This is a genomic window from Verrucomicrobium sp. BvORR106, assembly GCF_000739655.1.
Lineage (GTDB): Bacteria > Verrucomicrobiota > Verrucomicrobiia > Verrucomicrobiales > Verrucomicrobiaceae > Verrucomicrobium.
Genome location: NZ_BATR01000130.1, coordinates 1 through 115343 on the forward strand (window position 1 = coordinate 1; position 115343 = coordinate 115343).

Below are 115343 nucleotides of genomic sequence, written 5' to 3' on the forward strand. Positions count from 1 at the left end.
CAGACCGACATCGAAGCCGTCTTCATCGCGACGCCGGACTTCCTGCACGCCCCCTTCAGCCGCCAGTGCCTCGAGGCCAAAAAGGCCGTGTACTGCGAGAAGATGATGTCCAACACCATCGAAGGTGCCCGGGACATGGTCAAAGCCCAGCAGGAAACCGGCGGGATCTTCCAGATCGGTCACCAGCGCCACAGCAACCCGCGCTACATCCACTTCCGCGACAACATCTACCAGGGGCCCAAGCTCCTCGGTCGTGTCACCCACGCCTACGGCCAGTGGAATCGCGGCGTCTCCGCTTCCAAGCCCCTCTCCCCGCCGAAGAACCAGGAAATCCCCTCGGACATCCTGGCCAAGTACGGCTACGACAGCATGGAGGCCTTCCTCAACTGGCGCTGGTACAAGAAGTACGGCGGCGGCGCCATCTCTGACCTCGGTGCTCACCAGATTGACATGTTCAACTGGGTGTTCCAGTCCAAGCCCACCTCGGTGTACGCCGCAGGCGGCATAGACTACTATGACGGCAAGGAAGGCCGCGCGATGTTCGAGTACCCGGACAACGTGATGACCATCTATGAGTATCAGCTCCCGACCGGGACGGCGCGCGCCTACTACCAGGTGCTCACCACCACCGGCTCTCAGGGCTACTACGAGAAGTTCATGGGCATCAACGGCAGCGCCATCATCTCCGAGAGCCCCACGTACAACCAGATCTACGCCGAGCCGGACAACGACTGGACCCAGTACTCCACCGGGGACCATCCCGCCGTGGTGCAGGCAGGTGACGACGTGAAGAACAAGTTCTGGGAACAGTCCCGCAACTGGGACAAGCCCAAGCCCCCGTCGTACGATCTTGGCCCTCTGGCCAAGGCCCTCGCCGACGTGCGCGAAAGCAAGCCGCTGGCCCGCTGGGAAATCCCGGTCACGCTCAGCCGCTTCCCCCACTCCCCCCACATCCAGAACTTCATCGAGTGTACCCGCGCCAAGACTCCGGACAAGCTCACCTGCCCCGTGCAGATGGCGTTTGAGTCCTGTGTGACGGTGCTCACCGCTCTGAAGTCCATTGAACAAGGTGCCAAAGTCACCTTCAAACCCGAGGACTTCGTGGCCTGATGCCCCCTTGGACTGTGGGGTGGCGACGCCCCGCAGTTGCCCTCCTCAATTCTTAACGATCCCTGAACCCAACATGAAACTGAAGTCGAATACACTCCTCCTGGGCGGCCTCCTGGCCACCTCGATCATGATGTCCTCCTGCGGCAAGAGCGGAGAGACCGCCACCAACGGCGCACCTGCTGCCAACGGCACCTCCTCCCCCGCAGCTTCCGCCACCACACCTGCTGGTGACCTCGTGGACCTGACTCCCGAGTATCCCAAGCCGATGTTCATTGGCACCCCGGTCCCTACGGGTGACATCCCGAACCTCGAGAAGCCTGATCCAGAAGCAGTGAAGGCCCGCCTCACGCTGAAAGTGCCGAAGGGCACCGAAAACGTGGCCAAGGGCAAGAAGGTCACCAGTTCCGACCCCCTTCCGATCATCGGCACGCTTGACCTCGTCACCGACGGCGACGCCGACGGCTCCGATGGTTGCTACGTCGAGCTCGCTCCTGGCGCCCAGTGGGTCCAGATCGACCTCGAGAAGGAGTACGACATCTGGAAGATCCTCGCCTGGCACTTCCACAAGCAGACCTCCATCTACTTCGACGTGAACGTGCAGGTGAGCAATGACCCCGAGTTCAAGACCGGCGTCACCACCCTCTACAACAACGACCACGACGACAGCTCCAAGCTCGGCAAGGGCGAAGACAAAGCCTATGTGGAAACCAACCATGGCCGCCTCATCGACGGTAAGGGCACCAAGGCCCGCTACGTGCGCCTTTCCAGCAACGGCAACACCGCGAACGAGATGAACCACTACATCGAAGTTCAGGTGTACGGCACCCCGGCCAAGTAAGGTCAGCGCCAGTCTCTGTTATTTCAAAACCGCCGCAAGCCCCTCGCTTGCGGCGGTTTTTTGTTGAGCGCCCTCGGTAACAGGAGCGAGGGACATTCCTGTCCCGGTTCGCCCCAAACGTCCCATGACGTCTCATCGAACCTCCGGCAACCAAGCCATCCAGCACGTAGGGTGACCGCCTCCGCTCCCCATTTCCGGTTCGATCCCGACACAGGACTGCCGAAAGCGGCGATTCTCGCCGCACTCCCGAAGCGACTTCGTCGCCAGGCGTTGCACCTCTCATTTCCCTCCGAATCGCACGAGCCTCCGACATCGCTGGCCTACATCGCATCCCCCGTGCTCCCGGAAACAACACCTGAGCGCGCAGCGCTTTTGGGACTGCGGTGAGCATCACCGCTTTCGCAGCCCTTGTGATCTCCTCACACCCACCCGCCCTCACCAGCGCCCCTCCATCCCTCCATCACTCAACCCCTCCATCACTCCTTCCCCACTCCACCCCACCCCGCACCTCAGTCCACCACTTACCTCATACCCCTCACCTCTCACCGCCCCACGCCCTTACTCCTATATTGTCTCCCAACAACACTTGCCGCCCTCCCCCGCGCCCTATATTTTGAATCTTGCATTAATTTGCTTTTCCCGTTCATCGCACTAAACGCTAACGCAGAAACCGCGCCCACGACCTTCGAGTGATCGAGCCAATCCGACAGCTTTTTGACACCTCCGGCTTCCCTGCACGCTGGCATTGCGGCGACTGGAGTGACATTCATGGCTGGCTCCATATCCTCTCAGACCTTGCTATCTTCGGAGCCTACGCTGCCATCCCCATCTCCATTGCCTGCTTCGTCATGGCCAAGGGGCGGGAAGTGGCTTTCCCAAAGTTGTACTGGCTCTTCGCCTGCTTCATCCTTTCCTGCGGCCTCACCCACCTTATTGAGGCCACCATCTTCTGGCACCCCTGGTACAGGTTCTCCGGTATGATGAAACTGGTGACCGCCGTGGTCTCCTGGTCCACGGTCATCGCCCTCATCAAGATCCTGCCCACGGCCCTAAACCTGCCCGGCATGGTCCGGCTGAACAACGACCTGATCAAAGAAGTGGCCGACCACAAGGCCTCCGAAGCTGCTCTCCAAGAGTCTTCCATCCGCCTCAGTCTGGCGCTGGAGCATTCCCAACTGGGAGACTGGAGTTGGGATGCCGCCACCAACACTGTCACCTTCTCCCGGCGCGCCGCAGAGATTCTGGGCGTGGTGCCAGAGGATCGCCACACGCGGGAATCCCTTCGCACCGACATCCACCCAGACGACCGGGAACCCGCCAGGCTCGTGGTGGACGAGGCCATTCGGACACGGACCAACTACGATCTGGAATACCGCGTCATCCGCCCCAACGACGGCAGAGAAATCTGGGTACATGCCAAGGGGCGCGGCGTCTATGATGCCCAGGGCAACATCCTCTCTGTCGTGGGCACTCTCGGCGATGCCACAGGCCGTAAAAACCGCGACCGCGAACGCGAAGAACTGCTCGTCAAAGAACGCGAAGCCCGCGCCGAGGCCGATCGCGCCAACCGCATCAAGGACGAGTTTCTCGCCACCCTCTCCCACGAGCTACGCAATCCCCTGAACGCGATCCTCGGCTGGGCGAGCATCCTCCGCGCCGATTCATCGAACCAGGAAGAACTTGCCATCGGGCTGGACGTCATCGAGCGCAACACCCAGCTCCAGGCCAAACTCATCGCCGACCTGCTCGACATGAGCCGCATCTTGAGCGGGAAGGTCCATCTCGACTTCAAGCCCACCAATCTCATCTCCCTGGCCAAGGAAGCGGTGGAGACCATCCGCATCATGGCCGAGGAGAAAAACGTCACCGTCATCGCTCCGGTGGATGCTCCGCCGGTCGTCGTGAGTGGCGACAGCGCCCGTCTCCAGCAGATCATCTGGAACCTCCTCACCAACGGCGTCAAGTTCACCCCGCCCGGTGGACGCGTTGAACTCTCCATCATCTGCGGGCAGGATCGGGCTGAGCTCGTCGTCACCGACTCCGGTGCGGGCATCGATCCGCTCTTCCTGCCGCATGTCTTTGACCGCTTCCGTCAGGGGGATGCCTCCTCCACCCGCATGTACGGCGGTCTGGGCCTCGGGCTCTCCATCGTCAAACACCTCACCGAGATGCACCACGGCACCGTACAGGTCTTCAGTGCCGGGGTCGGACAGGGCGCCACTTTTAAGATCACCCTGCCCCTCTTCCTGCCCACCTCCGAGTCCGGCGGCGAACTCTTCTCCGATCCCTCTGCCGCCATGGAGGAGAGCGTCGATCTCACCGGGACTGCGGTGCTCGTGGTGGATGACGTCCCAGACAACCTCGAACTCATGGCCCGCGTGCTGCGGAGTCGCGGGGCCACCGTCACCGCGACCCTCTCCGCAGCCGAGGCACTGGCGACGCTGAAGGCGCAGATCTACCACGTGCTGGTGAGTGATATCGCCATGCCGGAGATGGATGGCTTTGACCTCATCGTCGCCGCCCGTCGGCTTGATGCGGAGCATTGCGGCCACATCCCCGCCATTGCCCTCACCGCTTTCGCCCGCCCGGAAGACCGCGACCGGGCTCTCGCGGCGGGGTTTGATCACTTCTTGTCCAAGCCCGTGGATCCTGCCGAGTTGATCGCTGCCGTCTGCCGATGCACCGGGCGCGGCAAGCACACTCCCATCGGGGCAAAAAGGATCCGTCCCCTCCTTGATTCCACCTCCTCCTGAGGTCGCGCTGGCGTCCCGCCGCAACGCCGCTATAGGGTGACAGGACGCCCTGTGTGGATTCTAGTGTTTCAGGGCACGGCACCTGCGACACCCTCCGACTTGGTATTTGGACATTTCTTGTCCAAACTCTCCTCGGATTTGGCCCTGCGTGTGCAAGTTGTCACCCAACCAGATCGTTTTATCCTTCTTGCCGACCTCGCTCCTGTCACTCACCCCATGTCCACCCCTACCGATACTGAAGCTGCGCACATCCTGGTCACCGGCTATCAAAGACTCAAGGCAGAGCTGAGCAAAAGAATCGTCGGCCAGGACGACGTCATCGAGCAGGTGTTCATCGCAATGGCCGCAGGCGGACACGCGCTGCTGGAAGGCGTTCCCGGTCTGGCCAAGACCCTGCTGGTGAAGTCCTTCGCAGATGCCATGCACCTCGGCTTCCGGCGTATCCAGTTCACGCCGGACCTCATGCCGGCCGACATCACTGGCACGGAGATCATTCAGGAGGATGCGGACACCGGACGCCGCAAGCTCATCTTCATGCGCGGGCCGATCTTCTCCCAGATCATTCTGGCGGATGAGATCAACCGTACGCCGCCCAAGACACAGGCCGCTCTGCTGGAAGCCATGCAGGAGCACAGCGTCACGGTCGGCCAGGAGACCTTCGCCCTGCCCCGCCCCTTCTTCGTGCTGGCCACGCAGAACCCGATCGAGCAGGAAGGCACCTATCCTCTCCCAGAGGCGCAGAAGGATCGTTTCCTCTTCCTCATCAAGGTCGCCTACCCCACCCGGGATGACGAGCGCGAGATCCTCGCCCGCACCACCGGCACCATCTCCAGTGTCATCGAGCCCGTCCTCAGCGGCGAAGAGCTGCAACAGGCGCAGACGCTCGCCCGCCGCGTCCCGGTGCCCGATCACGTCACGGACTTTGTCCTGGATCTTGTCCGCGCCACCCGAACCACTGAGGCGGGCGTCTCCAGCTATGTGAAGCAGATGGTTGGCTGGGGCGCAGGCCCTCGTGCCAGCCAGCACCTCATCCTCGCTGGCAAGGTCCGCGCCCTCCTGCGGGGCCGCACGCACATGACGGTGGATGATGTCGAAGCGCTCGCCTACCCGGTGCTGCGCCACCGCATCGTCCCCACCTTCCATGCCGAGGCTGAAGGCGTCACCGTGGACCACATCGTGAAGCACCTGCTGGAGAACACCCGCCGTCCTCAGGGCTCCCGCGTGCTGTAGTTCCGGCGCGCAGCCGTCATCCGTACGCCGCGGCGACCCTCCCGCCCCAGTCACGCCGGGCCGCTGCTCCAGGATTTCCTAGATCCCCTTCCGCTCCTCATGGCCAAACTCTCCGATCTCCTGACAGCAGAAGACCTCGTCCAGCTCACGGGGTTGCCGCTGTTTGCCAGGACGGTCATGGAGGGCTTCTCCACCGGTCAGCACGCGTCTCCGCACAAGGGCTCCAGCGTGGAGTTCCGCCAGCACCGCCCCTATGTGCAGGGGGATGAGATCAAACGGCTGGACTGGAAGATCTTCGGCCGGAGCGACCGCTTTTACATCCGCGAGTTCGATGAGGAAACGAACCTGCGCGCCACCGTCCTGCTGGATTCCAGCGGCAGCATGGCCTACCGAGGCACCAAGGGCGCGATCAAGTTCGAGCACGCCCGGAAGGTCGCCGCCTCTCTCGCTTATGTTCTCACAGGGCAACAGGATGCCGTGGGCCTGGTCACGTTCGATGACAAGGTGCGGGAGTTCATCCCCTGCCGCACCAAGACCAGTCACCTGCATCACATCCTCGATACCCTCCAGCGCACCCAGCCCGGCGGCGAGACTTCCCTCTCCGCAGTGCTGAGGAATCTCGCGTCCCGCTTGAAGCGTCGCGGCCTCCTCCTGCTGGTATCGGATTGCTTTGACGACGCCGAGCGCCTGATCCAGTCCGTGGGCGCGCTGCGCAAGCAGGGGCATGAGATCATCGTCTTCCAGGTGTGGGACCGGGATGAGCTGGACTTCCCCTTCTCCCGCTGGGCCCGTTTTGAGAACGCCGAGCGGACCGAGGATTCCCTGCTGCTGGATCCTGCGGCAATCCGTCAGCGCTACCTGCAGGTGCTCCAGACCTTCCGCGAGCAGCTGCTGGAAGGGCTGCGCCGGCATCAGGTGGACCTGGTCCCCATCATCACTGACGAACCTTTGACGGAAGCCATCAAGGCCTATCTGGCCCTCCGCATGCGCCAATGATCCCGGCTTCCTCTATCATCTTCCAGCCCGTCGCCGTGCGTCCGCCACGACCCGCCGCCTCATGAGTTTCCTCAACCCCATTCTCCTGGCGGGGGCGGCTGCGTTTCTCATACCGCTCATCATTCACCTGCTGAACAAGCGCAAGGTGATCACGGTGCTTTGGGGGCCCATGCACCTGCTGCACGAGGCACTGCGGCAGAAGAAGCGCAATGTGAAGATGGAGCAGAAGCTCCTCCTCGCCGTGCGCATCAGCATCCCCATCCTGCTGGCACTCTGCCTCGCGCTCCCCGTCCTCAGCGCACTCAGCCAGCTCCCAGGATTCGACAAGACCTCCCTCCTCGTGGTGCTGGATAACAGCTTCTCCATGCGCGCCCCCGGCACAGGAGGCACCGCCCGGGACAAGGCTCGCAACGATCTGCGCCAGACTTACACCACGCTCAGTCGCGGTTCAGACACCGCCGTCATCCTTGCGGGTGCGCCACCGCATCGCCTCACGGCCGAGCCCACCTCAGATCTTGAGGCCGTGCCCACGCTGCTGGAGAATGAGCCCAGCCTGGGTGGTCCGCTCGCCCTTCAGGACACTTTCCAACTGGTGCAGGCAGACCTTGGCAAGCTGGCCACTCCCGCCCGGGAGGTGCTTCTGGTCTCAGACTTCAAGTGGTCCGACTGGCGTCAACTCGCCGAGGGCGGCACGCTGCCGGCGCTGGAGTCGATCTTGAAACAAGAGCGCCCGCCGCTGGTCACCTTCCTGCGCAGTTCCGGGGACACGGAGTCGAACCTCGCTGTGGTCTCCGTCGAGCCCTCGGCCTTTGTCGTGGCCCGCGGTCAGATGATCGCCCTCCGGGCCCGCATCCAGAATCACGGCCCGCAGGCCTATCAGGATGTCGCCGTCCATCTGGAGGCCAACGGGGCCCGGTTGCGCTCTACTCGCGTCAGCGTTGCGCCGAATTCGGAGTCCGTCATCACCCTCACGCACACCTTTGACGCACCGGGTGATCAGGCCCTCACCGTGCGGGTGGAGGGGGACTCCCTCCCCGATGACAATGCCTACTCCGTCATCATCCCCGTACGGGAGCAGGTGAACTGCCTGCTGGTGCGCGGGAAATCACGCAGCGGACCTCTAGAAGGCGCCACCGATTTCCTGGAGATCGGTCTCACCCCACATCAGAGCGCCGCCACCACCCTCAAGGATGTCATCCGCACTGGCGTGATCGATGACCATGCGATGCGGGACAAGACACTCGACGGCAGCGAGGTTGTGATCCTCGCCAACGTGAATCGCCTCAACGACCGCCAGGTGCAGGAACTTGAGGAGTACGTGCAACGCGGCGGCGGCCTCATCATCTTCATGGGCCCGGACATGGACATGCGCTGGTACCAGGAAAAACTCTACCAGAACGGGAAAGGCCTGCTGCCCTGCACGCTGAACGGCTTCGGCCATGTGGACGAGGGGCAGACTCCCGCCCGCATTCTCAACCAGCGCCACACGCACCCGGCCATCACCTACTTCAACGAAGCCCGCGGGATGCGCCTCCAGGACGCCGCCTTCACTCACTGGGTGAAGTTCGACAAGGTGGAGGGAGATGCCCGCCCCATCCTGAACCTCGATCGCGGGGATCCCCTTATGGTGGAGAAGCCTCGCGGCAAGGGCCGTGTCATTGCCGTGGCCACCACGGCCAATGCGCAGTGGAGCAATCTGCCCCTGCAGCCCGCCTTTGTCCCGCTCATCCAGCGTCTGGTCACTTATCTGGCCACCCAGAATGCTGCTCCACAGAGCCAGATGTGCGGCACCGTACTGCGCGCCTCTCTGGGTACGGAGCAGGTCAAGGGCAACTACGAGCTCAAGGACCCGATGAGCCGCACCCGGGAGGTCACCCCGCGGGCCGACCGGGACGGCGTGATCTTCGTGGACCACAGCGACACTGCGGTCCCCGGGATCTACGAACTCCGCGCCAAGAACGTTCCTGGAGCACTCGTGCGCCGCTTTGCCTTCAACCTCAATCCGGCGGAGTCGAACCTTTCCGCCATGCCGGAGGAGAACATTCGCGCGATGGCCCAGCGACTCGGCGCATCCTATGCCAGCAGCCAGGATGAGTACGCCCGGCTGGATCGCACGCGCCGCCACGGAGCCGAAGCCTGGCAACCCCTGCTCTTTGCCCTGCTCCTCTTCCTCTTTGCGGAGGTGTTCCTCCAGCAGCGCATCTCCCGTGCGTAGTTTCCCTAATCCTGACACCTGACAGTACTTCTTCGTGACGCCTTCCCAGACAGAAACTCAACTCCGTTTCACCGGTGACTGGCCCGCCATGCCGGTGCTCGGCGTGGCGTTGGCTCTGGGCGTGCTCATGTTCTTCCTTTATCGTCGGGAGTTGCGCTTTCACACCGGCGCCGCCCGTTGGTTGCTGCCGCTGCTCCGCTCGCTCGCCGTGGTCCTGGCGGTCCTGTGTCTGGCGGGCCCCATCCTGCGGCACATCGATACCTACCGCCAGCTCGGGCGGGTCGTCCTGGTCGCGGATGCCTCAGCGAGCATGAGCTTCTCTGACGACACGCCGCAAGCGGGAAAACCACCCGCCCCGGCGCCAGCCCCCGCCCTTCCCGCCGGATCCGTTGCCTCCTCGAACGCAGGCACCCGTTTCGACCGCATGGAGACGGCCCTGCTGGACCCCAATCACTCGATGGTGAAGAAGCTGGCGGAGAAACACGATGTCGAGCTGTTTGCCCTCCGCGGCTACCGGGCGGAGCGCCTCTGGTGGCATCGCCAGGAAGGCAGCGATGTCTCAGGCGATCTGCCGCACCACTTCGAGTTCAAGCCGGAGGCCACCGCGACCAATCTGGACCAGCCCCTGCGCGATGCCCTGGGCCCCAATCCCGCTGGAACCGCCCTGGTCATCCTGACTGATGGCCAGCACAATGGCCCCGGCTCGCCGGAGGAGATGGCAGCCGGTTTGCGGGACAGCGGCATCCCGGTTTTCACCGTGGGTTATGGGAGCGAACTCCCGCCTCCGGATCTCGCGATCCTCAACGTGCAGATGCCGGAAGCCGTCTTCGCCGAAGACCGCGCCGAAGGCACCCTGGTGATCAGCGACACCCTTCCCGCCGGACTCGGTGCCAGCATGAACGTGCTGCAGGGCAGCAAGGTCCTCTGGCAGCAGACCTTCACCACCACCGGCGCGGGAGAACGCCGTTTTGACTTCAGCTTTCCCGTTCGGGACCTCGTGGGTGATCCCAAGCAGTCCCTCCGCACGCTGACCGCACGGGTGGATGTGAATGGCGTCAACGCCTCGCAGGACAAGATCGCCAACAACAACAGCCAGACCCTGTCCTTGCACCTGCTCAGCCGGAAGCGGCGGGTCCTCCTGCTGGACGGCCGTCCCCGCTGGGAAACCCGCTACATTCACAATCACTTCGACCGGGACGAGCGCTGGGACGTGGTGGCCGCCTTCGATACCTTCACCCGCGGCCAGGGTGGCCAGGTGGCCGAGGCCTTCCCGAAGACCAAGGACGATCTCATGAACTTCGACCTCATCATCCTCGGCGACCTCCGCCCGGATGCCCTGAGCGAGGAGCAACAGTCGCAACTGGTCGAGTTCGTGGAAAAACGCGGCGGCGGGCTCATCTTCATCGACGGTCGGCGGAACCATCTCCAGGCCTGGCAAAGCACCAAGGCCGCCACTCTTATTCCCGTGAAGTGGAAGGAGCAGGGCTCCCCGGCCGCCGCGCTGGACTACAGCCTGACCGAGCAGGGCCAGACCATGGAGGCCCTGCGCCTCAGTGACTCCCCCAGCACCAATCCCAATCTCTGGACCCGCCTTCCCAAGCCCTTCTGGGTTTCCCCGGCGGAGCCCCTGCCAGATGCCGCCGTGCTGGCGAAACTGGGAAACAACACAGTCGAACCACTGCCCGCCCTGGTGTGGCGTCGCTTCGGTGCCGGCAGCGTGGTCTGGCTGGGTACGGATGAGCTCTGGCGCTGGCGTTATGAGGTCGCGGACCAGCATCACCAGCGCTTCTGGATGCAGGTCGCCACCTGGGTGGCAGCTCCGCCGTTCATGGTGGAGAACGATCGCCTCAGCCTCGGCACAGACCGCCTGCGCTATCAGGAGGGGGATACGGCAGAGCTTCGGGTGCGTCTGCGCACCGCCACTGGCACCACTGTCACCGAGGGCAGCCCACGGGCTCACGTCTTCCGGAACGGGCTGGAGATCGCCAGTCTGGAACTCGCGCCCGATCCCTCCCACGGCGGCGTTTTCCGCGCCATCACCGGCACCTTGCCAGCGGGCGATTATCAGCTCTCTGTCAGCGAGGGCAGCGCTCCCGCTCATGACCTGCGGCTGGGTTTTCGCGTGGAAAGCCAGGCCAACAAGGAATGGAGCCAGCTCACCCTCAACCGTCCCCTCCTGGAAGGCATGGCCCGCGTGAGCCAGGGTCGCTTCCTGCGTGAGGGAGATATTTCCCAGCTTCCAGATCTGCTGCAGCAGCTCGACCGCATGGAAACCCGCACCACGGAGACCAAGCTGTGGCACAGTTGGTGGTGGTTCGGCGCCGTCATGCTGCTCCTCACCCTGGAGTGGATCCTGCGAAAGGTCTGGAGGCTCGTCTGAGCCCGACGAACGCTCCAAGAATAAACTGCCCTCAACCGTATTAATGCCCATGAACACCACCCTGCGCCCTGCCACCGTGGATGCACTGGCCAGCTTCCGGGAACGGCGCACCAGGCTGCTCATGATGAAGGCAGGCATCGCAGCGGCCCTCGTCCTGCTGGTCCTGCTCTTGCTGGTCGCCCTGCTGGATCGCGCCACCTTCATGCCAGACAGTCTGCGGCACGGGCTGAGTTACGCCGGGTACGGCGTGGCCCTCATCTCCGCCTGGTGGCTCGGCATGCGCTTTGTCAGGGAGGCGCGCGGGTTGTTCGGTGCGGCTCGCCTCCTGGAGGTGGCCGACCGGCGCATGCACGAAAAGCTGCTCTCGGCCGTGGAGTTGTCCCGGGAATCCACCGAGAACCTTCCGGACTCCCCTGAGTTCCGATCCCAGCTTCAGGAAGATGTCGCGGGTGAGCTCAAGGACTTCCAGGCGGAAAAAATCCTCCCCACCTCCCTGCTGCTGCCCTGGTTCAAGGGGCTGATCCTCCTCTTCGTCGTCATTGTCGCCCTGTCTTTTGTTCCCGAGCTGCACCTGGCGGGCTTCATGGCACGCGCCGCGCTGCCCTTTGCCAATCTCTCTCGCCCCTCCAGCACCAAGGTGAAGATCGTCACCCCTGTAAAGGCCGATGTGGTGGTGCCACTGGCTTCCAGCGTCCCGCTCGCGGTGGAGATCACGGGGAAGATGCCCAAGCGGATCCTTGTGGAGACCCGCATTGGAGACGCCAAAACCTCCAAGATGGAACTGACGCACAATGGCGGCTCTCGCTATGAAGGCACCGTCGGCATCGGTCAGGAGAGCGTAGAATACCGCATCATCGCCGGAGATGCCATGACCGCCTGGCACACCTTCCATGCCCGGCCCCGCCCTCGCATTCTCGAGTTCACCAAGACCATCATCCCCCCGGCGTATTCAGGTCTCCAGGAGCAAAAGCTGGTGGAAGACCACGGTGATCTGACCGCTCTGGAAGGCTCCACCGTGAAGCTCTCGATGAAGGCGAATCAACCGCTGGAGAAAACCGCCGCCTATCTCCAACCCACCGGCACCATCTTGCCCGTCACGCAGGAGACTCCCTCGATGCTGGCACTCAATGTTCCCTTCGATGGAAAATCGGATGCCTGGCAAATCGCCCTCACGGCCCGGGCCACCGGCTTCACCAATGACGAGGCCTCGCCCTGGCGCGTTAAGACTGTCGTGGATCAAGCACCCAGTGTCGGCATCACCCAGCCCCAGGAGCAGATTGAGACGCGCAGTGATGACACCGTCGAGCTCGTCGGATTGGCCGATGACGATATTGGCCTCGCCAAAGTGTCCGTAGCCCATGCCATTAACGGGGCCGACTGGAAAGAGACCATCGTGCAGGAGAAGGCGGGAAAGCGGCTGGACATTCACACTGCCATCAAACTGGCCCCGCTCCCGGTCAAACCCGGCGACTCCGTCATTGTGAAGTTCGTAGCCGTGGATCTCAAGGGCCAGAAGGCCGAGTCTTATCCCGTCCGTCTGCTGATTGTTGAAGACAAGCTCAACCTCGCCCAACGCGAGCTTGCGGCCGAACAGCGTCGCCTCGCCGCCAGCGCCAAGGCCCTGGCCGAGGAAGTGCGTGACCTCCGCAAGGAGTCGGAAAAGGTTCGTGCCTTTGACAAAAAGCAGCGCAAGAACGACGAGCAGGAACAGCAGGCGGAGGCGGCCCTGGCCAAGATGAAACAACATCTGGCCGCGGTGAATGAAAGGTCTGAGGAACTCTGGAACAAACTCAAGGAAACCGCTCAAAAAGCCGACAATCCGCTGAAGGCCATGGAGCTCAATCTTGCCGGCCAGCGTCTCGCCGAACTGCGCGGTCAACACCTCAAGGAGTTGCAGGAACAGAGTCAGGCGGAGGACATGGACGAGCGTCAGCTCAAGGACGCCGCCAACCAGCTCTCCAACGATGCGGAAACGGTTTCTCAAGCCTTGGAAGCCTTCGCCGCTGCCGACTCCGCCAAAGCGGTGCGCGAGGCCATGGAGCATCTCGCCCCTCAGCAGACGAAGCTTGCGGAGAAGGCCATTGACGCCAATCGCAACCCTGAAGAACGCGGCAAATGGCAGGAGCAACAGCGTGCCGCGCTGGCAGCTGCGGCCAGTGCGAAAAAGGACCTGGAAGACCTCAAGTCCGCGATCCAAGACCACCGCAAACGGGATGTGAACCAGCACATCGAAAACTTCGACAAGAAGATGCCCGCGGTTCAGAACTCACTGGATACCGCCAAGCAGCACCAGGCCCCCGAGTACCTCTATGGTCAGGCGCATGAGCTGCGCAATGCCGCCAATCAGGCACGTGACGCCAGCCGCTGGTTCGCGGATGAAACCTCTCAGAAGGCCCAGGAGATGCGGGAGCGGCTGCTGAGAGATCAGAACCCAGCCCTCGCCGCCGTGGACCAGGCTCGTGACCAGATGTCCCGCGCTGCCAATGAGAAGAAGGAGCAGAAAAAACAAGGCGAGCCGTCCAAGGATCAGGCCGCCGACCGGCTCGAAGCTGCCGCCCGTCAGTTCAAGGACCAGAGCGAACTCCGGGAGCAAAATCACCAGACCAACAACCAGGCCGCGCTGGACAAGAACCGGATGGGCCGCGCCTTGCAGAATCTCGCTGAGGAACTCCGCCGCACCGAGTCACCGGAGCAGATCAAGGCCGTCTCCGACAAGGCCCGACAGCTTGTGGAATCCGCCCGCGCCCTGGAGTCAGACGCCATGGCCCAAGACGCCGCCGCCTCCCTGCAACAGGCCAAGGAGTCCGCCCTGGCACAGCAGGCTCCTGAAGAGCAACTGCCGGCCGCGCAAGCCGCCGCCAATCAGTTGCGCCAGCTCCCGGATACCCTCCGTCGTGCCCAGTCCAACAACGAAGCTGCCAGCGCCGCACAAGAGGCCGCGAACAATGCCCAGTGGCAGCGCGACGAGACTCAGAACCAGCTCCGTCAGCTCGCTGACCAGAAGCAGAATGGCCAACAGCCCCAGCCGGTGCCGCCCCAGCAAAACCGGGCTCTGGAGGCCAATGCCAAAGCCGAAGCCAAGCTCGCAGAAGCGATCAACCAATTTGCCCCCAAGGTGGCCGCGGCCCGGGAACAGGTGGATGCGATGACCCCCAAGCTGAGCGAGCTGGCCAAGAACACGGCCGACTCCCTTCAGCGGTCTCAAGAACAAACCCAACAAACTGCCCAGGCGGCCGAGAACAACCAGCCTGCCGAACAGACTGCGCAACAAGCCAACGCCCTGATGCCCCAGGCCAAGGAAGATGCGCAGAAGCTGGCTGACCTGCAGGCCGCCCTGCGCCAGGAAGCCAATGCCGCAGACATGCAGAAGGAGGCGGACCGCCAGATGGCCCGCGCGGCCGATGTGGGCATGGCGCAGATCCGTCAGCAAACACCGCAAATTGCGCAAAACCTCCAACAAGCCGCTCAGGCCCAACAGGCTCCGCAGCAACAAGCCCAGGCGCTGAAGAACGCCGCCCAGGCTCAGAAACAAACGGCTCAGGCGCTGGACCAGCTCGCTCAAAATCTACAGAAGATGGAGCAGGGTCAGGCGCTCCCCGAGGACGCGCTGGCCGCCCAGCAGGCCGTCGAGGAGGCGCTCGGTATCAAACAACCCCTGGATGAGAGCTACCAGGAGGCGCAACAGATCGCGAAGATCATGGAGCAGGCCCAGCAGGACCCCAAGAAGGCCCTCGCCGCGCTGGAACAGGAACTGCAAAAGAACCCCCAGATGAAGCGGGCCCTAGGTGAACTGGCGGAGAAGACCGCCCAGGAATCCCAGTCCAATCTGGAACTGGCCCAGAGCCAGCCGCAGATGGCCCCGCTGGCCACCTCCATGGGCGCACATGACCTGGCCCGCGTGGCCCGTCACCAAGAGCGGCTCCAGAAAGAACCCGCCGCCAAGAAGGTTGCCCAGGCCAGCGAGCAGATTAAAAAACTGGCTGACGCAGTGAAGAAGGATCCCTCCCAAATGACGCCGCAAGCGGCGGAACAAGCTTCCAAAGCAGGTCAGGAAGCCCAACAGGCGGCAGCGGAGACGGCGTCATCCCAAGCGGAGTCCACTCCCGCACCCAACTCCTTCTCGGAGGCTGCCAAGGGCTCCATGCTGGCTCAGGCTCTCGATGAGCTCGATCAAGCGGTGAACCCGATGGAAGGGGGTGCCCAGCAACCCCAACCCGAGGCTCAGCAGGGCCAGGCCAGCAGTCAGCAACCGGGGCAACAACCCGGCCAGCAGCCCCAGCAGGGTCAGGGACAGAATCCTCAGCAGAACGCGCAGCAAAACGCCCAACAGAGCTTGGCTCAGGCGAATCAAGCCCAGGCCCAGCAGATGGCGCAAGCCCGCGCCCAGGGCATGGTCCCCGGCCAGAAGCCCCCGGCTTCCCCGCAACAGGCCAGCCAGACGGCCAAGGGGCCCAATCAAGAGCCCGCACCCGATGCCACCGGGAATATGACGCAGGGGCAGGCCAATCTCGTCGTCCCCGTGCTCGGCGCGACCCAGGCAGGCGACTGGGGCCACCTGCCCACCCGCATGGCCAAGGACCTCAGCGAGGCCTCCCGTCAGGAGCCTTCGCCCGAGTACCGCGCCGCGATCGAAAGCTACTACAAGGCCATTGCCGAGAAGGCTAAAAAATGATGCCACACCGCAGACCGCTCATGCCCGTTTTGCAGCTCGCCCTCAAGGGCTTGCTGGTCCTGCCCTTCACGCTGTCTTTCGGTCAGACCTCCCCTTCACCCACTGCCGTCTCCCCTGCCGTCAAGCAGGCGGTGGACAAGGCCTGCCGCTGGCTGATCGGCCAGCAGCGCGCCCAGGGTTGTTTCCTTGATGAAAACCGCGGGGATCCCGTGCCCCAGCACAGCGGTGCCCTCACCGCCATGGCCATCATGGGGCTCACCAGCGTGGGCCACATGCCCACTGATCCCACCCCAGAAGGCCGCGCTGTGGCCAAGGGCCTGCGGTTCATGACGGACAACATCGTCCCCAATGAAGAGGGTTATCTGGGCCAGAGCGACCGCTCCCGCATGTACGGCCACGGCATCATGACCCTCATGTACGCAGAGATGGTCGGCCAGACCCAGGATGAGGAAATGGACCGCAAGCTCCGCACCCGGGTGGAGCGTGCTGTCGAGCTCATCATGCGCTCCCAGGATGTGGTCAAAAGCGAGGCCAACCGCGGCGGGTGGCGCTATGAGCCCGGCAGCAGCGACTCCGATATCTCCGTCAGCGTCTGGCAGGTGATGGCCCTCCGCGCCGCCAACAACGCCGGAGTGAAGGTGCCGAAGAGCACCATCGACCGTGCGGTGGAGTACATGAAGCGGAGCTACCGCTCCGAGCGCAACAATCAGGGCCTTCCCGTGGACATGGAGGCCGCCTTCAGCTACGAGCCCTACGGCGGCCGGCAGACCTTCTCCACCACCGCCGCAGGCATGCTTTCCCTCCAGGTCTGCGCCCAGTATGAGGCCCCCGAAGTCATCGGCGGCGGGAACTACCTGATGAAGAATCCTCCGTCCCCTACGGAGCCCTGGTTTTATTACGGAAACTACTACTACGCCCAGGCCATGTATCAGCGGGGCGGAGACTTCGCCGCCGTAGGTCGGCAAAAGACGGAACAACTTCTGGTTGAGCTCCAACAGCCTGATGGAGCCTGGCAGCCCAGAAACGGGAATGAGCGTAGTGCTGGCCCCATCTATGCGACCGCGCTGGGACTACTCAGTTTGTCTGTCCATTACCACTTTTTGCCGATTTATCAAAAATAGTGGAAGCCCCGATTTTCTAGGGCTTCCCTTGCACCTGCGATCTAAAAAAGGTGCATCCGGCATACATACTTCTTCAACTGGGAAAAGTTGGCACGGCGTTTGCTGAATTGCGTTACGAAGGCGGCACTTGCCGGATTCATGCAACTCAACCCAAACGACACCATGCTCACAAAGAAGAAGAAGTGGACCATACTAGAAACCGTTGTCGCGGTAGCAGGCCTCGCCTGTATGACCGTCAACTCCGGGCGGGCATTTGCCCAGGATGCTCCGGCCCCGGCACCTGCTCCGGCTGAAGCGCCTGCGGCTCCTGCTCCCGCCCCGGCCGTTGAAGCCCCGGCTCCCGCACCCGCGCCTGCCGCTGCTGTGGAGGCCCCTGCAACTCCCGCGGCTCCCGCCGAAGCTGCTCCCTCTTCTGCGCCTTCAATCGAAGAGCGTCTTGCCGATATTGAGGCTTACATGAACAACGTGCCACGCGTGACCAAGGACAACTCCCTGGTTTCCGGCCCTGGCCCTGGCCACAACGCCTGGCAAATGACGAGCACCGCCCTGGTCCTTTTCATGACCCTTCCGGGTTTGGCTCTCTTCTACGGCGGCCTGGTTCGCAAGAAGAACGTCCTGAGCGTGCTGGCCCAATGCCTCGGCATTGCCGGTCTGGTCACCATCCTCTGGTGGGCAGTCGGTTACAGCCTCTCCTTCGGTGAGGGTGCTGGTGCTACCAAGGCTTTCATCGGTGACTTGAAATACAAGTTCCTTGATGGTGTGGACGCCACCAAGACCGGTGCCGGCTTCGCCTGGATCTCGGATGCCATGTGGTGCATGTTCCAGCTCACTTTCGCTATCATCACCCCGGCTCTTATCGTCGGTGCCATCGCCGAGCGCATGAAGTTCATCTCCGTGATGCTCTTCGTCACCCTCTGGATGTTCGCCGTGTACTTCCCCTTCGCCCACATGGTATGGAGCACTACAGGCTTCATGTGCGGACCTCTCAACCCTGACGCTGGCATCAAGGCCATCGACTTCGCTGGTGGCACCGTCGTTCACATGACCTCCGGTTGGAGCGCCCTGGTGCTCTGCATCATCCTTGGCAAGCGCAAAGGCTACGGCAAAGAGCCGATGCCCCCGCACAGCATGGTTCTCTGCATGGTCGGTACCGGTATGCTCTGGGTTGGCTGGTACGGCTTCAATGCTGGTTCCGCTCTTGGCGCTGACGCCATCGCATCCAACGCCTTCGCCACCACCACCCTCGCAGCAGCCGTCGCAGGCTTCGTCTGGGGTGTCCTTGAGTGGATCCTCCGTGGCAAGCCCAGCGTGCTCGGCTTCTGCTCCGGCATCGTGGGTGGTCTGGTGGTCATCACGCCTGCTGCAGGCTTCGTGACCATGAACTCCGCCGTCATCATGGGCGTGCTTGCTGGTGTGGTTCCCTACTTCGGTGTGTCAGTCCTCAAGAAGGCTCTTGGTTATGACGACGCCCTAGACACCTTCGGTGTGCACGGCATCGGTGGTACCCTCGGCGCCATCCTCACCGGATTCTTCGCCTCCGAGAAAGCCAACGCGGTCGTTGGTCCTCTCAAGGAAGGTCTCATGGTTGCCCAGCTTAAAGCAGTGGTTCTCACCATCGTCTGGAGCGTGGTTGCCACCACGGTGATCGCTCTGATTGTGAAAGTGGTGGTGGGCCTTCGCCCAACTCCTGAAGTGGAAGAAGAAGGTCTCGACATTCCCGAGCACGGCGAGGCTGGTTACGAGCTCCACTGATCTGGCGTTCGTTGATTCAACCACACTCTCTCCCTCCCTGGCCGGGGCACTGCAAAGTGCCCCGGCCTTTTTGTTGGGGGGAATCAAACGCAATGGTTCAAGCACCTTACACCAAGGGATGTGGCACGAACCTCCGACATCGCTGGCCCACATCGCAAGCAACCTCGACCTCCGCTCCCATCTCCAGTTCAGTCCTCGTACCCAGCAAGGTAGTCCAGCACTTCCCTGCGTCAGGTCAAGAGTCTGAGGCGCCCAGTCGCCGATTCTCAAGGTTGTAACGCCCAAGTACCCAAGGAGCGGCGGTTTGTGCTTGCACAACCACCGACGGTTGCCGGAGGAAGCGTGCTTCCAAGTAAGAAGTCAGCGGTAAGACCACATAGGGTGTGGTTGGTGTTTGGCGATCAAGCGCTCCGCTTCCCCTCGGCGGTTGTGCAAGCACAAACCGCCGCTCCTTGCGCGAGCCCAGGCCTGCAAAGCCCTGGAGCTCTCGCCTCACCAGCGCCTCCCATCTCCAATTCAATCCGCGCAGCCAGCAAAGTGATCCAACACTCCACTACTCCATCACTCCCCCCCCCGCATCCCCCGCATCCCCCGCCCCCATCAAGCACACAACGGGCACACTCCAAAAAACTCCAGTTCGTGGTACAACTTCTTGAACCCCGACTGCTTGGAGATCTTCGCCTCGAGCGCCTCCACCGGGCAGGCGATATCAAGCTTCTCGATCACGCCGCATTCTGTGCAAATCAGATAGTCGCTGTGCTGTCCTGGGACGTTCAGAGTGTAGTACGCGGAGCGGTCATGCAGTCCCAGCCGACGCAGGATGCCCTGCTTCTCGAGGCGCACCAGCAACCGGAACACGGTGGCCCGGTCACAACGATCCTTCAACGTGGGTGAATCCGCCAGATCCGCCAGCGTCAGCGGTTTAGCGGTGGCGATCAACAGATTGAGAAGTTCTTCAAGGGCCCAAGTTCTCCGCAGACCTGCCTCCCGGCATCGGGTGATCGTGTCTTTAAGCAGTGTGTCCTCTGGAGACGGCATAACTTCAACGTCGCAAACCTCACGCCCCTGCGCAAGCCCCACCTACTCTTCTCCCTCGTAATAATCGGCATCCGCGACCTGCACCACGCGGTAGTCCGGTTTGAGCATTTTCCTCCCCGAGCGGGGATAGGTGATGACATCCGCCCGATGGTAATCCGCCAGGACGTAGTAGACCAGCGCCTCAGCGCCCTCATCGGCGATGATCTGATGCGCTTCTCCAGGGTGGCAGATCACGTGATCTCCCGGTCCGATCGCCGTCTCAATTCCCTCACCGACCAGTCGTCCGCGACCAGAAATCACCAAGTAGTACTCCGTCTGCGCCGCATGCGAGTGGAGCGGAAAATTGGCCTTGCCCGGGGGCAGCGTCACCAGTTCCACATCAAAAGGGTGTCCCCCGCCCCACGGGCCGGTGTCCTTGATGCCACCCAGGGCGAGCGAAACATTCTGCCGCCGAAGCTCAAAGCGACCGCCCGGAGACCGGCGGTGTTCCACCGGTACCGAGTGCACGTTGACCTTCTCCATGATCTTGAGGCGTTCCAGACGCCCTCAACTCGATCCAAAAACCAACTCAATCCAGATCCAGCTCCGGCTTGAAGTCCGCAGCGTGATACGAACTGCGCACCAGCGGAGCGCTCGCCACGTGGCGGAAACCCTTCTTCACCGCGATCTGCTTGTAGTTCTCAAACGTGTCGGGGTGCACATACTCCACCACCGGCAGGTGGTTGGCAGAGGGGCGCAGGTACTGCCCCAGAGTCAACACGGTTACGCCGTGCTCCAGGAGATCGTCCATGGCCTGGAAGAGTTCCGTCTCCGTCTCACCGAGGCCCAGCATCAGACCGCTCTTGGTGGCCACCTTGCCACCCAGCTCCACGGCCATTTCCTTGGCGCGCTTCAGCACGTTCAGGCTGCGATGATACTTGGCTCGGGAGCGCACCAGCGGCGTCAGGCGCTCCACGGTCTCCAGGTTGTGATTGAAGATCTCCGGCTTCGCCTTCATCACGGTCATGAGGGCGTCGTCCTTGTCATTGAAGTCAGGAACGAGAATCTCGATGGTGATGCCGGGCTGAACCTCGCGCACCGCCTGGATCGTTCTGGCAAAGTGCTCCGCGCCGCCATCCGGCACGTCGTCACGGGCCACAGCGGTGATCACGATGTGGTTCAGCTTCATTCGCTGCACCGCCTGAGCCACCCGCTGGGGTTCGTCTGCCTCCAGGGCAAAGGGCTTGGCCGTCTTGACCGCACAGAATCCACAGGCTCGTGTGCAGCGATCACCCGCGATCATGAAAGTTGCCGTCCCCTGGCTCCAGCACTCCCAGCGGTTGGGGCACTGGGCTTCCTCACAGACGGTATGCAGGCGCAAGTCAGAAATCAGGGACTTCGTGCTCCAGAATACTGGGTCACGCGGGAGCTTCACACGAATCCAGTCAGGCTTCTTTTCCGTGTGCAGCGCAGGGTCAATCTTGGGCGTCATTGCGATGGTGATCGTACGCAGGAAGTACGGCTCCACAAGGACGGAAGGTGCGGGAAGTTCAGAGAACTGAACTTCCACACCTGACCGACGCCGTTTCCAGGTTGACTCTCAATGGCCGCGAACCCGCGGATGGGACGCCATCAAGCCCGAATCATGCTCGCCGCCAGCCCATCGTGGGCGGACTCCTGCTGGCTCCGGGGCGCAGTCGTGCCGGAGGTCGCCAGACGGGCGGTCCAGTCCTCTACGGCATCCACGAAGTGCCCCACCACCTCCGCAAAAGCGGCTCCGGTGATCCCCTCGCCCTCCAGTGTTCTGAACAAGACGATCTCCCGCTCCAGCGGGTCCACCGCCAGCACGGCACCGCCCGTTTCCGCACCAAACAGATTGCCCTCCAAGAGGATCTGGAACACGTGCTCCTTGTTTTCCACCGGCACCTTGCCAATGACCGAGTAGATCTGGAGTTTGGAGCTGCCAGGCTCATGTTCGAGGTTCAGGGTCACCGCCCCGTCGAAAACGAGACGGGCACATCCTTGATCGTCGAACTGAAGGCCGGAGATCCCCATCTGGGAACCGAGTTCTGAAAGTAGCGAAACTGCGTTCATGTGAAAGGAATGAAGAAAACGTGCTAACGATGCGACAAGACGGAGAGGCTAGTCTTTGGGCTTGAGGTTGTACTCAAATTCGGGCCGACCGACCATGGAGACCGACTTGTCCGGGGCGATGTCCATGGCGAACCCCAGGCTGAAGTGGCTCTGATCCTGCTCCAGTTCCTTGGGGGGTGAACCATCCAGCGCATAGTAGTGGGTGGCTTCGTCGACGGACTGATGATACACCGCGCGGAAGCCCCCCTCGGGCTTCTTCTCGAAGGTGAAGCTCTTATGCTCCTCCCCGCTCAGCATCACGGGCGTGCCATCTTCCAGGCGGATAAAACCGTCTACGGGTGAACCCATCGCGAGCTGGAAGCACGCCACGGTGCCTTGGTGCACATATTGCGAGACCGCCCAGAGCATCTCGTCATCATTCCCAAAGAACTCGCTCAGCCGGGTCAGCGCCTCCTTCATGGCCTCATCCTTCAGCCGGGTCACCTCGGATTCGGGCGCATCTTTAGGGATCACGGGGAACTTGTAGACGTTCTCCACGCCATCTGCGGTTTTGATCTTGAAGGCCCCGCGTTCCAGGTCGCGCTTGAAGATCGTGGAGATCCCCAACTCCTCGCCGCTGAAAAGCTTGCCTTTTTCGACTTCCGTCCCAGAGCGAGGCTCAGTCAGGGACGTTTGGAGACGTTCCAGCGCCCCATCAGGCACAGAGCCTTTGACCAGCCGGACGCCCTTTTCCAACCCCATTTCCACGCCCAACATGCCCTTGATCGCCTCGCGTGCGACGTCGGGGAGATCTCTCTGCAACGGGACTTCATCCGTCTTCTGGAGGTCAGGCAAACCGCGGCGCTCCACCTCGATCTCTACCTTCTCCTTAATCCGGGCCAGGTTCGTCCCCAGATTGGTCAGTTCCTTGGAAAGCGCATCATGGCGAAGATCCGTTTCATCGTAGCCGGCAAAGCGTGAGCCAGCATCCACCAGACATTCGCCAAAGGACTGCATGCCTTTTGCCTGGAACGCTTTGAAGACCTCCGCAAGCTCCTCATCGGAAGCCCCAGCCAGGGCGGCCGCGCCCGCCTCAGCCCGCCAGCGGTAGATCGCATCCGGATCATCCAGCTTGCGGCCCAGTTGCATCCATCCATTCCGCACCTCATCCTCCATGGTGGCGAAGTCTGTCAGCGCCGCGATCACCCCCGCGTAGTCGCCGGAGTTCACTACTTTGGCGACCAGGAGCAACCCTGCGGTGTATTGCTTCTCCAGCTCCACCTCGCGTTTCCGGATCTCGGCCGTCAGCGCTTTCTCAGGGCCGGTCACGCCGAGGGCCTTCAGTGACGACTTCAGTTGATGCAGCTCGCGGTTCGTCAGGCCAGCCAGGTCATGCGCCCCCTCTGTGAGCAGCTTCTCCAGATGTGGCTTCAGGTCCTGACGTTGGGTCTCCACCTGACCATCTTCCACCAGGTCATGGATTTCACCGTGAGACTTGAGCACCCCCAGATGGCGCGTGGTGGCGTCCAGATCCCGGATCAGCTCCCCGAGTTCTGCGGTCGTCACACTCTCGCGGCCGAGGATGCTGGTGGCTCCGGCAATGAACCCCTGCTCAGCGTCGATCTGCCTGCTCTCAACCACACGGCCAATCGTGTGGCGCACCTCAAACGTGGATGCACCCGTCCAGGTGTCTGGCGCCTGACGCAGTTCCAGCAGCGTTTCACTGCTCAGATGAGTCAGCGCATGCTTGAACTGGGCCAGCGGCACCGGCCCATTCTCCGGCGTGTTGACCAACTCACTCACCGTCTCTGTCACGAGAGCGAGCGCCAGATCCGTATTCTCGCCATACTGGCGCAGCGCGTCCTCGGCGAAGGACTTCATTTTGGCGAACTCTTCCTCCACCGGATCCCGCGTCACGCCCTCGGTGACCACCAGTTGACGCAGTTCTTCCAGCACGGGAGCGAATGCGGTCTTCGTCCTCTCGAGCACCCGCGATTGGATCTCCTGCGTCACCGCCTGTTGGATCAGGTCCAGATGGGACTTGATGCCTTCGTCGCCTGCAAGCTCACTCAGTTGAGCCTGAGCCACCCCATCACGGAGCCCCGCCAGTTCTGCAGGAGTCATGTTCTCCAAATTCACCGCCAGGCGATGCGAAAAGACCTCCGTGTACTCGCCACCCCGGCGCAGCACCGGTCCCATCACTTCTGGCAGTTTTGCCAACACACTACGAACCTTGGCTTGATCCACCGGATGATCATTGGCCTGACTCAGCGCTCCCAGCAGGTTGCCCACTTGTTTGCTCGTAGCCGCCAAACCACGGCGAAACTTGTCTTCGGTCCTCACGCCACTCGGCGTGATCGCATTCAGCACCCGGCTCGCCAGATTGCTCACCTTGTTCGCAAACTTCTGCAAGGACGCGCCAAACGAACGCGGCGCCTGGGGTTGCGCCTGTTCCACCCGGCGCTTCCCGAGTTTGCCCAGGGCGTGATCTCCGAATCCCGTATTCAACGGAGTCGCATTGAACTGGCCAATAACGGTAGGCATCGAGGGCATGGCAGGAAGAGGATCGAGTTTGAAGATCTAAGCGACGGACGAGCCGCCAACATTCCTATCACTCCCCGTTCCGCCTTCAAAGTTACGAAGTTTTCGCGAATGACGTCATCAAGCCGATCTGCAAAAAGTTGCACTTGAGCCCCGTCTGGAATGCGTATCTGATGCACCTTATGAAGCGAAAAGCATCAGCAATCTGGAACGGCGGCCTCAAAGACGGCAAAGGCACCCTCACCACGGAATCCGGCGTCCTCGACGCCACGCCCTATTCGTTCTCCACCCGGTTCGAGGGTGAGAAGGGAACCAACCCTGAAGAACTGATCGGCGCTTCCCATGCCGGCTGTTTCTCCATGGCCCTCTCCATGATCCTGGGTCAGGTGGGTCTTACTCCTGAGAAGATCGAGACCACTGCCACCATCACTTTGGAGCAAGTCGCAGGCGGTTTTTCCGTGACCGCCAGCCACCTTGATGTGACCGTCACGATCCCCGGCGCCGATGCGGCCAAGTTCCAGGAAGCGGCGGAAACAGCCAAGGCCAACTGCCCCATTTCCAAGCTCTTGAACGCGAAGATCTCGATGGACGCCAAGCTGATCGCTTGATGTTGCCCTCAGAGGCTGGCGTCAAAGTCACACCAGGACTGCGCCAGCCTCACTTGGTTCACATTGTCACTTGCCATTTGCGTTTCCCTTTGGGAAAACCACTTCATGCCAAAGAAAGCCGCCGTCCGCTCTGCCAGTCCATCATCGAAGCCATTCTGGATCGGATTTGACCTTGGGGGGACTAAGATGCTGGCCTGCGTGCTGGATGAGAATTATCAGGTGCTGGGGACCGCCCGCAAGTCCACCCAGGGCACCCAAGGAGCCGTCAAAGGCCTCAAGCGCATCGTCACCACTATCGAGGAAGCCATCCTCGCGGCGGGAGTGGATCGCAAGAATCTCCAAGGCATCGGCATCGGCTGCCCTGGCACGGTCAACTCTGCCAAAGGCATCCTCCTCCATGCCCCTAATCTGGGCTGGAACCGCGTCTCCCTCGGGCCCAATCTGACCAGGGCCCTCGGCTGTCCGGTGATGATCCTCAATGATGTGGATGCCGGCACCTATGGCGAGTACACGCTGGGTGCAGGTCGCGGCTCCCGCTCCCTGCTGGGTGTGTTTCCCGGAACCGGGCTCGGTGCGGGCTTCGTCTATGACGGCCGGATTGTGCAAGGTCGCAATGTTTCCTGCATGGAGTTGGGCAATCTCTGGCTCCCCGGCACCCACCTCGGCTCAGAGAAGCCCGGTGCCGTGCTTCTTGAAGATCTCACCAGCCGCTTGGGCATCGCCTCCGCCGCCAGCGTGGAGTGTTACCGCGGCAAGTCCCCTGCTCTCGAAGCCAAGACGGGTGCCGCGCTCAAGGAGATGAAGAGCAAAGCCCTCACCGGCTCCTATAAAGCAGGCGAACCCGGCACCGTGGCCGTCTTCGACAACTCCCTCCACTTCCTGGGCATGGGCATCGCCATGGTCGTGAACCTCCTCGGCCCAGATCACATCACTCTTGGTGGAGGCCTGGTGGAAGAGATGCCCGCCGTCTATCTCAGAAAACTTCGCGAGCATGTGGCTCACTACTCCATGCCCGAGATCTTTGCGGGTGTGAAGTTCTCCGTCGCCAAACTCGGCGGCAACGCTGTCGCCATCGGCTCGGCGGCCTGGCTGCGCAATCAACCGTCCTGATCCATGTCCCAAGTCAAGTCTCCCCCCGTCTCCCCGGTTGCCGTGGAGACTTCGGCGGTGGTGCACTTCGGTGCCACCTCCGTGACCCTCCTTGTCGGCGAGAAAGACTCCTCAGGGACAGTCTCCGTTCTCGACTACCTGGAGAAACCCCTGCCTCTGGCCAGGGACATCTTCCGGAACGGCATGGTGTCCCGGCCGGTCATGGAACAGGCCGCCACCATCCTCAAGGAGTATCAGCTCACGCTCGAGGAGTATGGTGTGCCCGCCTCCATCCTGCGCTGCTTCACCACCAACATTCTCGCGGAAGCCGCCAATCATGACATTTTCCTGAACCGCATGCAGATCACCAGCGGGACGCCGGTGGATCTCATCGATGACGGCGACATGACCCGCCTCATCTACCAGACTGCGGTGCGGCTGCTGAAGAGCAATCCCGAGATCGCCAACGCCAACACCCTGGTCTCCCACATCGGGCCCGGCAACACCCGCGCCCTGCACTTCATCAAGGGCCGCATCATTGCCTACAGCAGCTATCGCCTGGGCATCTTCCGCACGCGTGAGGCCGTGTCCCGCAGCGAGGCAGGTGCCGCACAGCATCTGGCTCACATTGAGGAACAAATCCGCGGCGTGGTGGACCACCTCGCCACGGACTACTCAGAGTCCACCCCGGACTTCCACGTGGCCATCGGCTCAGAGATCCAGTCGGCCGCTCCGTTGATTGTGAAGCCGGAGCAAGGAGCCTCCCAGATCACGCTCAAGCAGCTGGAGAAGTTCACCGAGGGCATTGCCGCGATGTCGGCTGATGAGATGGTGCGCAAGCTGCACCTGCACTACACCGGGAGTGAGGGCATGACCGCCGCCCTCCAGACCAACCTGGCGCTGGCCCGCCGATTCAACGACAAGGTCATTGTCGTTCCTGAAGGCGACTTTCAAAAAGACCTCCTCATGGATCTGCTGGCCAACAACCAGCAGACCAAGACCTTCCAGGATGAAGTGTTGCAGGCGGCACGGGAGATCGCGAAGAAGTACAAGACCGACCACCGGCATGCCGAGCATGTGGGCAAGTTGGCCCAGCAAATCTTTACGGAACTGCAAGATCTGCATGGACTGGATGCCAAGTACGAACTGCTGCTTCGCGTGGCTGCCATCCTGCACGAGACCGGCATGTTCGTTAGTGCACGGGAGCACCACAAACACAGCCTCTACCTGATCATGAACACAGAGATCTTTGGTCTCAGTGCCAAAGATCGCACCATCGTGGCCCTGCTGGCGCGGTACCACCGCCGGTACAACCCGGACAACAACCACCCGCACTTCTCCGACCTCTCGCGAGCCGACCGCATGACCATCTTCAAGCTGGCCGGCATCCTCCGCGTGGCGGATTCCCTGGACCGCAGCCATTCCCAACGTATCAAAGTCGCCCGCTTCCGCCGGGAGGCAGACTCCTTCGTCATCGAGACCCCCGGGGTCGAGGACACAACCGTGGAACAATACGCCATTAGCGCCAAGTGCGACATCTTCCAGGAGATCTACGGCTACGAAGTGATGCTGCGCTCCGCCCCAGTCTAAACTAGACCCCTTTTGCCAGAGTGAGCATGAAAACTGATCAATTCTTCAATCGTGAACTGAGCTGGCTGGCGTTCAATGAACGCGTGCTGGAGGAGGCCGCCAAGGACTCCCTGCCCGTGCTGGAGCGCGTCAAGTTCCTCGCCATCACTGCGTCCAATCTGGATGAGTTCTTCATGGTCCGAGTGGGAGGGCTTCAGTTCCTGAAGGATGCCAACAAGCGCGTGCGAGATCTGGCCGGCCTTACGCCCACGCAGCAGTTGGCGCAGATCCGGGAGCGGACCTTGCACTACATCGACACCCAGTACGAGATCCTCAACCTCCAACTGCGGCCCCTACTTCGTGACAAGGGCATTCGCCGCATGATGCCGGATGAGCTGACTCCCGGCCAGCGCACGTATCTGCACGAGTACTTCAACGAGCAGATCTTCCCTGTCCTCTCCCCCATCGCCGTGGATCCCGATGAGGAGCGCATTGCCCTGCCCGCTCTGCAGATTCTGCTGATGAGCGAAGTGCGCGCCCGTGATGAGGAGAAGGCACCGGAGACGGTCCGCTATGTGGTTTTCACCTTGCCACCCAGCCTGTCGCGCCATGTGGTCATCCCGGATGTGGAAGGTGCCACGCATTCCTACATCAATGTCGAAGATCTGGTCGAGATGTTCATCCACCAGTACTTCCCCCAGGAGCAAGTCCACGGCACCGCCCGCTTCCGCATCAGCCGCAACAGCGACATCACCCTGGACGATGAAAGCGCCCAAGATCTGGCCGCCGAAATGGAGCAGATCCTCGTGGCCCGCCAGTCCTCCAGCACCATCCGGCTGGAGATCGAGGAAGAGAGTGACGTCACCCCCAGCCTGGTCAAGGCCATCCAGAGGCTTTGTGATGTCAACTCCAGCCAGACCTACATGATCCCTGGCGAGTTGGATCTGCGCTCCTGCTTCGGTCTGGCCGCCCTCTCCGGCTTTGAGAATCTCAAGGTCGCCCCCTGGCCCACCTCGGAGATCCAGGAAGCCGAGGATGCGGAAAGCATCTTCGATCTCATCCGCGAGGATGACGTGCTGCTGCATCATCCCTACGAGTCCTTTGAGCCGGTCCTCCAGCTGGTGGAACAGGCAGCTGCAGATCCGAATGTGATCGCCATCAAGCAGATCCTCTACCGCACCGCCAAGAACAGCCGCATCATCAGCGCTCTCATCAAGGCGGCCCAGGCGGGCAAACACGTGACAGTCCTCGTGGAACTGAAGGCCCGGTTCGATGAAGCACGCAACCTTGAGCGTGCTGAGGACCTGCTCAACGCCGGTGCCCAGATCATCTATGGCGTGCGCGGGCTCAAGACCCATGCCAAGATCTGCCTCGTGCTCCGCCGCGAGTCGGGGCGCATGATGCGCTACTGCCACTTCGGCACAGGAAACTACAACGAGGCCACCTCCCGCCTCTATACCGACATCAGCTACCTCACCTGTCGGCCGGACTACGGGGCGGATGCAACCTCCTTCTTCCACACCGTCACGGGCCGCTCCCGTTTCGTCCACTTCCAGCGCATCAGCATGGCTCCCTTCGGCCTGCGGGAACGTCTGGTGGAAATGATCCAGAGCGAGACAGAGCGTGCCCGCCAGGGCGAGGCTGCCGAGATCAAGCTGAAGATGAACTCCCTGGAGGATCCGCAGATGATCCAGGAGCTCTATGCCGCCTCCAAGGCTGGTGTGAAGGTGAATCTCTGCGTGCGCGGCATCTGCTGCCTCCGCCCCGGCGTCAAGGGCCTGAGCGAGAACATCCGCGTCATCAGCATCATCGACCGGTATCTGGAGCACGGCCGCATCTTCTGGTTCCGCCAGGGGGGCAATCCCGTGGTCTTCATCGCCAGTGCGGATTTCATGAACCGCAACCTCAGCAAGCGGGTGGAACTGCTCACGCCCATTGAGGATGCCGATGCCCGCAAACGTCTGGAAGAGATCCTCGACACCCAGTTCGCAGACACCGTGCAGGCTCGCGAACTCGACAGGGATGGCGGGTATCTCCCAGTGAAAACGCTCAAACGCAAACCTCTGCGCTCCCAGGAGTACTTTGCCAAACAGGCCGCACGCCGTCACCGCCCCCGGGCGCAGTCCCCTGACTTGCTAGTGCCCCACGTGCCGAAGTAAGGTGGCCTCCCGATGAGTGACGCCCCACGCGGACTGGCACGGCAGGCCATAGCCTCCACCCCCGAAACCACCAAGTACCACACCTTCTGGCCCCGCCTGTGGGCCTTGGTGCTGGATGCCCTGATCGTACTCCCGGCCATCAGTCTGGGGGAGTACCTCATGCGTCCGGAACGCGGCTTGTCCTCGGTGATTTCAGGGCTGGCTCTCACTTCAGTCCTGCCGGTCCTCTACCGCACGCTTATGCATGCCCGCTTTGGCCAGACCATCGGGAAGATGGTGGCGCGGGTGAAGATCCTCGATGCCTCCGAATCCAAAGGCCCGTCCTTTGGGCAATGTCTGCTGCGGGATCTGCCAGAGTATCTGGTCACCACCTTGACCGCCTATCATGTGATCGAGCTGTGCCGGGGTGGCATCTACCAACCTGAACAGCCGGACCGCAGCACCTTCGCCCAGGCGCTTGATCTCAGCTACATCACCTGGTGGTTCGCTGAGGCCATGGTGCTCTCCGCCAACTTCCGCCGCCGCGCTCTTCATGACTGGCTCGCGGGCACCGTCGTGGTCAAGTGTCCGCCCAAGCGCAAGAGTCTCGCTCTCAAGGTCTGACATCCCAGTGGCATCGGCACGGGTTTCGTGCCCTAGTATCGCACTCATGTCGTCCATCGACCTCCCCACCCGCGCTGCCACCGAGACCGCTCAAGCACACGGCATTCAGCCTGATCGTTGCGACATCCTGCAGAATGCCAGCACCCTGGTGCTCCGGCTGACAGAGAATCTCGTGGCGCGCGTCGTCACCGATGTGGACGGGCCCCGAAAGGGCGGAGAATGGTTCGCACGGGAAAATGCCATCGCCGCCCATCTCACGTGTCACGGTGCACCCGCGATCCCCCTCCATCCGGATCTGCCTCCCGGCCCTCACGAGCATTTGGGTTATACCCTGAACTTCTGGAAGTTCGTCAACATCATCGACGAGCCCCCCACCAACGAGGACATAGGCCGCACGATGCAGCAGTGTCACGCCATCCTGAGCATCTTCACGTCCCCCCTCCCCAGTCTCGCCATCGTCAGGGAAAGCATCGATCTTTTGCAGACACTCCGGGACAGGGCGCTTCTCCCAGTCTCCACCATCGAGATGCTCCGGGCCCATCTGGAGGAAGCCCTGCAAGTTCTCGCCCACTACCCCCAGCAGGCGCTGCATGGCGATGCCCACCCCGGCAACCTCCTGAACACCACAGACGGTCTCCTCTGGACCGATTGGGAGGACGCCTTTGCCGGTCCGGTGGAGTGGGACGTGGCCTCTTTCATCTGGAATCCCCTGCTTCTGGACAACGACGTCAGAACTGCGAACGAAATCGTCGCGGCCTATTGTCGTGCTGGAGGCACCCTCAACCTTGAGGCCATGAACCAATGCCTGATCGCCCGCGCCGCCGTCATCACAGCGTGGTATCCTGTCCTCTACCCGAATCCCAACGCGGACCGTCAAAGCAAGCTGGAGCGCCGCATTCAGTGGCTGGAAAGCATTTCGTCACACGGAGGCAATGACTTCGGCTTGATCCTGCCCTGACGGCCCTCATCAATCCCACTCGCTTCGACTATGAAGACTTGGCTCTTGCTGGCAGCAGTCGCTCTATGTAGCGCAACCGTTCCAGCCGCGGAACCGATTCGGATTCGCGGCTCTGACACCTTGGGTGCGAAGCTGGTGCCCCTCCTCTGCGAGGGCTACCGGCGTGCCCATCCCGAACTTCGTCAGGGGTTCGACATCGCCGCTGAGGGCTCCGGCACGGCCTTTAACGGACTGTTGGAGGGCAGTGCGGATCTGGGAATGAGCACGCGTCTGATCAGGTCCGAGGAGTCAACAGCCTTTGCCACCAAGGGGCTGAAGCTCGACCGTATCACCCTCGCGATCGATGCCTTCGCCATCGCTGTCCACGAGTCAAATCCCGTATCCAATCTTACCTCTTCGCAGCTTGAAGGGGTCTTCACCGGTGACCTGACCCATTGGAACCAAGTCGGAGGCAAAGATCTGCCGATCACCGTGCTCACTCGCAACACCTCCTCGGCGAGCTACAAAGACTTCAGCGCCTTGGACATGTCGGGTCGTGCGTACGCAAAGGCGGGCGAGCTATTGAGTTCAGCGGATCATCCCGCGCACACTCTCGCCAACCTGCCAGCAGGCATCACTTACCTGCCGATTGCCTACGCCAAAGCTTCACGCATCCGAATTCTGCCCATCAACGGCAAGCCTTTCGACCCGGCCCAACCATTCGAATATCCTCTGATCAGGCCCTGCTACTTTTACATTCGCAATGACGTGTCCCCCGCAACCAAGGCATTCGCAGAATGGTGTGTGACCTCGCCCGAGGCGCAAAAGATCGTGGTCACCGCAGGTTTCTTCCTCCCCAGTGGCGCGACACCTGAGCAAAAGAAAACCGGCACCCGCTAGGGAACCGGTTTTCCAAACAACACAACAACAACTTAGCCTGGCAACTGAAACTGGCTGAGGGCTCACACCTCAATAGTAATATCTGTCATCGTAGTAGTGCCCGCGGTTCGCGTAGTAGCGGCGGCGGTCATAGTTCCGCTGGTCTTGGGAATCACCGATCATGTTGCCACCCAGGGCACCCAAGGCACCGCCGATGGCTGCGCCTTCCAGACCACGACCACTCTGGTGACCGATGATGCCGCCCACGGCGGCCCCACCCAGACCACCCACGACGGTGCCGGTCCGGGCGTTCGGGCCAGATGCGCAGGAACTCATCATGACGGCCGCGAGAGCCACGGCCCCGAGGGCAGGCATGCGATGAAATAGCTGGGAACGAAAGGAGGGGGTTTTCATGATAAGTCGGGGGTTGGATTGGGGCGACTGGCATCGCTTCCATGTTCAGCGCGGTTCGAGTCCGGATTCCCACCACTGGCGGACTGAGGGCTCAGCTCCGTGGGAAAGGTTTTGGTCTCCGTGGCGGAGCTGCCAGGACGCACGAAGTCAGGCAGGAAACTGGGGAACTCACGGTGAACGGATTTGATGAATCGCATGCCCTTTCCAGTGCAATGCGCATGCCATCTTCATATCACAAGTCTCAAGCGACTCATAGTGAGCCACTTAGCATGCAAGCGCACACCATGCCGCTTCCGGCAAATTGCTCTCAGGACGAAGCAATTGGCACGGTCTCGCGTGCAGTTTGCAAGATGCTTCCTCGACGCCGGGAGAATTGTCCGGTACTTTTGGCGATCTGCCATAGTCGCAGTGATTTTTGTCATTCCCGCGGCGAGGAATTTGGTGTTTAGAGGCCTGTGACGATGGGTGTTGCCCTGGCCAACTCTACTTCGAGACTTATCCGATGGACGGGCTCTTTCAGCCGGTCTTCCGGCTTGTTGGCACTTGCCTGTGCGGCCCCCTGGGTACTGGCGGCAGAGGAGTTGCCCGAGGCCCGGCTGGCCACCACCTCCACCTTTGTCTGGCAGGCCCGCTCAGATACCTCATGGGCCACCGGACTGGTCGCGGCGCTGGGAGCGGGAGCCATCGCTGGTTATCTCGTTCATCGGGATCGGCGCAAGCGATTCGAGATCGCTCTGGAAGGACGACTTCGAACTGAGAAGTTTATCTCTGAACTGTCGGTCTCTTTGATCAACGTATCTGCCGATCAGGTCGATCAAGTGGTCATCAGCGCGTTGGAGCGGGTGCGCAGCGCCATGTCCATCGAGCATTGCCTCCTGTTTACCTGCATTCTGAAGGCAGAAGACGTGGTGATCACCCATGAGGCAGGCGACTTGCAACGCCCCCCGCTGTCGGAAATCAACGGTTCCACCTTCCCTTGGCTCCTCTTTCAACTCGCAAAAGGAGGGACCATCCGGATGCATGACATTTCGCAAGACCTCCCTCAGGAGGCGGAACGCGAGCGGAAGGCTTGCGATGAGCATGGCCTCAAGTCCGTGTTGATCATTCCGTTGCGAACGACTGACACCGAGGTGCGCGGCATCGCCTACGCCACGACCGGTGAAACCCGCCAGTGGGCAGACGATCTGACATCAAGCCTCCAGTTGATTGGGGATGTGTTGCTTTCTTCCCTCACGGCCAAGCAGGCAGAGACCGCGCTGCGCCAGACGGAGACCAGCATGACGCTGGCGGCAGAGTCGGCCATGCTTGGATTCTGGCGCTGGTATCCTGACGAGAACCGCTCGTGGTTGACAGATCAGGCCAGGGCCATCTACGGCTTCGACAAGGATACCCGCGGCACTCACGCAGACTACCTGAAGCGCATCCACCCTGAAGACCGCGCGGCAGCGCTGGCGCGCTTTGCCCGGGCCATCAAGCTAGATGAGAGCTTTGAGCACGAGTATCGCCTGCTGTTTGCGCAGAACGAGATTCGCTGGGTGGTCGTGAGAGCACGCTTGGTGCGCAAGCCCAACGGCCGCCTCCAGGAGATCGTCGGCGTCAGCATCGACGTCACCAAAGATCGCGAGCAGGAGCTGCGCATGCACCGCCAGCACGAAGAAATGGCGAGGCTTGGCCGGGTGGCCGTGATGGGAGAAATGACCGCCTCGCTGGCTCATGAACTCAATCAACCCCTCACCGCCATCGTCACCAACGCCTCGGCGGCACGTCGTTTCATGAGCCGGGACAACCCCGACCCTGAGGTGATGAACGACCTCCTGCAGGACATCACGACCGCAGGCCAGCGGGCTGGGGAAATCATCCGGGGCATTCGCAGCATGGTGAAGCCCGGCGGAGCCGGCAGGGAGGCATTGGACGTGAACAACCTGATCTCTGAGGTCCTCCGCCTCATGAAGACGGACATTATGGCTAAATCGGGCTCGGTGGACTTGGATCTGGCTCCACAGCTTCCTCAGATCAATGCCGTCGCCGTCCAGTTTCAGCAGGTGCTGATGAACCTGCTGATGAACGCACTGGAGGCCATGCAGCAGTTGCCAGTCAGCAGCCGGAGGATCACCATCTCCTCCAGCAGTCCCGGTGATGATAGCGTGAGCATCACCGTCCGCGATCTCGGGTCCGGGCTGCCCAAAGACGTTCCCGGCCGCCGTCTGTTCGACCAGTTTTACTCTACCAAACCCGATGGCATGGGCATGGGCCTCGCCATCGCCCGCTCCATCGTAGAAGGCCACGGCGGCACCCTCGAAGGCTGTGACCACCCCGATGGCGGCGCCAAGTTCACCCTCACTTTACCCATCCGAAGACCCGCACCGCCCAGCTCCAGGCCTGCATGAAATCCAACTCCTCCCCGCCCGTCGTCTATGTGGTGGATGACGACGAACTCGTCCGCCGAAGCCTGCAGCGACTGTTCATGTCGGCTGGTCACGATGCCCTCACCTTCCCCAGTGCGGAGAGCTACCTCAAGCAGGAGTTGCCCACCCGGGCAGCCTGCCTCGTGCTCGACCTCCAAATGCCGGGCCTGAACGGCTTTGCCCTGCAGGATGAGCTCACGGCCCGCGGTTCGCATGAGGGCATCGTCTTCATCAGCGGTCACGGTGACGTGCCAGCCTGTGCCCGGGCCTTGAAACAAGGTGCCGTGGACTTCCTGATGAAGCCCTTCGGAGACGACCAGCTGCTGGCATCGGTGGACGAAGCGCTCGCCTACTCCGAGCGCGCCCTGAAGCAGACCCTGAGCAAACAAGGCGTGCAGGAACTGCTGGCCACCCTCACCCCACGGGAGCTGGAAGTCCTGCGGGGGGTCATCGCAGGCTTCCTGAACAAGCAGATCGCCGCAGATCTGGGGACCACCGAGAAGACCGTCAAGGTGCATCGCGGCAGGGTCATGGAAAAACTGGAGGTCCACTCCGTCGCCGAACTCGTTCGTAAGTGCGCTGTGATCGGACTCGAACCCGGTCAAACAGGAGCCGGCCGTGAAGAAGCCTTCTCCTCCTAGATCTGCTGAACCCAGTTCAGTTTCAACCCGCTCCCCCTCTTTCCCCGAAAAACCCAAGCATCGGTCCTTATGATGACCCGCTTCCCCAACCGTGCCCAGGCTCCCGAGACTCCGATCTGCGTGGTCGAAGATGACCCGACCGTCTTGAGGGCCATTTCCTGGCTGCTCGCGGCAGAAGGCTACGACATTCTCGGGTTCAGTCTGCCGCAGGAGTTTCTCACCCACGTCAGCTCCAACTCAGTGCCGCTGGTGGTACTTGATGTGTGGATGGAAGGAATGAGCGGGCTGGAGGTGCAGTCCCGTCTGCGGTCCATATCCCCGACCACAAAGGTCATCATCATGACCGCCAACACGGATCCCGCGACCCGCTCCCAGGCCGAGGCTGGCGGTGTGGCCGCGTTCTTCGTCAAGCCCTTCGACACCGACTCCTTCGTTCAAGCAATCGCCACCATGGTGGGGACGCAGAAGGCAGCCAAGCTCATGTGACCCCTCCCAGGCATTGGACCAAGGTCCAATAGCGACGAGGTACGCAGCACCGCATATTGCGGGCGTTGAAGCGGGTCCTTCCATCGTTGTCATTGCTCCGCACCCCTCTCACCCTGGTGGGAGCGGGCCTTGGCGCAGTATCAGCGTTCATCGTCCTCACGATGGCCCCAAAACTCGCGGTGTTGCCTCTCGAGGCACTTCAGCCGAACACGGCTTGGGCCTTTGGCTTGGTGGGAGTCGTCTCCACCTTTGGTGCGGGCATCTGGCTGCTCAAGTCCCCTCGTCAGGGCCACGAAGAAGTTTCCTTCCGGGAGCTCCGTGACGCCTGCTCCCAGAATGACGCTCTGGCCGTCTTTGCCGCGCACACCCGCTGGCTGGCCACTTTGGAAATCGAGCCGGACGCCTCCTCGGAGTTGGATTTGTTTGAGCCTTTCTCGGAGTGGGAGGAAATGCAACTCGCTGCGGAGGATGCCTCATCTCATTGGACGGCAGACCAGTTCCTGAGCGTGCTGGAGCTACAGCGCGCCTCGTATTTGGGCGAGCGTCGCGCCTGAGTTCAGGCTGCCAAGGGTGCTTGTGCGTGGGGCAGAAGCTGAAGCCACGATGAATGCATGCTGCTGTACCTCCGGGCCCTGTTTTGGCCCATTTATTCAGATTTCTGAATCAGTATTGGACCAAAGTCCAATACCATTAAACTAGCTAATAGGATAGAGTGAGGCATCAGTTTGAAAGAAATAAATCATCACTCCGCCACCGAATGTCCCCTTCCCCAAAAGCCGCAAGCTCCCGCCGCCTGAATGGTGTCGGTCTCTGCTCGGGCATGGGAAGTGAATGGGACGCTGGTGCGGAAGTCACAATTTCAGCACGGGCAACGCAACTAGAGTATTCCGAAAACCAGCTGTAAGGAGTCAACAGCTTGATCTTGGATGGGTCTTGGAGATTGGAAACAGGTTGCGTTGCCCGGCGCTGAACCCTCAAAAGCGAGGGACCTGGGACGAGTTGGAGCCCAAATGCGGCAGGCCATGAAGATGAGCCTCATCGTGACGCACAGAGTTCATGGCTAGCTGTTTTCCGGGCCTGAAAGGCCCAAAGAACCCAGCCCACGGGCGGAAGCCGCAAAGCGGACAGAGCCCTGGGTATATGAGTTCCCTCAAGTTGCGGCCTGAAGGGGCCGCGATTAGCAGAGACGCGATCGTCGAACTGCGCCCCCTAATTGAGCACGCTGTCGAACCACATGTCCGTGCGCTCCTGACGGGCCTGAATGCGCGCTTTGCGGCGGTCCATCTTGGCCTCATACTTCTCATTGCGCTGCTTCAGCTTGTAATAGTACTCCGAGTCATCCTTCGTGGTCGAACAGGAGGGAAGAACAACGCAGGCCAGCAGAAGCATGAGAATAACTCGGAAATTCATGCGCATGAAATACAATGTCCGGGGCTGGAAGTAAATGTTTTGGTGAGGGTCCACCACCACTGAAAACAGGATGTCACTTGGGTGAGCCGCTGGACTTGGATTCCTTCTTGGAGGAGCTCCCCTGTAGGCTGGCCAGATAGGCTACCAGATCGCGGACCTGACGCTTGTTGAGCATGGCGCTCATCGGCGGCATGACCGAGATCGGGTCGGTCTTTGACTCAACCTGGGCGGTATCGATCTTCTCCAGAGCACCATCCGCCAGTCGCAGTTGAAGCGTCGAGGAGGTGTAGGCCACCAACGTACCTGTCAGCGTTTTGCCGTCCTTCAAAGTCACCGTCATAATCCCAAAGCCCGGAGCAATCGTCTTGGAGGGCGTGACCAACGCTTCCAGCAAGTAGATCCGCTCCTTTTGCTTGCCGATGAGGTTCAGGGCCGGCCCTACCGTGCTACCTTCTTTGCTCTCGAACTTGTGACACGCCATGCAGTTCGCCGTGAGATTCTGAAGGGCAATTTCCTTGCCCGACTTCACATCTCCTCCTTCGAGGCATTCCTCATAGGCAGCTGCGGTGCCGACTTTGTCCGCCATGGACTTCTCATAGGCGGCGAGTCGTTCCTCAAGCGACGGAGCGCTACTGCGACGAGATTGACAGGCCTCGATGAGGTCGAGCAGCACAGCAGGCGGAACCTTGCCACCCTTGCCCGACTTCCACGCGTCCCATTGCTCGGCCAACGCCTGGTCACCATCTTCCAATTGCACGCGTCCCAGCATCGCCAGCGCTTTCTGCTTCTCTAGGGTGGTCCCGTTTTTGTACAGCTTTTTCGCTTCGGCTGCGGCTTGAGCACGATCACGCAGCAGGACGTTGTCCAGCGCCGCCACTCGGAGCAACTCTGGAGACTTTGCCCCCAGAATGGCGTCCAACGTTGCCACCAAATCATCCGAGCCTGGGTGCTGATCTGCAAGCAGACGGAGCGCCTCCACTCTCACCTCGGGACTGGCGCTTTCTTCCATCACGGCGACTTTCGCTACACGGGACTCCACGGGCACCCGATGGATGGTGAGCAACTGAACCACCTTGGCCTTGAGCTCCTTCTCCGCGAGGTTCATGAGGGGGTCGATCTTCGCCAGCGCAGCGGTCGCCAGCGTCTTGGGGTCTGCAGAGCCCACAATCACCCGGTACCGTCCGTCCACACGATCGAGGACCGGTGGATCATTCCAGACGATGGCCAGTTCGAGGGCTTCGACTCGCAGCGCGACCGGCGCATCCGCGCGGAGCGCATACGTCAGCAACCGCTCGGCATTCTCCTTGCTGCCAATGCGCAGGCAGGCATTGAGCGCCCGCCGGGTCACCGCGTCCGGCAGTGCGGTGTTCAGATCCAGCAGCTTGACCAGTTGCGGCAGGGCAGCCACGATGGACTCGTCATCGTAAATGGCGCGGGCAGCTTCGGACGCAATCTTGGGATCAGGATCTTTGAGGAAACCTGCCACGTCAGGGTGGCTCAGACGGCGAAGAGCGAGCAGACTCGCCATCCGCACCGCGCGGTTGGGATGGGCGGCGGCACCCGCCAGGGCATCCGGTGACGTGCAACCCACCAGGCCCACCACACAGGCGTGGCGAATCCAGGGATCGAGGTCTGCATTGGATGCGGCCAGTTGGATAAGCGGCAGCGTGGCCACGCTGGTCTTGCACTTGCCCAAGGCAATGGCCGCATGGAATCGCACCCGGGGATGAGGGTCAGACAGGAGAGACACCAAGTGGCCGCTCTGGGGATCGTGGGCTGCGGCGTCGCCCATCACGCGGGCCGTGAGCGCCCGGATTTCAGGATCCTGGTCTTGGGTCAGATCATCGAGAATGGTGGTGGCTGCATACTTGCCAGCGCGCATCAACTGCCCCAGTCCCCACAGGGCATGCAAGCGGGCCAGACGGGACTGCTTCTTGTCGAGAACCACCGTTTCCAGAGCCTCATGAGCGCCCCGCTTTGCCAGCGCAAACTGCGCCCCACGGCGGACTCGCTGGTCAGCATGACCCAGAAGTGCGGAGAGTGCCGGCACCTCGCGGTTCTCAAAGCCAGCCTTCAAGATCGAGGCGGTTTCCAGGCGGTCCGACTGCCCTTCCCCGGCGGGATCATCCACGGTCCACACGGCACCGATTTCGTTGAGCGGATAGTCCCCACCCCAGTCCACCATGAACAGTTTTCCAGACGGAGCCCAGCTCATGCCGATGCCCATGACGCCACTGGCCACCGTCTTGTCTTCTTTCAGCCCAAAGGAGGCTCCTTCCGGAGTCACCCGCATGGCATTCATCTTGCCAGAGGGGAACTGGTTCAGGAAAAACGTATCCTTCCAGCCACGCGAAAGTGCCGTGCCGGGATTGTACGCAAAACCCGCGGGGCCGTCGTGGGAGCTGGCCAGAGGCGGGGTGATGTACTCTGGCTGGGAGGCATGCAACGGCTGCCACAGGCCTTCATCCACCCACGGGCAGTAGCCCTTCATGTACTGAAAGCTGCAACGCCAGCCCGAGTCACTCTGCTCTGTGATGTACACGAGCCGTTCCTTTTCGTCAGGTTTGTCCGCATCGTTGTCCACGCCAAACAGATTGCCGAAGTCGTCAAAGGCGACCTCCTGCACGTTGCGAAGACCGTGCGCAAAGATCTCGAACCCGCTGCCATCGGGTTCGCACCTCAACACCGCCCCCTGGTGCGGTGCCGCGGCCCGCTTGCCTTCCTTGGTGATGACGTTGGTGCCCTTGTCACCGATCGTCCAGTAGATGCGACCGTCCGGCCCCACGCACAAGCCGTGCATGTCGTGGCCAGCATAGGCGATGTGATGGCCGAAACCATGCGCGACGATTTCGCGCTCGTCCGCCACGCCATCGTCATTGGTATCCCGAAGACGCCATAGGTCCGGAGCGATGGTGCAGTACACCCAGCCGTCATGCCAGAGGATCCCGGCGGCGATCCCGGTGACCTCGGTGTTGAACCCTTCCGCAAACAGTGTCCTCTTGTCCGCCACTCCGTCGCCATCGCTGTCTTCGAGGCGGTAGATTCTTTCGGAATGCACGGTCAGATCCTTCCAGTCGATCGAGCCATCACCGTTGTGGTCCTTGAGACTCCCCTCGGGCTTCAGCATCTTCCCTGGTGCCAGCACTTCATGGTAGAAAGCCTGCTTCTGCTCGATGCTCTCCAGGCGGACGTCACGGGGTATCCATTGGGTATGCTCCCGGATGTCAAGATCCGCCACCTTGCGGCGCGTCGTCTGCGTCACGTAAACCCGCCCCTGAGGATCAACCGTGCAGGCCACTGGATCCGGCACGTTGATGTCTCCAGACCATTTGTGGAGTTTGAGTCTGGAGGAGCCAAGGGTTGACTGCGCCTCTGCATTGCCAGCACCGCCCAAGGCAAGCAAGGCGAACGCTAAAGCAGCACTGGTCGTGCCCAAGGGGTGCAGGAATCGAGTCAAAATCATGCACGAGGTCTTTCACCTCTTTTTGCGCATCACGCAACCAGCGTAAACTCAACAATTGTCCGGAGGGAGTACAAAAACGGGCCTCAAATTCCCTGACCAGGCAGTCAGGGTGGCGGCATTCGTTGGAGAAGGAATGAGCCCCTGGGTGCGCGCAATCACCCTAACACTCCGCGCCACTCGCACTCGAACCCGGAGGGTTCACCATGAATAGCCATGCGGTGAAGCGAGCGCAGCGAGTGAAACCCATGGAAACCGGACTGCAGAAACTCTACCGCGGAGCGGTAGGCCATCAGCGCGTTCAATTCCACCCAAACAGGCAGTACCCGCACAAGGCCTACCGCTCCCAGAACGCCCTGAGGGTGTTGCAACAAAAGGGCACGGCGGATAGCCGTGCCTTTTGGTAAACTTTGAGAAGCGAAGGATGCCTTACTGAGCCTTGGGAGCGTCGGCAGGCTTGGCCTCTTCAGGGGCCTTTGGTGCCTCGACCTTGGGAGCTTCTGCGGGAGCCGATTTGGCCTCGGGAGCTGCCGCAGGTGGCTCGGGAGCCTTGGGCGCTTCGGCTGGCTTGGCCGCCTCAGGAGCCTTTGGAGCGTCGACTTTCGGAGCCTCAGCGGCAGCCGGTTTGGCCTCGGGAGTCGCGGCCGTTGGCTTGGGAGCCACCTTAGGCTTCTCTTCGGCGGCAGGTGTCGGAGCGGGCACTGGTGCTGGTGCAACAGGCACAGGTGCCGCCGGTGCCCTCAAGAGCGGAGGAGGAGAGGCACCCAGGGCACCTGCAGCCGGAGTTCCGGCACCTTCAGGCGCACCTTCAGCGGTTTTTTCACGCAACACTTCCGAGCGCTTCTTGAGCAGGTCTGAGACACCATAGCTGCTCACTTCAAACACTTTGCCTTCGGAAGCCTTTTCTTTGGCCAGCTTGTCTTCGAGCAATTTGGTTGTCGCGGCGAATTCGTCATCCAACCGCTTCTTGTCCTCTGGCTTCTCGTCGGCGGCAGGCTTGCGCTCCTTCGGGAAGTTTCCGGACACCTGCACCGTGATGAAGTACTTGGGCTCAGCCTCCCCTTCCTTCTTCTCAAGAATCTGCACCTCGTAGGTGAAGCCCTTGAAGGTTTCCAGCTTCACCTTGGTTGCTCCCTTCATGAACTCAGGCGTGGCCTGTTCCTTGGTCAGCACATCGTTGAACACGACTGCCGAGAGAGCCCGGTTGAGAACGTCGGCCTTCGCGGTGTCCAGCTCTTCACCCGCCTTCGCATCCGTGAACAGGAAGGGGTTTTGCAGATCCTTGCGAGCGGCACTCCAGCCATCCGCCGTGTTCGGAGGAACGATGGTGACGGACTTAATCTCCTGCACGTCGATGAAGGACTTGTCGAGCCACTCCTTCGGATCCGCCTGGAGTTCGAAGAGGCTTTCGCCCGTCAACCACACGGTGTCACCATCCTTGGGATTGCGGATATAGCGCTGCTGACCAGCGCCCCCCATGAAGTTGCCGCTGGAGGCACCGCCGGTGCTCTCCACGGACTTCCCAGCGACAAATGAGCCGAGCACTTCGCCCTTCTCATTCTTCAACTCAACCTGCAGGCCGGTGGATTCCGGCCCTGCCTCCCCTGGAGGAAGCAGACCGACTTCGCCCAGAACGGACTTCCCGACGTTTTGCTTGCTCAGGAGTTTGATGTTCGAGACTGCGGCCACAGCCTTGGAGAGCTTGTCATAGGCGGCAGGATAGTTCTCGCGCTCTTTCACCACCCACTTGTCGCCTTCAACGACAAGGGTCACGGTGTTTTTGCCTTCACGGATAACCACCTGGCGGATGTCCTTGGAAGGAAGATCAGTGAACAATGTGGCGCGGTCCTTCACCCCGACCAGCCGGGCGGAGTTCAGGCTTTTGTCGCGCAGCTTGCCGTAGAAGAAGGCAAATCCGACGAGTCCACCGAGGACGATCAACAATACAACTGGCTTTTTCATGGTCAGTGATTCAAGAAAAATGGTACCAAGTCACGTGGACGAATATTAGTGAGCGGCCTGCAGGGAGCGGCGGCGGGCGGCGATGCTGACGCCGACTGCGATGATCAGCAGCGGAACTGCCGCCATGTTCAGCAAGGTGATGAGAAACTCGCGACGATCCTTCATACGGGTCTGCTCCTTGATGAGCTCCCGGCGTTTCGCCATCAGTTCCACCTGCTTGTCTTGCAGTTGCTTGGCCTGGGCCTCATTCGGGTTCAGCATGATCAGGCCCTGCGTCGCTTTCACGCCGCCGCCCTTGGCGATCTCCTGCACCACGTCATTGAGGTCCTGCTCGATCTTCTGCATCCGCGGGCGATATTGCTCCTCGATGTTGGCGTTCAGTTCCTGAAGCTTGGTGAAGGGGCGGTTCGCGGAAGAACGGCTGCGCACGGCGATCAAGTCGGCACCGCCGGACAGGAGCTCCACAGTGTTCAGCAGCAGGGGCAGGTTCGAGTTGCTCATGCGCATGGAAGCGCCGCCCATCGGGTCACGCTCGACGACGAATTCATCGTACTCCATGTCCACATCGCTGAACAGGAAGACGGCGCCATCGTTGTTGACAGACTCCTTGAGCGCAGGCTTGGCCTCTTCCTTCTTGTCCGCTGCAGGTGCACCAGCAGGCTTGTCAGCTTCACCACCCGTGCCGCCGGGAAGCATGCCCGGAGGGAATCCACCGGGGAAACCGCCTGGCATTCCAGGCATGCCACCAGGACCTTCCGCAGCCGGAGCGGTTGCTTTGGGCTGGCCATCAGGGAATGCCGTCTTGAACCGGCCGGTCAGACGCACACCCATCACCTGGGACTTGCCGCTGGCCTGGAAGTCCTTCAGGTCTTCACGCATGGCCTTCTCGGCATCGGTGGTGTCGATCAGCTGGGACTTCTCGGAAGAGTGCACCAGCGTGGTCGCAGTCACGTTGCCCTTGGCCGCCACATTGAAGGAGCCTGCGGAGAACATCTGGACGAGCTGCAGGGGCTCCGTCATGGGCTCCTTGTTATTGATCCCCTCTTTCGGAATGCTCAGGAATGTCGGAACCGCGCGGCGGTTGTTGGCCGTGCGGAAGGTCATGTCAGCAACGACAAGGTTCTTGTCATAACCCACGCCCCACTCCTTGAAGAGGGTCGGCAGGTCGGAGTTCGGGGAAACGAACGTAGTGGGTGCGCGGCCCATCTGGCCAGGGTTGTTGTAAGCCCGGCTGACGAGGCAGTGCGGATCCACGAAGGCGATCACTTTTCCGCCCTTAAGTAGGAACTGGTCAATGGCGAACTCTGCCCGGGGGGTGATGTCGGCAGGATGGATCACGAGCAGGATGTTGATGTCAGAGTCCACAGCTTCGCTGGACATCGGCACCTCCCGCACATCATAGTCCAGACGGAGCTGCTGGATCGTAATCCAGGGGCGCTGCTGGTTCTGCTGCATCCCGGGCGGGAAGTTGAAGGCCGGACCGGAGATGGGCATTGGGCTCATCACGCCGATCACGCTGCGCTTGGTGCGGGTGACCTGGGAGAGAGCACGGGCGATCTGGTACTCCAAGGTGCCTTCTTCAGCAGGAGTCAGCGTAGGAATGATCTCCTTCTTGTCCAGCGACTGGATGGCGAGGCCAAAGTAGGCTTTGTCCCCTTCTTCGTTGACCGTGTAGCCCTGGATGTCATCCGCCACGGCTTTGTCTTCCTCTTCCGTGTTCGGGCGGGGGTCGATGTTTTCCAGCGTGATCTTGCCGCCGCTGGCCTTTGTGATTTCCAGCAGCAGGTCACGGACCGTGTTGCCATACGTCTGGCCCCACTGGGGCATCAGGCGACTGTCGGTGGTGGCGTAGAATCGCACCGTGACCGGCTTGTCTGGATTTAGGCCTTCCACGATACGGCGGGTGCCGTCAGAAAGGGTGAAGATCCCCTTCTCGGTGAGGTCCATGCGGAAGTTGAGGAAGCCAAGGCCGCTGACCAAGATGTTCACCACCACAACGATGGCGATCACAAGCAGCAGCACGAGGGCGCTGAGAGTAGTTTTCGATTTCATGCGCGAAAAGAAAGTGGGCAATTGAGTGTCAGAGGCGCATCAAGCACGCTTGGCCTGGATGGCGTAGTGGGTGATGCCGAGGCAGACGCCGACAACACTGAGGAAATAAAGCACGTCGTCGAAGACGAGCAGGCCCTTGGACATTTCGTAGAAGTGGGTCATGAAGCAGAGTTCGGCGATGAAACGCACCACTCCGTCCAGCCCAGCCGGGGTGACCTTCAGCAGGAAGTCCACTACCTGCTGGAATCCGAAGAGGAAGAGCAGCAGGCAGATGGCCACAGAGATGATGAAGCAAATGACCTGGCTCCGGGTAAACGCACTCACTGCGCTGGTGATGGCCAGGCACGCCAGGGCGTAAAGATAGCTGGCGACATAGCCGCTGATGATCGGACCAGGATCAGGCTCGCCCAGATACGAAACGGTGAGGATGATCGGGAACGTCAGCGCCAGACCGATCGCCCAGACCGTGGCAGCCGCGAAGTACTTGCCCAGCACCGCATGCCAGGGAGAAATCGGCATGGTGGCCAGCAGTTCCATAGTGCCGAGGCGTTGCTCCTCCGACCACAGCTTCATTCCCACTGCAGGCACCAGTACCAGGTAGATCCAGGGGTGCCACATGAAGAAGCTCCCCTGCCCAGACAGCGTGGCGTTGTTTGAGGAGAGGAATCCTCCCACGATGAACGTGAAGCCCATGGCGGCGATCACGAAGATGAACAGGATGATGTAGGCTAGGGGCGAGTTGAAATACGAGAAGAACTCCCGTTTAAAAACCGCAATGATGTTTTTCGTTGGACTCATGGTGAGCAAATCAGGTCAGCTTTGAAAAATAGATTCAGCGGGTATCCGCCCCTCTGGGAGGGCACCCGTCTTCATTCTGGTGGGACTTCAGCCGGTCAGGCGGCGGTGTCCGAACGGGTGATGGTGCGGAACACCTCATCGAGGCGCCCTTCTTCACGGTGCAACTCCTCTACCCTCCATGACTTGGCGGCCAGCAGCGTGCCAATGTCACGGACCAAGTCCTCAGGCTTCGCTTTGCGAGAAGGGAACACCCGACCGCTGAACCCGAGTTCATCCATCGCTGCGGCCTCAACTTTGTCCACCCCAGCGAGCTTCTCAAGTTCGGCACGAATACCGGACCCGACAAAGCCACGCACCGTAACTCGCACTGAATCCGCACCCGGAGCCCGATTCTTGAGGGAACTCGGCGTGCCATCGGCCACGACTTTGCCGCGGTCAATGATGATGGCGCGGGAGCAAACCGCCTCCACTTCTTCCAGAATGTGGGTGGAGAAAACGATGGCCTTGTTTTGGCCCATCCGCTTGATGAGGTTCCGGACCTCATGCTTTTGGTTGGGGTCCAGGCCGTCCGTGGGCTCATCCAGGATCAGCACCTCGGGGTCATGAATGATGCTCTGGGCCAGGCAGGTGCGGTGACGATAGCCCTTTGAGAGGGTGTCCACGCTCTGATTGCGCACCGGCTCCAAGAAGCAGGTCTCCAGTGCCTTGTCGATCGCCTTCGAGCGGGCGGAACCGTAGAGACCACGCATTTCTGCGCAGAAGCCGAGGAATCCCACCACGCTCATGTCCGAATACAGCGGAGCATTCTCAGGCAGGTACCCGAGGGCCCTTTTCGCGATCTCCGGCTTCTCGAGCATGTCGACACCGCCCACGCTGATCGACCCTGCCGTGGGTTGGAAGTAGCCCGTCACCATGCGCATGGTGGTGGACTTGCCGGCACCGTTTGGCCCTAGGAAGCCCAGCACCTCACCTTTTTCCACATTGAAGGTGATTCCATCGACGGCCACCTTCGGACCGAACACTTTGCGGAGGTCTTTTACCTGGATCATACTTTAGGGATTCTGGTCTCTTCCTGAAATGTGCAATGCAAACGGGAGGTTACAAACGGCGGTCAGACAGGATTGTTGCTCCCTTGTTCAAGCGCCGGGAACTACAACTTTCAAAGCAAAAAGGCCTCTTTGCGCAAGAATTTTCTTTCATTCAGCTTTCAGAAAAAAGCCTGTCCAAACGAGCTAAAAATGCGGGTGTCTTTCCCCTTCACCCTCACCCGGGGCCCGAACCTGACAAAACGGAAATTCAACATCCTTGCCACCGGATGCGTCAGTTCGTATGCTGGGCGTCTTTTCTGCCCCGCTCCCGCCCCCAATGCTGACCTCCCAGAACCCAGATCCTACTGCGTCCCGGCCGTTTGTCCTTTTGCGCCCGCTGATTGCCGCCTGGCACTGGTTTTTCCCTCCCACCCAGGCCCATATCGACCGGCAGTCGCGGACTGCCCGGATCGCGGCTGGCTCGTTGATCCTGCTCGTTTGCATCGGCATGATGGTCTTCACCGTCATGAATGCCCGGAAGTGGCATGATGGTTTTCAGACCTGGCAGTCGAACCGGCTCATCAATGAGGCCATCCAGCTCAAGGAACAGGACAAGTTTGTGGATGCCTGGCTCAAGGCCCATGAAGCGTACGCCAAGGACGCTGACAACGTGCGGGTGCTCCGCGTGATGGCCCAGTTCTACACCTACATGCAGAAAAAGGAGGCCGGGTGGTTCTTCGACCGGCTGCGCCAGAAAGGGGCCATGACCGATGAGGACACCACGTTTGAGATCGAGGCCCTCGCCTCCATTGCGGAAAACAAGCAGGCCCAAGACCAGATCGAGCAGGTACTGAGGACTTCCAAGCCGACCCAGAAAGTCGTGGAGCTTGCTGACGTGGTCTTGAGGAAAAATCAGCGCAGCCGTCAGCTCCTGCAGATTCTGGACACGTTTGTAGCGCAGGAGCCAGACAACATGGATATCAAGCTGCTCTATGGCCGTCGCTTGGTGGAATTTGGCACCTCCGATGAGATCGAAAAAGGCCTGAAGCTGCTTTGGGAACTCGCCTCCGACAAGGGGGCGAACGGCCTGGCCGCACTGGAATTCCTCGACCGGGTCAAAACGATCAGCAGCGAGGAAAAACAGAAACTCATCGAACTGCTCGACAGTCATCCGATGGTGAAGGAGGAGCACCGTATCGCCGCCTTGCGTCGTCAGGTGGAACTGGAGCCCGCCCGCAAGCAGGAGATCATCGCCAAGGCCATGGAAGCCCGGCGTGGTGCCAAACGCGAAGATCTGGTGCCGCTGGCCCGCTGGCTGACCACGGAAGGTGAGAACGAGAAACTCCTTTCCTACCTCGATGCTGACATGGTCCGGGACTATCCCCCGCTCCTTGAGAACTATCTCAACGCCCTCACCCTGCTGGGTAGAAACGAAGAGCTTGCCGCTCTGATCAATGACCCTCGCACCAGACTGACGACCGCCATCCGCGCGTTTCACAAGGCCCACCTGGCCTTTGTCACCAAAGAATCATGGGAGAAGGTGAACGAACTTCTCAAGGAAGCCCTTGCAGCCATCCAGAGCGAGGGGCGGCAACCCATGCTTCTGACCCTCGCTGACTATGCCGAGAAGCGCGATCACATGAAGGTAGCGGAAGAAGCCTACAAACTGGCTTCCCGCAGCAACCGGGCGGATCTGGCGGGCTACGAGGGCCTCCTCCGACTGACCTACCGGAACGGCAACACGGCCGGATTCCTGGCGGCTGCCCAGGAGACCGTGCAACGTTGGCCTGAGAAAGAGGTGTTTGAGGAACGCTACCTGTACAGCGCGCTGATCTCCGGCGTGGATATGGAGCAATCCATCGCCCGGGCCACCCGCCTGCTCTCGACCCGCCCTGCGGATTCCATGAGAAAGTTGATCGTGGCTTTGGGCGAGATCCGGATGTCCAACCCCAAATCTGCGGCCACGGCGCTCCAGCGGATTGACTTGGGAGACCTCACCCCCGGACAGGGCGCGGTGCTTTGCGGCATCATGCAGGCGGCGGGTTACGGCGACCAGGCCCGCTCACTGGCAGGCAGAATTCCGGATGACACCCAGATGCTGCCGGAGGAAAAGCAGTTCCTCATGATGGCAAAAGCCGCACCAAGGGGCTAGCCGGGACGTTCCGCTGTCAGCCGATGAGAGCTGCGGGAAATGCTGTGTGAACGACCTTCGATCACGCCTGGCGACAATTCAGGTGAGTTTTCCGACATCGGGAGTATCCTCCCTCACCGTGAAACCCATTCTTGCGCCGTTCCAGCACTTGGAGATTCGCAGTCTGCCTGCCGGAGAGGTCGTCATGACCCAAGGCGAGCCTCATTGTCGGCTCTTGGTGCTGATCGAGGGCGCGGTGGAGGTGATCAAGGACGATGTACGCGTAGCCCGCTCCCGCGAACCGGGCGCCGTCTTCGGAGAGTTGTCTCTGCTGCTGGGCGGCCCACATACCGCCACCGTCCGCACCACCCAGCCATCCTCGTTTTACGTGCTGGATGATCCCATGGAGTTTCTCCGAGCCCATCCAGAAGCGGCCCTAGAACTCTGCCGCCTGCTCGCGCGCCGCATTGACGCACTGAATCGCTATCTGGTGGATGTTAAACACCAGTTTGAGGGACAAGAAGGCCACATGGGCATGATCGGCGATGTCCTGGACACCTTGATGCATCATCAACCGAAGGCCTCCGCCTAGCAGAGGGACCGAACGTCAAGCGTAGACAACCCTCCGTCCCAGGTCAGCCTGCGGCCAATTGCCAGTCGCAAAAGGCCAAAGCAATCGCACGTGCAAGAGGCAGACTGAAAGCCGCCTCTCGCCTCATTTGACGCGCTCAAATCGATAGATAGCGGTCCCATCACCCGCTGCTGACGAAGTGCTTGTGCCCTGGCTTTTTTTGCGAACGAAAGCTGGTTGGCGAAGGTGTCTTTGGGTTGTCACTTTTGTTAATACTGGGCTTGCAATCTCTTTGCAACTGCGTCTCATTCGCGTTCTCATTAGATTTTCCTGTGAGATCCGCATGACTCTTCGCAAAAGCATCTTCTGGTGCCATCTCGTCGCCGGCCTCATTGCCGGACCGATCATTGCGATCATGTCGGTGACCGGGATTGCGATCTCCTTCGAGGAGGAGATTTTGCGATGGCATGACCGGCGGGCGATCCGCCTGGAAAGCACTTCGGGACAAGCAAGGACTCCATTGCCCGTCGCAGAACTCACCCGGAAGATCGAAGCGAGCAGCGCAGGAAACAAGGTTTCCTCCATCGCGATGTTCAGCGATCCCGGGCGCGCCTGGGAGGTGCATATCGGCGAGGACGGGCCTTTCTATCTGGATCCATTCACCGGCGGCACGCGAGCATCGCAGGCCCATGATGCTCACGAAATCATCCACAAGCTGGAGGAATGGCACCGTTGGTTGGGAGCCGACGATGGGCTGAACTCCACTGGGCGCATCGTTACAGGCGTTTCGAACCTCGCGCTCGTGATCCTCTGCGTGACGGGCCTCTATTTGTGGTTTCCCCGCCGGTGGAGCTGGCGGGCGTTGCGCCCTCTCCTCCTGCTCGTCAAGGGCTTCAAGGGCAAAGCCCGCGACTTCAACTGGCACAGCGCCTTCGGCTTCTGGGCGCTGCCCGTTGTCCTCGCCCTGTCACTCACTGCGGTGGCCATTTCGTTCGAATGGGGCCACCGGCTGGTTTTCATCCTGGCTGGCGAGGAACCTCCGAAGTCTCGCAACTATGGCATGATGGCCGTGCCGTCCCCCGTTGTCCCTCCCCCAGCCCCTGGGACATCCCCCGTTCCCCTCGATACTTGCTTCGCCCGCATCGCCGCCGCATTTCCCAATTGGGAATCCATCACTCTGGAAGCGATGCCAGATCCCGCCCGCAGCCCGTTGGACCCGCTGGAGTTCGGAGTCACCGTGCCTGACCACATGCCTAGCCGGGCCTACATCCCGGTGAAATCCGATCCGTTCACCGGAGAGATTCTCCAGCAAGTCCGCTTTCAAGATCGCAGCGCTGGCCTTCAGGCGCGCGTGTGGATTCGCTTCTTGCACACCGGCGCAGCGTTCGGACTGCCCGGCAAGATCGTCGCCTCGTTGGCCACCGCCGCGCTGCTCGTCCTCGTCTGGACCGGCATCGCTCTGAGCTGGCGCCGGTTTTTCCGCAAACCCCGCCCCCAGGCCGCGTGAGGCGAATTCTTCCCCTTCCTTTCATCATGAAACGAAAACACAACAACCTACTAAGCACTCCCAACGCCATCACCGTTTGCTGTGGTCTGGCAGCCTCCAGTCTCCTTGGTCAAAGCGCTCCGCCCGCAGAGACGCCAAAGCCTGAGGACACCGAAACGATGGAAGAGGTGGTTGTCACCTCAGAGTTCCCGATTCGTTATCTGGAGACTTCCACAACAGCCGCGCTGTTCTCGGACGTTCCGCTGATTGAGACGCCTTTCAGTGTCAGCGTGTACAATGAAGAGTTGATCGAAGACCGGCGTGCTTTCACCCTCAAGGATATCCTCCAACACGACCCGAGCATCGCGATTCAGATGCCCGGCGGATTCTACGGCACGCAGAACTTCGGCCTGCGCGGCTTCCGGGTGGATAACTTCAACGGCTACCGCATGGACGGCGTGCCGATCATCAACACGGTTGCCCCCACCCTCGACGACAAGGCGCGGGTAGAACTGCTGAAAGGCCCCTCCGCACTTCAATTTGGCTTCATGCCTCCCGGCGGTGCCATCAATCTTGTGCGTAAACATCCCCAGGCCGACGCGACCAGCCTGCAGTTCGATGTCGACACCTTCGGCAGCGTGTATGGCCAGATTGACACCAGCGACATCGTGGCCGGAGGAAAGTTTGGCTACCGTCTGGTACTAGCTGCCGACGAGTTCGACAGCTTCTACGACAACGCTGACGGCAACCGCTTCATGGGCTCGTTGTACACCGAGTGGAAGCCAACTGATGGGGTGAACATTTGGACCGCGATCGGGGGCCAGGATCTCGAGCGCAGCGGCTACTACGGTCCTATGATCACGGCCAACGGCCGTGTGCTGGACACTGGCGTGAAGACCAACATCATGCAGGACTGGGCGAAGAATGAGCAGCAGACCTTCGACGCCGCAATCGGCATGGACGCCAAGCTCAACGACGATTGGAAGCTGCGTCTCGCTGTGAACTATCAGGATGCCCAGCGGGAATCCCGCCTGAGCTATCCCTACTCCGTGCTGGAGAACGGTGACTTCACCGACGGTGCCTTGCTCACCAATGGCCCCTTCGAGTGGCAATCCTGGGGCGTGCACGCGCACCTGGACGGCACCTTCAACACGGGCAGCCTGAAGCATAACACCGTGGTGGGTGCTCAGTGGCGCGCCTACGACACCTCTGGCGAGCGCAGTTTCCCTGACGTGGGGCCGAACAACGCCTACAAGCTGAGTGCCCTTCCCATCCCGGCAGCAGCTGGGTGGACGGCGCTCGATTTCGAGTACAATGAGATCGGCGTCTTCGCGACCGACATCATCGAATTCAATGAATACTGGTCGATTCTGCTGGGCGGTCGCTTTGGCCGCTTTGAGAACACCTATCCGACGGATCCCGCCTCCGATGACACAGTTGATGCATGGACCCCGACGGCAGCATTGATGTTCTCGCCGACCGAGAATGTGCACACCTACTTCACCTACACTCAGGGTGTGCAGGACGGCGGAACCGCCAGCCGCGCGGCAACGAATGCCTTTGCACCTCTCGGTGTCCAGAGATCCGAGCAATTCGAACTCGGCGTGAAGACTGAGTTGTTAGAAGGCCGTCTCGCAGGCGAGCTTGCCTTGTTCCAGATCGATCAGGATCTCGCCGCCATGAATCCGGCCACTGGCATCGAATCGTTCTCCGGCGTCCAACGTCATCGGGGCATTGAAGTTACCCTTCGGGGCAAAATCACCGACTCCCTGCAGACGGGCTTCGCCTTTATGCTGTTGGATGCCGAGCAAAAGGACACTGGTTATGCCGAACTCGACGGTCGGACACCCCAGTATGTTCCTGAGTACCAGGCAAACCTCTGGGCGATTCTCGACATCCCGCAAGTGCCAGGCCTCTCTCTGAACGCCAACGCCCGTTTTGTGGACAAGCAGTTCCTTGATCAGACGGAGCAGTTCGCCACGGGTTCCTACGTTGTGCTGGATGTCGGTGCCACCTACCGGCGCAAGATCTCCGATGCAGACTGGACGTTCCGTGTGGGCATCCGGAACCTGCTGGATGAGCGTTACTACGAATCCGGCGAGTTCTATCCTGGAGACGCTGGCTATCTGTCCTACGGATCACCGATCTCGGCGGTGTTTTCCATTCAGGTGGACTTTTAATTCGTAGCGGGGCTCACCCCCGCCGCCCTTGCTGCGGCACCTGGAAAGAACCAGGTGCCGCAGCTTGTCTTCAAAACGCATCCCTCAACAAGGATGCTGCACCTCCTCATGCCGCCCCACCACCCCTGGGTGGTTTCCTCGATTCTACCGGCCCGAAAAGCAAGTCCCGGCGAGTTTGCCAGCATCCGATCCGCTTGATATCACCCGCAATGCAAGCGGGAAGCCCATCTGGTGCAGTGATTCAGCATGTTGACCATGTTAGCCCATCATCTCACTTGTCTGGCGGTCCTCGCCGCTTCCGCCACCTGCCTCCAGGCGGGAGGTCAAATCGTCGCTGAACCCGATTCCGCATCCCTACTCAGTGGGGAAATGGGCATCACGGTGGCGAACCAGTACATCACACGCGGATTTGTCGTACAAGGTGAGGGCACCTCCTTTCAGCCGCATCTCGATCTCAATGTCGACCTCTACGAAGGCGACGGGTTCATCAACGCGGCCTCAGCCTTTGTTGGCTTGTGGTCGGCAATCGGCTCTACTCCCTACGAAAGCGTTGGCAAAGATGGCAGCCGATACACAGAGTTAGACTACGGGTTCGGCGCCTCCATCACCTTCGCAGAACGCTGGACGATCTCCAGCTTCTACAACCGCTGGACCAGCCCCGCGGGAGCCTACGATGACGGCCACTGGATCAGCGCAACGCTTGAGTTTGATGACCATGGACTCTTTCCAGGGACTTTTTCCCTGGAGCCCTTTTTCAAGATCGCGCACGAGTTTGGCAGCGACCTCGCACCTGGTCTTTGTTTCGAGCCAGGCATCCGCCCCAATGTGACGTTTTTCCCGGAAAGCGACGCCCCCATCAACGCTGGACTGCTGGTCATGGCCGGACTGGGGCGCGGATATTTTGGTGTGGACTACGGTTACTTCGCCATCGGCCCGCAGGTATCCATCCCCCTTGGTTTCATCGATCCCACGGCCGGAAACTGGACCGTCACTGCGGAATGCTTTTACTACGATTTCGGCCGCACTACGACGGCTGAGAATGGACAGGAGCACAGCTGGTTGGTCAGCCTCAAGCTGGCCGTAAGATTCTAACAACAGGGATACCTGGACGCAGCAGCCCGTGCACCCACTTGAAGCATGAGACACCCAACGCGATCCCTGCATACAGCGCTGCATTTGGTCTTTGCATCAAGTGAAGTTGATAAGGCTGTCCGACAGAGAAAAACCACCGGATCGACACCAACACGCATTCTGATTTCAGACCTGGAAAGCATTCCCGGGTTATTTTCCTTTTAAGATTATATCTTATAAGCAACTAACCAAACATTTAGATTGCACTAATGGACTTGCAATTGAGACTGGGACTGCGACGCAGTCGCGTTAACTAACTTCACTCAATGGTTATACCCTCTCCAATTTCCTTGGATAACCAAAACGCCCTTTCAACTGAGAATCAGAAAGCAGGCGTTGGACACACTCCGGACGAGGCAGACCGCCGCGTCATCCGCCAGTTCGTTGAAGCCTTGTTGTTTGAGCGGCTGGTAAACTATCAGGTCACGCCCCGCACGGCCTCCTCCCCCGGAGCATCAGACGCCGCGCCCATCTACGGCATGCAGGTGGACTTCACGGTGGGAGAACTGCATTTCCGGTGTCTGGCAGCGTTCTCGTCCTATGATCGCGTGAGAATCGCGCACGGCTCTGTGGTCCGGATGGTCGATGACAAGCCGACAGCTTTCCGCATGGCCGAACTCCTCCGGGCGATGGAGATACCACCCGCTGGGAAACAACGCCTGCTGGAGGAACTGACGCAAACGATCGAACTCCACCGGTGGAACCGGACCCACCTCGATCATCATCGGAACCCGCGTCGGGCCCTCGATTTCCCAACGCTGGAGTCGGCCATTGTCGAAGGCCACCAGTACCATCCCAGCTTCAAGACGCGGACGGGTTTTACTCTTGCGGACCATCAGGCTTATGGTTCAGAGGCGGGCAGCACCTTCCAGTTGCACTTCATGGCGGTGAGCCGCGGCCTCCTTCGCACCGCACTGCCCGGGCACGAGGAAGACTTTTGGAAGCAGGAACTGGGTACTCCCGCCTACTACTGGATTGCCGCGCGGCTCGATGAGCTCGGCGGCGATTTCGAGCGTTATACCCTCGTTCCTGCCCACCCCTGGCAGGCGGGTGATCTGCGTGAACGGGGCTTCGAGGAATTGCTCGACTCAGGGGATTTGCTTCCACTCGGCCCGGCGGGCGATCACTATCACGCCTCCCAGTCGCTGCGCACGCTGATCAACGTCTCTCATCCGGAGAAGGCGAACATCAAGCTGCCGCTCGACATCGTTTGCACCTCCTCTCGCCGCAATCTCGAGCCACACTTCGTATGCACCGCCCCGCTTCTTTCGAGGTGGCTCGTCTCCCTCGTCGCAGAAGATCCCTTCCTTCAGCAGGGCAACCGCCTGCAACTGCTCAGCGAGTATGCCGCTGTCTCGTACGAGCCGGAGGCAGACGAAGAAGAGGAAGAAGACGCCGCGGGGCTGCTCGGGGTCATTTTTCGCGAGAGCATCATCGGTCGATTGGGAGAGGGTGAAGCCGCGCTCCCCTTCACTGCCCTGACCTTGGTCGAATCGGATGGACGTCCCTTCATTGCGGAGTGGATCGAATCCTATGGCGTCGAACGTTGGGCAGAGCGCCTCGTCGAGACCGTGGTGATCCCGATCTGGCACATGCTCGTCCATCATGGCATCGCCTTTGAGGCGCACGCGCAGAACCTCATCCTCGTGCATGAGAACGGCTGGCCGAAACGGATCGTGCTCCGTGACTTTCACGAGGACACCGAGTTCGTGCCCGAGTTCCTCGGCCGCCCTGAAACCGAGCCTGACTTCGCCTCTGTCGATCCCTTCTTCGAGACGATCCCCCTCGATGATGGCTATCGCATGGAGCTGGTCGAATCCCTGCGGCAGCTCTACGTGGACACGGTTTACGTCTTCAACCTCGCCGACGTGTCGTTCCTGCTGGCCCGTTTCCACGGCTTCACCGAAACGGAATTCTGGAACCTGGTCAGAGCGAAGCTGGATGCCTATGCCGCATCCGGAGTCACTGAACCCTCGCGCATTGCGAGACTCGAAGCGGACAAACCCGACATCATCGTGGAGTCGCTTCTGACAAAGACCATCCACCGCGGTGGCACGCTCGACTACTACGAGCACGAGGTCCGCAACACCCTCCACGGAGCAGTCTCATGATCCACGTTGACGACCAAGCCCACGACCGGGGGTATTTCGAGAGCCGGTTCGCGCAGTTCGACACCTATCCCGTGCTTTCCGGGTGCACCGGACGCCGCCTCGCGGTTTGCCTGCAGGATACCGCCCTGTGGATTGCCCTCTGCCTCTACATCCAGAAAAAGGGCGGCACAGTATTTCCTCTTCCCATCGACACGCCGTTGGACGGCGCACGCCGCCGTGCCGAACGCAGCGGATGCGAGGTGCTCATTGTCGCCTCGGGCGCGGGCTCCCTGGAGATCGTCGAAATCGATTCGCCAATTCCCCGCCCCGACGCCCCGGCCGGTCTCATCCAGACGAGTTCCGGCACCACTGGCGAACCCAAGTTCATCGAACGAAGCTGGTCTAGCATCGACACTGAGATCGAGAGCTACGTCCGTCATTTTCCGGAGGCGAATGACTGGACTCCCATCGTCGCCTGTCCCGTGACGCATTCCTACGGCCTCATTTGCGGAGTCCTGGTCGCGCTGCGGCGGGGCGTACAGCCGGTCATCATCCGGAACCTCAATCCAAAGTACATTCTCCGGAAACTCCGCGAGGCTCCCTCGCCCATCCTCTATTCGTCCCCGGCCATGATCGCCACGCTGGCCATGCTCGTGAAGGAGGCGGAACCGCTTTGGGCCGTGATGACCTCGGGAACGGTTCTGCCGAAGGCGGCGTTCGAAAGCCTTGGGAAAAAGGTTCGCCATCTCTATCAGCAGTACGGCTGTTCCGAAGCGGGCTGCCTTTCACTGGGCACGGGTCTTCTCGCGGCGAATGATCAGGGCAAACCTCTTCCGCACAACGCGATCGCTGCGGGAGCGAACGCCGGGGAACCCGCAGACATTGTCGTCACCTTGCCCGATGGCCGGGCCGTCGAGACGCGCGACCTGGGTTACTTTGAAAACGACCGACTCCATTTCGTCTCACGGATCGATGAAATGATCAACGTCGCGGGATTCAATGTGTATCCCGGTGAAGTCGAGGAGGTCATTCTCACGATGCCCGGGGTCCGGGACGCCGTTGTCTTCAAGAAGAGCCGCGGCTTCGGTGGCGACCAGGTCTGCCTCCAATTCGTCTCTGACGAGGCACTTTCTGCCGACACCGTGCGGCACTTCTGCGCTGGCCGGCTCGCCGCCCACCAGATTCCCATGAACATCGCACGCGTGGAAACCATTCCCCGCCTGCCCAATGGAAAAATCAGCCGCCGCGCCATCTCCGAGGCGCCTGCCGCACCCGCCCTCGCGGCCCAGATCTAACCTTCTGACATGAAAACGAGAGAACAAATCATCGAGCAAATCTATCAGTCGCTCGCCAGCAACATGAAGCACCTCGACCTGAGCGGCTTCCAAAGTGATGCATGGCTGCGCGAGGATCTGGGGCTCGATTCTGCCGACACACTCGAACTGCTGGTCAGCCTGGAGGTCGCCTATGATCTCTCCCTGCCGGAAGCGGCCATCATGGACAAGGATTTTTCCACCGTGCGGGCCGTGGCCAAACTCTTCTTCGACGCGCAGCCGCGCCCCCATCCCAACAAGCTGCTCGAATACGAGGAGGACATCAAACTCCACTGCTTCGTGAGCTGCCTTAGCGAAGTCATCAAGCGCTTCGACTTCGACCAGCGCACTCTCTACTTCGGCGTATGGGATTCGGAAATCGTCGTCACGGAGAAGTGCCAGATCTCCTACCACAGCGAACGGATCAGCCATCAGTTTTTCCTCGACTGGTACGAAAGACTCTTTGGCATCAAGGTCGCGCCCTGGTTCGACCACGACCTCGATCGTGAGGAAAACATCCGACGGCTCGTCTCGCTCGTCGAGAATCGCACCCCTGACCAGCACATCATGGTGATGCTCGACATGCACCGCCTGCCGGAGCGCGTCAACGAGTTCAACAAGGACCCCTTCCCGCACTACCTGATGCTGGGTCCGACCGAAAAGCCGGACACTTGGTTCGTCTATGACCCTGACTACCGATGGGAAGGCGTCACGACCAAGGAGCGTCTCCTCCACGCAGCACGCCATCCGTCCGTGGGCGGCGGCTACGTTTTCTCTGACAAAAACGCGCACGAACCGCACCCGACCCAGATCCGCGCCTACTACGAGCACAGCATGCTCCTCGACCGTCATCTCTTGACTGAGGCGGTACGCCAGATCATCGAGGCCCATCTTGGAGGCTGCGACAAGAACGGTGACGAACTGCCGCTTTCGAACCTGCGGCATGCCCTCGACGACGTGCCCATCCTTTCCATCCGCAAATACTCCTACGAGCACGGCTTCGCCTTCTTCTGGCGCGAACTGGAGTTGGAGGAGGCTGAGTTCGACCACTGGTGCGAGGTCATCGACGAGTTGGCGAAGACCTACACCCTCATCCAGTTCCACGCCATCAAGCTGGCCACCACTGGCGACCGCCGTATCGGCGACAAGATCTTCGAGCTGCTCGACAAGCAAGTGGAGCGCGAGAACCGCATCAAGGGGCGGATGCAGGAGGTTTTCGAGATGTGGTGCGAGCAAAACTTTTCCCAGGAAACAACTGCCATCGCTGAACTGGAGGCCGCACGATGAAGCTTTCCCTCTGCACCATCTCCTTCCGGCACCACCTGATCTCGCTGAAACAAGTGGTGGAATGGGCCGCACCACGCGGATTTTCTGGCATCGAGCTCTGGGGCGTGCATGCCTTGAACCTGCGCGACCGGCCGGGCTACGACCTCGACTGGCTCCGGTCCCACGGACTCTGCGTCCCCATGCTAAGCGATTACCTGCCCGTGCAAGGAGACCGCCAAACCGTCATCGACAAGACCGTTGATCTCTGCCGCCTCGCGCAAAGTTGGGGGGCAAACAAACTCCGCACCTTTGCCGGCAACAAGGCCAGCCACGAAGTCTCCGTCGAAGACCGACAAGATTGGACTCGCCGCATGCGTGAGCTCTGCACCATCGCCGATGGGAACAATGTGAAACTCGTCGTGGAGTTGCATCCCCACACCCTGGCCGACACCCGAGAATCGACGCGGCAGCTCATTGAGGAGATCGACCACCCCGCCCTGCGGCTCAACTTCGACGTCCTCCATGTCTGGGAATCGGGAGCTGACCCCTTCGAAACCATTGGCGAGTTCGAGCCGCTCGTCGCCCACATGCACCTCAAGAACGTGCGCTCCCGCTCCTTCCTCCAGGAGTTCCTGCCCGGAAACGTCTATGCCCCCGCCGGCAGTCGCGCCGGGATGGTGAGCCTCTTCAATGGTGCCTTCGACTACCGCAAGTTCCTCGCCTTCGTCATGAACGAAACCGCGCTCTGGCCCACGCTTGACGCCTCGCTCGAATGGTTCGGACCCCATGTCCTCGCGACGCTGGAGCAGGACGCCGAGCTTCTCTCGCTCCTCGAAGTTGAAACCCTCGGCCTTAAAGGGTTGCAGGAAACCACCGTCACCACCGCACGCTGACAACCGGGACACGTATGCGGCTCTCCACTCCCTATTATCTGATCGACGAGGCCCGGATGCTCCCCGCCATGGAGCGCATCCGCCTGGTCCAAGAGCGATCCGGGGCGAAATGTGTGCTCGCGCTGAAATGCTTCTCCAGCTGGTGCGCCTTCGATTTCATGCGCCAGTATCTCGTCGGCACCACCAGCAGCAGTCTTTGGGAGACGCGTCTGGGCCACGAGAAGTTCGGGGGTGAAACGCACGGTTACTCAGTCGCCTACGCCGACGACGAAATCGCAGAAGTCGTCAGCTATTGCGACAAGGTCATTTTCAATTCGCTCGGCCAACTTGATCGCCTAGGCCACCACGCTGCCCACATTTCGGTGGGCCTGCGTCTCAATCCGGAAGTCGGACACTCCGGCTACGAGCTGAGCAATCCCATCTGCCAATACTCCCGTCTCGGCGCACGAGCCCAGAACCTGCCGGACAACATCGGCGACCGCATCCAGGGGGCGATGATTCACGTCAATTGTGACAACGACGACTTCGGCAGCTTTTCCTCGCAGCTCGATGTCGTCGAGAAACGCTTCGGCGCGCTCCTTCCCCAGCTCAAATGGCTGAGCTTCGGCGGAGGGATCGCCTTCACTAACGAATCCTATCCGATAGACGATTTCTGCCGCCGCCTTCGCGACTTTTCCGAGCGTCATTCTCTACAGATCTATCTGGAGCCCGGCGAGGCCGCCGTCACTGACTCGACCAGCCTCGTGGTCAAGGTGCTGGACATTGTCGAAAACGAGGTGCCCACTCTCGTCGTCGATGCGGGTGTGGAGACACACCTGCTCGACGTGCTGACCTACAACTTCACGCCTGAACTTTTCGAGAGCGAACCTCTCGCCAAGGACGCAAAGGACCTTGGTAGCCGCCCCGGTCACATCTATCGGGTTTGCGGACGCACCTGCCTCGCCGGAGACCACTTCGGCAACTACGCCTTCCCCCGCCCCGTCGCTATCGGCGACGAGCTCCGTTTTCCGAATGTGGGTGGTTACTCGATGGTGAAGAAGAACTTCTTCAACGGCATCAAGATGCCTGCCATTTACCACCGGAAACTCTCCGGTGAGCTCCGCCTCGCGCAGCAGCCGACCTACGAGGACTTCCGCGAAGCCCTCACCCACACGCATCTCGTCTAACTCATCCCTCTTCTCTACTCGCCGCAATCCGTCATGAAAAAGAACGTTCTCATCATTGGAGCTGGTGCCGTGGGCGCTGTCGTTGCTCACAAGTGCGCCCAAAACAGCCACGTGTTCGGTACGATCTGCCTGAGTTCGAGGAATGCTGAGAGCAGCCAGTCGGTGGTCCGGTCAATCGAGGCCAGAAACTACCGCCGCGAAGAGTCTTTTCAGATCTTTGCCCGCACCGTGGATGCCTCCGATTCCGCCCAGGTCGCGGGCCTCATTCGCGAGACGGGATCCCACATCGTCATCAATGTTTGCACCGCCTTCGTCAACATGTCGGTCATGGATGCCTGCCTGGAGACCGGCGCGGCTTACATTGACACCGCAGTCCACGAGGACTCCGCAGTGATGAACGCGCCCTATCCCTGGTATGCGAACTTCGAGTGGAAAAAGCGTGAGCAGTTCGCCCAAAAAGGTGTCACCGCCATTCTCGGTGTCGGCTTCGACCCCGGCGTCGTCAACGCCTACTGCGCCTATGCCGCACGATACGAATTCGACTCCATCACCTCTATCGACATCATGGATGTGAATGACGGCAGTCACGGTCGCTTCTTTTCCACGAACTTCGATCCCGAGATCAATCTGCGAGAGATCATCGAGGACGCCGGCTGTCTTGAGGACGGCGAATGGCGCACCTTCCCCCACCACTCCCGCACCACCGACTACGACTTCCCCGAAGTGGGCGAGAAGAAGCTGTATCTGATGGGGCATGACGAGGTGCACTCCCTCTCCAAGCACATCAAGGGGGTCGATACCGTGCGCTTCTGGATGGGCTTTGACGAGCACTACCTGCGCTGCCTGGAGGTTTTCGAGAAAACCGGGCTGCTCAACCACGAGAAGGTCACCACCTCCTGCGGTCAGAGTGTGGTCCCCCTCCGGGTGCTCAAGGCCTGCCTGCCCAACCCCGCCAGCCTCGCGCCGGACTACACGGGCAAGACCTGCATCGGCACCCTCATCAAGGGCCACAGCAAGGGCGAGCATAAGGAAATCTTCATCTACAACCTCTGCAGCCACGAGGAGACCTTTGCCGATGTCGGTTCCCAGGCCATCGCTTTCACTGCGGGCGTGCCGCCTGTCGCCGCCGCCATGCTCGTAGCCCAGGGTGACTGGGATGTAAAAGGCATGGCCAACGTGGAGGAACTGCCCCCTCTTCCTTTCCTGAAATTGCTTTCGCGCCTCGGGCTCCCGACAGCCATCCGCAAGGACACGGCGGCAGACGCGCCCAAGCCCGACGAGCTGATCTGCGCCTGACACTTTCCTCGAACCGATGACCTCCGAGAAAAACCCCGCGCTGAGCGGCGCGGTGCTGCCCACCTTTTTTTACTACGCGATCCCTTCAATGGTGGGATTGATCGCGCTTACCACGACGAGCCTGGTCGATGGCGTCTTCGTTGGCAACTATGTCGGTGCAGACGCCCTCGCCTCGGTGACGCTTCTTGTGCCGCTCCTCACCGTCCTCTATGCCCTCGCCTTGATGTTCTCCATCGGCGGTTCGGTGGCCGCGGGGACGCACATCGGCGCGAAAGATCCAGGCTCGGCCTCCTCCGTTTTCAGTCAGACCCTCATCGTCACCGTCGCGACCACCTCGCTCTTTGCCCTTGCCAGCCTTGTCTTCGAGCCCTGGCTGTTCCGGCTCCTCAATGTGCCGGCCGAGCTGGTGCCCATGGTCCGCGAGTATTTCGGCATCCTACGCTGGGGCCTCATCATCCAGCTCACGACGATGGTGCTGTACTACTTCGTGCGTGCGGACGGCCATCCCATTCTTGCCACGGTCTCGCTTCTCGTCGGTTCGCTGGGGAACATCGCCCTCGACCTGTTCTTCGTCTGCCAATGGGGATGGGGCCTCGCCGGTGCCGCATGGTCCACCGCTGTCGCCCAGGTGGCGCAGGCCGGTGTGCTCTGTGCCTATTTTTTCAGCCGCAAGCGGACGCTGCATTTCGTCTGGCGGCAGACCCGTTGGTCCCATTTTTTCAAGGCTTGCTACAACGGCGTTTCAGAGTTCATCAATGAAATTTCCGCCGGCTTCATAATCTGGCTGCTGAACTTCCTCCTCATCGCCCGCCTGGGGGTTGATGGCGTCGCTGCTTTCAGTGTCGTCAGTTATTACATCTACCTCAGCTTGATGCTGACCTATGGGCTTGCCGACGCCGTCCATCTGCTCGTCAGTCAGAATTTCGGTGCGGGAAACCATCAGCGGAGCCGGCAGTTCCTCTTCACGGCCCTCATCGGTTCAGGCGGCATCGGTCTCATCCTCTCCGTCTCCCTGCTGCTTTTCCGAGACCACCTCACCGGCTGGTTCCTGAGCGGCGAGGACACTGCCATCGTGGCCGAAGCGGGCCGCCTTGCCTATGCGGTCTGGCCGCTCTTCCTCGTCAACGGCGTCAATGTCATCTTAAGCTGCTATCTCACCGCCATCCACAAGCCGACCCCATCAGCCATCGTTGCCACTCTGCGCGGCCTCGTGCTGCCCGCCTGCTTCCTGCTCGGCCTCGCCCACCTCTTCGGGCAAGCGCCCTTCCGGGACAACGTCTCGCAGTGGTCCTTCCTCTGGGCGCTGCCACTTGCCGAATGGATCACCCTGGCCGTCGCCATCGTCTTTTACCACCGCTTTCGCCCTGACGGGCTCGAACCTGCATTCCCGCTCCAGCCCGTCGAGGACTGATCTTTGCCCCCATGCACCTCACCGCCGCCGACGCCTCGCTCCAGGCCTTCTGCAACTGCTACCTCCGTGAAGTTGACGAGGGTCTCTGGCACGACCCCGCATCCTTCGCCGCCCGCTTCGGACTCGACGCCAGAGCTGGGATCCGCGATGTCGTGGAGCTATCACTTCCGCACAGCGACACGACCCTCGCCCTCTTCGTCAGCTACCGTTCCCTCGTCGGACGACACGCCATCGCCGAAGTCCACGAACGCCCTACCGGTTCATCCGCTTGGCGGAAGCTCGACGCTCTTACCGTTCAGCTCCGGCTCATCGACGAAATCTACGCAAAAAATCCCGCCAGCCCCCAGCGCGTCGAGCTGCTCTCCCGCGTCGTTGAAAGCCATCAGGTCATGGACCGTTACCTGAGCCACCGAGTCTCCGGCATGGGTCTAGGAAATCCCGCACATCAGACCTCCTTCATCGAATCCGAGCAGGCCGTTGTCACTGGCCACTGGCTCCATCCCACACCCAAGTCACGCCAGGGCATGCATGCCTGGCAACACCCCGTTTACACTCCCGAACTCAACGCGCATTTCCGGCTGCAATTCTTCGCCGTCCGCCGCCAGCTTGTTATCCAGGACTCTCTTCTCGACTCACCCGCTGAGATCCTTGGCTTTGAAATCGCGTGCCACGGACTCGACGAAACCGGTCGGCAACGTCTCGCCGATCTCGCTGGCTCCGGCTACTCCCTGCTTCCCATCCATCCGCTCCAGGCCCACTGGCTTCACCATCAGCCCCACGTTCGGGAATTGCTCGCCGCAGAGTCATTGATCGCCCTCGGCGAACTCGGTCCTTACTTCACCCCGACCTCCTCGGTCCGCACCGTCTATTCCGCGGACCTCGACTGGATGCTCAAACTCTCCATTCCAGTCAAACTCACCAACTCCCTCCGCCTTAACCTCAAAAGCGAGCTCGGCGACAGCGTCTGGGTCAGCAAGCTCCTGCGGAGATGCCGCGTCGAGGAAGAGTTTCCGGGCTTCTTCGTCCTTGAAGACCCCGCCTATCTGGGCCTTGACCTTCCAGGCATGGAAGAAACAGGTTTCGAGGCCATCTTCCGCACCAATCCCTTTCGCGACTCGCGTCGCCACCAAGCCGTCCACTCCATCGCCGCCCTCACTGAGGATCCCCTTGATGACACGGGTCATTCACGCCTCTTCGACCTTGTCTGGCAGCTAGCCGAGCGGCATGGCCTGTCCCTCGCTCACGCCGCAAGCCGCTGGTTCGATGCCTATTGGACCGTCGCCATCGCCCCAGTTCTAGGTATCTACGAGCGCCACGGCATCGGCCTCGAAGCGCACCAGCAGAATGTCGTCCTCGGCTTTGCTGGCGACGGAATACCCGAGGCCTCCTACTACCGCGACATCCAGGGCATCGCCCTGGCCGACAGCCATCGCGAGGCCCTCGTCGATCTAGTTCCCGAACTTAACGACCTTCCCAAAGTCTTCGAACCCGACGAGATCGTCTGCAACGGCCTCGGCTATTATCTCATCTTCAACCACCTCTTTGCCATCGTTCACCGCTTTGGTGCGGATGGCTTGATCAACGAGCAGGACCTTCTCTGCCGCGTCGAAGCCAAACTCGCGGCCCTGCGCGCCACCATGGACGGCCCCGGTGCCACGCTCATCGACATCCTCTTGCAAAGCGACTCCCTGCCCTGCAAGGCCAACCTGCTCACCCGCATTGAGGACCGGGATGAAATCGAGTCCGAATGCGAACTCGCCGTTTATGTACCGATTGCCAATCCGCTGGCGCGAGGATTCGCAGGGGCGGAAACACTTGCATTGGAGATGGCGGGAGCAGTTTGACCCGGTCTCCTGGCGCCCCGAGTTGGTTCGTCTTGTCATGAAGAACCGAGAAGCCCCCTCCCGGGATCCTTTTTAAAGGAACATGAATGCTTTGCTAAGATCCAGCTTCTTGTTAGTCACCGTCTTGTTCGTTTCCACCTTCACCCTTGCCTCTGCGCAGGTGAGGGAGTTTGGCTGGCATGACAAGGGGGTGACTCCCTACATCGCCAGCCAGCTGGATCCCCGCTTCTCCTTCATGCTCTACATTCCCAAGGGCTACCAGGAGAACGGCACAGAAACCTGCCAACTCCTTGTCCTCGTCCACGGCACCGAGCGCCGTCCCGATGTTTACGTCGAGCACATGCGGGAGTTCGCCGATAAGAACCGTGTCATCCTCCTCGCCCCGCTCTTCCCCCTCAACACCCACGGCCGCCAGGATCTGGAGAACTACAAGCTCATCGACTACAAGGGCACTCGTTACGATCTTGTCCTCCTCAGCATGGTCGATGAAGCGGCCTCGAAATACCGTCTCACGGGGAACACCTTCTTCATGCATGGGTTCTCCGGCGGTGGCCACTTCACTCACCGCTTCTTCTATCTCCATCCCCATCGCCTCCGTGCCGTTTCCATCGCAGCGCCCGGCTTGGTCACCCTTATTGACAACACCGCCGACTGGTGGATCGGCACGCGGGACCTCTACAGGCGCTTTAACGTGAAGCTAAACCTCGCCGCCATGCGCCGCGTAAGCGTCCACATGGTCGTCGGCGCTGAAGACACAGATGAATGGAACGAACCCATCACCCGCGATTCCGAATACTGGATGGGTGAAGGCGTGAAAGGAGCCGACTACAACACGACTGGAAAAAACCGCATCGAGCGCCTTGCCACTCTCAAGAAGAACTATGAGCAGCACGGCATCCCGGTCGCCATGGACGTCGTCCCCGGCGCCTACCACGACGAAACGAAACTCTTCCCCTCAGTCCAGAAGTTCCTCGAAGCCGAACTCGTCAAGTGAGGAGAACTGACCAACCGTGCGCAGTTGGGGTGGCTGCCAAGAAACCACCTCGAGCGACCTGTCTCAGACCGAAGTTGATCCCAGTATGAGATCTGTAGCACAGCCCAAGGTTGGACCAGTCCCGCTCTGTGCATGCGCGTCAGGATAAGAGTCTGATGCGTTCATTCGCCGATTCAAGGCCGTGACGCCAAAGGGTCCAAGGAGCGACGGTTTGTGCTTGCACAACCGCCGGTGGTTGCCGGAGGAAGCATGCTTCCAAACAACAAGGCAGCGACAAGACCACATAACGTGGTGGCTGTTTGGCGATCGAGCACTCCGTTTTCCGTCGGCGGTTGTGCAAGCACAAACCGCCGCTCCTTGTGGCCGTCCGGTCTTGCCAAGCGGTGGAGTCAGTTGCCCGCCACTTCCTTAACCTGACGCACATGCGCTCTGCGGGACGAGTCAACCTTGGGTGCCGTCACACGAGATGGTCAGGTGGAAAAGCCGACAGCATCCGATTCCTCCCCACCGACATCAATACCTCCACGTCAGCCCCCGGAGGTTCCTTGGCAAGCAGTCACGAAAGCAGAAGCTGCTGCTTCCGGAACCGCCGTCTCGCACCTTTCCGTCCGGTGAAATTGACACTAGGGAGCCCGTCGGTCAGGATTGAAGCACTGAGCCAACACTGCTCTCTCACTGAGCGATGGTGGTTCTCGTTGCTCGATCCGGCAGGTGCCCTGCACGGCCCATCTTCCTCGTAATGAATCTCCTCGCTCTTTGCGCTGCAGCGGTGGTTGCGACACCTGTGGTGATCATGGCGCGTAATTTCCTAAAGGTGCGCCGCTGGCAACGCGTCCCGGGCGTGGTGCTCTCCACCGGGATGAGGCAGATGAACTTTCCGAGGAGTCCGGCCAGATCCCATCGGCCGGTCATCCGTTACAGCTACCTCGTTGACTGCACGGAGCACCTTGGCAGTGTGTATCTGCATGGGGCGCATGTCGGCGGAAGCAAGCGATGGGCGCAGCGCATCCTTGACCGCTATCCCCAGGGAACATCCATCACGGTCCGGCATGACCCCGCTCTGCCCTCACGATGCTGCATCACGGTGGAGTTCGGGTTCTTTGGCTGGGTGCTGACGGTGCTGTCCCTGTTGCTGTTCATACTGGCGGCGTGCCTCTGAAAGAGGGGGCGAACCGGGCGTGATGGCACAGGCGAGATGTCACTTCACGATCACCCCGCCCCCTTGCACTCGGCCCGATACCTTCGGTTGGCAACATGCTCTTGCCGTCCTCAGCTCTTCCGTGATTTTAAAATTGAGCATGTAGATTCCGATGCTGCACTATATTGGTAACACAGTGGCTAAACAGTCGCATAACTCAACCAACAGCGAACAAGCGGATGCAGGCAACCAGCGTTCCGCCGGTGCCTGATCCTTGAAGTTGGGCAAAATATGAACATCGCGAGAGCACGCGCCAAAGACGCCGAAGCGTTGACGAGAATTGCCATCGCGGCGAAACGTCACTGGGGCTACCCATCAACCTGGATGCAGCAGTGGAAGAACGCACTTACCGTCACTTCGGAGTATATCGCTGAGCATCCAACGTTCATCGCCAACACTGAAAGTGAAATCGTCGGGTTCTGCGCATTGCAGATTAACGGTGTCGAAGCGTTCTTGGACCATTTGTGGGTTTTGCCGGCATCGATGAAAAAAGGCGTGGGGCGCGCGTTATTCGAACACGCCGAGAACCACGCACGGAAAGTCGGGGCGACTCACTTGACGATTGAAGGTGATCCTCACGCTGTGGAGTTCTACATGCGAATGGGCGCGAGAATCTACGGTCGTAGGCAAGCAGACATGGACGGGCAGGAACGATTTCTTCCTCTGCTTGAGAAAGCACTGTGAACCCCAAACAGCCCAACAAGGCGCTAGAGCCAACGCCACCTGAATTCGTTATGGGCATCCTCTGGCTGTGTTTCTTGCCGTGGCAACTGTGTCCGGATCTCGATACATGCTATTCATTCCCACCTCGCCACAGCCGGAGCAGCGGCGCAGTCATGAAGGTGCTGAACAACGCCATCACCACCAGGGCGGAATAGATCTCCACGGAGATGATACGCGCCTCAAGCAGGATGTTGATCGCGACCAACTCCATCAGCCCCTTGCACTGCATGAGGGTGCCGAGCAGGAAAGATCGCGACCAGGCGAGTCCGCCCAACCTCGCCGTGCAGGCCACCACCAGCATCTTCGTTGCCATGGCGGTAAAGGAGAACAGCGCCACCAGCCCCCAGAACCGCGTATCCCCCCATTCGATGTGCAGCCGCAGCCCGGTCGAGACGAAGAAGACCGGGATAAGCAACCATTTGATGGTCTCCGAGACGTCGGAGCCCCACTGCAGCAAGGCCCGCTGCGGCAGGATGGCCCCGCCGATGAAAGCTCCCAGCATCGCGTGAACCCCGAGCATGTCTGTCACCGCGGCGGATAGAAGAATCACGCACACGCCCAGCAGCGCGCCATCGTGTACGCGATCCACCTTCCGGTAGAGGAGATCGAGCAAGGGCCTGCCCACAAAGGCCATGGCCAGCGCAAACGCCGCTACCGGCAGCAGCGTGCCAAACGCACTGCCCGAGCGCACACCCGCCAGCGACAGCACTGTGATAAGCCCCAGCCAGAGCCAAAGGTCGTCAAGCAACGCGCTCATCAGAGCGAGCCTGCCCACGCGGGTCTCCTGAAGTCCGGTCTCCTTGAGGATCGCCACCAGCACCGGCATGGCCGTCACGGCCAGACAGATGCCCACCGCCGCGCCGAACAGCATAGGGGTGCCACGCTCGCCAGCGAGCTGCGGCTGTGCCTGGACGAGGAACCATCCCAAGAGCCCACCAACGAGCAGGGTGACGCCGAAACCCGCGACGCTAATGGCGACAAAGCGCAGTGGGGCTTCACCACCCTCCGGCTTCGCATGCACACTGGAAAGAGCCACCAGGAGGACCACTCCCAGCCATCCAATGCCCTGCACTGATGAAGCCAGCGGACCGTCGAGCAGCTCCACACCCTGCGCGGACAGCCAGGCCTGGCCGCCGCTGAGCTGTAGAGCCACGCCAAATAGGAGCTGGATGAACACGAGAGGCAGCACCTTGCTCACGAGCGGCAACCTGCCGACCAAAGCGGGCACGGCCAGGAAGCCCGTGATCACGAGAAAGAAATGGGCAGACATGCCAATGGATACAGGCGCATGGGGCGCGGCGAGGCCTCAGGGGCAGATTGCCACCCCTGCACCCCGCAGCGCCCCTGCCCTGCGCAAGCTTCAGGTTGTTTCCGGAACCAAGCGGAGGCCGCCCTCGCGAGCTGCGAAGCGGTCAAGGTGGCTGTCAATCGCGCCCCAGTAGGCGTCGAGCTGGGTGAGCGTGAACGCTGTGAGCTGGACGTCAAGCCGGGACTCTGTCGCGCGGAGGATCGCGATGGCATCCTCTGGATAGTCGGGGTCATCATCTTCTTTTGGAAAGACGACCTTGGCACCTTCGTCATCGAGTTGGATGGCGAACTTGCGCGCCCAATGCCTGCAGAGCGTATCGATGTAGCGCCGACCGTTTTGGACCTCGGCCGAGCCGTTGCGTGTGAGAGGTGTCATGTGCTGGAGATTTCCTGAGGCTGTCACTAGGGCATCATATGTTTTGGATGCACCGATGTGGGCATCATCCGCAGCACCGACATGTGGTAGCACATGTTCCCACGGTCCTCGACGGGCTCAGAATACAGGTCAGCCAGGGCCGCCTTGGGGAAGCTGTGCGGCCCCACGATGCGATAGGCTGAGGGGTTGAAGCTTCCGAACCAGACCTGGACAAACAACTTGGGGTTGAGGAACAACTTGCGAAGCGGCAAGAGGCAGCCGATCTCCCGCGCGAGCGCATCAAGGTATAGAACTTGGGAAGGGTGGGATTCTGTGTGCCGGGGGCTTAGCTCGGTCCAGTACTCCTCCCAGCTCTTCTCCTCGGCAATAATCTCGGAAAGGTTTTTAGGCGGCTGCAGCTTCCCGCTGAGCACCCGTGCGAAGTAACGGGCCTGCATTTCCGCGCAGATCGGGATGCCGCCCGAGAACGGACGAAGGAAGCCGATGAAGGCGACCTTGCCATCATGACCGGGATGCAGGAAGTGCCGGTAGAGGTTGCGGACGTTGCCTTCTTCGATGCTCAGGTCACCCAACGTCAGATCGCGCTCGTAGCCAGTGCACAGCACCACCGCGTCGTACTCGGCTGAGGCACCGTCCTTGAAGTGGACAGTGGCCCCCTCGGAACCGGCCAGCCCGGTGTCATTCACCACCACCTTGCCGTTCACAATGCTCGGGATGAAGCTGACGTTCTTGCAGAAGATGCCGCGGGGGCTCCAGCTGCCTTCCGGGTGGGACTTCTCGTTCCACTGCTTGATCAGGTCCCAGTTCGCTTTCTCCTCCTCACAGCCCACGTCCATCTTGTAGGGCACCATGGGCTCACCCAGCAGGTTGACGTCCGCGTAGGTACGCGGTTTGATCCGCTCACGCAGCGCCTGCATGATACCCCCAATCGACGAGATCAGCCCCAGGCCCACGGACACGGCACCGAATGCCGTCTTGGCCAGCCGGCTACCGCCCCAGAAAGTCTTGTAAGGCACCGGGCGTTTAGTGGCGCGATCGTACATCTCATGGTGATGCGCGCGCACGGTGCGGCTGTCGGTGCTGCGGTGATCATCCACGATCCTCGCCAGCAGGAAAGTATAGGAACGAATGGCCAGGGTGGTCTTGGCGGCGGTCTCGCCGATCTCCCTCACGATGTCGGCCCCGGACTCGGCCAGACCGACGATCAGTACACGTTTCCCACGGAAGCGCTCGGCGTTGCGATACCCCGCGGAGTGCACGATCTCGCCGGTGAAGTTGGCCAACTCCGGGAACTGGCGTTGGGGCGTCTTGAATGGGCCAGAGCACATCGCAACCGCGTCAAAGTTCTCACTGGACTCGACTCCGTGGCAACGGGATGTGACGACATAACCTTGCGCGGTCTTCTTCACATCAGTGACCTCCGTGTGGGAGCGAATGCTGCCCAAAAGACCAAAGCGGTTGGCGTATTCGGTCAGGTAATCGAAGTACTCCTGCCGGGAATAGAATTTGCGGCCGCCCTTGAAGGGAAAGTCCGAGAAGGCCATCAACCGCATGGAGATGGTCAGCTTCAGGTGATCGAACGCCTTCGTCTTCGTGCCGTCGTCCCCATCACGGAGCCAGATCCCGCCGAGGCCGGAGTTCTTGTCGTAGCAAACGACCTCGTGTCCCTCATCGCGTAGCTGTTTGACCGTAGTCAGTCCACACGGACCTGCTCCAACAACACAAACTCTCATCTACGAAATCTCCTTCTTTTATGTTTGGTGGTTCTTGCGATGCCATCGCCGATCGATCGTTTCGATTGCATGTGGCAGTTTTTCGAATCGATCATCTGATATTGAGATTCATTAGCTATGTCAACATCAGAAAATGTGCTGGATTTGTTATAGCCCGTTTGGCAACTGCGGAACTTCGAACGGCAATGCGTTCAAGATGAGATCGACAGCCTGGCCTTCGGCAATCAGGGATGGTGGCCGTTGTTTCATCGAATGGGCTGATTCTCATCAGGGCGCTGCGCGTCGGAGCCAATCGCGGTGTTCCCGCTTGTGATGGATTTGTTTTCGATGCTCCACTAATCGAGCACCGCCTGGCCGGGTTCGCCCGCAATGCAATGCTTTCACCTGCCTGCCCTAATACACCACCGTCTCCGCCCCTTCACTGCTGCACCAGCGCACGGTCCGGTTCTCCAGATCCACCCAGAGATGCGGTGGCGTGGAAGACATCTCGTAACCTGCATTGAAGGCAAGTGCCGGCCCCACCCTGGCCTGCCAGGCCCCTTCTGCCTGAAACGGTGCTTGGTGGACGTGACCGCAGAATACCAGATCAGGCTTTAATTCCTCGATCCATCCCTGCAGTTCAGGAGAGCCAAAATGCACCTTGCCCGTCCAGCTCAGCGGCGTGGGTTCCGGCGGGCCATGATGGACCCAGATCCACGTACCCTGCCGATTTGCATTCGCTTGGCGCAACTTGGCAAGCGCCGCCTCTTGTTGATCGGGATGCAGAGTCCAAGGGCAGATGCTCACGGTCACGTCCTGTAGAGTCACCGTATCACCATCCACCTCAATCCCCGAGTCACGCAGATCCTGCATCCACGCGGCCGCATACGGAGCACCTTCTTCCGGCTGATCCACATCGTGGTTGCCGGAAGAGGCCAGCACCCGGGTCTCCCGCACGAGTCTGGAGAGGTACTTCTCCACCACCTGACTCTGCACATCCACACTGACGTACGAGCCGATGTCCAGAAAATCACCCGCGAGGACCATAGCGTCCACCTCAGCCACCTGGCGCAGCAGCCAGTCGAACTGCTTCAGATTGTAATGCAGATCCGCGGTAACAAGAAGCTTCATGCGGTGGCAGGGCACAGGTGTAGATCAACTTCCTACCAGATCAAGACCGCATGAGCCAATCTTCATTGACATTGCAGCAGACTGGCTTCTGCTGGAAAGCTCAATTTCCCAGGAATGAAGTCTGCCAGCACGTCCCCTCCTCCGCACCAGTTGCTCACCGCCCAGTGGCCCGCCTACCGGTTGCTGGACACGGGGGCAGGCAGAAAGCTGGAGCAATGGGGCTCCCACATCATTCAAAGGGATGAACCCAAGGCCTGGTGGAAACCCACCCTGCCCAAGTCAGAGTGGCAGAAAGCCATCAACCAACTGGATGCGAAGACGGGCGTCACAGTCGGCGGGAAGGAAACCTCCTGGACCCTGCCGCTTCAGGATCTGCAGGTTCGTCTCCGGCTCACTCCCGGCTCTCGCCATGTGGGTGCGTTTCCGGAGATGGCCCCCCAGTGGCTCTGGCTTCAGCAGAAGATCCGGGCCATGAGAGATCCCAAACCCAAGGTGCTGAACCTCTTCGGCTACACAGGCATCGCCTCCGTGATGGCCGCGGCCGCCGGGGCAGAGGTGGTGCATGTGGATGCCTCCAGGCCGTCTCTAGACTGGGCGAGGGAAAACCTTGAACTGAATCCCAAGACCGCCCACAGCAGCACCGTCCGGTGGATGCTGGATGACGCCTTCGCCTTCGTGCAACGGGAAGTGCGCCGCGGGAACCAGTACGCCGGGATCCTGCTCGACCCTCCCAGCTATGGCAAGGGACCCAAGGGCCAGATCTGGAAGGCCGAAGAGCAACTGCACGAGCTCCTCACCACCTGCAAGGCCCTCCTGCGGGAGAAGAATGCCCTTTTCATCCTGACTCTGTATAACCTCTCCATCTCCGCCTACTCCGTGCACAATCTGTTGCGACAGGTCTTTGCCCTCCCCTCTCCTGATATCGAGATTGGCGAACTCAGCCTGGTGGATGAAGCGGCCGGCAATGTGCTGTCACTGGCCAACTACGGTCGCTTTGCCCGCTGAGGCTGCCGGCATCAGGCCGCATCGCGCAACACTGCCTCGACTTCTGCCGCCGTGGTCTTCCACGAGCACATGAACCGCGCTCCGCCACCGATGAAGCTGTAGTACTTCCATCCGGCCTTCTTGAGCTTCTGATCCACCGCCTCTGGCAGCTTGGCGAACACAGCATTCGCCTCCACCGGGTGGAGAATCTGCACCCCTTCAATCTTCCGCAGCCCTTCCGCCAGCGTCTGGGCATGCCCATTGGCTTGCCGCCCATAGTTCAACCAGACCCCGCCCTTGATCAGGCGACGCCATTGGGCAGAGATGAATCTCATCTTGCTGGCCAGCTGCCCGGCCTGCTTGCAGCGCCACGCAAAGTCACGGCTCAGGTTCTTGTCGAAGAAGACCACCGCCTCCGTCATCGCCATGCCGTTCTTAGTGCCGCCAAAGCACAGCACGTCCACTCCCGCCCGCCAGGTGACGTCGGCCGGGGCACAGTTCAAAGACGCCACTGCGTTGGAGAATCGCGCGCCATCCATGTGAATGGACACCCCCTTGCTGCGAGTGACGCCCCATAGTTCCTTCAGTTCCTCCTGCCGGTACACTGTGCCAAACTCGGTGCTCTGGCTGACACTGAGCGCCCTCGCCTTGGGATAGTGCAAATCCTGCCGGTGGGTGATGAGCCGGGACACGTCAGCGGGGTGACACTTCCCCATTTCACCCTGGGCCAGGAGGATCTTCGACCCGTTGGAGAAGAACTCCGGAGCCCCGCATTCGTCGGTTTCCACGTGGGCAACCTGATGGGCGATCACGCTGTGGTAGCTCTGGCAAAGAGAGGCCAGAGAGAGCGAGTTCGCGGCCGTGCCAGTGAAAACGAAGTACACGTCGCAGTCCGTCTCAAACAGTTCACGGAAAGCATCGCAGGCCTCCCGGGTCAGGTGATCGTCCCCATACGATGGCTGATGCCCTTCATTAGCCTCTTGGAGCGCTTCCCAAGCCTCGGGACAAATTCCTGCGGTGTTGTCACTCGCAAACTGGCATCCTGGTACGATCATAAGAACATGATGGAGAAGACGCCAGGGTTGGAAAGTCAAATTGCGGGCTCCTTGTGGGGAGCCGTGGTGGGAGACGCCTTGGGAGTACCGGTTGAGTTCCGCAGCCGTGCAGAACTGGCCCTGCATCCGGTCGTGACCATGACGGGCAATGGTACCCACCATCAGCCCCCCGGCACCTGGTCGGACGATTCCTCCCTGATCTTCTGCACGCTGGAGTCGCTCCTGGAATGCAATCATCTGGTGGCCCAGGACATGGCGGAACGCTTCCTGCGCTGGCTGCGCCGCGGCTACTGGACGCCCTACGGGGAAGTGTTTGATCTGGGCATTGCCACCCGTCAGGCCCTGGCGCGGTTTGCCGAGGGGCGCCCTCTCGCCCGCTGTGGTGGCCGGGAGGAGTTCGACAACGGGAACGGCTCACTCATGCGCCTGACCCCCGTCTCACTCTGGGTGTGCAATACCACTCCAGAGGAAGCCATCGCCTCCTCGCATCTGGCCTCGATCATCACCCACGCCCACCTGCGCTCTCAGCTGGTTTGCGGATTTTTCACCCTGATGGTGCGGGGCCTCTACCAGCAACTCTCGCCTCTCGAAGCCCTCAAGCAGGCCTGGTCACAGGCCGAGGCGCTCTACTCCACGGACGAGGAGTTTCACAAGGAGTGGCCCGCTCTGCACCAGATGCATCCCGATGTGCTTCCGCAGATGGGCGAGGCGGAGGTGCCCAGCAGCGGCTACTGCGTGCACACCCTAGAGGCGGCGGTCTGGACGCTGCTCAAGAGTCAGAGTTTTGAGGAATGCGTCCTGCACGCCGTGAACTTGGGGGAAGACACGGACACCACCGGCTGCGTAGCGGGTGCCCTGGCGGGACTGGTTTACGGCGTAGAATCCATCCCACCGGCTTGGACCCAGGCGCTGGCAAGACACGAAGATGTCACAGAAATCATCGGTAAGTTCACCCAAAGGATAGCCCAGCGTTGACGAATCCATTTGCGCCCGTCATTCCCCATGACACACTCCGGAGAAACGAACCCTTATGCGCTGCCCCAAGTGCGGAACTCTCGAAGACAAAGTCATCGATTCGCGTGAAGCGAAAGATGGTAGCTCGGTGCGCCGTCGCAGGGAGTGTCTTTCCTGCAACCATCGCTTCACCACCTATGAGCAGGTGGAGCACGAAGAATTGCGGGTCATCAAGCGCAACGAATCGCGACAGCCTTTCAGCCGGGACAAGCTGATCGACAGCATGAAGAAGGCCTGCGGTAAGCGACCCGTCGGCATTGAGCTGCTGGAGCACGCCGCCGACGGTATCATCACGGAGATCAGCGCCGCCGGTTACCGTGAGGTCCCCTCCCGCGTGCTTGGCGTGAAGGTGATGCAGCACCTGGAGGCCATCGACCACATCTCCTACGTGCGGTATGCCTCCATCTACCGCGAGTTCCAGGAACTGGGTGAGTTCATCAGTGAAATCAACTCCCTGGAAACCCGGGTGCCACGTGACGTGAAGCAACCGGAGCTCTTCCGCAAAATGTAGGTGCGAGACCGTCCCTTCCCTGCTCCAATGGCAGACATGACGCTGTTCCAAAAGATTCTGGCCCGCGAGATTCCCGCCACCATCATCTACGAAGACGACGACTGCTTCGCGATCAAGGACATCAACCCTCAGGCACCCGTCCATGTGCTGGTGATCCCCAAGACGGTCATTCCCCGTGTGGGTGACGCCGTCCCAGCGGATCAGGCCACGCTGGGAGCCCTACTCCTTGCCGCTGGCAAGATCGCCGCCCAGCTGGGCGTCAATCCCACAGACAAGGGTTTCCGTCTGGTGATCAACCACGGGCGCGACGCTGGAGAGACCGTGCCCCACATGCATGTCCACCTGCTGGCGGGCCGCGATCTGACCTGGCCTCCCGGTTAATAGGCGGCGGTTCAGGAGACTATCCACTGCACAAAAAAGGGCGGTCGTGAAGACCGCCCTTTCTTATTGGAACTCAGTTCAGCGCGCTCACACCGCGTCCGGAAGCCGGACATACGGACCTTCCTTGAGCACGGAAGGCTTCAACCCGCGAAGGATCTTCACCCACTCCAGCACGCAACCGATCACGATCGTCGTGACGAAGATCAAGAACATCGAGGTGATCCCGATGTCCACCTTGGCGTTGAAGACAGCGGTCTGCGCTTCCTTGATCTGCGCTGCGGTCAGCGGGACATTGTGGATGACACCCGCAGCGAGAATCGCCTCCTGCTTCACCACCTCAGGCAGGAATCCCGCCGCCTGCGGGGAGAAGATCTTCAGGTAGCCAGCGCTGAAGGTGACGCAGAGCAGGAACACCAGCGGCACCAGCGTGCACCAGGCGTACTTGGCGCGGCCCATCTTGATAATGATCGTCGTGCCCAGGCAGAACGCGATCACTGACAGGAGCTGATTCGCAATCCCGAAGATTGGCCAGAGGCTCTTGGCAATGCCGTAGGGATCGATGGCACCGTTGTACAGGAAATAACCCCAGGCTGCCACCAGCGCCGCACTGGCCACAATGTTGCCCAGCCAGGAACTCGTGTCCCCCAGCGGTTTATAGAATGTCCCCAGCAAGTCCTGCAGAATGAATCTTCCCACCCGGGTCCCTGCATCCAGGGTCGTCAGGATGAACAGCGCCTCAAACATGATGGCGAAGTGGTACCAGAGATCCAGCAGCCCGTGGCCCATGTTGAACTTCTTGAACACCTGGTCAAACATGGCGGCCATGCCGACGGCGAAGGTCGGAGCCGCCCCCACTTTCCCGATCAGCGTGGGTTCGCCCATGTCCCGGGAGAGGTCTTCCATCTCCTTCATGGTCACGGGGAAGCCGGCATCGTTCACCTTCTGCACGGCAGCCACCATGGTCTCGGGCTTGGCGTAGTTGGCAGGCGTGTTAATGGCGAAGTACTGGCCGGGCTGGAGCGCGCAGGCGGCGATGATCGCCATCAGGGCGACGAGCATTTCCGTCACCATGGCACCGTAACCAACCATGCGAATCTCCTTCTCCCGGCTCATCAGCTTGGGCGTGGTGCCCGAGGAAATAAGGGAGTGGAATCCGGAGATGGCCCCGCAGGCAATCGTGATACAGACAAACGGGAACACCGTGCCCGGCACCACCCAGCCGCCTCCGTTCACAAACTTCGTCACCGGCGGCATGTGCAGGGGTGGCGCCACCAGCACGATGAAGATGCCCAGAAGAGCCACCGTGCCCAGCTTCATGAAGGTGCTGAGGTAGTCACGCGGAGCGAGGAGCAGCCAGACCGGAAGCACCGAGGCGCAGAAACCGTAAATCATGATCGCCCAGGCCAGCGAAGTATCGCTCCAGGTCAGCATGGCGTTCATTTCCGGCGTGAGAAGGCGTCCACCCCACACGCACCCGAGCAGGCCAATCACCCCGAATGCGGAAACCGTCCCGACCTTCATGCCCGCCCGGATGGCCAGGCCCATGATCATGGCCAGAGGAATGGTCATTGCGATGGTGAACAGACCCCAAGGGCTGTGGGCGAGCGCCTTCACCACCACCAAGCCGAGTACGGCGAGGATGATAACCATGATCGCCAGCAGACTGATCATCGCCACCAGACCAATGAACGGGTTGATCTCATCCTTGAGCATCTGGCCGAGTGACTTGCCCTCGCGGCGCATCGAGCTGAACAAGACCACCGCGTCATGCACACCACCGCCGAGCGTGGCCCCGATCAGAATCCAGAGGGTGCCAGGAAGGTAGCCGAATTGCGCGGCAAGCACCGGACCCACCAGCGGGCCAGGACCGGCAATCGCCGCGAAGTGGTGACCGAACACCACCCACTTGTTGGTGGGGACAAAGTCTTTGCCATCGGCCTTCGTCACCGCAGGAGGAGCCCGATGATCATCCAAAACGAGCACCTTGGCCATCAGCCAGGCGCTGTAGAACCGGTAGCTCACCGCAAAGGCGCAAACCCCGGCCACGACCAGCCACAGCGCATTTACCGGCTCTCCTTGCTGGAAAGCTGACACCGCCACGGCCACTGCACCCAGTACAGAAATGGCCAACCAAATGAGAATACGCCAGAGTTTTGACATGTGGGATATGTATAGGAAGAGGAAGCGCGAGTGGCAAGACTCCGTGAATGCATTATTGCGTCCCGAGTTGAGCCTTCTGGCAAACGCCCGCCGTTGATGAATTATTGCAGCATGAGGCCTTTCAACATCCTGCCTGCCCTATTGCTTGTCTTCACGACGGCATTCCTGCACAGGCTTCCCGCAGAAACGAAAGCTTCCGCCGCCCCCACCCAGCAAGACCTGGAGTTTGTGGAGGTCATCAAGATCATCCCCAATCTCGTGGTGGAACTCCCGTACGCATCCGAGCAAAACTTCTTCAAAAAGCGCTTCTATGCTGCCAATCGCTGCTTTCTCCGCCGGGGTGTCGCAGAGAAGCTCGCCCAGGTTCAAAAGGCGTTGAATGCAGATGGCCTGGGACTGAAGATATGGGATGGCTACCGGCCCCGCCGGGTCCAGTGGGAGTTTTGGAAGGTGTTGCCCGATTCGCGATACGTCGCCGATCCCAAAGAAGGTTCCCGACACAATCGCGGAGCTGCTGTGGATGTCACGCTGGTGGATCTGCGGACCGGGATTGAACTCCCCATGCCCACTGGGTTCGATGATTTCAGTCCCAAGGCCGCCTCAGATTTCTCTCTCCTCCCGCCCCAAGCCCTGAAGAATCGCACCATCCTGCACCAGGCAATGAAGAAGCAGGGATTTACGCCCTTGCCCAGCGAATGGTGGCACTTTGACGCTCCTGGCTGGCAGCTCTATCCTCTGGAAGACCGGGACCTGTTGGCCGAACTTCCTTGACGTCCCAAGCCAACCCTCCCTTTTTTCCTTGTTCCTTTCTCAAATCTCGGGATAGTCCACCTTCCCATGTTTGTAGATCAGATCCGAGTATTTGCCCGTGCCGGTAGAGGCGGCGACGGCAGCGCACACTTCCACCGCGGCAAGTTCCGCCCCAAAGGCGGCCCTGACGGCGGCGACGGAGGTAATGGCGGCAATGTGATCTTGCAAGTGGATCCCAGCACCGACAGCCTTCGCACCTTCTTCTTCAATGCCAAAATGACGGCAGAGGACGGCAAGCCCGGAGCCGGTGCCCAGTGCACAGGCCGTTCCGGATCCCACGGTGTTTACAAGGTCCCACCCGGACTCTTGGTCAGCCGGATCGAGGAGCGTTTTGATGAGGAAACCGGGGAAATGGTGGCTGAAACCACCCCTGTGGCTGACCTCACGGAAACTGGACAAGAATACGTCCTGTGCAAAGGCGGCAAGGGCGGCAAGGGCAACGTGCACTTCAAGAGCCCGACCAACCAGGCTCCCAAGGAGTTCACTCCGGGAACAGAGGGAGAATCAGGCTTCTACCATTTCGAGCTCCGCAGCATCGCTGATGCGGGTCTGGTCGGCTTCCCCAATGCGGGCAAGTCCACGCTTCTGACCAAACTCTCCCACGCCAAGCCCAAGATCGCGAACTACCCGTTCACCACCTTGCAGCCCCATGTGGGCGTGGTGCAATTCACAGATACCCGCCGTGGCACGGTGGCAGACATCCCGGGGCTCATCGAGGGCGCGCACGCCAACGTCGGCCTGGGGCATGACTTCCTGCGCCACATCATGCGCTGCCGCATCCTCCTCTTCGTGGTGGACACCCCGGGCAGTGAAGGACGCGATCCGGTCTCTGACATCTCGACTCTGCGTGAGGAGATCTCTCTGTACAGCAGTGAGCTTGCCAAACGCCCCTGGTGCATCCTTGCCAACAAGATGGACCTTCCTGAGGCTGAGGAAAACCTCGCCCTCCTGAAGGATCGCTTCAAGCGGGTGAAGATCATCCCGATCTCCGCCAACGAAGGCGACGGGATGGACAAGCTCAATGCTTTTCTCTCCGAGAAAATCGGGCACGAGAAGCCATTTTGATTTGCCGCAGGGAGCCCGGGCCCTGTCGTTTTTTTGGGGATCGGGGTATTGCAATACCCCGATTTCCATTCCAGTTATTTTTGCCAATATAAATCCAGACGCATGTTGCTGGCGAAAATGCAGGGTGACTCCCCTCTTCGCCCATGTGCCCCGCAGCTCCGCCTGAATCCAACTCACCGGTCACACTCTCCGAGACCCATCCACTCAACGCTTCGGACCTTGCCTCCGATGTCCCGCCCTTGAGCGTTGAGGTGGTCACCGACGAGTATTGGAGCCAGGTGGAACCCATGCTGCCCACTGTGGCGCTGGACAATCTTCAGAAAATTGTCCACTCGGGCGCGGGTCGAGGTCGCAAGCCCGTGCACCCCCGGCATATCTTCCGAGCCATCATCCACGTCATCGTGAACCGGATCTCGTGGTACGAGCTGCCTGAAACCACTTTTGGACTCTCCTACGGCACAGCCGCCATCGCCTTCCGCCGCTGGAGCCGGGATGGCTTCTTTGCCCGCCTTCACAAAGCCGGCCTGGCTCCCCATGAACAATGGGAAGGAATTGCCTGGCAATGGAACAAGGCACAGGTACCTTGGGAACAAGTCACCCTGCCCGGCAGCACCCCCATCAAGCCGGTCAAGCCCCGGTCGAAAGGGACCTCCCGGGTGCCTTTCGCGATGCCCGTCCAAGACGCGGGCCGCGCGGCGTAGTATCGCCACCCACAGGTGGAAGCAGAAAAAAGGGGGCCTCAGGCCCCCTTTCTACTATTTTGCAATTGCATGATTTTATGTAATAGCTAGACTGTCGGTGGCTCGGTTGAAAAACCTTTTAGTTTCTCCGACAAGTTTGGGCCGACTCCTCGGGGGTAAACGCGCGATTCACTTCGCTCGATCATGACGCCCCAACCCTCCATTGTCGCAGACGAAGACCGGCAAATCCTCGCCGCAGTCGCTACCGGCAGTGAGGACGCCTTCGTTCAACTCTACGACCGGTTCTCCGCCCTCCTCTGGGCAGTGGCCATGCGCATCCTCCAGGATCCCGCAGAGACGGAGGATGTGGTCCAGGAGACCTTCCTGTACATCTGGAAGAAGGCATCGGCCTACAACCCAGAACTGGCCCAACCCAGTACTTGGATGTGTCTGATCCTTCGGAACCGTTGCTTGGACCGCCTCCGCTCCCGGCATCGTCGGGAAAAGCTGATGACCGCGGTGAATGACTCCAATCCAGCCGCCAAAGAACCTCCGTCGGATGTCGTCGGGGCCTCGGTGCAGCTGCGGGAACTGGGGCAAAAGGCCAGAGAAGCCATGGCGGGCATCCCCGAGCTCCAGCGCAAGGCCCTGGAGCTCGCTTACTTTTCAGGACACAGCCATTCCGAAATCGCTCTCGCGATGCGGCTGCCTTTGGGGACCGTGAAAACGATGATCCGGCAGGGCTTGATCTTCTTGCGCGGTCACATGGAAGAAAAGTGGAGCTAGTTGACCGCGACCACTGGGCGAATGCCCAGATTTGTTTGCGTTCACAATGCGTTTCCGCGCTGGCAATGGGCACGATTGTGGCTATCTTGCGCCCCCGTCTCACGGAGGTTCCGTCGAGCGGCGCAGTCCCCCCAAAGCCCACATGATACCCTCTCTCTGGCTCGGCATCGTTCTCTCAGTTGGACTGAACGGAAACCCTGCCGTACGCCGGTTCCCGGACTTGGCCGAAGCCGCGCCAGCCTCCTCCTCTGCCGCCAGACCTTCCGCCATACTCCCTGGCGTGGAAATCTTCCCGGGCCTGAGGGATACCGACCATTTTGAGATTGCCAAGGTGCCGCCGCCTTCCGTGAAGGCGAGCTACTCGTCGGTGCCCATGACCCAGCCGTACATCGCGATCACTTTCGATGACGGTCCCCACGCTACCAATACCCCCCGGTTGTTGGATATCCTCGCTGAGCGCAACATCAAGGCGACGTTCTTCGTGGTGGGGCGCAACGTGCGTGAGTACCCGGCGATCCTGCGTCGTATCATCGCGGAGGGGCATGAGGTGGGGAACCATTCTTGGAGCCACATGGCCCTTTCCACCCTCACCCCGGATAAAGTGCGCCAGGAGCTGGGCAAGACGCACGATGCCGTGCTCCAGGCCGCGGGTTATCAGATGCGACTCATGCGCCCGCCCTACGGAGCCACCAATCTGCGCGTGAAGCAGATCTGCTTTCAGGAGTTCCATTATCCCAGCATCATCTGGACCGTGGACCCACTGGACTGGAAGCAACCTGGCTCTTCGGTTGTGGCCCAGCATATCGTGGCCGGGACCCGCTCCGGAGCCATCATCCTCGCTCACGACATCCATGCCGCGACCATTGATGCGATGCCGGACACCCTCGACACTCTTCTGGCCAAGGGCTACCACTTTGTGACGGTCAGCCAGCTCCTCAATCTGGGTGAGAAGTATCCCGTGACCTCCACTGTACCAGTGGCGATCCCCGTGCCGGAACCGGAGCCAACCCTGCCCATTCCCGCTGCTGCCACAGGAACAGGTGCCACGCTGGATTCCCTGCCAGGTGCTGGCGACGTCCGGCCCGTGACCGGCTTCCCGGGTGACGCGCCGATCAGACGCAACTGAGCAACTGAGGGACGCTGCTGAAAGCAAAATCGGCGGACAAACGGTCCGCCGATTCAGCGAGTCTTTGCGGAAGTCCCCTAGGGAGCCTCGATTGGCATCAGGTGGTCCCGACCTCAGTGTTTCTTGTCCCGGCCTTTGTTGGCTGGAAGCTCGTGTCGGGCTTTGCCTTTCTCGAGCCCTTTGGCGATCTCGACCTGATGCTGACTCTGGTCCGACTGGTGAAGTTGATCCGCGTTGCGGAACTTCGCAGCCTGCTGTTCAAGTTCTGTCGTTGCGTAGCGTGACGGCATGGTTAATCACCTCCTTCCGTTTCAAGGTTAAACGAACCCCATCCCGCTGACGGACGCCTGAAAAGGAACATTCCCGGGTTGAATTGCGTACTCCAATCCACTTGTCACCTCGGCCGGAAAACGCTTTACTCCGTGCCCGTGACGAAAATTCCCAACGCGTTTCAGCGTGCCACCCTTTGGGCCGCCATCACGGCGCTCTCGATAGCGGTGATTGGCAGCCTCTCCGTCGGACTCATCTGGTTGTTTACCCGGGTGATTTCCTTCCTACAGCCCCTCCTCATCCCGTTCGCGGTAGCTGGCGTGCTGGCCTACCTGCTAGAGCCTCTGGTCTCCCGCCTCATCAAGTGGGGCCTGAGCAGGCAGCGTGCGGTCATGCTCGTCTTTGTCCTCGCCACGGCGTCGATCGTGGGCGTGTCCTTGGTCATCGTCCCGGCCTTTGCCCGCCAGAGCGTTGACTTCGCCAAAGAAGTGCCCGCGTATGCCGAGAAGGTACGCACCCAGGTATTGGGCTGGGCCACCTCGCTCAACACGCGACTGATGAATGATTACGGCGTGGACATCCTCCACTGGAGCGTACCTCAGACGCATCCGACGTCCAACGATGCCGGCGCAGGCCTGCCCTCCCCAGCGACAACGCCTACCCTGCCCACCACCAATCCGGTCCCGCTGACTGTGGACGTCTCGACCTTGACCGAAGAACAGGCCCAAAACCTCGTGACTGGAACGACGACTCTTCGTGATGCGGCCACCACCGAATCCTACTTCACACTTCAAGACCTCCTCAGCGGGGATTGGCTGAAAAGCACCCTGCCCAAAGTCGGACAGAATGCATGGAACTTCATCCGTGCCGGCGTGGGTGGTTTCCTGGGAGGATTCGGCTTCCTCCTCTCACTCGTCATTGTTCCCTTGTACCTTTACTATTTCCTCACGGAGAGCCCCAAGATCGCGGAAGGGTGGTCCCACTACATTCCGCTCAGGGCGTCCCAGTTCAAAGACGAAGTCGTCAGCACCCTCGCCGAGATCAACGGTTACCTGATCGCGTTCTTCCGGGGACAGTTGGTGGTCAGCCTCATCAATGGTGTCGCCACGGGACTTGGCTTGGTCATCGTGGGTCTGAAGTTTGGCTGGCTGATCGGGCTGTCCCTCTGCGTCCTGGGCATCATCCCTTACCTGGGCATCGTGGTGTGCTGGATTCCAGCCGTCATCATCGCCTCGGTCCAGGGCGGCAGCTACCTGGTTCCTGCCTCCAGCCCCTGGTGGGTATACCCTCTCGTCGTCACTGCAATCTTTGCCATCGTCCAGCAGATTGACGGCCTGTTCATCACCCCAAAAGTGGTGGGAGAATCTGTCGGTCTGCACCCCATGACGGTCATCGTGTCCGTGTTCGCCTGGTCCCTGGTGATGGGGGGGCTCCTCGGCGCGATTCTAGCTGTCCCAATGACTGCCGCCTTGAAAGTGCTGTTCCAGCGCTACGTCTGGCAGCGGGCGATGATTGCCGGGCGGGTGGAGCCAGAGGGGCTGTAAAGTGCACATGCGCTTCAATTTCAGCAAATTCCTGCTCAATCTAAACTAACACTGGCGTTGGAGACGTTGTCTCACTAGCGTTCCTAAATTGTCACATGGATTCAGCCTCACTTTCTCCCGCTCCGTCCGAAAGCTCCGTTACCGCCGATGACATCCGCGCTGCATCCTCATGGGTGGAGCCGTTGCGGGAGGAGATTGCCCGGGTTCTGGTAGGCCAGAATGACTTGGTGGACCGGCTCCTCATTGCGCTGCTGACCAACGGTCACGTGCTTCTCGAGGGTGTGCCCGGTCTGGCCAAGACGTTGACCGTCCGCACCCTGGCCTCCTGTTTGCACGCACGCTTTCAGCGCATTCAGTTCACACCAGACCTGCTTCCGGCCGATGTCGTGGGCACCATGATCTTCAATCCACGGGAAGGCACCTTCTCCCCGCGGCTGGGTCCGGTGTTTGCGAACCTCGTCCTTGCGGATGAAATCAACCGTGCACCTGCCAAGGTGCAAAGTGCCCTGTTGGAAGCCATGCAGGAGCGGCAGGTCACCATCGGCGACACCACCTACAGCCTTCCGAATCCGTTCGTGGTTCTGGCCACCCAGAACCCCATCGATCAGGAAGGGACCTACACCCTGCCGGAAGCACAGCTCGACCGCTTCCTGCTGAAGATCCGGGTGGACTATCCCACCATCGCTGAGGAGCGCCTGGTCTTGGATCGTATGGCGACCTCCAAGCCCAACCTGGAAGTCTCACCGGTCATTCAGATCCAGCAGATCGCCAACAGCCGGGCCCTGGTGAATGGCATCCACATGGATGACAAGGTCAAGGATTACATCGTCGGCCTCATTTATGCCACGCGTCATCCAGAAGGGGTCATCAGCCACCTGCGCAATTTGATCCGCTGCGGGGCATCCCCGCGTGGCACCATCAACCTCGCGCTTGCTGCCAAGGCCAATGCCTTCCTCGCGGGGCGCGACTATGTGACGCCACACGACGTCAAGGCCCTCGCTCCCGACATTTTGCGCCACCGCATCCTGCTCACTTATGAAGCGGAGGCCGAAGGGGTCACCACAGAAGACATCGTTGCCCAGCTGCTGAGCAAATTGCCGGTGCCCTGATTCCGGCCCAGTCCCCTGCCATGCTTCCCCCCTCTGACAACGAAGCCCGCATCAACCGCATCCTCAAGAGGGTGCGGAAGATCGAGCTTATCACGAGGGGTCTGGTAAAAGAAACCCTCGGCGGGGCCTATCACAGCCGGTTCAAAGGCCAGGGCATTGAGTTCGACGACTTCCGGGAATACCAGCCGGGAGACGATGTGCGTTTCCTCGACTGGAACGTCACTGCCCGCCTGAATGAACCCTACGTCCGCAAGTACGTGGAAGAACGGGAGATGACCGTCCTCCTCCTCGTGGATGTCAGCCGGAGTGGTGACTATGGCAGTGGAGAAGACAGCAAACGGGAGCGCGCTGCGGAAGTGGCGGCTGTCTTTGCCTTCAGCGCCTTGCAGAACCAGGACAAGGTGGGGCTGGCGATGTTCTCCAGCGAGGTTGAGTTTTACCTCCCAGCCCGCAAGGGCACCGGACAGGCACTGCGCATCGTCCGGGAGATCCTCAACTTCCAGCCCACCCGGCGCGGTACTGACCTTGAACCCGCGCTGAACCTTGCTGTCCAGCGCATCCCTCACCGGGCATTGGTGTTTGTGATCTCAGATTTTATCGCTCCCGGCGGTCCCGCCCCGTGGGAGAAGGCCCTCCGTGCCGCCTCCAGCAAACATGATGTGGTGGCCGTGGAAGTGGTGGACCCGCGCGAGATGGAACTGCCCAGTGTGGGCCGGGTCTGCCTGGAGGATCCAGAGACCATGCAGCAGGTCATTGTTAATACATCAAACCCGCGCGTCCGTCGTGAATTCGCCGCCCGTGCCCAGGCCATGCGGGAAAACCTGACGGGTATGTTCAACCGGAACAACATCGAGAACATCGTCATTCATACTGACTCGGACTACCTTCCGGCCCTCCGGAGTTATTTCCGTTCCCGGCGTCGCCGCTGATCCCGCCCCATGAGCCACCGTCTTTCCAGCATGGCGATCCTGGGCGGGCTGCTTTCCGCAGCCTGGGGGGGCTCGGTGTTTGCCCAGCAACGGGAGCCGGTGAATCTCACCCCGCTGCCCTTTCCTGAGATCGATACCCCGCAGCTCCCGGTGCCCGGCCTTTCATGGTGGGTCATCGCTGGAGGCATCGTTCTCCTTACCGCTCTGATGGCCCTCCTGGTGCTTCTGCTCCTCCGGACCCGGGGCAACCGTCCCCCGGTGCCCCCGCCCCACCCACTGAAGCATGCCTTGCAGCGGCTGGAGACGCTGCGAGCGTCCGTAGGCTCCATGGATCCCGCTGAAACCGGGCATGAAGTTTCCGTGATCCTGCGGGACTACCAGCAGGCGCGATACCGGGTACCCGCCCCCTACCTGACCACCGAGGAGCTCTACGGTGGCACCGCGCTGGAGTCACGGGAAGACGTTCGGAGTCGATTCAGCCCTCTGGCGAGAATCTATGACCGCCTGTCCTTCGGCCGGATCCCCGCCACCCCGGCCGACGCCGGCAGACTGATCCAGGATGCCATCGCCGCCCTGCAGGAGGAACGTATCTACCTTCCGACAGCGGGTGCAGCAGCGCTTCCAGCGTTGGACGAGGACATCTCCCTCGCGCCAGAGCCCACCGCGCTGCAGCCCCCTCCCTTGCCAGCAGCTTCCCCCTTGCCAAATCACGTCGAAAAGCCAGCCAGTTTGAGTTGATCTCTTCCTCCCAGCGTCATGCCCATTCCCTTCATGCCTGAACATCAGCTCGCCAATCCTTGGTGGCTGCTGTTGCTGCTGGCTCTGCCAGTTCTGGCCTGGCTGCGCGGGCGGGCCGGAGATGCACCCGCCATGTCGTTCCCCATGGCTGGGTTGCTCGTAGAATTGGGGTACCCTACTAGAAGCCGTTCCAAAGGGCTGGCCTTCAACCTTCTCCATCTGGCCCTGGTTCCCGCCATCTTCGCTCTCGCCAGGCCCCAGAAGGTCATTTCCTATGATGAACTGAAGTCCGAAGGCATCGGTATCGTGGTGGCCTTCGACGTGTCCCTCTCCATGAGAATCCGGGACTTCTACATCGGCAACCGCCAGGTGGACCGCATGACTGCGGCCAAACGTGTACTGGTGGATTTCATCAAAGGGCGTCCGAATGACCGCATCGGCATTGTGGCGTTCGGCGGCGCTCCTTACAACCCCTGCCCGCCCACGCTGGATCACGACTGGCTGCTCAACAACATGGACCGGATCCAGACCGGGATCATGGAGGATGGCACCGCCATCGGGTCAGGTATCGCCGCAGCGGCCCGCCGATTGGACCAACTGGAGGTCAAGAGCAAGGTCATCTTGCTGATGACCGACGGCGCCAACAACAGCGGCAAGCTGAGCCCCCAAGATGCGGCGCGGCTGGCCGCCACCCTCGGCATCCGCATCCACGCCATTTCCATTGGCACCCCGGGCATGCACCCCATCTACATGCCCAATGGGCCGCCCATCAACTCGGGCCGCCAGGAGTTCGACCCCGAAACACTCCAGGAAGTCGCCAACATTGGCAGCGGCAGCTTTTTCAGGGCGGAGGACCTCTCCACCCTGGAGCGCATCTTCAAGACGATTGACGAAATGGAACGTACCGAGATTGAGCGACGCAAAATTGTCGAAACCGAGGACGTCTATTTTTGGTTTCTTCTGGCAGCTGCCGTGCTGGGAGGAGTCTATCTTATCTGGAAGCAGTCGGCCGGTCACACTTCCCCGTCCATTGCCTGAGCCCCTCTAGCAAACCATGAACTTCGGAGCGCCCAGTTTCGCCTACCTGCTCTTCCTGCTGCCATTGCTGGCGCTGCTGAAGATCGTGGCAGACGCCAACGGGCTGAAGGCCATCCAGGCATTTGCCACCTCAGAACGGCTGCGAAACCAGCTGCTCGGGGGCGCGTCGCGTATGTGGTCCAGCCTGCACTTTGGCCTTCAGTTGCTGGGCCTTGGTTTCTTTGTCATCGCGCTCACTCGTCCGCAATACGGTCTGGAAACCCGCGTCGATGAACGGACGGGACGAAACATCTTTATCGCCATCGACACCTCGAAGTCCATGCTCGCGGACGATGTGTCCCCCAATCGCCTTGGTCGCGCCAAGCTGGCCGCCCAGGACTTGCTGGAGAAGCTGCCCAATGATCGCGTGGGCATCATTGCCTTTGCCGGTCGCGCCTACCTTCAAGCCCCGCTCACCAATGACCACGAGGCGGTGGTCGAGTGCATTCAGTCACTGGATCACACGACTATTCCCCGCGGCGGCAGCAGCATTGCCTCGGCCATCCAGCTGGCTGTCGAAACCGTCGACAAGGTGAAGGGCCGTGAGCATGGCATGGTGCTCTTCACCGATGGCCAGGAAACCGATGAAGCCACTCTGACTGCCGCACGGATGGCGGCGCAGAAAGGCCTGATCGTCGTGCCAGTGGGCTTGGGCACCGCCGAAGGGGCCTTGATTCCAGATCCGGATGAACAGAGCAACGGGGGGTACTTGCGCGATGAAGCTGGGAACGTCATCAATACCCGGCTCGAGGCCCCTTTGCTCCAGGAAGTGGCCAAGATCACCGGGGGGGAGTATGTGCCGCTGGGCACCCAGGCGCTGACCCAGAGTCTTGTCGCACGCCTGTTGGGCCAGCTGGAACGACAGAAGCTGGACTCACAGAAGGATACCCGCCCCATCGAGCGTTACCAGTGGCCTCTGGCAATGGGAATCGCCTGCATCTGCCTTTCCCTGATGATGCGCCCCTCCTCGCGGCGTCGTATCAAGGCCGCACCTTTGCCCGTGGATCCCCAGGCCACCCTGCACCATCCCGTCACTCCTTCCCTTCCAGCCATGGCCTCTACCGCTGCTCCCACCGCCTTGCTGGCGGGATGCCTCCTGCTTTTGGGCGGCTCCCTGCACGGTGCCACCCCCATGGATCTGGAGCGCGCCCGGCGTGCCTATGAGAGTGGTCGCTATGAGGCTGCGCGAAACTCCTACCAGCAGCTGCTGGCCGATGAGAAACCTCCTGTGTCCAAGGAAGACCTGTCCTATGGCCTGGGCGCTTCTGACTTCCAGCTTAAGGATTACGATCACTCGGTGAAGGCCTTTAGCGATGCGGCCAAGTCCCGGAACAAGGGGTTGCAGAAGCAGGCCCTGCGGGGACTGGCCACCGCTCTCTACAACCAGGGTGACCTGTCCCTCAGCAAACAGCCTGATTACACGGTTCGGGCATGGACGGATTCTCTGAATCACTTCGACACCGCGCTGGATCTCGACAAGGACAACGTCGAGCTCAAGACAAACCGCGACTTCGTGCAGGCTAGACTCGATGAACTGAAGAAGCAGATCGAGATGCAGAAGCAGCAGCCCAAACCCGACAAGGACAAACAGAACGGCAAGGGAAAGGGTGAAGGCGAGCCCAAGGAAGGTGAAGGCGAGGGTAAACCCGATGAGCCTCAGGACGGGAGCTCCGATCAGAAGAAGCAGACGGATGCCATGGAACAGAAGTCCGGAGACCTGCCGGAAGGCGAGCTTCGTGCCGGCGAATCAGGCAAGCCCGACGACAAAGGCCAAGGCGAGAAACAGGAGCCTGGCGATGAGAGCAAGGTGAATGACAAGACCGGTTTCAGCCCTCAAGAAGCTCGCAATCAGCTCCGGAATTACGCCAACGACCAACAGTCGGTCCAGTATCTGCAGCGTCGTGAACAGCCCCATGGCGGCAAGGACTACTAGCCGTCGCATCGTCTCCATGAATTTGAAGCCTACTCCTTACCGCCTGTCGGCCTTCTGCCTGTTGTTGGCGGGCCTCATGGCGTTTCTGGCCACGGGTGCCCTTGCCAAAGGGCCCAAGGTGAGCGCCACCGTCGAGCCTGACGCGATTCAGCCCGGCGGGTTTGCCCTTTTTGTGATCACCATTGAGGAGGGCAATGCTGACGAGGCCACGCCCTTGGTGCTCCCCGCGAACGTGGAGCTGGCTCATCCCCTGCCCTCCACCGGCAGGCCCCAGAGCGGCGGCCGCTTCCAGTACGCTTCCACTATCACCTGGCAGATCACCTCAGACGTCCCGGGCACCCATACGATTCCCGCTCAGGAGTTGCACATCAACGGTGTCCCCTACAAGACCAACGCCACCAAACTGGTCGTCCGTGATGACCCGGATGCCGGAAATCAGCTGGAGCCCCTGATGACTCTGGAGACGGCCAAACGCCAGATCTATGTGGGTGAAGTGGTGCCAGTGACGGTCAACCTCTATGCCCACCGGCAGACCTTTGTCCGACGCATCGGGTTGATCGAACTGCCGAAGGACAACTTCGCCATTCAGCGTTTCCCCACGCAGCCGAATGAGTCCGTCATCACCATCGGCAACGTCCCCTACCGGGCCTATGCCTACCAGAGCACGCTCTCCGCACTCAAGCCTGGAAAGTTCAAGCTCGGTCCGGCCACCGCTGAAGTGATTCTGGACATTCCCTCCAGTGCCCGCGAGCCGTTCCTCCATCCTCTGCTGAACCAGATGGAGCCCCGCAAACTGCGCCCTTCCTGCAATGAAATCGAGATCCAGGTGATTCCTCTTCCAGAAGAAGGACGGCCCAAGGATTTCAAAGGCGTGGTGGGCGATTTTGAGATCACCATGACGGCGGATCCCAAGAGCCTCAACGTGGGGGATCCCATCTCGGTGGATATCACCATCACTGGTACGGGGAACTTCGACGCCTTGATGATGCCTGCCATGGTGGAGCAAAACGACTGGAAGCTCTATCCCCCGAAACGCTACAACACCGAGTCTCCAAACGAGCCATCGGACGCCTCAGGCCAGCACATCGGTTTCAGCCAGGTGATCGTTCCCAAGGGACCTTTGAAGAACATTCCTCCCTTTGAGTTCAGTTTCTTCAGCCCCATCAAAAAGCAGTATGTGACCCTTCGTACCAAGCCGGTGGCCATTCAGGTCAAAGGCGTTGCTCCATCTGCGCCAGCACCGGCTGCTGCAGCCTCCACGTCCACAGCGGGAACACCGTCGGTTGGGAAGCTGCCCGATGAATTGGAGAAAGTGCCCACGGTGCAACCAATCGTGACCGACATTCTGACAGTGATGCCCTCGCAGGCCAGCCTCCTGGCCTCCCGTCCCGCCCTCTGGCGCAGCCAGCGTTTCCTGGTGGCCAATGCGGCTGCGTTTGGCCTGCTGGCCGTCCTCATCGTGGGCAAGCTTCTCACCCACTGGCTCCGTGAGCGCCGCAACCTGAACGACGCGGCGACTCGCAAACTCTGGCGCGACCTGAACGCCCGTGGTCTTTCCCGTGAGCAGTTCTACACTTTGGCTGCCCGCTATGCAGAATCCCGGCGACTCACGGGTGAGCAGGTTCAACCCATTCTGGAGCACCACGAGAAGTACTCGTTCTCACCAGGTGCCGCAGAAGCCGGCCGCGAGCCTGTGCCCTCCGTGGAGAAGTCCTCTGTACTGGCCACCCTCCGCTCCGCCCCTGTCCTTCAGGCCTGACGCTTTTCCTGTGTTCCATGTTCCGTCATTTCCTCTTCCTCATTGCCACTTTCGTCCTCGCCTCCTCGGCCCCCGCCCAGGAGGAGTCGGTCCAGTCCCGCTATGCCGATGCCAAGGGGGCCTTTGACAAGGGTGACTTCGAGGGCGCTCGGAAAATGGCTGAGAAGATGGTCGCGCAGGGGCAGCTCAGTCGAGAGGCTTTTCAGTTGCTGGGGAATGCCCACTACCGTCTCGGTCATCTCGGCGAGGCTTCCCTCTATTTCCGACGAGCCAATCTGTTTCCGCCAGTCGAGCCGGAGGTGAGGCAGAATCTCGCCCATATCCGCGACCGGACCGGGCATGTCTCCTATCCTCGTAACGCCTTTCGGGAGCAGTACGCTGGGTTTCTCGGAAGAACGCAGTGGTTCGTCACCGCTGTCAGCGCTGCGTGGGTGGCGATCGGTTCGTTTGTTCTGGCCATCTTCCTCCGCCGGGGCAGTCCCCTTCGGGTCGGGCTTGCTTTCATTCGGGTGCTGGCGTTGATCGCAGCCGTGCTTGCGGGTCTCGGCTGGTATTGGAGACCCAGCTTTGAACGGATCGAGAAGGTGGCGATCGTGACCGTCCCAGACACCAAGGCCTACACGGCCGCCACGGTCACCGCGGGCACCGTTTCCGCCCTGCCGCCAGGCAGTGAAATCCGCCGTCTGGAAGACCGCGGCATCTGGAGCTATGTGGAGATCCCCGGCGACGACCAAAACCGGCGGGGCTGGGTGCAAAATGCCGCGTTCGAGCCTCTCTGGCCTTATCAGCGAGGCTATTTGGAGTAGGCACTGGAAGGATTAAGCCTTAGCCACGCTACCGAAAGATCGTGTCGCTCTGAAGGGGCGGCCCAAATGGCGAGGCGAGTTCTCGTCTCTTGCGACTCTTTGCAGTTGCATCCGCCGTTCCCCCCGCCTTTGTTCCCGGCCAATGGCCTCCCGCTACGTACACCGCGACATTGTTCAGTTCTCTGATACGGACATGGCGGGAATCATGCACTTCGCCAACTTTTTCCGCTTCATGGAGAGGGCGGAGCATGCGTTCTTCCGCTCCCTCGGCTACAGCATCATGGAGCGTCGGGAGCGATTCCCGGAAGACCAGCGTGTCGGCTGGCCCCGGGTGCACGCCTCCTGCGACTATGTTTCCCCCCTCCGGTTCGAGGATGAGGTGGAAGTGGAAGTGCTGGTGGACGAGATCCGCACCCGCTCCCTGAAGTACATCTTCCGCGTTCGCAAGACGGATGGCACCTTGGCTGCTGAAGGAAAGATCGCCGTCGTCTGTGTGCGGAAAGATCCCGAGACCCGCCAGATGAAAGCGGTGGCCATTCCCGCTCATATTTTGGAAAAGATCGAAGTCGCTCCCGAAGAGGTGCGCAAAAGCATCCGTCCGCAAATTGCATCGTAATACGAAGTTCTTGTCCAGAACTCGCCTTGGCTGACGTCTTTCTACCCCGCCCCCAACTCTTCAGTCAACGCATCACCAAAACCATCAAGTGAACGAGAAAGGCAGCAATAAACGCATGAGCTGGCAGATATTCGCAGTGACGACAATGCTCTTCTGGGGCGTGTACGGAGTGTTACTTCACACCGGACGTCTGGGCATGATCGCGAGCGACGCAGGCAAGGCCGATGTGGCCAATGCCTCCATGAAGGCCTTCCTTCTGGTGGGCGCCGCATACTTTGTCGTGGCCGTCGTCGGGCCCCTCATTGTCCTCGCCAAGAACAACACCAACTGGAGCTTCACTGGCAAAGGGGTGACCTGGAGTTTCGTGGCCGGCACTGCCGGAGCCATCGGAGCTTTCACGCTCATTCTGGCGTTGGCCGCGGCCAACCGCGTGGGGTCCTCCCCGGCGGCGGTCATGTCCATCGTTTTTGGCGGTGCCCCGATCATCAACTCCATCGTGGCCCTCTCCATTCATCCGCCGGAAGGTGGATTCAAGGCCATCCCGGTCCCCTTCTTCGTAGGCATCCTGATGGCTGCCTGTGGTGGCTTCTTGGTGGCCAAGTTCAGCCCCTCCAATGCCGCAGCGAAGAAACCCGCCGCCGCCGTGGCTCCCGGAGCCTCGCACTAGACTTTCTCAGCGGCGGTTGAGGTTTGAAATTTGAAGTTTGGATACTGGAGTTCTCCCCATGTCGTCTCCACTGGATCAAACCATGCGCGTTCACCTTCCGGGGAACGCCATGAATTTGCGCCAGCGCCAGTGGGAGAAGCTGCGGACGCTGATGTACCGCACGGCGAAAACGGAGAACTTTAACACCCGCCGTTTCAGGGAACACGGGATCGACCCCTTCTCGATTCATACCCTGGAGGACTACATTCGCAGGATCCCCTTCACCGCAAAGGGCGACCTCCTGGACGACCGGCTGGCCCACCCGCCGTTTGGCTCGAATTTCACTGAACCGCTGGAGCGATACACCCGCTTCTGCCAGACCACTGGCACCGCCACGGGGCAGCCCATGGCCGTGCTGGATACTCCCGCCAGCTGGGAGACCATGCTGGCTTGCTGGCGTCAGGTGTATCGGGCAGCCGGCATCAAGGCGGGAGACCGCATCTTCTTTGCCTTCTCCTTTGGTCCGTTCCTCGGCTTCTGGACGGCGTTTGAAGCCGCCGCCCGTGACTGCCTCGTCCTGCCTGGCGGCGGACTGTCCAGTCAGGCCCGTCTGGAGATGATGGCCCGTTACAAGGCCACGGCCCTCTGCTGCACACCCACCTACGCCTTGCGCTTGGGAGAGAGCATCGGTGCCCCGAGCGGCGTCAATCTGAACCAGCTCTCGGTGAAACGCATCATCGTGGCAGGCGAGCCAGGCGGCTCCCTTCCCACCACTCGTGAGCGCATCCGTGAACTTTGGGGTGGCGCCAAGCTGTTCGACCACCACGGGATGTCGGAGGTGGGCCCAGTCAGCTTTGAAGACCCGGAGATGCCAGCCAATCTGTGCGTCATTGAGGATTCGTATTTTGCTGAAGTCGTCGACTCTTCGGGAAACGAAGTTCCAGACGGATCTGAAGGTGAGCTCATTCTCACCACTCTCGATCGGAGCGCCTGCCCCCTCTTCCGCTACCGCACCGGGGACTGGGTTTGCAAGAAGGTCATCAATGATCGCCTCTATTTGGAAGGCGGCGTGTTGAGCCGGTGCGACGACATGGTCGTCATTCGCGGAGTGAACATCTACCCGAGTGCCATCGAGAACATTGTGCTGCGGTATCCCGAGATCGCCGAGTTCCAGATCGAACAGCACAAGGTGGAGAACATGGACGAAGTCATCCTCACCGTGGAACTGGCGGCGGGGGTGGATGAATCCCTGCTTCATCGTCTGCAAGATCGCTTGCGTGACACCTTCTCGCTCCGCATCCCTGTGAAGCTTGCCCCCCAAGGGTCCCTCCCGCGTTTTGAGTTCAAAGCCAAGCGTTGGAACAAGGTTCTTTAACCAAGAACCGCTGCATCAAACGGCGGTTCGTTTTCGTAACCGTTCAGGGGCCGGTCCACTGACTTGAGTCTCCTGATCATTTTCCCTTCCGCTCACCATGCCCCTGATTCAGCTCAACAACGTCTCCAAGGCTTACCGCGAACCGGTGAGCGGGCACTCCGTCCCTGTTCTCAAAGGCATCAACCTCCAGATCGAAGCGGGAGAGTCGGTTTCCATTGTGGGCCCCTCAGGCTGCGGCAAGAGCACCTTGCTCAACATCCTCGGCACGCTCGACGAGCCGGATGCAGGTGACTACCGCTTTGAAGGTGACAGCCTGCAAGGGGCTGGCCCGCAGAAGTTGGGACAGCTCCGCAGCGCCAAGATTGGTTTCATCTTCCAGCTCCATCACCTCCTGCCCCAGTGCACGGTGCTGGAAAACGTCCTGCTCCCCACCCTGGCTCTCACCCCCAAGCCAGACCAAAAGGCCGCGCAAAACCGGGCCATGGACCTGCTCAAACAGGTCGGACTGGACCACCGGGCTAGCTACAAACCGGCCGAACTCTCGGGTGGCGAACGTCAACGAGCCGCCGTGGTGCGGGCGCTGATCAACTCTCCAAAACTGATTCTCGCCGATGAGCCGACGGGGGCCCTCGACGAGGCCAATGCCGATACTTTGACTAACTTGATGATCAACTTAGTGGAAAATTCCGGCATATCTTTAGTGCTAGTCTCTCACAATCCTGCTCAAGCTCAACGCATGAAGCGGGTGCTGCATTTGCACGAGGGCACCCTGTCCGTTTAACCCGCTTTTCTCCATCACCATGACCGCGGGAAAGCTCATCTTTGGGAGTCTCAAGCACTATTGGAAGGGCCACATCGGCCTGCTGTTCGGGGCATTCCTCGCCTCGGCCATCTTGAGCGGATCGCTCGTGGTGGGTGATTCCGTCCGCGCCAGTCTGCGCAAGGCTGCCGACCAACGCCTCGGCCAGGTCCAGACCGGGCTGTTGGGTGGCGACCGCTGGTTCACGGAAGCGCTGGCCACCAGCCAGGGTGCCGCCCCGGTCATTCTCATGCAGGGCTCTGTGAGCGCTGCCAATGGCGGGGTGCGAGCCAATGCGGTCCAAGTGCTGGGGGTCAACGATGCCTTCTGGAAACTCAGCCTCAGCGGAAAACCGGTGGCAATTGAGGCCAACGGCCTGGTGGTGAATGAAGCTTTGGGCAGGAAGCTCGGTGTGAAAGCGGGTGACACCGTCCTGGTGCGCATGGAACTCCCCAGTGTCATCTCCCGGGATGCGCCCCTGTCGGGCAGTACCAATCAGGAAGTGACTATGCGGCGCAAGATCTCCGCCGTGGTGGGTGGAGAAGACTTTGGCAGCTTCCAGCTCGCGGCCTCCCAGACAGGCAGCGACACAGTCTATGTCCCTCTGGCAGACATGCAGGCGGAGCTGGAGAAATCCGGACGCATCAATGCCATCCTTGCAGGGAGCAGCGGCCTCAGTGCCGAGGCCACTGAGAAAGCCAAGTCCCTGGAGGACTTCTCCCTCAAGCTCGCGAAGGTCCAGGGAAGCTCCAGTGAATGGGAACTGGGCACCGACCGCGTCTTCATGGACGAGGTTCTGAGCAAGAAACTGCTCGAAAAACAGACCAAAAGCTACGGTGTCATCACCTACCTCATCAATGGGTTCTCCTCGGCTAATGGCCGCACCCCCTACTCCATGGTCACAGGCCTGCCCAAGGCCGTCTTGGAGAGCAAGTTCAAGGCTCCCGCGGACCTGGTCGGCAATCCTCCACCCATTCTGATTTCCCAATGGCTCGCTGAGGACCACCAACTGCAGGTTGGCGGAGAGATCTCGTTCCGTTTCTTCACCGTGGGACTCGGTCGCGACCTGAAAGAGCAAACGGCCACCTTCAAAGTCGCGGGCATCGTCCCCATGGACAATCCCGACCTGAAACGTGAGTGGACACCGAACTTCCCCGGGGTGTCTGACGTGGACAACTGCCGCGACTGGGAGCCCGGCATTCCCGTGAAACTGGATGCCATCCGCGACAAGGACGAGAAATACTGGGACGACTATCGCGGCACTCCCAAAGCCTTCATCCCCCTGGCAGAAGGGCAGCAGCTCTGGAGCAATCGATTCGGCAGTCTCACTGCCATCCGCTTCCCTGATTCAGGTCAGAACGAAGCCGCCTTGAGGACGGAACTCCTGAAGGATCTGCAACTGGCGGATGTCGGCCTGGTCCCCCGTCAGTTCAAAGAAGAAGCTGGCGCGGCGGCCAAAGGCAGCGTGGACTTTGGCGGACTGTTCGTCGGGCTCAGCATGTTCCTCATCGGCGCGGCTCTCATCTTTGCCGCGCTGCTATTCCTGTTCACGATCGAGAAACGCGCCCCGCAGGTGGGATTGCTGCTTTCGCTGGGTTGGACACAGCGCCAAGCGCGATGGGTGGTGTTGGCGGAAGCAGGCCTGGTCGCCCTAGCAGGTTCTGCCTTGGGTCTGCTTGGTGGCATGGCTTACACGAAGCTGGCGCTGGCCGGGCTTAACGGGGCCTGGAGCGGGGCGACCGTCGGATTCAAGCTCACTTACGACGCTCACCCTGCCACGCTCGCCATCGCATGGGTATCCAGCGCCTTGGCTGGCATTGGCACGCTCTGGTGGGCCAGCCGTCGCCTCTTCAAGACCGCGCCGAAAGACCTCCTTGTCGGCGAAGCCTGGACCAACTCCAAGGAGACGAAAAAAGCTGGCGGTGGGTGGAAGAAGTGGCTTCCTCTGGCCTGCCTGATCCTGGCGGCCGGCATATCGGTCATGGGCAGTCGCCTTGGTGATCCCCAAGCCGTCTCCGGGGCATTCTTTGGCGCCGGATTCCTCCTGCTCATGGCGGGCGCGACTTGGGTCAGTCGTTGGCTCCGTCGTCCGACGGAGGCAGGTCCTCCTGCAGGCTCATTGCTGCGGATCGGACTTCGCAACCTGACCCGCCGTCCCGGTCGGAGCGTGGCCGTCATCGCTATGATGGCCGGCGGCATCTTCCTGGTGATTGCCGTAAACGCCTTTCGTCTGAGCGGCGCGGCCAATCCCTCTGAGCGCAAGGCAGGCACCGGTGGGTTTGTCCTGCTCGGAGAATCCAGCCTGCCGGTCTATGAAGACCTCAACAGTGAAGCTGCTTGGGACGCATTTGCACTGGACGAGAAACTCATGGCCAAGGCAAAGGTCGTCCCCTTCCGGATCCGCGAAGGCGATGACGCCAGTTGTTTGAACCTGAACCGGGCCCAACGTCCGGTTCTCACTGCGGTGAATCCCAAACTCCTGGAGGAGCGGGGATCCTTTACCTTCGCAGGCGGAGGCTGGAGCGCCCTCGCTCCCAGCATGGGTGGTGACGCGATTCCCGGAATTGCCGACCAGGCCACCGCCCTCTGGGGGCTGGGCAAAGGCATTGGCGACACCATCGCCTACACGGATGCCCAGGGACGCGAGTTCAACGTCAAACTGGTGGGGCTCGTCACGGGCTCCATTCTTCAGGGCAAGATCATCGTCAGTGAGGCTAACTTTCTCGCCAAGTTCCCTGATGCTGCCGGGTACAAGTACTTCCTCATCGATGCTCCGACCGACGAAGCAGCCAAAATCAGCAGCCATCTGACGAAGCAACTCGAATCGCGCGGGTTGGCTATGGAAACCACTTCCGCGCGACTCGCCGCCTTCCAGGCGGTGCAAAACACCTACATCGGCATCTTCACGGTGCTGGGCGGTCTCGGTGTGTTGCTGGGCACGGCCGGACTGGGAGTGCTCGCAGCCCGTAATATCCTCGAACGACGGGGTGAGCTGGGGCTGATGCAAGCCTTGGGCTTCCAGCCTGGGGCCCTCCGCTCGCTGGTTGTGAGTGAGCATGCCGCTCTCCTCATCACAGGCTTGTTCCTTGGACTGATCAGCGCCGCCATTGCCGTGTGGCCCAACATCCGGCAGAGCGGCGGTGCCCTGCCCGTGGGCTTCCTGGCGTGGTTGAATCTGGGGATTGTCGCCTTCGGCCTGGTCGTCTGTTTCGTGGCAACGCTCCTGGCCCTGCGTGGCAAGTTGCTGGATGCCGTAAGGCGCGAGTAGCGTTGCCCCGGCCATCCCTGACTACTTGAACAGAGGGCGCAGATGGGCGTAGCACCAGGCTCCGAGCGAGGTCGGTGTCGTGGATGCGTAGCTCCGCCCCAGTTCCTCCGGTTTGATGTTGGCGATGGTACGGGACAACTCGACCAGAGCCTCCGCAACAGGTACAGGCAGACCAGCGCCCAACAGATTCTGCCGATGCTCATCCTCTGAGATCTGAACTGCTTGAATGGGGCGTTCAATCGCTTCTCCCACCAGAGCGGCGACTTCGCGGTAGCTCAGATCTGCAGGGCCGCCGATCGGCTGGACCTGCTGGCCTGACCAGGAGTCTGAAAGCAACCGGGCGGCGGCAATCTCACCAATGTCGCGGGGGTCGTTCCAACCCGCACGGTGGTCCAGCGAGGTCGTGGTGGTCAGCACTCCCGCGCGCAACTCTTCCACCACCGTAAACAGGTTGGTGAAGAGATACCCAGGACGCAGATGCACCACGTTTTGCCCTGTGGCATTGAGGAGATCCTCGACCAGGCCCAGAGTGCCCAGAAGATGGTTCCCCCGCTGTTCCGCGCCTGAACTGCTGAGGAATACCGTGCGGGTAATCTGATTGGACTGGACCGCCGCCGCGGCAACGGTACCGAGACGAAGCACATCCGCCACCGGATCGGCAGCACTGTAGTTCGTTGGAATCAGCCAGAACAAGGCGTCCGCGCCTCGCGTGGCCTCGATCACGAAGTCTTGGTCAGAGAGATCCCCCTGACGGATCTCACACGCACTTCGGACAGTCTCGCTGAGACGGCCGGGATCTCGCACCAACAAAGTGGGCCGGGCTCCGGCCTGAATCAGAAGCTGAACGACGCGTGATCCGATATTGCCAGTGGGGGTGGTAACGACGATCTTTTTCATGATGATTTCAGGTTGGATTTTGATGTGGGAACGCTGGTGCTCCCTTGCGATTCCAACATGCTTCCCCCGACCGAAAATCACCATGCCCGGGTATCCGGCAGGCATGTCCGATCGTCCTGAACCTGTGCCCATCAGACCATGAAGTCGCTCGACAGTCTGCTCTCGACACTACGCCTCCGGAGTGCCCTTCAAAACCGGGTGGTGCTGGGAGAGCCTTGGGGCGTGCGCTTCCCAGTGCGTCCTCAATCAGGAAAGTTTCACTTCATGGAACAGGGCAGCGGGCAGTTGTGCGTTCCAGAGTGCCCGCCCACTATCATGAGGCAAGGTGACTTTGCCATCGTGATGACGGACCGGGAACACACGGTTCAAGACCTCACAGGAAGCCGCCCCACTCCCCTTCCCGAACTCCTGAGCAAGTCCGACACTTTGTGCGCCAGCGGGATCACCCTGCGCTTCGGCGGTGCAGGAGCAGAAACATCCGTGATTTCCGGAGACTTCGACTTTGCAGAGAGTGCGCACCATCCCCTGCTCCGCCTGTTGCCGCCCTGCCTCATCCTCCGGGGAAATGGGGAGATCGGGGCTCCGGGACTGGATGCGGTGCTCAAAGTCTTGACCACTGAATCGATGGCCGCCCAACCCGGTGCGACAGCGTTGCTGGACCGTCTGTGTGATGTGCTCTTCATCCAAGCCATCCGGGGCTGGCTCCATACGGGCGACAGCGGCACGGGCTTGCCCGCAGCCGTGCAAAATGCCGCCATCGATGGAGCCCTGCACCTCATCCAGAGTGAACCGGCCAACTCCTGGACCGTAGAGTACCTCGCTCGCGAAGTCGCCCTTTCCCGGTCGGTGTTTGCAGAGCGGTTTCGCAGGCTCACCGGCGATACGCCCATGGGGTACTTGGCGCGATGGAGAGCGCATTGCGCGACGCGCCTCCTCCAGGACGAACAACTGGGAATGATGGAAGTCGCCTCCCGGGTGGGTTACGAGAGTGAGTTTGCGTTCGCCAAGGCCTTCAAACGCATCACCGGAATCGCCCCAGGTGCTTATCGCAGATCGAAGAGTGGCGTAAGGGTAGCTTGAAGAGTTCCGCTTCGCTGCCCCATCGAACTCGAAAACGCTTCATTACCAGCGCTCACAACCAGACTCCAGGGCAGACGCGATTTCCCGATGCCGGAGGGAGCCATCCACACCTTTTGGCCGTCCCATGCCGGTTGACTCCCCGCCTGTTTCTGAACGATCCCGCATGCCATGGCCCCGGCGGCTCTCCCGCCTTTGGCCGTGGTTGGTGATCATTGCCCCAGCCGTCATCTTGCTGGTGGAGATGATACCCCTCCTTGTATCCGTACCCTGTCTGGATGCCTGGTCCTTCGTCCAACAGTACCAACACCTGGTGGAGGATCGCTACTCTTGGGAGGCTTTCTTGGCGCCGCATTACGTCCACCCATCCATCGTGGGGAAGCTGATCTACTTCGCGGTGCTGCACTTCCTCGGAGGCAACGTGGCGGTCCTTCCGATTCTGAGCTGGCTGTTCTCTGCTTTGATCGCCTTCTCGGTGTACCGGTTGGCGGGGCCTCTGTGGCGTTCCGATGGAGAGCGCCCAGCCCTCTCACGCTGGCATGCCACCGTGCTGCTGACCTGCGTCACGGCGGTGATCTTCACCGCGGCTCAAGGAGAGGTTTGGATCTGGGATTTTGTCTTCCAGAACTTCATTCCCGGCACCTGTCTGGCCCTGGGCACCTGGCTTTTGCATCGAGAAGGTCAGGTGCGCTTTCATGATCTGGCGCTGGCGAGCGCGCTATCGCTCCTCGCGATCTGCTCCTTTGGCACAGGCTTCTTTGTTCCAGCATTCCTCGGACTGATCCTGATCTGGAGATTGCATGGTACCGGCAGCCCCTGGGGCAAAATTGGCCTCATCGCCGCTGCTTGGTGGTTGGCACATGGCGTCGTAGCCTGGCTTGCCCTGACGGCGCACGGTGGCGAGGATTCAGGCCTCGAGGCAGGGACCATTTTCGAACGCCCTCTGATGAGGCTCCAGTTCGTGTTGATCGTTCTGGGGAACATCTTGGGCAAAGGCACCACGTTCGAACCTGAAACTCTCTGTGCCATCGCCGGTGCCGTGCTGCTGGCCACCTTTCTGGCCAGTTTGTTCTACCTTTGGCGCCGTCGTCAAGACTGCCGCCTGATTCAGGCAGCCTTCCCTTGGATCATTTTTGGCCTCTACGGTCTCTCGTCCGCCGTGCTCATCAGCCTGGGCCGCATGCACAACTCTCTGGACAACGCCTTGGACGAGCGCTTCGCGACCTTTGACGTGTTTTTCGTTTTTGGAACGTTGCTGCTGGTCGCTGTCGTGCTGAGACACGCCTGCGTTCATCGGGCGCCCTTCGCCTCATCCCTGCCAGCACTGGTTCCCGCCGCCGTGACACTCTTTGTCGCCCTGCTCGCCGTGAACTGGGCTAACGGGCACAATCTCATGAAGGTAAAGTTCAGCCGCATGAATCAAGAGAGGGCCCTCTTGATGTTCGCCCGGGTCATGCCGCTGAATGAAGAGTGGATGGATGCCCGCGTCACCCGCAAATCCGCCTTCCGGCTCGCCGCTTTCCTCGCGGATCGCGGGAAGTTGCGCGACGTCGTCTTCGCTAAAGATCGTAACATCAAATCGTTCAAACAGGGCAAAGAGACAGGTGGAAAGTGGGCCCGTCTCGATCCGCCCGTGGCGCTTGAAGAAGGCGGCTGGCGACTGTCTGGATTAGGCGGCCTGGCGGTTGATAATGCTGCCGATCTTATTCTCGTCACCGCCCAGCCCGCCGAAGGTTCAGGGATCGAGGAAATCGCCGCCCTCACGGCCCCTCAGCTGCAGCAACATTTTTACGAACGGGCAAAACTGGTTCGCATGCACCCCGAATATTACCTTGGGTGGGAGCAAACTTTGCATGACGAAATGCTTCCGCCCGGCCCGGTCACGTTGAAGGCCTACGTGCTGGACCAGGACAAACAGACGGTGCACCCCATCAAGGGCGTTTATCGTCTGGAGCGAGATCATCCCCACGCAGTATCGGAGGGGTGACGGTCGAGTCGATGGAAGGTGCTTGCCAAGCCTTGATTCCCTGCACCAGCCGGGGCTCCTTGGCGGGGTCCAGCCAGGTCAGCACACGCACCACATCAGCATCCGCCATGCCCGTGCAACCCGCCGTGGGTTCCCCGGGACCGGGCCAGATATGGATGAAGATGCACGAGCCCAGATTGGGCACTCCTTCCGGATTGTGCGCGATGAAAGCGCCCCACCGGTACAAGACCTTGAAGCGGTTCATCGGTTCGTGGCTGTTCCAATCCCGGGGTACCAAGTTTGAGTCCACCACTTGGTTGTAGTACTGGGATTCCGGATCATCCACGCCGATGATGCTGTCTCCCAGATGCGTGTAAGGCAGGCTCAGCGCGGGTGCCTCTCCCTTGGCGTCTGCCTCAGGTGCCATGCCAAAGACGAACGGCACCCGGAAGATGCCCGCAGGACTGCACCCGTCTCCTTCGCGCTTCTCGCGGAACCCTTCTGGTCGAGGGGCATGATGTTCCCCGACTCCCCAGGCGAGGCCACTCCGACCGAGGGTCACAGGAATCGGTCCCTGATCGATGCTCCATGGCGAATGCCCGTCTTTCCGCACCAGCAGAAACAGCTCCGCCATCACCGACACGTCTTCCGGTGAGATGACCAGAGCGACCTGTCGGCAGGACTCCGGCAGATCCTTGGCAAACATCGCCGGGATGGGTGATGCGGCGTCAGTGGTCATCTCAGGAGTTGGGGCAGGAGGACTCTTCGGTTGCCGCAACTTCAGCACCAGCCACGCCCCTCCCCCCAGCAAAGCCAGGATCAGGATCAGCAGGACCAGCACGAGGCTGCCAGACAAAACGCGGGGGGATCGCTTCATGGTGGCTTCGGGTCTTCTCAAAAAGACCTGTGATATCGAAGACGAGAAGCCTCTGCGGGACAACCGGAAAAAGGGCGAACTGAGGGCGGAACGCCTGCCACGTGCACACGGGACAAGGTTGTCGGCGACTCGCCAGCCAATCGCTCCCAAGATGGGGGCGTCGCCCCCCAGTTTTCGATTTTTACCTTTTTACTTTTCGCCTCACCCGCCCACTCTACCCCCTCATTTTTTCGCCGCCACGCCATGCAAAGCCTTTGGAACGATCAAGAAGCCGCTAGTTTCGGAACTGACCTCCTCGGTCAGCGTGTCTACACCTCCCGTCTCCTGGGTCGCAATCCAGAGCTGGTTCTTCACGGCGGTGGCAACACGTCAGTGAAAGTGGAGGAGAAGGACTTCTTCGGCGAACCCGTCAGTCTCTGTTACGTGAAAGGGTCCGGCTGGGATCTCGCCACCATCGAGCGCGGTGGCTTTGCCCCGGTGCGCATGAGCGCCCTCCTCAAGATGGCAGAACTGCCCACGATGACGGATGAGGACATGGTCCTGCAGCAGCGGGCCGCCATGACGAACCCCAACGCCCCGGCCGCCTCCATCGAGGCGATCTTGCATGCCATACTGCCGTTCCGTTTTGTGGATCACACGCATGCCAATGCGATCTCCGCCCTCACTTGCAATGCCGATGGTGAAGCACGCGTCAGCGAGGTCTTCGGCAGCCGCGTGCTCACGGTTCCGTACGTCATGCCGGGCTTCATCCTGGCCAAGACCGTCTATGACCTCATCAAAGGTCGCGACCTGAAGGCTGAAGGCATTGAGGGCATTGTGCTCCTGAAACACGGCCTCTTCACCTTCCACGACGACGCCCGCCGCAGCTACGAGCTCATGATCGAGATGGTCACGCAGGCGGAAGAATATTTGGCCAAGAAAGCCGGAGCAGCCGCAGGTGCCTCCGCAGAGGCCCAAGAAGATCTGGTCGGTCTGGCCAAACTGCGCAAGGCCGTCTCCAAAAAACGTGGTCACGCTCAGCTCGCCAAGCTTGATGCCAGCGCCGTCGCCGTCGGCTATGCGAATCAGCCTGATGTCGCCACCTTTGGCACCCGTGGCCCCCTCACCCCCGACCATAGCATTCGCACGAAGCGGACCCCAGGGTTCGTGGGCGAAGATATCGACGCCGCCATCCAGAAGTTCTCGGATGACTACACGTCGTATTTCACCCGTCATGCCAACGGCCAGACCATGCTCGACACCGCACCACGCTTTGTCATCTGGCAGGGCAAAGGGCTCGTGAGCTTTGGCGATACGCTCAAGGATGCTGGGATTGTCGCCGATATCGCCCAGCACACTGCCGCTACCGTGCAACTCGGACAGGCGGTCGGCGGCTGGGAACCGCTTCCCGAGAAGGACATCTTCGAGATCGAGTATTGGGATCTGGAGCAGGCCAAGCTGCGCAAAGGACCAGCTCGCAAGGTGCATCAGGGCAAGGTGGCCATCGTCACCGGCTCTGCTGCCGGCATTGGCTTCGCCTGTGCGGAAAGCCTCGCCGAACAAGGTGCCACCGTGGTCGGCCTGGACCTCAACCCTGATATCGTGGAAGGCATGGCCCGCATCGGTGCCGTGGGCAAAGTCGTCAACCTGACCGATGACGCCGCCGTGCAGGCCGCCATCGCCGAAACCGTACGCAACTACGGTGGGATCGACATCGTGGTCTCCAACGCCGGGATCTTCACGGCTGGCCAGTATCTCGAAGACCTGGAGTCCTCCAACTGGGACAAGGCCCTGGCGGTGAACCTCACCAGCCACCAGCGTCTGCTGAAGTTCACCATCCCCTACCTGAAGCAGGGCATTGATTCCAGCATCATCTTGGTCGGTTCGAGGAACGTGAAGGCCCCGGGCCCCGGAGCCGCCAGCTATTCCTGCTCCAAGGCCGCCCTCACGCAGCTCTGCCGCGTCGCCGCCCTGGAACTCGCCCCTGTCGGCGTGCGCTGCAACATCATCCATCCCGACGCGGTCTTCGACACCAAGCTGTGGACTCCTGAAGCCCTGCAACGCAGCGCCGAGCGCTACAACATGACCGTGGAGGAGTACAAGACCCGCAACCTCCTGAAGGCAGAGATCAAGAGCAAAGACATCGGCAACATGGTCTCCGCCATGGCCTCCCCGCTCTTCGCCAAAACCACCGGTGCCCAAATCCCGGTGGATGGCGGCAATGATCGCGTGATTTAGTCCGAGCGTGATGTCGGTTTAGTACCATTTGAGAACCCCGCAGCAATGCGGGGTTCTTTTTTTGGAGCGCCTGCGTCACAACCATTTCCTGCATGCTGCGACAGGCCACATTGCCGTCGCCATTTCAATTTCCCCGAAGGGGATCCTTAACCAGCGAAGCGTCTCAACTTCCCTCCCCTCACCCCTTCCCCATCAAATACATGCCCCCCACCAGCAACGCCATGCCAGCGACGTTGGCCAACTTGATGGGCTGACCGTCCACCCACAACGCAATCAGCGCCGCCCAGATGAATGTACTGGCGTAAACGGGGTACAACACCGTCAAGGACCCGCCCTTTTTGAAGGCGGCCACAAACAGGGTCATCACTCCAACGTAGCAGGCCACGCCCACAAGGATTCTCCCATTCATGAGATATCCCATCAGACCTCCCGTGGCCCGACGGGCCCCTTCCCGGTAGAAGAACTGTCCGGCTGCTCCCAAGAGCGAAGCCAGCAGGAAGAAGACGATGGAAATGACAGGTGTTTTCATGACGGAAGTATCGGCAGCAGGACCACCGCCAGATTGTGCGGATTCGTCCGATTTATGCCAGAGATTTCCCTTTGCGCCTCCGGTCGGGTCCGACAAAATGCGACACTTCCCAACCGGAGAAACATTTGCCTGCGTGATGTCTCAACCACATCCCCTCCCGCTATCTTCTCCTCTCACCTTTCCCGCTGCACGCCCCGCCTCGCATCCCTGACTCATGAGTACCCGCTACGCACTCGGCATTGACTACGGCACCAACTCCTGCCGCTCCCTTCTGGTGGACCTGAATGATGGAACCGAAGTCGGTTCCACCGTATTCAACTATCCCAGCGGGGACATGGGTGTGCTGACCGATCCCCGTGATCCCAACGTGGCCCGGCAGAATCCTCAGGATTACCTCGACGGTCTCGAAGCCGTGATTCGTGGGGCCTTGTCTCAAGCCAGTGACAAGATCTCCGGTTTCGATCCCAGCTCGGTCGTGGGCATTGGCATCGACACCACCGGCAGCACGCCGATTCCCGTGAACCAACAGGGCATCCCCCTCGGACTCCTCCCTGAGTTCAAGGGCGTGCTCAACGCCATGGTGTGGCTGTGGAAGGATCACACCAGCCACGAGGAAGCCGCCGAGATCACCCGCCTGGGCCACGAGATCCGGCCCAACATCATCGCCAAGTGCGGCGGCATTTATTCCAGCGAATGGTGGTGGAGCAAGATCCTCCACCTTCGTCGGACCGACCCGGCCGTCTTCCAGGCAGCCTACTCCTGGGTGGAGCACTGCGACTGGATCCCCGCCGTGCTCGCGGGCGATACGAATCCGCTCACCCTCAAGCGCAGCGTCTGCGCCGCAGGTCACAAGGCCCTGTTCAGCACCGAGTGGGGCGGCCTGCCCGACAAGGAATTCCTCACCCGCCTGGATCCCGCCCTGGCGGACCTGCGTGACCGTTTGTACTCCGAAGCTCATGTGGCCGACACCGCAGCCGGCACGCTCTGCGCCGAGTGGGCCGAGCGTCTGGGTCTCAAAGAAGGCATCGCCATCTCCGTGGGCGCTTTCGACGCACACATGGGTGCCGTCGGAGCAGGCATCAAAGAAGGCACGCTGGTCAAGATTCTGGGCACCAGCACTTGCGATCTCATGATCGCCCCCAATGACCAACCCCTGGCAGACATTCCCGGAGTATGCGGCATCGTGAACGGCTCGGTCATGGGCGGCTACTTCGGCATCGAGGCTGGCCAGAGCGCCGTGGGCGACATCTTCCTGTGGTTCGTGAATCAGTTAGTTCCTGAAACTTACGGTGTCACCGTGGGTGAGAAGTTCCAGAACATGGAGAAGGCTCTGGCTGGTCACAAGCCGGGCGCCTCCGGCCTGCTTGCCCTGGACTGGAACAATGGCAACCGCACGATCCTGGTGGACGCCCGTCTCACTGGCCTGCTCCTGGGACAAACTCTGCACACCAAGGCTCACGAGATCTATCGCGCCTACATTGAGGCCACCGCGTTCGGCGCCCTTACCATCATCAAGCGGATCGAGGAATACGGCGTACCGGTCAAGGAAGTCATCAACACCGGCGGACTCAGCATCAAGAACGAGACCTTGATGCAGATCTACGCGGATGCGATCGGCCGCCCCATGAAGGTCAGCCGCAGCGAGCAGACTTGCGCCTTGGGAGCCGCCATCTTCGGCGCAGCGGTGGCAGGCGTCGGCACTGTGGCCGAGATTCAACTCAAGGTCACCGCCACCCGTGAGAAGGTCTACTACCCCATTCCAGAGAATCAGGCCATCTACGAGGAGCTCTACACCCTCTACCGAACCCTTCATGACGCCTTCGGCACCGCCGAGTGGAACGGCCGCCTCCACCACGTCATGAAGCGGCTCCTGGAACTCCGCGCCCAACAAAGGAAGTAAATCTACACCCACAAGTTTCTTATCGGATTAACCACAGAGTCACCGAGAACACAGAGAGAAGCTTCGAAATTCCAATTCTGTAAATTCCGCTAATTCTGTCCAGAAAGTCAGTCGCATTTTCCGCTATCACCCGCTTCGCATCCCATCTTGTTAATCCTTCAAAAATCTTGTTAATCCTGTCTCCACCAGCCCCAAGCCCCCCTCCTCGTCCTCGATGTCCCTCGCCTCCCTCAAAGAAGAAGTCTGCGCCGCCAATCGAGCCCTCGAACCCAGCGGATTGGTGAAGCTCACTTGGGGAAACGTCAGCGGCATTGACCGGGCCCTGGGCCTCTGGTGCATCAAGCCCAGCGGAGTGGCTTACGGTGACTTGAAGCCAGAGGATCTGGTGGTGCTGGATTTGGAGGGCAACGTTGTGGAGGGCAAACTCCGACCCTCCTCGGATACCAAGACCCATCTGCACCTGTACCGCGAGTTCACAGAAATCGGCGGGGTGACTCACACCCACTCTCCATACGCCACCATGTTCTCCCAAGCCGGGCGGGCGCTGCCCTGCTATGGCACCACTCATGCCGACCACTTCTTCGGGACCGTGCCTGTGGCCCGGGCCCTTACCCCGGAGGAGATCGCTTCCGACTACGAACACCACACGGGTGTGGCCATCGTGGAGCGGCTTCATGAACTTGGCTTGAACCCCGTGGAGATGCCCGCTGTCCTTCAGGTCCATCACGCGCCCTTCACTTGGGGCAAGAGCGCCATGGACTCACTGAACAACAGCATCGCGCTTGAGATGTGCGCCCAAATGGCGCTGGGGAGCCTCTCGCTTAATCCAGAGCTGGCGAGCATCCCCGACCATATTCTCAACAAACACCATTCCCGCAAGCATGGGCCGGCAGCCTACTACGGGCAGAAGTGATTGAGTTTCAGGACCATCCACCCGGGATTTCAAAACTTCCCAACATTCGGCGCGGCAGGGAGTCGGACATAGTCCCCCTCTTAGGGTACCCTTGACCCCAATTCCGAATTTCCCCTTGCCCCACCTTTCAAACCGTGGCTAATCGGGGTGCACCAACCTTCCTATTCTACACATTCCCTCATGACAGACCGTCGTATCGTCATCACCGGCATTGGCGTTGTTTCCCCTCTCGGGAACAACAAGGATGACTTCTGGAAGAATCTCGTCGCCGGCAAGAGCGGGATCCGTTTTATCAAGGCTTTCGATACGGAGCAGTATGACACGAAGTTCGGTGGCGAAGTCGTGGACTTTGATCCCAAGGCATACTTCAAAGATTTCAAAGACGCCCGTAGGGCCGACCGCTTCACCCAGCTTTCCGTAGGCGCCGCCAAAATGGCGGTGGCAGAGAGCGGTATCGACTCCTCCGACACCCCGCCGGAGCGCATCGGCGTGATGCTCGGCAGCGGCATTGGCGGCCTGATCACGCTGGAGAACAACCACACCCTTCTCATCACCAAGAGCCCCGCCCGTGTTTCCCCGTTCACCATTCCGATGATGATTGGGAACATCGCCAGCGGCATGCTGTCGATGGAGTACGGCTTCCTCGGGCCGAACATGTGCATTACCACCGCATGTGCCACCTCCAACCACTGTATTGGCGAAGCCTGGCGCATCCTTAAATTCGGCGATGCCGACGTGATCGTCGCGGGTGGATCTGAAGCATCCATCGCCCCCATGGGATTGTCTGGATTCGGCAACATGAGAGCGCTGAGCACCCGCAACGACGCTCCTGAAAAGGCCAGCCGTCCGTTTGACCGTGACCGTGACGGTTTCGTCATGGGTGAAGGTGCTGGCGTGGTGGTGCTTGAGGAGTATGAGCACGCCAAGAAGCGCGGCGCCCACATCTATTGTGAGCTCGTCGGTTACGGCCTGAGTGCTGATGCCTACCACCTCTCCGCCCCTCTTCCCGATGGCTCCGGTGCGGCCCGCTGCATGAACATGGCCCTCAAGCATGCGAAGATGAATGCGAACGAGGTCAGCTACGTGAACGCCCACGCCACCAGCACCCCGGTGGGTGACATCTGCGAGGTGCAGGCGATCAAGCGCACCTTCGGTGACTACGCCAAGAACGGTCTCCTCGTCAGCGCTACCAAATCCATGACCGGCCACCTCCTCGGTGCAGCCGGCGGGATTGAGCTTGCTGCCAGCATCCTTTCCATCCGCGACCAGGTCATCCCTCCCACGATCAACGTGGAGAATCAGGATCCGGAATGCGATCTCGATGTGGTGCCTAACGTGGCCCGCGAAGCCAAGGTCAACGCGGCCCTCAGCAACTCGTTTGGATTCGGTGGTCACAACGCCGCCCTCCTAGTGAGAAAGCTCTAGGTTCCCACGCCCAACTACTTCTCTGAAGACGAAGCATCACTTGCCCCGCAAGTGGTGCTTTTTTGTCGCGCTCAGCAGAGGGCTCCTGAACCAGAGCCCGGGGCGAACGGAACGCCATCACAAAAAACTAAGATCAGTGAAGTCCAAAAAATCGAACGAATGCGATATGAGAAAGGTCACCCCATCTGAAAGACTGGAGTTCTGACGGCGGTGCCCGCCATTTTTCATTCGATTTGATGCAAGTTTTCCATCATACTGTATCGAACATTAGGTTTGCGTGGCGGAACGACCCTCAGACCTTCTGATAGCGAGACCGCACCGCATGAGCCTCAATCTACGCGCCCTACAGGCAGACATCACCTCCCTCAAGGTGGATGCCATTGTCAATGCGGCTAACTCCTCTTTGCTTGGTGGCGGAGGAGTGGATGGAGCGATTCATCGCGCAGCAGGCCCAGGGCTGCTTCACGAATGCCGCCTTCTTGGTGGCTGCAAGACAGGCGATGCCAAGCTGACAAAGGGGCACCAGCTCCCGGCAAAGTTCATCATTCACACCGTCGGACCTGTGTGGCGCGGCGGTCAGAACGGTGAACCGGCCCTCCTGGCCTCCTGCTACCGGCGGTCGATTGAGATCGCGGCTGAGAGCGGAGTGCGCACGATCGCCTTCCCTTGTATCAGCACCGGCATCTACGGCTACCCCATCCAGCTCGCGGCGGAGACAGCCATCCGCACAGTGCAGGAGGAAGCTGAACGAAGCCCCGGTCTGGTAGAAATCACCTTTTGTTGCTTTTCAACCGGGGACTTGAAGGTCTATCTCTCCCTCTTGGAAGCCCCGGTTGCCACCCCCTCTTTGAAACTCGCAAGCTGACTCCGCCATGCGGTCACGTCTCTACTGCCTCTTTCTCATAGTGTCCTCCCTCTTCGTGCTGATGACGATGATCTTACCCGTCCTCAGCATGGCGGCCAAACATGGCGTCAACGACGAAGAATGGACGAATATCCAGAGGCGCGGCCTGCCGAGCAATGCCCCGTTCTTGACCTGGACATCCTGGGAACCGGCTAACAGTGCCATCGCCACCATCCCGGCGGAGAACTCCGACGGCCCTCCAGCGCCTCTCATCGAGTATCGTATTGGCACCGGGCAAACCTGGCTGTTTGACTTCAACTTCTACCAAGGCCGCTATAAGAAATCCAACGGGCAGTGGGAAGTGGTACCGGCACATGGCCCTTTGTGGGGCGTGCAGATCCACTGGCACTGGACCTGGATCGCCTTGGGCCTGACCGTCCTCACGATCCCCATTTTTGTCCTGCTCAAGCCCGCCATTGAACCTTCGATGGGTGAGCTGCAGCTTCACACCTGACCGAAGGCCTTCTGCAGCAAGGCCAAGCTCTTGGGGATGGCCGTCAGAGGATCTTCCTTCCCCTCAAACTCCAGGGAGACATAACCGGCAAATCCGGCCTTTCTCATGATGTTGGCGATCCGGTCGTAGTCCAGGTCCAGCGTGTACCAGGTGCCTCCGCCATAGTACGTCTTGGCCTGGAGCAGCACGGTGTCAGGAGCCAGCATCGCCAGCCGGTCATACGGATCCTCCAGGAAACAACCCGTATCGAGCGTCACTTTGAGCCAGGGGGAATTGACCGCATCCACCACTCGCTTCACTCCTTGCGGAGTTCGACCCAGGCCCCAGTGGTTCTCCAGCCCCATGATCACGCCTCGCTTCCCAGCTTCGGCAGCAAGACCGGCATACGCTTCGATCACCCACTCAAAGGCGTTCTCTTCCGTGTAGCCAGGCAGTGGGTCATCAGCTCCGCGCTTGGCCATCAGCTCATCAAAATCTTTCGTCGTCCCCCAGGTGCCGGAGTTCACCCGCATGGTGGGAATCCCCAGCTGATACGCCTGCTCCAGGCAGTCCACCGTCTGGTCGTAGTTCTTCTTTCGCTTCTCCTTGTCTGGCGAGAGAAAGCCCTGGTGGGTGGAATAGCCCATGAGGTCGAGGCCAAGAACAAACGCATGCCGCTTGATCTTGAACAGCTCTGTGGGCTCGTAGGAAGTCAACTGTCTCTGAAGCACTTCAAATCCGTCAAACCCCATCCGCGCCGCATGCTCCAGACAAACATCCATCGGGCGCAGCGCCTCCCGATTGAAGCCCCAGAAGGAATAGGAAGAAACGCCGATCCGGTTGGGGCGCAGATTGGGTGAGACTTCCGCCGCCGAGGAAAGGCTTCCCACTGTGGCGAGTGAACCAAGCGCAGCACTCGAAGCAACAAATTGACGGCGATTCATTCCCTCGAGAGTAAACACATCTTGTCGGGTGGAATCAATCCTTGAACGAAATTGACCGTTTTTGTCAGCATGGAAGCATTGACGTGCCATCGCGGCCATCCTACCTCTTATCGTCTTCAGAGGGTTTCGCTTCGGACGCCCTCCCCCCTCTCTCCATCTCCCCATGCCCAGCGCCTTTAGCGGAATTGGATCGATCTACTACGGCCAGCGTTATTTTCGACCTGACGGCTCATACGTCACGACGGAATGGCTGATCTTTTTCTACTTTCCTGTCTTCCCCATACGGAGCCTCAGGGTTCTCAGAAATCCACAGGCCGACCGCCATTCACTGATCGACAACGGCATAGGTTACCGTGTCCTGGCCCAAAAGCGCCTCTGCTGGTCTCAGGTTATTTCAACCTA

General features: G+C 60.6%; 91 protein-coding genes (1 of these 91 running past the window's edge). 68 read left to right on the forward strand and 23 right to left on the reverse strand.

Going from position 1 to position 115343, the window contains the following annotated elements:
- The 10 genes from BV106_RS24145 to BV106_RS24190 all read left to right on the forward strand — a co-directional run.
- A partial coding sequence (locus tag BV106_RS24145; RefSeq protein ID WP_038169062.1) for a Gfo/Idh/MocA family oxidoreductase occupies positions 1-1110 on the forward strand: 1110 nt, incomplete at its 5' end.
- A 73-nt stretch (positions 1111-1183) separates the two neighbouring features.
- A complete protein-coding gene (locus tag BV106_RS24150; protein WP_038169063.1) occupies positions 1184-1948 on the forward strand; it encodes a hypothetical protein in 765 nt (254 codons plus the stop codon).
- 689 nt (positions 1949-2637) lie between these two features.
- Positions 2638-4701 carry a PAS domain-containing hybrid sensor histidine kinase/response regulator gene (locus BV106_RS24155; RefSeq protein ID WP_051946259.1) on the forward strand — a complete coding sequence of 688 codons (2064 nt, stop codon included), beginning with the start codon at positions 2638-2640 and terminating at the stop codon, positions 4699-4701.
- A gap of 216 nt (positions 4702-4917) precedes the next feature.
- A complete protein-coding gene (locus tag BV106_RS24160) occupies positions 4918-5931 on the forward strand; it encodes a MoxR family ATPase (protein WP_038169064.1) in 1014 nt (337 codons plus the stop codon).
- A gap of 99 nt (positions 5932-6030) precedes the next feature.
- Positions 6031-6927, forward strand: coding sequence for a DUF58 domain-containing protein (locus tag BV106_RS24165; RefSeq protein WP_038169065.1), 897 nt, complete (start codon positions 6031-6033; stop codon positions 6925-6927).
- 61 nt (positions 6928-6988) lie between these two features.
- Positions 6989-9142, forward strand: coding sequence for a BatA domain-containing protein (locus BV106_RS24170; RefSeq protein ID WP_038169066.1), 2154 nt, complete (start codon positions 6989-6991; stop codon positions 9140-9142).
- A gap of 34 nt (positions 9143-9176) precedes the next feature.
- Complete coding sequence (locus tag BV106_RS24175; protein WP_265596028.1) at positions 9177-11522, forward strand: hypothetical protein; 2346 nt, start codon at positions 9177-9179, stop codon at positions 11520-11522.
- A 49-nt stretch (positions 11523-11571) separates the two neighbouring features.
- On the forward strand, positions 11572-16194 hold the full coding sequence (locus BV106_RS24180; protein ID WP_265596029.1) for a hypothetical protein: 4623 nt from the start codon (positions 11572-11574) through the stop codon (positions 16192-16194).
- A 20-nt stretch (positions 16195-16214) separates the two neighbouring features.
- Positions 16215-17315, forward strand: a complete 1101-nt coding sequence (locus BV106_RS24185; protein WP_265596030.1) for a hypothetical protein — start codon at positions 16215-16217, stop codon at positions 17313-17315.
- A gap of 228 nt (positions 17316-17543) precedes the next feature.
- A complete protein-coding gene (locus BV106_RS24190; RefSeq protein WP_038169132.1) occupies positions 17544-19067 on the forward strand; it encodes an ammonium transporter in 1524 nt (507 codons plus the stop codon).
- Positions 19068-19667: 600 nt separating this feature from the next.
- Here BV106_RS24190 and BV106_RS24195 read toward each other — a convergent pair.
- From BV106_RS24195 to BV106_RS24215, 5 genes are all read right to left on the reverse strand, one after another.
- Positions 19668-20105, reverse strand: coding sequence for a Fur family transcriptional regulator (locus BV106_RS24195; protein ID WP_038169069.1), 438 nt, complete (start codon positions 20103-20105; stop codon positions 19668-19670).
- A 42-nt stretch (positions 20106-20147) separates the two neighbouring features.
- Positions 20148-20627, reverse strand: coding sequence for a cupin domain-containing protein (locus BV106_RS24200; RefSeq protein WP_038169070.1), 480 nt, complete (start codon positions 20625-20627; stop codon positions 20148-20150).
- Between the two features lie 46 nt (positions 20628-20673).
- Complete coding sequence (gene lipA / locus BV106_RS24205) at positions 20674-21576, reverse strand: lipoyl synthase (protein WP_038169133.1); 903 nt, start codon at positions 21574-21576, stop codon at positions 20674-20676.
- A gap of 140 nt (positions 21577-21716) precedes the next feature.
- The gene (locus BV106_RS24210; protein ID WP_081892197.1) at positions 21717-22178 is read right to left on the reverse strand and encodes a type III secretion system chaperone; all 462 of its coding nucleotides are present in this window, start codon (positions 22176-22178) and stop codon (positions 21717-21719) included.
- 48 nt (positions 22179-22226) lie between these two features.
- Complete coding sequence (locus BV106_RS24215) at positions 22227-24710, reverse strand: hypothetical protein (RefSeq protein WP_265596032.1); 2484 nt, start codon at positions 24708-24710, stop codon at positions 22227-22229.
- Positions 24711-24880: 170 nt separating this feature from the next.
- Here BV106_RS24215 and BV106_RS24220 point away from each other — a divergent pair, with 170 nt between their 5' ends.
- From BV106_RS24220 to BV106_RS24250, 7 genes are all read left to right on the forward strand, one after another.
- On the forward strand, positions 24881-25306 hold the full coding sequence (locus tag BV106_RS24220) for an OsmC family protein (protein WP_038169073.1): 426 nt from the start codon (positions 24881-24883) through the stop codon (positions 25304-25306).
- A 105-nt stretch (positions 25307-25411) separates the two neighbouring features.
- Positions 25412-26416: an ROK family protein gene (locus BV106_RS24225; protein ID WP_051946261.1), complete on the forward strand. Its 1005-nt coding sequence runs from the start codon at positions 25412-25414 to the stop codon at positions 26414-26416.
- Positions 26417-26419: 3 nt separating this feature from the next.
- Entirely contained in the window at positions 26420-27985 is a 1566-nt protein-coding gene (locus BV106_RS24230; protein ID WP_038169074.1) for an HD domain-containing protein, read from the forward strand.
- Between the two features lie 26 nt (positions 27986-28011).
- On the forward strand, positions 28012-30123 hold the full coding sequence (gene ppk1, locus BV106_RS24235; protein ID WP_038169075.1) for a polyphosphate kinase 1: 2112 nt from the start codon (positions 28012-28014) through the stop codon (positions 30121-30123).
- Positions 30124-30135: 12 nt separating this feature from the next.
- Positions 30136-30726 carry an RDD family protein gene (locus BV106_RS24240; protein WP_038169076.1) on the forward strand — a complete coding sequence of 197 codons (591 nt, stop codon included), beginning with the start codon at positions 30136-30138 and terminating at the stop codon, positions 30724-30726.
- 46 nt (positions 30727-30772) lie between these two features.
- Positions 30773-31684: a phosphotransferase gene (locus BV106_RS24245; protein ID WP_051946262.1), complete on the forward strand. Its 912-nt coding sequence runs from the start codon at positions 30773-30775 to the stop codon at positions 31682-31684.
- A 30-nt stretch (positions 31685-31714) separates the two neighbouring features.
- Positions 31715-32563 (forward strand): phosphate ABC transporter substrate-binding protein, encoded by an 849-nt coding sequence (locus tag BV106_RS24250; protein WP_081892199.1) that lies wholly within the window; start codon positions 31715-31717, stop codon positions 32561-32563.
- 69 nt (positions 32564-32632) lie between these two features.
- On the opposite strand, the gene BV106_RS24255 is transcribed toward BV106_RS24250, so the two are convergent.
- On the reverse strand, positions 32633-32956 hold the full coding sequence (locus BV106_RS24255) for a YMGG-like glycine zipper-containing protein (RefSeq protein ID WP_081892201.1): 324 nt from the start codon (positions 32954-32956) through the stop codon (positions 32633-32635).
- A gap of 533 nt (positions 32957-33489) precedes the next feature.
- Here BV106_RS24255 and BV106_RS24265 point away from each other — a divergent pair.
- From BV106_RS24265 to BV106_RS24280, 4 genes are all read left to right on the forward strand, one after another.
- On the forward strand, positions 33490-35343 hold the full coding sequence (locus tag BV106_RS24265; RefSeq protein WP_038169079.1) for an ATP-binding protein: 1854 nt from the start codon (positions 33490-33492) through the stop codon (positions 35341-35343).
- Positions 35340-36002, forward strand: coding sequence for a response regulator (locus BV106_RS24270; protein ID WP_038169080.1), 663 nt, complete (start codon positions 35340-35342; stop codon positions 36000-36002). The genes BV106_RS24265 and BV106_RS24270 overlap by 4 nt, the downstream gene beginning before the upstream one ends.
- A gap of 69 nt (positions 36003-36071) precedes the next feature.
- Positions 36072-36488: a response regulator gene (locus BV106_RS36165; RefSeq protein WP_051946264.1), complete on the forward strand. Its 417-nt coding sequence runs from the start codon at positions 36072-36074 to the stop codon at positions 36486-36488.
- Between the two features lie 161 nt (positions 36489-36649).
- Positions 36650-37042 (forward strand): hypothetical protein, encoded by a 393-nt coding sequence (locus tag BV106_RS24280; RefSeq protein WP_265596033.1) that lies wholly within the window; start codon positions 36650-36652, stop codon positions 37040-37042.
- A gap of 655 nt (positions 37043-37697) precedes the next feature.
- Here BV106_RS24280 and BV106_RS24285 read toward each other — a convergent pair.
- The 6 genes from BV106_RS24285 to BV106_RS24315 all read right to left on the reverse strand — a co-directional run bounded on the left by BV106_RS24285 (position 37698) and on the right by BV106_RS24315 (position 47219).
- Positions 37698-37898, reverse strand: coding sequence for a hypothetical protein (locus BV106_RS24285; RefSeq protein ID WP_265596034.1), 201 nt, complete (start codon positions 37896-37898; stop codon positions 37698-37700).
- Between the two features lie 73 nt (positions 37899-37971).
- A complete protein-coding gene (locus BV106_RS24290; RefSeq protein ID WP_081892205.1) occupies positions 37972-41361 on the reverse strand; it encodes a PVC-type heme-binding CxxCH protein in 3390 nt (1129 codons plus the stop codon).
- 426 nt (positions 41362-41787) lie between these two features.
- Positions 41788-43320 (reverse strand): DUF4340 domain-containing protein, encoded by a 1533-nt coding sequence (locus tag BV106_RS36170; RefSeq protein WP_051946266.1) that lies wholly within the window; start codon positions 43318-43320, stop codon positions 41788-41790.
- A gap of 45 nt (positions 43321-43365) precedes the next feature.
- Positions 43366-45372 (reverse strand): GldG family protein, encoded by a 2007-nt coding sequence (locus BV106_RS24305; RefSeq protein WP_038169084.1) that lies wholly within the window; start codon positions 45370-45372, stop codon positions 43366-43368.
- Between the two features lie 39 nt (positions 45373-45411).
- Entirely contained in the window at positions 45412-46170 is a 759-nt protein-coding gene (locus tag BV106_RS24310) for an ABC transporter permease (protein WP_038169085.1), read from the reverse strand.
- Between the two features lie 95 nt (positions 46171-46265).
- On the reverse strand, positions 46266-47219 hold the full coding sequence (locus tag BV106_RS24315; RefSeq protein WP_038169086.1) for an ATP-binding cassette domain-containing protein: 954 nt from the start codon (positions 47217-47219) through the stop codon (positions 46266-46268).
- Positions 47220-47535: 316 nt separating this feature from the next.
- Here BV106_RS24315 and BV106_RS24320 point away from each other — a divergent pair, with 316 nt between their 5' ends.
- The 16 genes from BV106_RS24320 (at position 47536) to BV106_RS24395 (ending at position 68852) form a co-directional block, all read left to right on the forward strand.
- Positions 47536-49350, forward strand: a complete 1815-nt coding sequence (locus BV106_RS24320; RefSeq protein ID WP_265596035.1) for a hypothetical protein — start codon at positions 47536-47538, stop codon at positions 49348-49350.
- 118 nt (positions 49351-49468) lie between these two features.
- The gene (locus BV106_RS24325) at positions 49469-49921 is read left to right on the forward strand and encodes a cyclic nucleotide-binding domain-containing protein (protein ID WP_051946267.1); all 453 of its coding nucleotides are present in this window, start codon (positions 49469-49471) and stop codon (positions 49919-49921) included.
- Positions 49922-50243: 322 nt separating this feature from the next.
- Complete coding sequence (locus BV106_RS24330; RefSeq protein WP_038169088.1) at positions 50244-51407, forward strand: PepSY-associated TM helix domain-containing protein; 1164 nt, start codon at positions 50244-50246, stop codon at positions 51405-51407.
- 26 nt (positions 51408-51433) lie between these two features.
- Positions 51434-53566 carry a TonB-dependent siderophore receptor gene (locus tag BV106_RS24335; RefSeq protein ID WP_038169089.1) on the forward strand — a complete coding sequence of 711 codons (2133 nt, stop codon included), beginning with the start codon at positions 51434-51436 and terminating at the stop codon, positions 53564-53566.
- 255 nt (positions 53567-53821) lie between these two features.
- Positions 53822-54658, forward strand: coding sequence for a hypothetical protein (locus BV106_RS24340; RefSeq protein ID WP_265596036.1), 837 nt, complete (start codon positions 53822-53824; stop codon positions 54656-54658).
- Between the two features lie 329 nt (positions 54659-54987).
- Complete coding sequence (locus BV106_RS24345; protein WP_051946268.1) at positions 54988-56808, forward strand: IucA/IucC family protein; 1821 nt, start codon at positions 54988-54990, stop codon at positions 56806-56808.
- Entirely contained in the window at positions 56805-58082 is a 1278-nt protein-coding gene (locus tag BV106_RS24350; protein WP_038169091.1) for an AMP-binding protein, read from the forward strand. The genes BV106_RS24345 and BV106_RS24350 overlap by 4 nt, the downstream gene beginning before the upstream one ends.
- Before the next feature lie 9 nt (positions 58083-58091).
- On the forward strand, positions 58092-59387 hold the full coding sequence (locus BV106_RS24355; RefSeq protein ID WP_038169092.1) for a DUF6005 family protein: 1296 nt from the start codon (positions 58092-58094) through the stop codon (positions 59385-59387).
- Entirely contained in the window at positions 59384-60259 is an 876-nt protein-coding gene (locus BV106_RS24360) for a sugar phosphate isomerase/epimerase (protein ID WP_038169093.1), read from the forward strand. Before BV106_RS24355 ends, BV106_RS24360 begins: the two co-directional genes overlap by 4 nt.
- 14 nt (positions 60260-60273) lie before the next feature.
- On the forward strand, positions 60274-61425 hold the full coding sequence (locus tag BV106_RS24365) for a carboxynorspermidine decarboxylase (RefSeq protein WP_038169094.1): 1152 nt from the start codon (positions 60274-60276) through the stop codon (positions 61423-61425).
- 33 nt (positions 61426-61458) lie between these two features.
- Positions 61459-62721, forward strand: a complete 1263-nt coding sequence (locus BV106_RS24370; RefSeq protein ID WP_038169095.1) for a saccharopine dehydrogenase family protein — start codon at positions 61459-61461, stop codon at positions 62719-62721.
- 16 nt (positions 62722-62737) lie between these two features.
- On the forward strand, positions 62738-64132 hold the full coding sequence (locus BV106_RS24375; protein ID WP_051946269.1) for an MATE family efflux transporter: 1395 nt from the start codon (positions 62738-62740) through the stop codon (positions 64130-64132).
- An 11-nt stretch (positions 64133-64143) separates the two neighbouring features.
- Positions 64144-65976 carry an IucA/IucC family protein gene (locus BV106_RS24380; protein WP_051946270.1) on the forward strand — a complete coding sequence of 611 codons (1833 nt, stop codon included), beginning with the start codon at positions 64144-64146 and terminating at the stop codon, positions 65974-65976.
- Positions 65977-66058: 82 nt separating this feature from the next.
- On the forward strand, positions 66059-66970 hold the full coding sequence (locus BV106_RS24385) for a hypothetical protein (protein ID WP_265596037.1): 912 nt from the start codon (positions 66059-66061) through the stop codon (positions 66968-66970).
- Positions 66971-67709: 739 nt separating this feature from the next.
- Positions 67710-68129, forward strand: coding sequence for a DUF3592 domain-containing protein (locus tag BV106_RS24390; protein WP_038169096.1), 420 nt, complete (start codon positions 67710-67712; stop codon positions 68127-68129).
- Positions 68130-68399: 270 nt separating this feature from the next.
- The gene (locus tag BV106_RS24395; RefSeq protein WP_038169097.1) at positions 68400-68852 is read left to right on the forward strand and encodes a GNAT family N-acetyltransferase; all 453 of its coding nucleotides are present in this window, start codon (positions 68400-68402) and stop codon (positions 68850-68852) included.
- Positions 68853-68961: 109 nt separating this feature from the next.
- Here the strand turns inward: BV106_RS24395 and BV106_RS24400 are convergent, their stop codons facing one another.
- From BV106_RS24400 to BV106_RS24415, 4 genes are all read right to left on the reverse strand, one after another.
- Positions 68962-70161 (reverse strand): cation:proton antiporter, encoded by a 1200-nt coding sequence (locus BV106_RS24400; RefSeq protein WP_051946272.1) that lies wholly within the window; start codon positions 70159-70161, stop codon positions 68962-68964.
- Between the two features lie 90 nt (positions 70162-70251).
- Positions 70252-70575: a DUF2218 domain-containing protein gene (locus tag BV106_RS24405; protein ID WP_038169098.1), complete on the reverse strand. Its 324-nt coding sequence runs from the start codon at positions 70573-70575 to the stop codon at positions 70252-70254.
- A gap of 26 nt (positions 70576-70601) precedes the next feature.
- On the reverse strand, positions 70602-72308 hold the full coding sequence (locus tag BV106_RS24410; protein ID WP_038169099.1) for an NAD(P)-binding domain-containing protein: 1707 nt from the start codon (positions 72306-72308) through the stop codon (positions 70602-70604).
- A 393-nt stretch (positions 72309-72701) separates the two neighbouring features.
- Positions 72702-73418, reverse strand: coding sequence for a metallophosphoesterase (locus tag BV106_RS24415; RefSeq protein WP_051946273.1), 717 nt, complete (start codon positions 73416-73418; stop codon positions 72702-72704).
- 114 nt (positions 73419-73532) lie between these two features.
- Here BV106_RS24415 and BV106_RS24420 point away from each other — a divergent pair, with 114 nt between their 5' ends.
- Positions 73533-74423 (forward strand): class I SAM-dependent methyltransferase, encoded by an 891-nt coding sequence (locus BV106_RS24420; RefSeq protein WP_051946274.1) that lies wholly within the window; start codon positions 73533-73535, stop codon positions 74421-74423.
- An 11-nt stretch (positions 74424-74434) separates the two neighbouring features.
- On the opposite strand, the gene BV106_RS24425 is transcribed toward BV106_RS24420, so the two are convergent.
- Complete coding sequence (locus BV106_RS24425) at positions 74435-75457, reverse strand: low specificity L-threonine aldolase (protein WP_038169100.1); 1023 nt, start codon at positions 75455-75457, stop codon at positions 74435-74437.
- Between the two features lie 6 nt (positions 75458-75463).
- Between BV106_RS24425 and BV106_RS24430 the strand changes: the two genes are divergently transcribed.
- The 3 genes from BV106_RS24430 to BV106_RS24440 are packed head-to-tail and all read left to right on the forward strand — an operon-like array spanning position 75464 to position 77363.
- Positions 75464-76432 carry an ADP-ribosylglycohydrolase family protein gene (locus BV106_RS24430; protein WP_265596038.1) on the forward strand — a complete coding sequence of 323 codons (969 nt, stop codon included), beginning with the start codon at positions 75464-75466 and terminating at the stop codon, positions 76430-76432.
- A gap of 55 nt (positions 76433-76487) precedes the next feature.
- On the forward strand, positions 76488-76982 hold the full coding sequence (gene nrdR, locus BV106_RS24435) for a transcriptional regulator NrdR (protein WP_038169101.1): 495 nt from the start codon (positions 76488-76490) through the stop codon (positions 76980-76982).
- Between the two features lie 27 nt (positions 76983-77009).
- The gene (locus BV106_RS24440) at positions 77010-77363 is read left to right on the forward strand and encodes a histidine triad nucleotide-binding protein (protein WP_038169102.1); all 354 of its coding nucleotides are present in this window, start codon (positions 77010-77012) and stop codon (positions 77361-77363) included.
- 87 nt (positions 77364-77450) lie between these two features.
- Here the strand turns inward: BV106_RS24440 and BV106_RS24445 are convergent, their stop codons facing one another.
- Entirely contained in the window at positions 77451-79523 is a 2073-nt protein-coding gene (locus BV106_RS24445; protein WP_038169103.1) for a carbon starvation CstA family protein, read from the reverse strand.
- 111 nt (positions 79524-79634) lie between these two features.
- On the opposite strand from BV106_RS24445, the gene BV106_RS24450 reads away from it, so the two are divergent.
- From BV106_RS24450 to BV106_RS36180, 5 genes are all read left to right on the forward strand, one after another.
- A complete protein-coding gene (locus tag BV106_RS24450) occupies positions 79635-80294 on the forward strand; it encodes a M15 family metallopeptidase (protein WP_038169104.1) in 660 nt (219 codons plus the stop codon).
- A 66-nt stretch (positions 80295-80360) separates the two neighbouring features.
- A complete protein-coding gene (gene obgE / locus BV106_RS24455; protein ID WP_038169105.1) occupies positions 80361-81398 on the forward strand; it encodes a GTPase ObgE in 1038 nt (345 codons plus the stop codon).
- A 143-nt stretch (positions 81399-81541) separates the two neighbouring features.
- Positions 81542-82099 (forward strand): transposase, encoded by a 558-nt coding sequence (locus tag BV106_RS36175; RefSeq protein WP_051946275.1) that lies wholly within the window; start codon positions 81542-81544, stop codon positions 82097-82099.
- A 183-nt stretch (positions 82100-82282) separates the two neighbouring features.
- On the forward strand, positions 82283-82864 hold the full coding sequence (locus BV106_RS24465; protein WP_051946276.1) for a sigma-70 family RNA polymerase sigma factor: 582 nt from the start codon (positions 82283-82285) through the stop codon (positions 82862-82864).
- 142 nt (positions 82865-83006) lie between these two features.
- Positions 83007-83990: a polysaccharide deacetylase family protein gene (locus BV106_RS36180; protein WP_051946277.1), complete on the forward strand. Its 984-nt coding sequence runs from the start codon at positions 83007-83009 to the stop codon at positions 83988-83990.
- A 113-nt stretch (positions 83991-84103) separates the two neighbouring features.
- On the opposite strand, the gene BV106_RS38840 is transcribed toward BV106_RS36180, so the two are convergent.
- Entirely contained in the window at positions 84104-84280 is a 177-nt protein-coding gene (locus BV106_RS38840) for a hypothetical protein (protein WP_265596040.1), read from the reverse strand.
- Positions 84281-84418: 138 nt separating this feature from the next.
- Here BV106_RS38840 and BV106_RS36185 point away from each other — a divergent pair, with 138 nt between their 5' ends.
- The 13 genes from BV106_RS36185 (at position 84419) to BV106_RS24540 (ending at position 100859) form a co-directional block, all read left to right on the forward strand.
- Positions 84419-85804 carry an AI-2E family transporter gene (locus BV106_RS36185; protein ID WP_051946278.1) on the forward strand — a complete coding sequence of 462 codons (1386 nt, stop codon included), beginning with the start codon at positions 84419-84421 and terminating at the stop codon, positions 85802-85804.
- A 95-nt stretch (positions 85805-85899) separates the two neighbouring features.
- Positions 85900-86913, forward strand: a complete 1014-nt coding sequence (locus BV106_RS24485) for a MoxR family ATPase (protein WP_051946279.1) — start codon at positions 85900-85902, stop codon at positions 86911-86913.
- Between the two features lie 20 nt (positions 86914-86933).
- Complete coding sequence (locus BV106_RS24490; RefSeq protein WP_051946280.1) at positions 86934-87842, forward strand: DUF58 domain-containing protein; 909 nt, start codon at positions 86934-86936, stop codon at positions 87840-87842.
- Between the two features lie 9 nt (positions 87843-87851).
- Entirely contained in the window at positions 87852-88580 is a 729-nt protein-coding gene (locus BV106_RS24495; protein WP_038169107.1) for a hypothetical protein, read from the forward strand.
- Between the two features lie 18 nt (positions 88581-88598).
- Complete coding sequence (locus BV106_RS24500; RefSeq protein ID WP_051946281.1) at positions 88599-89618, forward strand: VWA domain-containing protein; 1020 nt, start codon at positions 88599-88601, stop codon at positions 89616-89618.
- Between the two features lie 16 nt (positions 89619-89634).
- Positions 89635-91590, forward strand: a complete 1956-nt coding sequence (locus BV106_RS36190; RefSeq protein ID WP_051946282.1) for a VWA domain-containing protein — start codon at positions 89635-89637, stop codon at positions 91588-91590.
- A 16-nt stretch (positions 91591-91606) separates the two neighbouring features.
- A complete protein-coding gene (locus BV106_RS24510) occupies positions 91607-93349 on the forward strand; it encodes a BatD family protein (protein WP_038169108.1) in 1743 nt (580 codons plus the stop codon).
- Positions 93350-93366: 17 nt separating this feature from the next.
- The gene (locus BV106_RS24515; protein WP_038169109.1) at positions 93367-94155 is read left to right on the forward strand and encodes a hypothetical protein; all 789 of its coding nucleotides are present in this window, start codon (positions 93367-93369) and stop codon (positions 94153-94155) included.
- Between the two features lie 142 nt (positions 94156-94297).
- Entirely contained in the window at positions 94298-94771 is a 474-nt protein-coding gene (locus tag BV106_RS24520) for a thioesterase family protein (protein WP_038169110.1), read from the forward strand.
- A 115-nt stretch (positions 94772-94886) separates the two neighbouring features.
- Complete coding sequence (locus tag BV106_RS24525; RefSeq protein WP_038169157.1) at positions 94887-95438, forward strand: hypothetical protein; 552 nt, start codon at positions 94887-94889, stop codon at positions 95436-95438.
- A 109-nt stretch (positions 95439-95547) separates the two neighbouring features.
- Positions 95548-96792: an AMP-binding protein gene (locus tag BV106_RS24530; RefSeq protein WP_051946291.1), complete on the forward strand. Its 1245-nt coding sequence runs from the start codon at positions 95548-95550 to the stop codon at positions 96790-96792.
- Positions 96793-96889: 97 nt separating this feature from the next.
- Positions 96890-97573, forward strand: coding sequence for an ABC transporter ATP-binding protein (locus BV106_RS24535; protein WP_038169111.1), 684 nt, complete (start codon positions 96890-96892; stop codon positions 97571-97573).
- Between the two features lie 19 nt (positions 97574-97592).
- On the forward strand, positions 97593-100859 hold the full coding sequence (locus tag BV106_RS24540) for an FtsX-like permease family protein (protein ID WP_038169112.1): 3267 nt from the start codon (positions 97593-97595) through the stop codon (positions 100857-100859).
- 21 nt (positions 100860-100880) lie between these two features.
- Here BV106_RS24540 and BV106_RS24545 read toward each other — a convergent pair whose 3' ends face one another.
- The gene (locus BV106_RS24545) at positions 100881-101756 is read right to left on the reverse strand and encodes an NAD(P)H-binding protein (protein ID WP_038169159.1); all 876 of its coding nucleotides are present in this window, start codon (positions 101754-101756) and stop codon (positions 100881-100883) included.
- A gap of 138 nt (positions 101757-101894) precedes the next feature.
- Between BV106_RS24545 and BV106_RS24550 the strand changes: the two genes are divergently transcribed.
- A complete protein-coding gene (locus tag BV106_RS24550) occupies positions 101895-102836 on the forward strand; it encodes an AraC family transcriptional regulator (RefSeq protein WP_051946283.1) in 942 nt (313 codons plus the stop codon).
- 163 nt (positions 102837-102999) lie between these two features.
- Complete coding sequence (locus BV106_RS24555; protein WP_038169113.1) at positions 103000-104820, forward strand: hypothetical protein; 1821 nt, start codon at positions 103000-103002, stop codon at positions 104818-104820.
- Here BV106_RS24555 and BV106_RS24560 read toward each other — a convergent pair.
- On the reverse strand, positions 104765-105676 hold the full coding sequence (locus BV106_RS24560; RefSeq protein ID WP_051946284.1) for a L,D-transpeptidase family protein: 912 nt from the start codon (positions 105674-105676) through the stop codon (positions 104765-104767). The genes BV106_RS24555 and BV106_RS24560 overlap by 56 nt on opposite strands.
- A gap of 243 nt (positions 105677-105919) precedes the next feature.
- Here BV106_RS24560 and BV106_RS24565 point away from each other — a divergent pair, with 243 nt between their 5' ends.
- On the forward strand, positions 105920-107893 hold the full coding sequence (locus BV106_RS24565; RefSeq protein ID WP_038169114.1) for a bifunctional aldolase/short-chain dehydrogenase: 1974 nt from the start codon (positions 105920-105922) through the stop codon (positions 107891-107893).
- A gap of 178 nt (positions 107894-108071) precedes the next feature.
- On the opposite strand, the gene BV106_RS24570 is transcribed toward BV106_RS24565, so the two are convergent.
- Complete coding sequence (locus BV106_RS24570) at positions 108072-108422, reverse strand: hypothetical protein (RefSeq protein ID WP_081892228.1); 351 nt, start codon at positions 108420-108422, stop codon at positions 108072-108074.
- 214 nt (positions 108423-108636) lie between these two features.
- On the opposite strand from BV106_RS24570, the gene BV106_RS24575 reads away from it, so the two are divergent.
- The 5 genes from BV106_RS24575 to BV106_RS24595 all read left to right on the forward strand — a co-directional run bounded on the left by BV106_RS24575 (position 108637) and on the right by BV106_RS24595 (position 114018).
- The gene (locus BV106_RS24575) at positions 108637-110322 is read left to right on the forward strand and encodes a ribulokinase (RefSeq protein WP_038169115.1); all 1686 of its coding nucleotides are present in this window, start codon (positions 108637-108639) and stop codon (positions 110320-110322) included.
- 214 nt (positions 110323-110536) lie between these two features.
- Positions 110537-111235 carry an L-ribulose-5-phosphate 4-epimerase AraD gene (gene araD, locus BV106_RS24580; protein WP_038169116.1) on the forward strand — a complete coding sequence of 233 codons (699 nt, stop codon included), beginning with the start codon at positions 110537-110539 and terminating at the stop codon, positions 111233-111235.
- A 180-nt stretch (positions 111236-111415) separates the two neighbouring features.
- The gene (fabF, locus tag BV106_RS24585) at positions 111416-112660 is read left to right on the forward strand and encodes a beta-ketoacyl-ACP synthase II (RefSeq protein ID WP_038169117.1); all 1245 of its coding nucleotides are present in this window, start codon (positions 111416-111418) and stop codon (positions 112658-112660) included.
- 322 nt (positions 112661-112982) lie between these two features.
- On the forward strand, positions 112983-113525 hold the full coding sequence (locus tag BV106_RS24590) for an O-acetyl-ADP-ribose deacetylase (RefSeq protein WP_038169118.1): 543 nt from the start codon (positions 112983-112985) through the stop codon (positions 113523-113525).
- A gap of 7 nt (positions 113526-113532) precedes the next feature.
- Positions 113533-114018, forward strand: coding sequence for a hypothetical protein (locus tag BV106_RS24595; protein WP_038169119.1), 486 nt, complete (start codon positions 113533-113535; stop codon positions 114016-114018).
- Here the strand turns inward: BV106_RS24595 and BV106_RS24600 are convergent.
- The gene (locus BV106_RS24600) at positions 114009-114941 is read right to left on the reverse strand and encodes a sugar phosphate isomerase/epimerase family protein (RefSeq protein ID WP_051946285.1); all 933 of its coding nucleotides are present in this window, start codon (positions 114939-114941) and stop codon (positions 114009-114011) included. The two genes, BV106_RS24595 and BV106_RS24600, sit on opposite strands and share 10 nt — an antisense overlap.
- A gap of 163 nt (positions 114942-115104) precedes the next feature.
- On the opposite strand from BV106_RS24600, the gene BV106_RS24605 reads away from it, so the two are divergent.
- Positions 115105-115343: the 5' portion of a hypothetical protein gene (locus BV106_RS24605; protein WP_038169120.1), read on the forward strand. Its footprint extends 205 nt past the window's final position; only the first 239 of its 444 coding nucleotides appear in the window; it begins with the start codon at positions 115105-115107; its stop codon lies off the right edge, out of view.

What these genes read in the sequence shown, in the direction of transcription:
- BV106_RS24150 (WP_038169063.1), top strand. Translation starts at nt 1,184, where the DNA reads ATGAAACTGAAGTCGAATACACTCCTCCTGGGCGGCCTCCTGGCCACC.
- BV106_RS24160 (WP_038169064.1), top strand. Translation starts at nt 4,918, where the DNA reads ATGTCCACCCCTACCGATACTGAAGCTGCGCACATCCTGGTCACCGGC.
- BV106_RS24165 (WP_038169065.1), top strand. Translation starts at nt 6,031, where the DNA reads ATGGCCAAACTCTCCGATCTCCTGACAGCAGAAGACCTCGTCCAGCTC.
- BV106_RS24170 (WP_038169066.1), top strand. Translation starts at nt 6,989, where the DNA reads ATGAGTTTCCTCAACCCCATTCTCCTGGCGGGGGCGGCTGCGTTTCTC.
- BV106_RS24180 (WP_265596029.1), top strand. Translation starts at nt 11,572, where the DNA reads ATGAACACCACCCTGCGCCCTGCCACCGTGGATGCACTGGCCAGCTTC.
- BV106_RS24185 (WP_265596030.1), top strand. Translation starts at nt 16,215, where the DNA reads ATGCCCGTTTTGCAGCTCGCCCTCAAGGGCTTGCTGGTCCTGCCCTTC.
- BV106_RS24190 (WP_038169132.1), top strand. Translation starts at nt 17,544, where the DNA reads ATGACCGTCAACTCCGGGCGGGCATTTGCCCAGGATGCTCCGGCCCCG.
- BV106_RS24195 (WP_038169069.1), bottom strand. Translation starts at nt 20,105, where the DNA reads ATGCCGTCTCCAGAGGACACACTGCTTAAAGACACGATCACCCGATGC.
- BV106_RS24200 (WP_038169070.1), bottom strand. Translation starts at nt 20,627, where the DNA reads ATGGAGAAGGTCAACGTGCACTCGGTACCGGTGGAACACCGCCGGTCT.
- lipA (WP_038169133.1), bottom strand. Translation starts at nt 21,576, where the DNA reads ATGACGCCCAAGATTGACCCTGCGCTGCACACGGAAAAGAAGCCTGAC.
- BV106_RS24210 (WP_081892197.1), bottom strand. Translation starts at nt 22,178, where the DNA reads ATGAACGCAGTTTCGCTACTTTCAGAACTCGGTTCCCAGATGGGGATC.
- BV106_RS24215 (WP_265596032.1), bottom strand. Translation starts at nt 24,710, where the DNA reads ATGCCCTCGATGCCTACCGTTATTGGCCAGTTCAATGCGACTCCGTTG.
- BV106_RS24220 (WP_038169073.1), top strand. Translation starts at nt 24,881, where the DNA reads ATGAAGCGAAAAGCATCAGCAATCTGGAACGGCGGCCTCAAAGACGGC.
- BV106_RS24225 (WP_051946261.1), top strand. Translation starts at nt 25,412, where the DNA reads ATGCCAAAGAAAGCCGCCGTCCGCTCTGCCAGTCCATCATCGAAGCCA.
- BV106_RS24230 (WP_038169074.1), top strand. Translation starts at nt 26,420, where the DNA reads ATGTCCCAAGTCAAGTCTCCCCCCGTCTCCCCGGTTGCCGTGGAGACT.
- ppk1 (WP_038169075.1), top strand. Translation starts at nt 28,012, where the DNA reads ATGAAAACTGATCAATTCTTCAATCGTGAACTGAGCTGGCTGGCGTTC.
- BV106_RS24240 (WP_038169076.1), top strand. Translation starts at nt 30,136, where the DNA reads ATGAGTGACGCCCCACGCGGACTGGCACGGCAGGCCATAGCCTCCACC.
- BV106_RS24245 (WP_051946262.1), top strand. Translation starts at nt 30,773, where the DNA reads ATGTCGTCCATCGACCTCCCCACCCGCGCTGCCACCGAGACCGCTCAA.
- BV106_RS24250 (WP_081892199.1), top strand. Translation starts at nt 31,715, where the DNA reads ATGAAGACTTGGCTCTTGCTGGCAGCAGTCGCTCTATGTAGCGCAACC.
- BV106_RS24255 (WP_081892201.1), bottom strand. Translation starts at nt 32,956, where the DNA reads ATGAAAACCCCCTCCTTTCGTTCCCAGCTATTTCATCGCATGCCTGCC.
- BV106_RS24270 (WP_038169080.1), top strand. Translation starts at nt 35,340, where the DNA reads ATGAAATCCAACTCCTCCCCGCCCGTCGTCTATGTGGTGGATGACGAC.
- BV106_RS36165 (WP_051946264.1), top strand. Translation starts at nt 36,072, where the DNA reads ATGATGACCCGCTTCCCCAACCGTGCCCAGGCTCCCGAGACTCCGATC.
- BV106_RS24280 (WP_265596033.1), top strand. Translation starts at nt 36,650, where the DNA reads ATGGCCCCAAAACTCGCGGTGTTGCCTCTCGAGGCACTTCAGCCGAAC.
- BV106_RS24285 (WP_265596034.1), bottom strand. Translation starts at nt 37,898, where the DNA reads ATGAATTTCCGAGTTATTCTCATGCTTCTGCTGGCCTGCGTTGTTCTT.
- BV106_RS24290 (WP_081892205.1), bottom strand. Translation starts at nt 41,361, where the DNA reads ATGATTTTGACTCGATTCCTGCACCCCTTGGGCACGACCAGTGCTGCT.
- BV106_RS36170 (WP_051946266.1), bottom strand. Translation starts at nt 43,320, where the DNA reads ATGAAAAAGCCAGTTGTATTGTTGATCGTCCTCGGTGGACTCGTCGGA.
- BV106_RS24305 (WP_038169084.1), bottom strand. Translation starts at nt 45,372, where the DNA reads ATGAAATCGAAAACTACTCTCAGCGCCCTCGTGCTGCTGCTTGTGATC.
- BV106_RS24310 (WP_038169085.1), bottom strand. Translation starts at nt 46,170, where the DNA reads ATGAGTCCAACGAAAAACATCATTGCGGTTTTTAAACGGGAGTTCTTC.
- BV106_RS24315 (WP_038169086.1), bottom strand. Translation starts at nt 47,219, where the DNA reads ATGATCCAGGTAAAAGACCTCCGCAAAGTGTTCGGTCCGAAGGTGGCC.
- BV106_RS24320 (WP_265596035.1), top strand. Translation starts at nt 47,536, where the DNA reads ATGCTGACCTCCCAGAACCCAGATCCTACTGCGTCCCGGCCGTTTGTC.
- BV106_RS24330 (WP_038169088.1), top strand. Translation starts at nt 50,244, where the DNA reads ATGACTCTTCGCAAAAGCATCTTCTGGTGCCATCTCGTCGCCGGCCTC.
- BV106_RS24335 (WP_038169089.1), top strand. Translation starts at nt 51,434, where the DNA reads ATGAAACGAAAACACAACAACCTACTAAGCACTCCCAACGCCATCACC.
- BV106_RS24340 (WP_265596036.1), top strand. Translation starts at nt 53,822, where the DNA reads ATGTTAGCCCATCATCTCACTTGTCTGGCGGTCCTCGCCGCTTCCGCC.
- BV106_RS24350 (WP_038169091.1), top strand. Translation starts at nt 56,805, where the DNA reads ATGATCCACGTTGACGACCAAGCCCACGACCGGGGGTATTTCGAGAGC.
- BV106_RS24355 (WP_038169092.1), top strand. Translation starts at nt 58,092, where the DNA reads ATGAAAACGAGAGAACAAATCATCGAGCAAATCTATCAGTCGCTCGCC.
- BV106_RS24360 (WP_038169093.1), top strand. Translation starts at nt 59,384, where the DNA reads ATGAAGCTTTCCCTCTGCACCATCTCCTTCCGGCACCACCTGATCTCG.
- BV106_RS24365 (WP_038169094.1), top strand. Translation starts at nt 60,274, where the DNA reads ATGCGGCTCTCCACTCCCTATTATCTGATCGACGAGGCCCGGATGCTC.
- BV106_RS24370 (WP_038169095.1), top strand. Translation starts at nt 61,459, where the DNA reads ATGAAAAAGAACGTTCTCATCATTGGAGCTGGTGCCGTGGGCGCTGTC.
- BV106_RS24375 (WP_051946269.1), top strand. Translation starts at nt 62,738, where the DNA reads ATGACCTCCGAGAAAAACCCCGCGCTGAGCGGCGCGGTGCTGCCCACC.
- BV106_RS24380 (WP_051946270.1), top strand. Translation starts at nt 64,144, where the DNA reads ATGCACCTCACCGCCGCCGACGCCTCGCTCCAGGCCTTCTGCAACTGC.
- BV106_RS24385 (WP_265596037.1), top strand. Translation starts at nt 66,059, where the DNA reads ATGAATGCTTTGCTAAGATCCAGCTTCTTGTTAGTCACCGTCTTGTTC.
- BV106_RS24390 (WP_038169096.1), top strand. Translation starts at nt 67,710, where the DNA reads ATGAATCTCCTCGCTCTTTGCGCTGCAGCGGTGGTTGCGACACCTGTG.
- BV106_RS24395 (WP_038169097.1), top strand. Translation starts at nt 68,400, where the DNA reads ATGAACATCGCGAGAGCACGCGCCAAAGACGCCGAAGCGTTGACGAGA.
- BV106_RS24400 (WP_051946272.1), bottom strand. Translation starts at nt 70,161, where the DNA reads ATGTCTGCCCATTTCTTTCTCGTGATCACGGGCTTCCTGGCCGTGCCC.
- BV106_RS24405 (WP_038169098.1), bottom strand. Translation starts at nt 70,575, where the DNA reads ATGACACCTCTCACACGCAACGGCTCGGCCGAGGTCCAAAACGGTCGG.
- BV106_RS24410 (WP_038169099.1), bottom strand. Translation starts at nt 72,308, where the DNA reads ATGAGAGTTTGTGTTGTTGGAGCAGGTCCGTGTGGACTGACTACGGTC.
- BV106_RS24415 (WP_051946273.1), bottom strand. Translation starts at nt 73,418, where the DNA reads ATGAAGCTTCTTGTTACCGCGGATCTGCATTACAATCTGAAGCAGTTC.
- BV106_RS24420 (WP_051946274.1), top strand. Translation starts at nt 73,533, where the DNA reads ATGAAGTCTGCCAGCACGTCCCCTCCTCCGCACCAGTTGCTCACCGCC.
- BV106_RS24425 (WP_038169100.1), bottom strand. Translation starts at nt 75,457, where the DNA reads ATGATCGTACCAGGATGCCAGTTTGCGAGTGACAACACCGCAGGAATT.
- BV106_RS24430 (WP_265596038.1), top strand. Translation starts at nt 75,464, where the DNA reads ATGATGGAGAAGACGCCAGGGTTGGAAAGTCAAATTGCGGGCTCCTTG.
- nrdR (WP_038169101.1), top strand. Translation starts at nt 76,488, where the DNA reads ATGCGCTGCCCCAAGTGCGGAACTCTCGAAGACAAAGTCATCGATTCG.
- BV106_RS24440 (WP_038169102.1), top strand. Translation starts at nt 77,010, where the DNA reads ATGGCAGACATGACGCTGTTCCAAAAGATTCTGGCCCGCGAGATTCCC.
- BV106_RS24445 (WP_038169103.1), bottom strand. Translation starts at nt 79,523, where the DNA reads ATGTCAAAACTCTGGCGTATTCTCATTTGGTTGGCCATTTCTGTACTG.
- BV106_RS24450 (WP_038169104.1), top strand. Translation starts at nt 79,635, where the DNA reads ATGAGGCCTTTCAACATCCTGCCTGCCCTATTGCTTGTCTTCACGACG.
- obgE (WP_038169105.1), top strand. Translation starts at nt 80,361, where the DNA reads ATGTTTGTAGATCAGATCCGAGTATTTGCCCGTGCCGGTAGAGGCGGC.
- BV106_RS36175 (WP_051946275.1), top strand. Translation starts at nt 81,542, where the DNA reads ATGTGCCCCGCAGCTCCGCCTGAATCCAACTCACCGGTCACACTCTCC.
- BV106_RS24465 (WP_051946276.1), top strand. Translation starts at nt 82,283, where the DNA reads ATGACGCCCCAACCCTCCATTGTCGCAGACGAAGACCGGCAAATCCTC.
- BV106_RS36180 (WP_051946277.1), top strand. Translation starts at nt 83,007, where the DNA reads ATGATACCCTCTCTCTGGCTCGGCATCGTTCTCTCAGTTGGACTGAAC.
- BV106_RS38840 (WP_265596040.1), bottom strand. Translation starts at nt 84,280, where the DNA reads ATGCCGTCACGCTACGCAACGACAGAACTTGAACAGCAGGCTGCGAAG.
- BV106_RS24485 (WP_051946279.1), top strand. Translation starts at nt 85,900, where the DNA reads ATGGATTCAGCCTCACTTTCTCCCGCTCCGTCCGAAAGCTCCGTTACC.
- BV106_RS24490 (WP_051946280.1), top strand. Translation starts at nt 86,934, where the DNA reads ATGCTTCCCCCCTCTGACAACGAAGCCCGCATCAACCGCATCCTCAAG.
- BV106_RS24495 (WP_038169107.1), top strand. Translation starts at nt 87,852, where the DNA reads ATGAGCCACCGTCTTTCCAGCATGGCGATCCTGGGCGGGCTGCTTTCC.
- BV106_RS24500 (WP_051946281.1), top strand. Translation starts at nt 88,599, where the DNA reads ATGCCCATTCCCTTCATGCCTGAACATCAGCTCGCCAATCCTTGGTGG.
- BV106_RS36190 (WP_051946282.1), top strand. Translation starts at nt 89,635, where the DNA reads ATGAACTTCGGAGCGCCCAGTTTCGCCTACCTGCTCTTCCTGCTGCCA.
- BV106_RS24510 (WP_038169108.1), top strand. Translation starts at nt 91,607, where the DNA reads ATGAATTTGAAGCCTACTCCTTACCGCCTGTCGGCCTTCTGCCTGTTG.
- BV106_RS24515 (WP_038169109.1), top strand. Translation starts at nt 93,367, where the DNA reads ATGTTCCGTCATTTCCTCTTCCTCATTGCCACTTTCGTCCTCGCCTCC.
- BV106_RS24520 (WP_038169110.1), top strand. Translation starts at nt 94,298, where the DNA reads ATGGCCTCCCGCTACGTACACCGCGACATTGTTCAGTTCTCTGATACG.
- BV106_RS24525 (WP_038169157.1), top strand. Translation starts at nt 94,887, where the DNA reads ATGAGCTGGCAGATATTCGCAGTGACGACAATGCTCTTCTGGGGCGTG.
- BV106_RS24530 (WP_051946291.1), top strand. Translation starts at nt 95,548, where the DNA reads ATGAATTTGCGCCAGCGCCAGTGGGAGAAGCTGCGGACGCTGATGTAC.
- BV106_RS24535 (WP_038169111.1), top strand. Translation starts at nt 96,890, where the DNA reads ATGCCCCTGATTCAGCTCAACAACGTCTCCAAGGCTTACCGCGAACCG.
- BV106_RS24540 (WP_038169112.1), top strand. Translation starts at nt 97,593, where the DNA reads ATGACCGCGGGAAAGCTCATCTTTGGGAGTCTCAAGCACTATTGGAAG.
- BV106_RS24545 (WP_038169159.1), bottom strand. Translation starts at nt 101,756, where the DNA reads ATGAAAAAGATCGTCGTTACCACCCCCACTGGCAATATCGGATCACGC.
- BV106_RS24550 (WP_051946283.1), top strand. Translation starts at nt 101,895, where the DNA reads ATGAAGTCGCTCGACAGTCTGCTCTCGACACTACGCCTCCGGAGTGCC.
- BV106_RS24555 (WP_038169113.1), top strand. Translation starts at nt 103,000, where the DNA reads ATGCCATGGCCCCGGCGGCTCTCCCGCCTTTGGCCGTGGTTGGTGATC.
- BV106_RS24560 (WP_051946284.1), bottom strand. Translation starts at nt 105,676, where the DNA reads ATGAAGCGATCCCCCCGCGTTTTGTCTGGCAGCCTCGTGCTGGTCCTG.
- BV106_RS24565 (WP_038169114.1), top strand. Translation starts at nt 105,920, where the DNA reads ATGCAAAGCCTTTGGAACGATCAAGAAGCCGCTAGTTTCGGAACTGAC.
- BV106_RS24570 (WP_081892228.1), bottom strand. Translation starts at nt 108,422, where the DNA reads ATGAAAACACCTGTCATTTCCATCGTCTTCTTCCTGCTGGCTTCGCTC.
- BV106_RS24575 (WP_038169115.1), top strand. Translation starts at nt 108,637, where the DNA reads ATGAGTACCCGCTACGCACTCGGCATTGACTACGGCACCAACTCCTGC.
- araD (WP_038169116.1), top strand. Translation starts at nt 110,537, where the DNA reads ATGTCCCTCGCCTCCCTCAAAGAAGAAGTCTGCGCCGCCAATCGAGCC.
- fabF (WP_038169117.1), top strand. Translation starts at nt 111,416, where the DNA reads ATGACAGACCGTCGTATCGTCATCACCGGCATTGGCGTTGTTTCCCCT.
- BV106_RS24590 (WP_038169118.1), top strand. Translation starts at nt 112,983, where the DNA reads ATGAGCCTCAATCTACGCGCCCTACAGGCAGACATCACCTCCCTCAAG.
- BV106_RS24595 (WP_038169119.1), top strand. Translation starts at nt 113,533, where the DNA reads ATGCGGTCACGTCTCTACTGCCTCTTTCTCATAGTGTCCTCCCTCTTC.
- BV106_RS24600 (WP_051946285.1), bottom strand. Translation starts at nt 114,941, where the DNA reads ATGAATCGCCGTCAATTTGTTGCTTCGAGTGCTGCGCTTGGTTCACTC.